Raw genomic sequence first — 115,343 nt, forward strand, 5'->3', positions numbered from 1 at the left:
TCGAAGATCAGGTCCAGGGTCGCGTGGTCTGGCAGAACGAGAATCTCGACGACCTCGTCCTGCTGCGCGGCGATGGCAACCCGACCTACATGCTCGCGGTGGTGGTCGACGACCACGATATGGGTGTCACCCATGTCATCCGCGGCGATGACCATTTGATCAACGCGGCCCGCCAAAAGCAGATCTACGACGCGATGGGCTGGACGCTGCCGAGCATGTCCCACATCCCCCTGATCCACGGCCCGGACGGTTCGAAGCTCTCCAAGAGGCACGGCGCGCTTGGCGTCGATGCCTACCGCGCCATGGGGTACCTCCCGTCCGCGCTCCGCAACTATCTCGTCCGGCTCGGCTGGAGCCATGGCGACCAGGAAATCTTCTCGACCGAGGAGATGATCGCGGCGTTCGACCTCGCCAGCGTCGGCCGCGCAGCAGCGCGCTTCGATTTCGCCAAGCTGGAAAACCTCAACGGCCACTACATCCGCAATGCCGACGATCAATCACTCGTGAAGATGTTCGAGGACGTGCTCGACCACGTCGTGCCCAGCCGCGATGAGCTTAAGGCCAAGTTAAACGACACCACGCGCGCGCAGGTGCTGAAGGCCATGCCGGCCCTGAAGGAGCGCGCCAAGACGCTGATCGAACTGATCGACGGCGCCTATTTCATCTTCGCCGACCGGCCGCTCGAGCTTGATCCGAAGGCGGCAGCGCTGCTGACGCCTGAGAACCGCAAGCTGATCGGCCAGCTTCATTCCGCGCTGGAGAAAGTCGAGATGTGGAGCGCGGCCAATGCGGAAGCCGCGCTGCGCGCCTATGCCGAGGAAAATAGTCTCAAGCTCGGCGCGGTCGCCCAGCCGCTGCGGGCGGCGCTGACGGGACGGACGACGTCGCCCGGCATATTCGAGGTTTTGGACGTCCTGGGACGCCAGGAAAGCCTGGGCCGGCTTAAAGATCAGGCCACGGAATAGGCCGAGGACCGCGCTAAGGACCGGGGCCAAGGACCAGGCTACGACGTAAGTCGACCATGCGTGGCGCCATCTTGCAGCGCACACAGCAATAATATACCCATCTCAGCCGTACCTTCTGGAACATCCGGCCTGCCCCGCGATATCTCATCGGGGCCTCCGGGTCCGGCCCGTTTCACCATACATCGGGGACCTCTGATGGACGCAAAACCAAGCAATAAGACCGCCACACTGACGGTCGGAAACAAGAATTTCGATCTTCCGATCCACAGCGGCAGCGTCGGGCCCGACGTCATCGATATCGGCAAGCTCTACGGCCAGTCCGGCCTGTTCACCTACGACCCGGGCTTCACCTCGACCGCGAGCTGCCAGTCCAAGATCACCTATATCGACGGTGACGCGGGCGTGCTGGAATACCGCGGCTATCCGATCGAGCAGCTCGCCGAGAATGGCGACTTCCTCGAGACCTGCTATCTGCTGCTGTTCGGGGAGCTTCCGACCGCCGCGCAGAAGAAGGATTTCGACGACCGCGTGATCCATCACACGATGGTGCACGAGCAGATGGCCCGCTTCTTCCAGGGCTTCCGCCGCGACGCCCATCCGATGGCGATCATGGTGGCGGCTGTCGGCGCGCTCGCCGCGTTCTATCACGACTCAACCGACATCAACGATCCGAAGCAGCGCATGATCGCCTCCATGCGCATGATCGCCAAGATCCCGACGCTGGCTGCGATGGCCTACAAGTACACGGTCGGCCAGCCCTTCGTGTATCCGAAGAACTCGCTGAAGTTCGCCGAGAACTTCCTGCATATGTGCTTCGCCGTGCCGTGCGAGGACTACAAGATCAACCCGGTGCTTGCGGATGCACTGGACAAGATCTTCATCCTGCACGCCGACCACGAGCAGAACGCCTCGACCTCGACGGTGCGTATCGCCGGCTCCTCCGGCGCCAACCCGTTCGCCTGCATCGCCGCCGGTATCGCCTGCCTGTGGGGCCCGGCGCATGGCGGCGCCAACGAAGCAGCGCTGGCGATGCTCGCCGAGATCGGCTCGGTCGACAAGATCCCCGAGTTCATTGCTAAGGTGAAGGACAAGAACTCTGAAGTCCGCCTGATGGGCTTCGGTCACCGCGTCTACAAGAACTACGATCCGCGCGCCAAAATCATGCAGAAGATGTGTCACGCCGTGCTCAAGGAGACCGGCCATGGCGACGATCCGATGCTGAAGGTGGCGCTCGAACTCGAGAAGATCGCGCTCAGCGACCAGTACTTCATCGACCGCAAGCTCTACCCGAACGTCGACTTCTATTCGGGCATCACGCTGAAGGCGATGGGCTTCCCGGTCTCGATGTTCACCGTGCTGTTCGCGGTCGCCCGCACCGTCGGCTGGATCAGCCAGTGGAGCGAGATGATCGAGGATCCGCAGCAGAAGATCGGCCGTCCGCGCCAGCTCTACACCGGCGTCACCCGCCGCGACTACGTCGCGATCAAGGACCGGAAGTAAGTCGAGCCATCACGGCTTTCGAAGCGGCGCCATCTCCGGATGGCGCCGTTTTTTGTTTTGCGCCGATACAATCTTGCTGCCGCGCACAACAACAAGTCGGCGCAATGCCTCGGCCGGCGCTTGACGTCGAAACGCTTCGCGCGCAAATTCTTACTCTAAGTAAGAATGACGACAGGGATGGAAATGCCGGAGCAGCCGAGAAGTCGGCGGCAGACGCGTGCTGCCATTTTGACTCATCTGCTTCAGTCCGGCGGGTCGTTCCGGCCGCCGCTGGCGAAGGCCGTGCGCCTGTCGGAAGCGAGCCTGTCGCGCATCCTGTTCGACCTGAAGGCCGAAGGCCTGATCGAGGAAGTGCGGCGCCCTGCCCCTTACGTCGGTGGCCCGACGGGCCTCGTGTCGCTCGATGGCGAGGTGGCGCTCGCGGCGTTTGAGCTGACCACCCAGCGGCTCAGCGTCGGCGTCGGGGGCCTATCGGGCGAACTGCACCACACCTGGCATGTGCCGCTACCGAAGACGCCGACCGTCGCGACCGTCGGCCGGGCGTTTCGCGAGGCGATGACATTGCTGCACGACTGGACGCGGCGCCGGCGCATCCCCCTCGCGCAGATCGGCGTCTCCATTCCAGGTCTCGGACGACTGGGCGCGTCAGGCAATCCGATCATCCCCTGCGACGTCGGGCGCATCAGCGAGATGTTCGGCGAAAATTTTGCCGGCGTGCCGGTCGAGTTCACCAACTCCGTCGTCGCGCACGCCATTTTTCACCGTTGCCGCACGGAGAACTATCCATTCAGCGGGGCGCATCTCTTCGTATTTGTCGGTCAGGGCGTCGCGGGCACCTGGATGGATGATCCGATCGAGGACGATGCTCTCCAGCCGGTCGAGCTCGGCCACATGGTGTTCGGAGCCGACGGACCAATTTGCCGCTGTGGTCATCATGGCTGCGTCGAGGCCTATACGTCGCTTCCGGCCCTGGCCGAGCTTCTTGGCGTCGCGGAAGCCGAATTGCTTCAGCTCGGCAGCGAATGGGTGACCGCGATGCCGCTCTCATCGCGCGTGCGGCAGGAATTGCGCCGGCGGCTATTCCGGCTTGGCCTTGCGATCGGCAATACGCTGAACGTGAAGCCCTGCAAGGGCGTCGCGATCAGCGGCTGGCCGTCGCTTCTCGCCGAGGACGATCGCAACGCGCTCGTCGAGGGGATCGACGCCTGTCTGTTGGGCGGCCGCAAGCACGCGCAAGTGTCGCTCGCTTTCGTGCCGCCGTCGAATGGCAACGATCCGCGGGCGGCGCTGGCGTTCGCGGCTTTCTGCCTCGCTGGCCGCGGCGGCATGCCGGCCGCATCGAGCGAGGCCGCCTGAGATACCTGATACCGCGCGGCGCTCGCGCGAAAGAGTTCACACCGGGAGGAACTTGCCATGCCGATCACAACAACAAGGCGCCGTCTGCTCGCCGGATCTGCGGCCGCGCTCGCGCTGCCGGCATTTGCCCGCGCGCAAGGCGCGATCAAGCCGCGTCTGACTGCGATCTCGCAATGGTCCGCAGGCAGCGACGGGGCGGCCATCACGGCGCTCGGCAAGAAGTTCGAGGAGAAAGGCGGAGTTTGGCAGCACTCGCCCGTCCCCGGCTTCACCACCGAGATGATGAACAAGCTGCGTGCCCAGATCATGGCCGGCGATCCACCGGCCTGCTCGCAGCTCAAAGGTCCCGAGATCGCCGCCTGGTCCAAGATTGCCCCGACCGTCGATCTCGACGCCGTCGTCGCTGCCGCCGGATACGAAAAGGTTGTCGCTCCAGACCTTGCAAAATTGCACAAGCCGGGGGGCAAGTGGATTGCACTGCCGTTGCAGATCTACAGCACCAACATGCTGTTTCTCTCCAAACGCGCGATGGACAAGGCCAAGGCCGACAAGATCCCCGTCACATGGGCTGAGTTCAACGACCTCGCCGAGAAGATGAAAGCAGGCGGAGTCCCCTATCCTATCGCCAACGGTGGCACCCGCGCGGACGACGGCCAAAAATTCGAGGCCGCTTTGGCAGGCATCAGTCCCACCGCATACCGCGCAGCCATCATGAACCTCGACAAGAAGGCCCTGGAAGGCCCCGAGATAAAGGCGGCCTTCGTACAGGTGCGCAAGATTGCCGACTGGATGGATCCCAACGTCGGCGCCCAGCACTTTTCGACCAACCTAAAGCGCTTTGTCGACGGCGACATGGGGATGATGATCATGGGCGGGTGGGCGCAGGGCGTCTTGCGCAACGCCGGCTTCAAGTTCGAGGACTTCATCATCGCCCCGGGCCCGAGCGACAATAGCAAGCCGGTCTTCCTGTTGAATGCCGATGCGTTCATATTCTGGCAGCGCAAGGAGCCCGATTTGCAAGCCGGCCAGACGCTGATGGCCCAGCTCGTCATGGATCCAGCGATCCAGACCATGTATTCGCAGATCACGGGATCGATACCCGTGCGCACCGATGTCGATCTGTCGGGCGAAGGCTGGTCGGACGGTCAACGGCGGACCGCAGCAGCCCTGAAAGACGCGATCGCCAGCAATCAGGCCGTCCTCAGCCTTGCGCACAACATGGCACAGGAAAACGGCATGACCGCAGCGATCATCGACGTGATCACGGAGTACGTGAAGAACAAGACAATCAAACCGGAGCAAGCGGCCATACGCCTCGCCGACGCCGTCGAGAGCTCACGTTGACGATCGCCGTCTCGACAACACCGGGCCAGCCGGCGGCCGCTGACTGGGTACGCCGGCTGCCCGAATATTTGGCGATCTGGGTGCCGCTGCTGTTGTCCGCCGCGCATCTCATTGCGTTTACGCTGTGGACGATCTGGATATCGTTCACGCCGTCCACTCTGGTCCCGGTCTCGGGCTGGGTCGGTTTGCGCAACTATTCTTCGGTTGCAGCATCGCGGAACTGGCAGATTGCCTTGGACAATCTGCTGCTGTTTGGCAGCGCCTTCGTGTTGCTGAGCCTGGCGACCGGCCTCATCCTTGCGATCCTGCTCGATCAGCGCATTCGCGGCGAGAACCTGCTGCGGTCCATCTTCCTCTATCCTCTGGCGGTGTCATTCGTGGTCACCGGCACGGTCTGGAGTTGGCTGCTCAATCCTGGCCTCGGAATCCAGAAGCTGGTCCGCGACCTCGGCTGGACCTCGTTCCGGTTCGACTGGCTGATCGACCGCGACATGGCTATTTGGACCATCGTTATCGCTGCGATCTGGCAATCCTCCGGTTTCGCCATGGCGCTGTTCCTGGCCGGCCTCCGCTCCGTCGACGCCGACCTGATCAAGGCCGCGCAGATCGACGGCGCCGGACCGATCCGAATGTACCGGCGGGTCATCCTGCCGACCCTTTGGCCGATCACCATCACCGTCATCGTCATCCAGCTGCAGTTCGCGATTTCGACCTTCGACCTCGTCCGCGCGCTCACCAACGGCGGACCCGGGATCGCGACCCAACTGCCGGCCCTCGTCGTCTACGACCTGATGTTCCAGCGCAGCCTGCTCGGACGGGGAGCGGCGGCGGCAGTGCTCATGTTGCTCATTCTTCTCGCGGTTTTACTGCCCTATGCAGCGTGGCGCTATGTCCAGCGGCGGCGAGCGATCGATGCGTGAGCGAACCATCGCGCCAGGCCGGATTCTGATCTATCTCGTCGTCTCGCTGGTCGCTGCAGCGTGGCTCGCGCCATTGGCTGTTGTCGTCCTGAATTCGCTCCGTACCAACGAGGAGATCGCGCAGGCCTCTATGATCGGCTGGCCGAAGCAATGGGCATGGAGCAACTACGCCGCGGCCTGGAGCGGTTTCTGCGTCGCCGAGACCTGCGCCGGCATCCGGCCGTACATGCTGAACTCCGCGCTGGTCACGATCCCCGCGACGATTTTCTCGACCCTGCTTGGTGCTGTCGCCGGTTATGCCATATCGCTCTGGCGCTTTCGCGGCGATAGCTGGATCTACGGCATCGTGACTCTTGGGCTCTTCCTTCCCCAGCAGATGCGCTTGCTTCCCTGGACCATCGTGTTGCGCGATACGGGCCTGATGAATACGCTGACTGGCCTGGTCGTGATCCATACGATCCAGGGGCTCTCTTTTACCGTCTTGTTCTGCCGAAACTACTACACTGCCATCCCGCAGGATTTGATAAGAGCTGCGCGCATCGATGGCGCCGGGTTCTTTCGCATTTTCTGGCGCATCATCCTGCCGCTCTCCCCGCCTATTCTGGTCGTCACCGTGATCTGGCAATTCACGCATATCTGGAACGAATTTCTCTACGGCGTGACATTCACGACCGGTCAGCAGCAGCCGGTCACCGCCGCGCTGATCGCGCTATCCGCCGCGGTCGCCGACATCCCGCAGCATGGCGTGCAAAGCGCGGCGGTGATGATCGCCGCCCTGCCGACCCTGCTGATCTATCTGATCGGCGGCAAGTATTTCGTGCGCGGCCTCACCGCCGGGGCCGTGAAATGATCGGAATGTCATGGCAGCCCTAAGCATTCGCTCCCTGTCCAAGCGCTACGCCAATCTGGAGGTGCTGAAGGGCATCGATCTCGACATCCAGAGCGGTGAATTCACGGTGCTCGTCGGTCCATCCGGCTGCGGCAAGTCCACGCTGCTCAACATCATCGCCGGGCTCGACCTCCCGAGCGCAGGCACCGTGGAAATCGGCGGACGTATCGTCAACGACATTCCGCCGAAGGACCGCGACATCGCCATGGTGTTCCAGTCCTACGCGCTCTATCCGTCGATGACGGTACGCCAGAACATCACCTTCGGCATGGAATGCCGCCACGTACCGAAGGCGGAGCAGGAGAAGGCGCTGGCGAACGTGGCCCGGCTGCTCCAGATCGAGCCGCTGCTCGGTCGCAAGCCGTCGCAACTCTCCGGCGGCCAGCGCCAGCGTGTGGCGATGGGCCGGGCGCTGGTACGCGATCCCCTGCTCTTCCTGTTCGACGAGCCGCTCTCCAATCTCGATGCCAAGCTGCGCGTCGAGATGCGGATGGAAATCAAGCGGCTGCACCAGCGCATCGGCGCTACCATCGTCTATGTCACCCACGACCAGATCGAGGCGATGACGATGGCGACGCGCATCGCCGTGATGCATCGGGGCGTGGTGCAGCAGTTTGCCGACCCTGACACCGTGTATCGCTATCCCGCCAATCTGTTCGTGGCTCGTTTCATGGGCTCGCCGCCGATGAACACGATGCCGGCACGGCTCGACGCCGATTCCGGCGGCCCGGTGGTCGTGATCGGCGCGGGACGGCCGGACGAGGTCCGCCTCCGCCTTGGCCAATACGACGCGGCGGCCCCCTTTGTCGGCCGTGACGTGGTGGTCGGGATCAGGCCGGAATGCATCGCCGAGGGGAGCCGCGTGTTTTCCGCCGATCCACCCGTCGTCGTCCACGCGCCGGTGGAGATGGTCGAGCCGACGGGAGCCGAAACGATCGTGCTGCTGCGGCTTGGCGGCGAGCCTGCGCTGGCGCGCATCACGCCGGACATCCGCCCCACACCGGGAGCCGCCGCCCCGTTCGCGCTCGACACGCGCCGCATCTGCCTGTTCGACCCTGAGACGGAGCGACTGATCGCATGACACGAACGAGCTATGCCGGCCTTAGGGATCGCGTGGTATTGATCACCGGTGGCGCCAGCGGCATCGGTGCCGCCTTCGTGCGGGCGTTCGCAGCCCAGGAGGCTCGCGTCGCGTTCCTGGATCTCGATGAAGCAGCCGGCCGGGCGCTGGTCGCGGAAGTGAAAGCTGCGTCCGGGACCGGACCCTTGTTCGTGCCGTGCGACCTCCTCGACATCGACGCCTTGCGCAACGCCATGGCACAGGTGCAAGGATCGCTTGGCGATGCCGCGGTCCTCGTCAACAACGCCGCCAATGATCAACGCCAGGTGCTGGCCGAGGTAACCCCGGCCGAGTTCGACTGGATGATCGGTGTCAACCTCAAGCACGTCTTCTTTGCCGCGCAAGCGGTGGTGCCGCAAATGCAGGCCCGCGGCGGCGGTTCGATCATCAACATGTCGTCGATTGCCTGGATGCGCGGCGCGCCGGGGCTGCCGGTCTACGCCGCGGCAAAGGCCGCGATCGTCGGCTTCACCAACTCGCTCGCCCGGTCGGTCGGTCCCGACCGCATCCGCGTCAACGCGATCGCGCCGGGGATGGTGATCACGGAGCGTCAGCGCCGGCTGTGGTACCCGGACGACCAGGTGATCGCCGAGTTGCGCACGCGTCAGGCCATTCCCGACGCGGTGACGCCCGACGACATCGCGAACATGGCGCTGTTCCTCGCCTCCGATGAGAGCCGGCGCATCACGCGCCAATGTTTTCAGGTCGACGCTGGTCTCGGCTAGACCGTGAACCGAGCCGCTGTCGTAGAGGTCCGCTCCGTCTCCGACAGCAGCCGCGTGAGCGCACCTCACCTTGGGTCCGAGTTGGGCTAATAAGCGACATCGGCACGGAATGGCCCTAGTATGACCGTGGAGCGGCGAGCACTAAAAAGCGCTTACTCGCCCAGATGTTTACTGGGGACGCAAATGAACAGCGAGCAAAGCCACAAAATACACCTAAGTCTCGAGGATCAGCAGCGATTGCAAGAACTTCGGGCGCAAAAGCCGGCACGCAACACACCCAAACCTGCCCTAGCTCCGGGAGCGATCCTGGCTGACCGGGTGGCCGAAACGGTTGGCTCCTGGCGTTTCATTATCATCCAGAGCGTACTACTTGGCATCTGGATCGTTCTGAACATGATGGCATTCATCAATCATTGGGACCCCTATCCCTTCATCTTGCTGAACTTAGTTCTTTCCTTCCAAGCAGCCTACGCAGCGCCCATCATCATGATGAGCCAGAACCGTCAATCCGAGATTGATCGCAAGCACGCAGAACACGACTACCGAATAAATGTGAAGGCTGAACTCGAAATCGAATTGCTGCACAACAAGATTGACGCCTTGCGTGAGCAGGAAATCTTACAGCTACTCAATATCATTCAACGTTTGTCTGCGCACCTTGCGCCCGAGCTTGTCGCGGCTATCGAGGCCGAAGCGGTGCCGCATAAGGCCTAGGTGACCTTCCTTGTCGCTGGACCGTCAAGCGAGTCGCTGCCTCTAGGGATCGAGTGCTACGCGGGTCTTCCACAGTCGCGGACGGCTCCTACTCAATGACTGCTTTGAGTCACAAACCGCCGATCGCGCTCTAGGTGGGAGACTTCCACTTTGCGCTGGCAAGCCGACGTTTGTGAGTACGCGTCCTAGCTAGCCTGCCTGCCCTTGCGCATCGTCGCCAGCACGATGTCGGCTGCGAGCACGCTCGGCGACTTGTTGCCGGTCGACATGATCATATCGAGCTGGGCGAACGCTTCCACCTGCTGCCGGCGCAGCGGTGAATCGGCCAGAAGCTCCGTGAGCGCGGGCGCCAGCTTCTCTGGCGTGCAGTCTTCCTGCAGGAACTCCGGGATGACATCCTTGCCGATCACGAGATTGGCGAGGATCACCGAGGAGACGCGGATCGCGCGGCGCAGGATGAAGGCTTCGATCGCGCCGACGCGATAGGCCGTCACCATCGGAATGCCCGATAGCGCGAGCTCCAGCGTCACAGTGCCGGATTTTGCCAATGCCGCGCGCGCGATGCGGAAGGCGGCGCGCTTCTCGTTCTCGCCGACCACAATTTGAGGCTTGACCGGCCAGTTCGCGATGCCTTCACGAATGGTGGCTTCGAGATGCGGCATGGTTGGCAGCATCAGTTCGAACGCGCGGCCGTCCGTCCGCAATCGGCCGAGCGTCGCCCCGAACACGTCGAGATGGTGCCTGATCTCGCTGCGGCGGCTGCCGGGCAATACCAGCAACACCGGCGGCTCGCCGTCGCGGCGCGCCTGCTCCTCCGCGTTCGGCCGCAGCGAGGGCAATTGCTCGATCAGCGGATGGCCGACATAGCTGCATGGCGGTCCGCCGAGCTTGCGATATTCCCCCGGCTCGAACGGCAACAGGCCGAGCACATGGTCGACATAACCGAGCATGGTCCGCGCCCGTCCCGGCCGCCAGGCCCAGAGCTGCGGCGAGACGTAGTCGACGATCGGAATCGCCGGATTGCGCGCCCGCACGCGGCGGGCGACACGGTGGGTGAAGTCGGGGCTGTCGATGATGACGAGCGCGTCCGGCGCGGCTTCGGTCACGGCCTCTGCGGTCTCGCGGATCAGCCGCAGGATCTTCGGCAATTGCTGCACGACCGCGGCGAAGCCGACGATTGAGAGCTCCTCGATCGGAAACAGCGTCTCGAGCCCCTGGCGGGCCATGGTGTGGCCGCCGACGCCCACGAACTGCACGCCGTCGCCGAGCCGCTGGCGCAGCACCTTCATCAAGGCGCTGCCGAGCCGGTCGCCGGATTCCTCCGTGGCGATCAGGAATATCTTGCGCTTGGGATCGCGACCCTGCATCACGCCGGCAGGCCGATGACGAAGAGATATTTGGCGTCGGCGAGTGCGATCATTGCCTGCGGCTCGGCCGCGATGGTGTTGCCGGCGACGACGGCAATGCCTGCGAGCCCTGCGGCGGCGACGCCTTCGAGGGTGCGCGGTCCGATCGTCGGCAGGTCGAAGCGCAAATCCTGCCCGCTCTTTGGGACCTTCACCAGCACGCCCCGCCCGGAAGCGGCGCGGATGCGGCCCTCTTCGCGCAGCCGTGCCACGCGCGCGAGCAGCGCATCGGTGCCCTCGATATCCTCGACCGCCACCACATGACCATCGATCACGACCGCGGCCTGGCCGATGTCGAACGGACCGAGCGCGGTCAGCACCGCGCGTCCGCGCTCGATGTCAGTCTTGCCGGTGTCGCTCGGCCAGGCCCGGCTGATGCAGCCCTCGGGCATCAAGAGGTCGGGCGCGACATCCTTGATGCCGACCATGCGAAAGCCGCCCTGCTCGAGAATGCGCCCGACGCCGGACAACAAATGATCGTCGCCGCCGCGGAAGGCGCGGATGACATTGCCAAGCAGCCGGAGCGTCGTGAAGTCGACCCGGACCTCCGAGAGCGAAGGCCGTACCAGCGTGCCGATGAAGATCAGGTCGCGGCAGCCCTCCTCGCGAAACAGCCGCATGGCGCGGCCGAGCTGGCCGACCGAGATCCAACGATGGCGGAATTTTTCCACCGGTGCCGGATCGCAGGCCCCCCGAAGGGGAAACAGCACTGGTGTGATGCCGCGGGCAGCGAGCGAGTCGGCAACCGCGAACGGCATCGCGCCGCCGCCAGCGACCACGCCGACCGGCGATGAAATCTCCGAAGCCGCCGATGTCATGCCCGGGGCCATCGCATCATCACTTCGCGATGGCGGGAAGACAGAGCGGGCGCTTGCCCTTGCCGATGAAGTCGAGGATTTCGCCGATCGCGGGATCGTCACCGGCGAGCGGCCGCGCCGCCTCCAGGCGTTCGGCAAAGGTAGCGGGGCCATGGAAGAGCTTCTGGTAGAACGCGCGCACGGTCGCAAGCCGCTGCTTGGTGAACTTGCGCCGCTTCATGCCGATCAGGTTGAGGCCTTCGAGCACGGCATACTGGCCGTTGACGAGGCCGAACGGAATGACATCGTCGCGCACGCCGCACACCCCGCCGACCATAACCTGCGGGCCGATGCGGGTGAACTGGTGCACCGCGGACAGACCGCCGATGAAGACGAAATCGCCGATCTCGCAGTGACCGCCGAGCGTGGCCGAGGTCGCGAAGATCACGTCGTTGCCGACATGGCAGTCATGGCCGACATGGCTGCAATTCATGAAATAGTTGCGGTCGCCGACCTCTGTGATGCCGCCGCCTGCGACCGTGCCGGCATTCATGGTCACGGACTCGCGGATCGTGCAGCCCGAACCGATCTTGAGCTTCGTCAATTCGCCACGATAGCTGAGTGATTGCGGCGGCGTACCGAGCGAAGCGAACGGATAGATGGTGCAATCGTCACCGATCGTGGTCTGCGCGGTGATATGCACATGTCCGATCAGCTTGCAGTTACTGCCAATCACGGCATGCGGGCCGATGATGCAGAAGGGGCCGATCTCGGTGCCCTCGCCGATTACTGCGCCGTCCGCGATCCGTGCGGTGGGATCAATCTTACTCATCAAGCAATCTGACTCATCAAGAAGGTCTGATTAGGTGTTGAAGTCGCTCAGTTTTCCGCTGGTTAGCGCGACTATGCCCGATCTGTCCAGTGACGTATGATCTCTCCCTGTTTCAAGTGCCGGATGAGGCAGCCTTCCCGGCGCATCAATAAGTTACGCGGAGCTTCAGGTATCGTGGTCAGGGCCTTGGCACTTCTCCTCGCGCAGCTCGCCGCCGCGCCGATCGTATCCGAGACGATCAAGACCGGCGAACACCGCCTCGTCGATCTCAAGACATTCGAATGCCGCGACATCACCCGCAGCACGGTGCTCCAGCGGGTCTGTTACGACCGTGCGCAGCAGGCTCTCGTCGTGGCTATGGACGGCGCTTACGACCGCTACTGCGGCGTGCCGGTTGAGATGGTCGAGCGCCTGCTGGGCGCACCATCCATGGGCCAGTTCTTCAAGCAGAACATCAAGCGCGGGGTCAGCGGCAGCCGGTACGCGTGTCCTGCACGCGAGCGTATCCAGAGAAGTTGATCCCGCTCAGTCGGTCAGCATGGCGCCGACATCGGCCTCCGCAACCACCTGGCCGTTAACCTTGGCGTCGCCGTGAAACCACCACATGGCCTTGCGGCGGCCGATCGAGCGCATGTGGTATTCGATGGTATCGCCGGGCAGCACCGGCTTGCGGAACTTGCACTTGTCGATGGTCAGGAAATACACCGCGCGCGGCTTGTCGGTGCCCTCGACCGATTTGATGCCGATCACACCGGCAGTCTGCGCCATCGCTTCGATCATCATGACGCCCGGATAGACCGGGCGATCGGGAAAGTGGCCTTGGAACGGCGGCTCGTTGAAGGTGACGTTCTTGATGCCGATGCCGCTGTAATCGGTGCGGATGTTGATCACGCGATCGATCAGCAGCATCGGAAAACGGTGCGGGAGCGTTTGCAGGATCATGTTGATGTCCACAAGCTCGAACCTGACCGGTGCTTCGTCCGTCACTCCCGTTCCTCCTGCTTCGGATCGGCCTTGCTGTCGCGCGCCAAGCGCTCGACCGCCAATATTTCCTTGAACCACTGCCTGGTCGGCTTGGCAAAAAAACCACCCCAGCGTCCGTTGGGAGGGACGTCGTCCTTGACGCCGCTCATGGCAGTCACCTGAGCTCCATCCCCGATCTTGACGTGATTATTGATGCCCACCTTGGCTCCCAGCGCCACGTTGTCGCCGAGGGTGAGGCTGCCGGCAAGACCGATCTGGGCTGCCAGCAGGCAGTGCCGGCCAATGGTCACATTGTGGCCGATCTGGACCTGATTGTCGATTTTGGTCCCCTCCCCGATCACGGTGTCGCGCAAGGACCCGCGATCAATGGTGGTGCCGGCGCCGACCTCCACGTTGTTCTGGATCAGCACGCGGCCGGTCTGAGGCACCTTCAGGTGGCCCTCGGGGCCGAAGAAGATGAAGCCGTAGCCGTCTTGGCCGATCGAGCAGCCTGGGTGGATCAGCACGTCGTTGCCGATCAGCGCGCACTGGATAGCGGTGCGTGCCCCGACATTGCAGTCCCGGCCGATCTTGACGCCCGGGCCGATCACGGCTCCCACGCCGACCACCGTGCCGCTGCCGATCTCCACGTCAGGGCCAATCACGGCCAGGGGATCGACGATCACGCCGTCCTCGAGCCTCGCCGTGGGATCGATGATGGCCGAAGGCGCGATACCGTCGTTGCCGGTCCAGGATTGCGGCCGGAGGGCGTCGCCATGCCACTCCCGCGCGATCCTGACGAAGGCGCGGAACGGCTGTGGCGCCCGCAGCACGGCTACGTGCGCGGGCACCCGAGCCTCGAAGCGTGGGCTCACCAGGCAAGCACCGGCCTTGGTCGCCTTGAGCTCATCGGCATATTTGAGATTGTCGAAGAACGTCAGGTGCATCGGGCCGGCTTCGTCGAGCGAAGCAAGACCCCTGATGATTTGGCCGCCCCTTGCGGGATCGACCAGCTCCGCCTTGATCAGCGTGGCTATGTCAGCCAGCGCTGAGGCGGGCGGCTGTATGAAGAAGGTCGGCTGCGCCATTCCACCCCGTCGCGGTCCGGCTTCGGCATGAAGCGGCCAAGCCGCATCATGCCTGATCTCCTGGATTGGCACGATCCCTTTCGGAAACCGGCTCCGTAGTCCGGATCGTGCCGTGCTGTTAGAACGAGGTGCCGCCGCCGAACCGGAACTCCTGCGTACGATCGTTCTTGCCCTTGGTCAGCGGCACGGCGTAGTCGAAGCGCAGCGGACCGAACGGCGAGGCCCAGATCAAGCCGACACCGACCGACGACCGGACGGCATTGCCGTTGTCATACACCAAGCCGGTGCAGGTTCCAGCCGAGGCTGGATTGACGGTCGACGGCGTGCAGCTCGAATTCTTGGTCGTGGTCAGCTCGTTGGTCACAGACCACGTCGTCGGGCCCTGATAGTCGAACAGACCGCCGGCGTCGGCGTAGACGGCGCCCTTCAGACCCACTTCCTTCGGCAAGAACCAGAACGGCATCTGCAATTCGAGCGAAGCGCCCCAATATTTGGTGCCGCCAAGCGCATCCTGCGTACCAAAGGGGTTCAAATCGCGCGGGCCGATGCCGTTCGGAGCAAAGCCGCGGACCAGATTCGGACCCATCTGGAAATGATCCAGCATGCGCAGATCCTGGTTGCCGATCTTGTTCAGCATGCCGCCCTGGATGCGAGCGAGGCCGACGATATCGGACACCAGCGGAGTGTAGTACTTCGCGTCCACCACAGTCTTCAGGTAGGAGACGTCGCCGCCGACACCGGCGAAGTCCTGCCGGAAATCGACCAGGAGACCGTCGGTGGGGTTCTTGTTGTTGTCGAGCGTGTTGTAGGTCAGCGTGTAGCCGAGCGCCGAGGTCAGCGTCTTGCCGTTGGCAAGCTCCTTGCGGACCGGCAGCGAAGCCTCGCCGTCGCTGTAGCAGCCGAGGCCGTTGGTCGAGGCATCCAGAGGAATGCCGCTCGCCGCCGAGAAAGCCGGGCTTGGATTGAATGCCGCCGACCCAACTACGTTGTTACAGTTCGCCAGGTAGGACGGCAGCGTGATTTCCTGCCTGTAGATCGAGTAGCGCACCTGCAGCGACAGATCTTCACGCAGGGAGAAACCGAGGCGCGGCGAGAAGCCGAGCGTCTTGGTGCCGTAGGAGATGTAGCTGTTGGACCTCTGCTCACGCTGATAGAGGTCGAGACCCAGCGCGACCCGGTAGTCGAGCAGATAGGGTTCGACGAACGACAGCGAATAACCGCGGGCATACTGGCCGTAGGTCACCGCCGCCTTGGCGAACAGGCCGCGGCCGAGCAAATTGCGTTCGGAAACCGAGACTTCGGCCAGCGCGCCGTCGGTGGTGGAATAACCACCCGAGACCGAGAAGTCGCCGGTCGATTTCTCTTCCATGTCCACGAGCAGGATCACGCGGTCGCTCGACGAGCCGGGCTCCGTCGTGATCTTCACGCTCTTGAAATAGTCGAGGTTCTTCAAGCGGCGCTCGGCACGGTCGACCAGCGCGCGGTTGTAGGCATCGCCCTCGGAGACGTCGAACTCGCGACGGATCACGTAATCGCGAGTGCGGGTGTTGCCGCGCAGGTTGATGCGTTCGATATAGGTGCGCGGACCCTCGTCGATGTTGAACACGACCGACACGGTGTGCGCCTCGAAGTTGCGGTCGCCGCCGGGACGGACCACGGCGAAGGCATAACCGCGCCGCGAGGCTTCGATCTGCATCTCCTCGACCGATTTCTCGACCGATTCGACGTTGTAGAGCGAACCGACATTGACGCGCGAATAGTTGCGCATCGGGGTGGGATCGAAGTTCGGAATGCTGGAGCGGAAGTCGATCGAGCCGACCCGGTATTGCGAGCCTTCCTCGATCTTGAAGGTAACGTTGAAGCCCTTCTTCTCCGGATCGTATTCGGTGAGCGCGGCCACGACCTGGACGTCGGCGAAACCGTTCTTGAGATAGAAGCGGCGGATCAGGTCGCGGTCGGCCTCGACCCGATCGGGATCGTAGATGTCGCTGCTGGCGAGGAAGCTCAGCAGGTTCGATTCGTGCGTCTTGATGACGTCGCGCAGGCGGTAGGACGAGTACGCGTTGTTGCCGACGAACTCGATCGACTTGACGCCGGTCTTGGCGCCCTCCTCGACCGTGAAGATGAGATCGACGCGGTTGTTCGGCTGCTCGATGACTTCAGGCGTGACGCGGACGTCGTAGCGGCCGGAACGGCGATAGATTTCGGCGATTCGCAGCGTGTCGGACTGCACCATGGCGCGGGAGAAGGTGCCGCGCGCCTTGGACTGGACTTCTCCGGTGAGCTGCTCGTCCTTGATCTTCTTGTTGCCCTCGAAGGCAATGCGGCCGATCACCGGGTTTTCCACCACGGAGACGACGATCTGGCCACCGGCACCGCGGTTGATCCTGACGTCCTGGAACAGGCCGGTCTCGATAAGCGCCTTGAGGCCGTCGTCGATGGCACCCTGATCGAGGCGACCGCCGGGACCTGGCTTGAAGTAGGAGCGGATCGTCTCCACCTCGACCCGGCGATTTCCCTCGACGGAAATCGACTGCACGGTCTGAGCAAGCGCAGACGAAGACACAAAGGCAGCCCCAACCGGGGCAAGCACCGGCGCGCCGAACATGATCAGGGTTGCGAGCAAGCCCCCCCGGAGTCGCAGTCCAAACTTCATTGCGCAACGCGCCCTTATCATTCCGTACCAGACCCAACCCCAAAGCCGGTCTGGAGATTCCCCAAGTTCAAGCCGCTTGTAGACAATTTCACCGACGCCGCAAACGGTCGAGCGCGCCGTAATTCCATTTTCATTCCAAGACGTTGCCCAAGAGCAACGCCCGGGCAGCGCCACAAAAAAGCCCCTATCAGGATGCGGCCATCCGCAGGATGTCGTTATAGGTCGCAAACACCATCAACATCAGCACCAAGCCCAGCCCGATTCGGAACCCCATCTCCTGAGTCCGCTCGGACAGGGGCCGACCACGGGCAACCTCCGCCGCATAGAACATAAGGTGACCGCCGTCGAGCAGCGGGATCGGGAACAGATTCAGCAGGCCGATCGACACCGATAGCACCGCGCAGAGGTTGATCACGAACTGGAACCCGGCGCTGGCCGCCTGCCCCGACATCTTGGCAATGCCGAGCACGCCGCTGACCTCGTTCGGATTGCCGTTCCCGACGAACAACGAGCCCAGGAACTTGAAGGTGCTGGTGATGATGAACCAGACCTGCTCCACGCCGATCTTGAGCGCTTCGCCGACGCCGACCGGCGACGTCGAGGCTTCACCGGCCTGGGACTTGTGTTCGACGCCGAGCACGCCGAGACGGTGGCTGTTGCCGAAGGGATCCTTGCGCTCGAGCAGCGCCGGCGTCGCGGTCAGCGACACGATGGCGCCGTCGCGTTTGACCTGGAAGGCAAGCGGCGAACCAGCATTCATTGCAACCATGCGCTGCATATCGGCAAAGCTTTCAATCGGCTTGCCGTCGATCTGGACGACGACATCGCCGATCTTGAAGCCGGCTGCCGCCGCAGCACCGTCGGCGACGACACCGTCGACGCGCGCGATCGTGCTCGGCTTGCCGTAATAAAGCGCCATGCCGGCGAAGATCAGCGCGCCCAGGATGAAATTGGCGATCGGTCCGGCGGCAACGATGGCGGCGCGCGGGCCGACCTTCTTGTGATGGAAGCTGCCGGCCCGCTCCTCGGCCGTCATGGCCGCAAGCTTCTCGGATGACGGGGTCGAAGCCTCGCTTTCGTCGCCGAAGAACTTGACGTAGCCGCCGAGCGGGATCGCCGAGATCTTCCAGCGGGTGCCATGGCGGTCGTTGAAGCCGACCAGCTCAGGTCCGAAACCGAGCGAAAAAGTTAACACGCGAACGCCCGCCCAGCGCGCGACCAGGAAATGGCCGAGCTCATGGAAGAACACGACGATGGTCAGGACGAACAGGAAGGGAACCGCGTAGCCGAGGAGCCCATGGCTCAACGTGTTGAAACTATGGACGAAAAAGTCGATCATCGAATTCCCTCATCCAGCGCCGCAAGGCCCTGGCCCCGAACCATCTAGGATGCCTTTAAGGCAATTTGAGGCAATAGGGCGGCAGCCCTATTTCGCGCAACATGGTCAACAGCGATTGCATCGTCCGCTGATGTCAGCGGGGCCTGGTTCCCGCCACGAACCCAGTCGTCCAGCGTCGCCTCAACCAGCCGGGCAATCGCGCCGAACCGGATCTTGCCCGCGATGAAGGCGGCGACCGCGACCTCGTTGGCGGCGTTGTAGACCGTGGTCGCCCCCTTCCCGGTCCGGAGCGAATCGAAGGCCAGGCGCAGCCCGGGGAAGCGCTCGAAATCCGGCGCCTCGAAGGTCAATTGGCCGATCTTGGCCAGATCGAGCTTGGCGGCCGGACCCTTGATGCGGTCGGGCCAGCCGAGGCAATGCGCGATCGGCGTGCGCATGTCGGGTGAGCCGAGCTGGGCCACGACCGAGCGGTCGGAGAACTCGACCATGCCGTGGATGATCGACTGCGGATGAACGAGGACGTCGATCTCGTCCGGCGAGAGCGCGAACAGATAGGAGGCCTCGATCACCTCAAGCCCCTTGTTCATCATCGAGGCGGAATCGATCGTGATCTTCTGGCCCATGCTCCAGTTCGGATGCTTCAGGGCTTGCGCGAGTGTCGCCTGCTCGATGTCGGCAGGCTTCCAGGTCCGGAACGGACCGCCGGAGGCCGTGATGATGACACGGACGAGTTCGTCACGATTGCCCGAGGCGAGCGCCTGGAACAGCGCGTTGTGCTCGGAATCCGCGGGCAGGATACAGGCGCCCGCTTTCGCCGCGCGCTGCATGAAGAAATCGCCGGCGCAGACGAGACATTCCTTGTTGGCGAGCGCGACATGCGCGCCGCGATCGACCGCCGCCAGTGCCGGCTTCAGCCCGGCCGCGCCACTCACGGCGGCCATCACCCAATCGGCCGGACGCGCGCCGGCCTCGATCACCGCGCTTTCGCCGGCGCCGCATTCGGTGCCGGTGCCCGCGAGCGCAGCCTTGAGCTCGGCAAATTTTGAGGTGTCGGCGATCGCGACGAAGCGCGCGGAAAACTCCTTCGCGAGCTTTGCCAGCGCCTCGACATTGCTGTTCGCCGTCAGCGCCTCGACACGGTAACGCTCGGGAGAGGCGCGCAACAGATCCATCGTGCTGTCGCCGATCGAGCCGGTGGCGCCGAGAACCGTGACGCTGCGGACGGTCGATGCCGCAGCCTTGTTGTTACGCAATGGAACCGCGCTCATATCTTCACCAAACCATAAGACCGCTTCCGGCGCTATGCACACCATGGCGGAGGAAGCCGATAATCCATGCCACCAGGATGGCAGCGACAAAACCGTCCAGACGGTCCAATAGCCCGCCGTGGCCGGGAATTAAGTGACTGGAATCCTTGACATCGAAGCGCCGCTTGACCGCGGATTCGAACAGATCGCCGCAGGCCGACACGACCGAGAGGACCGCGGCGACGAGCAGCAATGGAGCCATCTTTCCGATCCCGCAAGCGGCAAAGCCGGCCGCCACCAAAAGGCTCGCGGAAAAGCCGCCGAGCGCCCCTGCCCAGGTCTTCTTCGGGCTGACGCGCGGCCACAGCTTCGGTCCGCCGATGCCGCGGCCGGCGAAATAGCCGCCGATATCGGTCGCCCACACCACGAGCAGCACGAACATCAGCGCAGCGAAGCCGTTCACGAGATCCTTCCGCAGCAGGATCGAGGCGAGTAGCGCCGCCGACGCATAGGCGAATCCGGAGGCAGCCCAGACGAACTTGCCCCGCGCGATCACCGTCACGATCGCGCCGCCAATGAGGCCGGTGATGATGGCGGTCTTGAGCGCGCCGAAGGCAACGCACAAGCCCATCGTGGCGATGACGATCGTCCCTGCCCCGGTCAGCGCGGTCGAGCCTGCGCCCACCACCATCAGCCATTCCGCGAACAGTCCGATCGACACCAGGGTAACGAGCAGCGCCCACAGCCAGCCGCCGGCATAAGCGAGCGCAATGGCGAGCGGCGCCAGCACCAGCGCCGCGAGGATTCGCATCACGAGATTGCTCGGGGCAGGCTGAGAGCCGGCCGGTGCGGAGTCGGGGTCGCTCACGAGGCGGTTTTCGCGACCAGGCCGCCGAAACGGCGCTCGCGCCTGGCAAATTCGGCGATTGCGCCTTCCAGCGCTGCCTTGTCGAAATCGGGCCAGTGAATCGGCACGAAGACAAGCTCGCTATAGGCGGCCTGCCACATCAGGAAGTTGGACAGGCGCTGCTCGCCACTGGTGCGGATGATGAGATCGGGATCGGGAACGTCGGGCGCGTCGAGATGCGCCCCCAGTGTCTCGGCATCGATCGTATCAGGATCGCGCCTGCCCTCGGCGACTTCGCGCGCGAGCTTCTGCGCCGCCTTCGCGATCTCCTGCCGGGAGCCGTAATTGAAGGCGACGACGAGCGTGAGCCGCGTGTTGTCGCGCGTCAGTTCCTCCGCCTCGTTGAGGAGCGCGCAGATGTCGCCCTCCAGCCCGTCCCGCTCGCCGATGATGCGTACCTTGACGCCGTCGCGATGCAGGCTCGCCAGATCGTTGCGGATGAAGCGGCGCAAGAGGCCGAACAGATCGCCGATCTCGCTCGCCGGACGCGACCAGTTTTCCGAGCTGAAGGAGAAGATGGTGAGATAGCGGATGCCAAGTTCATGCGACGCGCGAACCACGCGGCGCAGGGCCTCGACGCCGCGGCGATGGCCTTCCGCCCGTGGCAAGCCGCGCGCGGCCGCCCAACGTCCGTTGCCATCCATGATGATGGCGACATGCGCGGGCGCATCGGACCGATCGGGTCCTTCCGTTGCGGGCGCGGCGGCGTTGGACATGAGGCTGCCTTAAAGCATGATCCGGAAGAGTGCGAAGCGGCCTTCCGAAAAGATCATGCGCGAACAATAACCTAAAGCGCGATCCTGCGCGCTTTAAACGGTGAGGATTTCTTTTTCCTTGGCGGCCAGCAACTGATCGATCTCGGAGATCGTGCCGTCGGTCGCCTTCTGCACGTCGTCGGCGTGGCGCTTCTGATCATCCTCGGACATCTCGTGATTCTTCTCGAGCTTCTTGAGGACGTCGAGACCGTCGCGGCGGACGTGGCGCGCAGCGACCTTGGCGGCTTCCGCGTATTTGTGCGCGACCTTGACGAGCTCCTTGCGACGCTCCTCGTTGAGCTCCGGGATGCGCAGGCGCAGCACCTGGCCTTCGGTCGCCGGCGACAGGCCGAGATTGGAATCGACGATCGCCTTCTCCACCGCCTTGACCATCGACTTGTCCCAGACCTGCACCGAGATCAGGCGCGGCTCCGGCACGCTGACCGTGGCGAGCTGGTTCAACGGCATGTGGCTGCCATAGGCGTCGACCTGCACCGGATCGAGCATCGAGGCTGAGGCGCGACCGGTACGCAGGCCGCCAAGTTCGTGCTTGAGCGACTGGATCGCGCCCTGCATGCGGCGTTTGACTTCGTTGAGATCGAAATTATCCGTGGCCATCACGTTTCTCCTTCAAAATCCCGGCGACCTCTCCGCACCCTTCCCTCGAGGGCGCAACGACAAGCCGTCAGCCGGCGACAATGGTTCCGTGGCCGCCGCCACGCAGTACAGCGCCGATCGAACCCGGCTCCGCGATCGAGAACACAATGATAGGCAGCGACGTCTCGCGGGCAAGCGCGAAGGCGGTCGCATCCATCACCTTGTAGCCGCCCTCGATCGCCTGCGAATGGGTCAGACGGTCGAATCGCGTCGCCGTCGGGTCTTTCTTCGGGTCGGCCGAGTAGACACCGTCGACATTGGTCGCCTTCAGCACCGCCTGGGCGCCGATCTCGGCTGCGCGCAGCACCGCGGTCGTGTCGGTGGTGAAGAACGGATTACCGGTTCCGCCGCCGAGCAGTACGATCCGACCCTCGGCGAGGTATTTGTGTGCCGCGGTGCGGGTGAACAGCTCGGAAATCTCGGGCATGACGAAGGCCGACAGCGTGCGCGCAGGCGTACCCTTGCGCTCGATCGTGGCTTCGAGCGCGAGGCAGTTCATCATCGTGGCGAGCATGCCCATGGTGTCGCCGGTCGGGCGCGACACGCCACGCGAGGAGACTTCGACGCCGCGAAAGAGATTGCCGCCGCCGATCACGACGGCGACTTCGGTGCCGAGATGGCGGGCCGCGATCAGATCGTCGGCGACCCGGTCGATGGTCGGCTGATCAATGCCAAAACCCTGCGGTCCCGCGAGATATTCGCCGGACAGCTTGATCACGACGCGACGATAGACCGGATCAGTCATGAGTACTTTCCTTGTCCGGGCGCCGCTTCCGGCGGCACGCCGGAAGGAACGTTCCGGCGCTTACTTCTTGCCGCTGGCGGCCGCGACCTCGGCCGCGAAGTCGCTTTCCTGCTTCTCGATTCCCTCACCGAGAGCATAGCGCACAAAGCCCGCGATCTTCACCGCGCCGCCGACCTTGCCTTCGGCTTCCTTCACCGCCTGCGCCACCGACTTGCCGGTATCGTGGATGAAGGCCTGCTCGAGCAGGCAGACTTCCTTGTAATAGGTCTTCAGGCCGGACTCGACGATCTTCTCGATCACGTTCTCGGGCTTGCCCTGCTGGCGATATTTGTCGGCGAGCACGTCCTTCTCGCGCTTGACGACCGCCGGATCGAGACCGGACGGATCGAGCGCCAGCGGGTTGGCGGCCGCGACATGCATCGCGATCTGGCGGCCAAGCGTTGCGAGCTCGTCCGCCTTTCCCGGCGATTCCAGCGCCACGATCACGCCCATCTTGCCGGCGCCCTCGACGACGGCGCCGTGGACGTAGCTCGACACCACGCCCTGGCTGACTTCGAGCGAAGCTGCGCGGCGCAGCGTCATGTTCTCGCCGATGGTGGCGATCGCGTCATTGATTGCAGTTTCGATCGTGACGTCGCCGACCTTGGCGGCCTTGATCTTCTCGACATCGGCGCCGACGTTGAATGCGACCTGGGCGATCATCTTGACGAGGCCCTGAAACTGGCCGTTGCGCGCGACGAAATCGGTCTCGGAATTGACCTCGACCACGACGCCCTTGTTGCCCTTGACGAGCGCACCGATCAGACCCTCGGCGGCGACGCGGCCCGACTTCTTGGCGGCCTTCGACAGGCCCTTCTTGCGCAGCCAATCCTGCGCCGCTTCCATGTTGCCTTCGTTTTCGGTCAGCGCGGCCTTGCAGTCCATCATGCCTGCGCCGGTCGACTCGCGCAGGTCCTTGACCATCGCAGCTGTGATCGTTGCCATCGTTCAAAATCCTTTTTGCCTGCCGGTTTGCCGCGGCGCGGCCAGATCGCCTCGCCGCGGTCCATCTCAGGAATTCGCGTCAACTGAAATGGTGGCCGGAGCTTGTCCGGCCAACCCATCGCTCTTTTTGACTTATTCCGCTTCCGCGGTCAGCGCCTTGGCCTTGGCCACCCAGGCGTCCGCGCGGCTCGGCAGGCCGACTTCTTCGCCGATCTTGTGCGCAGTGTCGTGATCGAGCTCGGCCAGCTGCCAGAAGTGGAAGATGCCGAGGTCGTTGAACTTCTTCTCGATCGCGCCCGACACGCCAGGGAGCTTCTTGAGGTCGTCGGAGGTGCCGCGCGGACCGGCGAGGCCCTGGAAGCCGCTCGTGGCGGCCGGCAGCTCTTCTGCGGCCGGCCGAACCGAAGCGCCGACGTCGATGCCGGAATCGCCCTGGGCGCGCGAAATGCCGTCAATCGCTGCACGCGCGATCAGATCGCAATAGAGCGCAATCGCGCGGCCGGCGTCGTCATTTCCCGGCACCACATAGGTGATGCCCTTCGGATCCGAATTGGTGTCGACGATCGCCGCGACCGGGATGTTGAGCCGCTGGGCTTCCTGGATCGCGATGTCTTCCTTGTTGGTGTCGATCACGAAGATCAGGTCGGGCAGACCGCCCATGTCCTTGATGCCGCCGAGCGAGCGGTCGAGCTTGTCGCGCTCACGCTGAAGCGTCAGGCGCTCCTTCTTGGTGTAGGAGGAGGCATCGCCGCCGGCGAGCACGTCGTCGAGATGACGCAGGCGCTTGATCGAGCCCGAGATCGTCTTCCAGTTGGTCAGCGTGCCGCCGAGCCAGCGCGAATTGACGAAGTACTGAGCGCAGCGCTTGGCTGCGTCGGCAACGCCGTCCTGTGCCTGGCGCTTGGTGCCGACGAACAGGATGCGGCCGCCCTTGGCGACGGTGTCGCTGACCGCCTGCAAGGCGTTGTGCAGCAACGGCACGGTCTGCGCGAGGTCGACGATGTGGATGTTGTTGCGAGCGCCGAAAATGAACGGCGCCATTTTCGGATTCCAGCGGTGAGACTGGTGACCAAAGTGCACGCCGGCTTCGAGGAGCTGACGCATAGTGAAATCGGGTAGTGCCATCGTTCTAATTCTCCGGTTGGTTCCTCCGGAAGCGTGTGAGCAGGACAGAGCGTTGTCGCCCCGGCTGCCACCGGACGGCCTTGTGAGCCATGCTTCCGTGTGAGATGGCGCGGTGTATAGCGCGATTTCGACCAGAAGCAAGGAAATAAGGGCCTTTCGGGGCGGCTTTCGCCCGCGAGAGGCCCCCTTCCGTAAAGACCACGCTGCGGCCTAGCCCCTGCCTAGCATCTGGGCTGGTTCGGCGGGCACTTCTTTGCCGCCGGCGGCGGAGCCGGAGGACGCGGTGGGGGGGCTGCCGGGCGCGGCGGCGGCGGTGGCGCGACGGCCATCCGGGGCGGCGGAGGTGGCGCCGGCCGGGCGACCGGCGGCGGCGGCGCGGGTCGCGCCATTGGCGGCGGCGCCGGCCGAGCGACCGCCACGGGCGGAGCCGCCCGTGGCGGTGGCGGCGGCGCAATACGCGGCGGAGGCGCTGGCCGGGCCACGGCCTGAGGCCGCGGTGGTGGAGCCGACGGCCGGGCAGCCTGGGCGGGAGCAGCGGTCGGCTGATGCTGCGGCCGGATCGGCTCCCGCGCCGCCGAGGGCGGCGGCGTGACCGGTCGTCCAACTGGGCCAGGAGGCGGAGGCGTGCGGGCAGCAGACGGCGGACCAGCCGGCTCGCGGATCGCGGACTTGCCATGGTCCCCAGACCCGGTCCCGGGCGGGGTCTGGGCCACCGGCGGCTTCGGCAGTTGGCCGGGGACAGCGGCCGGGTTTGTCGCCGTGGGCGCCGTCGTCGATGCGCCGGTCGGCGCACCGGGATGGGCTGGCGGCGTGGTGCCGGGAGCAGCAGTGGTCGGCGCCCCCGGATGGTTCGGCAGCGGCGCGCCGGGTGCAGTGGCCGTGGGCAGCCCGGGTCTGCCGCCCGGCAGAGGCCCGGCTCCCGCTGGCGGTACGGGCGGACCGCCATGGGTGCCGGGAACCGGCAGCGTGTTGGCTTGGGGCAGCTTGGCCGGTGGCGTGGCAAGTGGACTGACAAGTGGACTGGCAGGTGAAGCGGTCGGTGGCGTCCCGGTCGGCGCGGCATTGGCGGGCGTCGCCGGGGGCGTTCCTGGCCTCGCCGTCGGCTGCATCGTTGCGCTCGCTGGCATCGGCGCCTTGCCCTGCTGAATCAGGGCGGCGCGCTGCACGGCCGCCTGCGGCATGGCGGGACCAGCCGGATTGGTGCGCCCGGCAATGGCCGGCGTGAGATTGCCCGCTCCGGCACCCGCGCCCGCCGGCGGTGCCGGCGGCTGGTTGATCACCGTGTTGATGACCGTCCGATTATGGATGTTCTGATAGATGATGTTGTTCGGCGGCGGTGCAACATAGAGCGGCGGCCTGACGAACACAGGAATCGGCACGAACATGGGCTGCGGCAGCACGAACAGGCCGATCACCGGCATCGGCGGCGACAGCACGACGAAATCCGGCGGCGGCGGCGGCAGATAGTAGACCGGCGGCGGCGGTGGCGGCGCGAAGCCGAAATCCGGATCGCTGAAATACAGCACGGGACGGTCGACATAGACCACCTCCTCCGGCGGCGGTGGCGGCACGTCGTAGTCGATCATCGCGAAGCTCGGCGGCGGCTCGGCCGGCGCGGTAAGAATCGCCAGGCGCCGGCGCGCATCTGCCGCATGCGGACCGCGCGAATAGCGACGCAGATACGACCAATAGGCTTCCGGCGTGTCGGTACGATAGGTTCGCCGCCAGGTGATGGCCTCACGGCGCGCCGCGACGATCGCCATCACGCGCTTCGACAGCGGGTCGCCGGGATAGGCGGTGAGAAACTCTTCGTAGGCCGGCAGCGTGTCGCGCGTGAGCGCGGCGGCATAGGCATCCTGCACGCCGAGATCGCGGATCGGCTTGTTGCGGATCGCGGCGACCTGGTCGGGTGCGGCCTCAGGCGGCGGCGCGTCGGGCCCGCGCTCGAAGAACGAGAATTGGGCGGAAATCTTCTGCTCGTTCCAGGGCACTTGCGCGCCCTTGCTGGCCTCGTTGACGCGCAGGCGAACGCGGTCGAACACCTCGGGCAGCGGCAGGCCGCCGGTGCGGATCATCTCCGCCAGCGACTGCGCATAGATGCCGTAAGGTCCGGGCTCCTCGGGCGCCACCGTGCCGGGCGCGGCGTTGAAAGCGATCAGCATGTTGGCGTCGGGCTCGACCAGCGCAAGTCCGCTCGCGATCTGCTGGCCGCCCTCCACGAAGGGCTGCGCCCGCGCAGCGTCGAGCACGACGATGTTGGCCTTGAGCGGAACGGAAGCCAGCTGGCGAAGATAGTCGCCGATGCGCAGGCCTTCGGTCGGAATGTCGGTGTCGCGGGTGATGTTGGAATCGACCGGGATGAAGTAGTTCTCACCCGCAAGCTGCACGCCATAGCCGGCGAGATAGACCATCGCAACGGTGCCCGGGCCTGAGGCCTGCGCCTTCTGGATGAAATCGCGAAAGCTCTTGCGCAGCGTGTCGCCGTCGAGATCGCGCGCGCCGACGACGTCGAAGCCCGCCGCCTGCAGCGTCTGCGCGATCAGGCCGGCATCGTTTGCCGTCGTCGCCAGCGGCGACTTGGCGTAGGCGCCGTTGCCGACCACGAGCGCGATACGCTTTTCCTGCTGCTGCGCACGCGCCGGATCCGGCGCGCCTGCGGCAAGGACCGCGACCGGCAGGAGGAGGCAAATGAAGGCTCTGAGCGTCCCACGCATGGCTTGCTTGCCCGTTTTTGTTGTTGAGGTGCCGCCACGCATCAGACGCGTGGCCAGCTGAATGGCACTTGAACGAAAGGCTTCCAATTGAACGAAAGGCTTCCAAATAGCGAAGGCTTGGATTGAGGCGGCGGCATGGCGCCCGGCACCAACGCCAGGCGCCTGCGTCAGCCTCGCGACAACGAGCCGGCGCGAGCCGGTCCGTCTCGTCAGATCTGCGCGATCAGGTCGACCGTTCCCGTCGTGAGCCGATAGATGCCGCCGACGACCTTCAGCTTGCCCTGCTCCACGGCCGCATTGAGGATCGGCGCTGCCGACTTCAGCTTCGCGACGTTGTCGATGACGTTCTGCCGGATCGCCTTGTCGAGGACGTCCCCACCCTGCTGCATCGCAGCCTTGGCGGCGGGCGCGATCGCATCGACCAGCGAGGGAATATGGCCCGGCGGCGGCTTGTTGTCCTTGATCACCTTCAGCGTGGCATCGACCGCACCGCAAGCGTCATGGCCGAGCACGAGGATCAGCGGCGTATTCAGCACGGCGACCGCGTATTCCATGCTGGCGATGGTCTCGGTGCCGGCGAAATTTCCGGCAACGCGGCAGACGAACAGATCGCCGCGGCCGGTGTCGAAGGCATATTCCGGCGCGATGCGCGAATCGGCACAGCTCAGCACGGCCGCGAACGGATTCTGTCCGCCGGCCAGCGCCTCGCGCTCGTGCTTGAAATCGTGCCGCCGCGAAACGCCGTCGACATAGCGCGCATTGCCTTCCGTCAGGCGCTTCAATGATGCGTCGGGCGACAGCACGTTCTGCGGCTTTGGCGGCGTCTTGGTCTCCTTGGCGAAGGCTCTGCCGGTCAGGGCGAGGCCGAGCGCCGAGGCGCCCAACAACATCGCGGACCGCCGCGACGGCGCGATCCTCTCATGTGGGGATTCATTGCACTTGTCGCACATGTCACGATCCCTCCCGGCGCGATGGGCCAACGGCCTCACGGTGATCATAGCCGCAACGCTGTGACGACACCACAAATGACGGTGCGGGCGGGACCGAATTCGCGCGGGGCTATTCCGCCAACCGAAGCTCTGCGATCGTCGTCCGGACGGCCGGTTCATCCAAAGGCAGGAAATCCAGCGGCCCCTGGTTTTTATAGCCGGATGTCATCGCAAGCGTGAGACCCCAGCCCAGCACCCCAGTGCTCGCATTCGCGATCATGGCGCTCTTGCGCTGACTGAAGCGCGCTACGAAGAACACGGTCTGGCCCGACTGCGCCGAGAAGTCCACGCGCGTGACACCGAGCGCTGCTTCCTCTGCTACGAACTGGTGCTGGCCTGCCGGGCGATCGACATAGACATATGTCCCGGTCTTCAGGCCCTTGATCGGCGTACCGTCGAGGGAAAATTCCCAGTCCGGATCGCCGATGCCGCCGAAGCCCTTCTCGCGAAACACGACGACGCGGGCCTGCCCGGCTTTCGGCGGACCCAGCTTTCGTACCGTCTCCGAATATCCGAGCCCGCTCCTCGCCGTCTCACAGCCGCACAGCAGTGCCGCAGCCACGAGCAATACCAGCCCACGCAATAGCATCACGCCCCCAGATTTTTCCCCGAGCGCATGCTAACGGAAAACAGCGAGAGGTTGCAACAGGGCGGTAGCATCCCCCACGCAAAACATGCAATCGCCTGCAACAGCGTGCGTGTGGCTAGAGCTGCTGCACGTCCACGACGCCAGCGACCGCCTTGATGGCGCCGGCGATCTGCGGCGAGACCTTGAAGCGGCCGGGCAGCTTCATCTCGACCTCGGTCTCGAGGTCGAGCATCATGACCAACGAGACCTCGCCGTCGCCGTTGGAGCGCGGCGCGGTGCCGGGACTGCCGACCTTCGGCGCGGCGCCGTTCGAAGCGGTCATGTCGGGGCCGGCGAGACGCTTGGCGATCGATTCAAGCGGCTTGGTGTCGCGCACGAAGATGCGCAGGCCCTTCTGCGTCTTGGCCGCGGCCTCGTCCAGCGGCTCGGCGTGGAGCACGCGCGCGCGGACGTCCTCGCCCTGGAGCTCGGCGCCGAGCTGGAGCAGCACCGCGGCGCCCGGCTCCAGCACGTCGCGATATTGCGCGAGGCCTTCGGAGAACAGCACCGCCTCGAAGTGACCCGTGGGATCAGAGAGCCCCATGATGCCCATCTTGTTGCCGGTCTTGGTCCGACGCTCCATCCGCGACACCACCGTGGCCGCGACCTTGCCTGCCGTGGCGCCGGTCTTCACCGCGCGCGAGAACTCGGCCCAGGATTGGACGCGCAGCCGCTTCAGCACGGTGGCGTAATCGTCGAGCGGATGTCCCGACAGGAAGAAGCCGATGGCGTCATATTCGCGGCGCAGCCGCTCGGCCGGCAACCAGGGCTCGATCTGCGGCAGCATGATGGTCGGCGCGTCGGCCGAGCTGCCGAACATGTCGTTCTGGCCGATGGTTGCGGCTTCGTTCGCCCGCTGGCACGCGGCGAGAATCGAGTCGGCGCCGGCGAAGACCCGCGCCCGGTTCGGCTCCAGCGTGTCGAAGGCCCCCGCAGCGGCGAGGCTTTCGATGATGCGCTTGTTGATCGCGCGGGGCGACACCCGCGCGGCAAAGTCGGCGAGCGAGGTGAACAGGCCGTTTTTGGTCCGCTCCGCGATGATCTGCTCGACGGCCGCGATGCCGACGCCCTTCAGCGCCGCGAGCGCGTAGTAGATGGTCTTGTCGCCGACCTCGAAAGTCGCGCCGGAACGGTTGACGTTGGGCGGCTCGACCTTGATGCCGAGGCGCTGCGCCTCGGCGCGGAATTCGGAGAGCTTGTCGGTATTGTTGAGATCGAGCGTCATCGACGCCGCGATGAACTCCACCGGGTAATGCGCCTTCATGTAGGCGGTGTGGTAGGACACCAGCGCATAGGCCGCCGCGTGGCTCTTGTTGAAGCCGTAGTCGGCGAATTTCGCCAGCAGCTCGAAGATGGTGTCCGCCTGCCCCTTCGGCACACCGTTCTTCACCGCACCGGCGACAAAGATCTCGCGCTGCTTCTCCATCTCGGCGCGGATCTTCTTGCCCATGGCGCGGCGCAGCAGGTCGGCGTCGCCGAGCGAATAGCCCGACATCACCTGCGCGATCTGCATCACCTGTTCCTGGTAGATGATGACGCCGAAGGTCTCCTTGAGAATCGGCTCCAGCACTGGGTGGAGATATTCCGGCTCCTCGTCGCCGTGCTTGCGCGCGCAATAGGTCGGGATGTTCGCCATCGGACCCGGTCGATAGAGCGCGACCAGCGCGATGATGTCTTCGAAACGGTCGGGACGCATGTCGACCAGCGCGCGCCGCATGCCCTGGCTTTCAACCTGGAACACGCCGACCACCTCGCCGCGCGCCAGCATCTGGTAGCTTTCGGCATCGTCGATCGGCAGCGTGGCGAGATCGACATGGATGTCGCGCGGCTTGAGCAGTTTGCACGCGACGTCGAGCACGGTCAGCGTCTTCAGACCGAGGAAGTCGAATTTCACGAGGCCGGCCGGCTCGACCCATTTCATGTTGAACTGGGTCACCGGCATGTCGGATTTGGGATCGCGATACATCGGCACGAGTTCGCTCAGCGGCCGATCGCCGATCACGATGCCGGCCGCATGCGTAGAGGCGTGGCGGGTCAGGCCTTCGAGGCGCTGCGCGATGTCGAAGGCGCGCGCCACCACCGGGTCCTCGTCGCGGAACGCCTGGAGCTTCGGCTCGCTCTCGATCGCGGCTGCCAGCGTCACCGGCGCGGCCGGATTCTGCGGCACGAGTTTTGTGAGCTTGTCGACCTGCCCATAGGGCATCTGCAGCACGCGGCCGACGTCGCGGAGCACGCCGCGGGCCTGCAGCGTACCGAAGGTGATGATCTGCGCGACCTGGTCGCGGCCGTAGCGCTCCTGGACGTACCTGATCACCTCGCCGCGGCGGTCCTGGCAGAAGTCGATGTCGAAGTCCGGCATCGAGACGCGTTCCGGATTGAGGAAGCGCTCGAACAGCAGGCCGAACTTGATCGGATCGAGGTCGGTGATGGTCAGCGCCCACGCAACCAGCGAGCCTGCGCCGGAGCCGCGGCCCGGCCCGACCGGAATGCCCTGCCCCTTCGCCCATTTGATGAAGTCGGAGACGATCAGGAAGTAGCCCGCGTATTTCATGCGCATGATGACGTCGAGCTCGAACGCAAGCCGCGCGTTGTAATCTTCTTCCGTCGTGCCTTGCGACAGCCCGTGCACGCGCAGACGGTTGGCGAGCCCCTCCTCTGCCTGCCGCTTCAATTCGGCCGCCTCGACGGAGGCGGCATCGGAGCTCGCGGCAGCGCCGACCGTGAAGAACGGCAGGATCGGCTTGCGCGTCATCGGCCGGAACGAGCAGCGCTCGGCGATCTCCACCGTCGAGGCCAGCGCCTCCGGAATGTCGGCGAACAGCACCGCCATCTCGGCGCGGGTCTTGAAGCGATGATCGGGCGTGAGCTGCTCGCGCTCGGTCTCCGCGATCAGCCGCCCGCCGGCGATGCAGAGCAGCGCGTCATGGGCTTCGTAATCGTCGGTCGCGGCGAAATACGGCTCGTTGGTCGCAACCAGCGGCAGGCCCTTGGTGTAGGCGATGTCGATCAGGCTGCTTTCGACCCGCCGCTCCTTCTCGGTGTTGTGGCGCTGCAATTCGATGTAGAGGCGGTCTCCGAACAGGCTGGCGAGACGCTCGCAGCGCGCCGCCGCGAGCTCGCTATAACCGCCGGCAAGCGCCAGCGAGATCGGCCCGTCCGGACCGCCCGTCAGCGCGATCAGGCCTTCCGTCTCGCCTTCGAGCCAGTCGAACTTGATGTGGGGGGCATGAGTGTCGGGCGTCTCCAGGAACGCGCGCGAGTTCAGCCGCATCAGACTGCGGTAGCCGCGCTCCTGCGCGGCCAGCAGCACCACGCGCGAGGGCAGAAGCGCGTTGCGGGCAGTGGGATCCTGGTCGCCGAATTCGATCGCGAGTTCGCAGCCGACGATCGGCTGGATTCCGGAGCCCGCCATCTTGTCGGAGAACTCCAGCGCACCGAACATGTTGTCGGTGTCGGTCAGCGCCAGCGCCGGCTGATGGTCTTTCTTGGCTAGCTCGGCGAGATTGGCGATCTTGATCGAGCCCTTGAGCAGCGAATAGGCCGAGTGAACGTGAAGGTGGACAAATCCGGCGCTCGGCATGGTCGCGTGACGGCCTCTTGCAGATGAGATGGAGCGGTCACCGGCACCGGCGGCATCCTGCACTCGCCCGGCCGACTCGCCTCTCAATGGTGGGGCGTCACGCTGCCAGAGTCTACGCCAGAGCGGCCGATCAGCCGCCTCGTCCTGCTTTTCCCCAACCTAGGCCCGCGCCTAGAGCTGCGGGAGCACCTGGGCCCAGATCGCGATCATCCCGACAAACAGCGCGATCGACGCCAGCGCGGCGGCTTCTTCGACGAAAATCCTGAACATGGCTTGCTCCATGGTGAGAACGTATGAAGAACATTGTTCTCATTTCGTTCTCAAGAGTCAAGCCACCTCCACCATCTCCAAACAGAATGGTTAACCCGCTGAACTTGAACAACAAAAAAGCCCCGGCCGATGGCCGGGGCTTTCGCCGACCGCTCGAAGTCGAGCGATCGAGATCAGGCATCTGCTCAGTAACGGCCGAGGCTCGGGCCGCCGAACTTGTAGTTCAGCCGGACGAGGCCCATGTCGACGTCCTGACGGATGCGGTCGGTCGAGGGCACCAGCGCGAAGGTGACGTTCTTGTCCTGCAGGAAGATATGGTTGTACTCGACGCCAACCGACCAGTTCGGGGCGAAACCGTACTCGAGGCCGGCACCGACCGTGCCACCCCAACGGGTTTGATCGTTCGAGGACAGCAGTGCGCCGCCAAGGGTCGAGACTTCATACTTGCTGCCGGCGACAGCCGCACCGCCCTTGGCGTAAATGAGGACGTTGTTCCAGGCGTAACCGATCTGACCGGTGATCAGACCGAACGAATCGATCTTGGAGCGGTTGCGAGTGGCGAACAGCGCGCTGACGTTGTCGCCCGAGAAGTCAGCCCAGTTGCCCTGACCTTCGATGCCGAACACCCACTGGCCCGACTGCATCCGGTAGCCGATCTGACCGCCGACCGTGCCGCCCGTCGCATCGTGCGAACCTTCACGGCCACCGCCGACGAGATCCCAGGTCGAATGCGCGGAACCGCCGCCGCCGTTGACACCGATGTAGAAGCCGCTCCAGTCGTAGATCGCGGCAACCATCGCCGGCGCCTTGGTGTAAGGCCGCGCAGCGAGGTCAGCAGCCACCGCCGGTGCAGCCGCGCCGAGCGCGACAAGGCTCACAGCAGCAAGCAACAGATTCTTGTTCATTTGATTCCCGTTCCAGTTTCGTCGTTAGGCCCCCGGGCCGTGGCGTCGTCATAACAGCGCTCGACGGAATTGCTGTAACCTCGACGCCACAGTCCGCGCCAAAGGATCGCGCTTCATTAATGAAGATTTCCCAGCGCGCGCGGGAAATCCTTTGAAACAAGTGTTTTCATGAGTTCCATCGTCGGCTACACGACGTCTGCAGCACGTGCGCGTGACAACGTCGCGCGCACGTTCGCGTGATTGGAGAATTGAATGCGCAGACGAATTGCTCTCCCCATTGTCGCCACATTTTCGCTCGCACTCGCCACATTTGCGCTCACGCTCGACGCAAGCACGCCGGCGCGCGCGTTCGGTACTCACCATGCCTTTTGTCTCACCGGCGATGAATGGCCGGGGCTGAGCAATTGCACGTTCGATACTTACGCGCAGTGCCAGGCGAGTTCATCGGGCCGCGCCCTCACCTGTATCGCGAACCCGTGTTTCGCGGGCCAGAGCGACGATCCCTATGCATATCAGAACAGGCCGCGCGCCCAGGTGCCCGGCTATTCGCCCGGTTACTACGTGCCGCGCTGAGATGCGCCGCGCTCGCCTCGCGCTGTTCGCGATTGGCCTGCTCCTCGCGGGCGCGCCTGCGCACGCCCAGACCTACGATCCGAGCTATCCGGTCTGCATGCAGATCTACGGTCCCGTCGGCTATTTCGATTGCCGCTACAGCTCGCTCGAGCAGTGCAGATTCTTGGCCGTCGGTCGGTCGGCGACGTGCGTGGCGAACCCGTATTTTGCGCAGAAGAAGCCCCCTCGCCGCCCGAGTCGCGTCAACTAAATCGGGACGCTGATATGCGGCCTGCCCTGCATTGAGCGTCCAGTGTTGACGCGGGCTGATCCGGGTTTAAGTACGACAGAGAAATCTTGCAGGGGTGGCGACGTTCGCTGGGCTGGTTCCCGTTGACGCCACCATTGCAGGACATATGACGCCATTGAAGCAAGCGACATCGCAGCAAGCGACCTCGCCCCGCGCGACCGCGGCCTCCAGGCCCCCTCATCTCGCCATCGTCCTGTTCTCGCTCGCGATGGGCGGCTTTGCGATCGGAACCACCGAATTCGCATCGATGAGCCTGTTGCCGTTTTTCGCCGCCGACCTTGGGATCGACGAGCCGACCGCGGGACACGCGATCAGCGCCTATGCACTCGGCGTCGTGCTGGGCGCGCCGCTGATCGCCGTGCTCGGCGCACGGTTGGCGCGGCGCGCACAGCTCTTGGTTCTGATGGCCGTGTTCGCGCTCGGCAATGCCCTCACCGCGCTGGCACCGGGCTTTGGCTCAATGATCGCGGCGCGATTTCTCTCGGGCTTGCCGCATGGCGCCTATTTCGGCATCGCCGCGCTGGTCGCCGCCTCGCTGGTTCCCCAGCATCGTCGCTCGCAGGCGATCGGCCAGGTGATGCTCGGCTTGACCGGCGCCACCATCATCGGTGTGCCTCTGGCCAATCTGATTGGGCAGGCCATCGGCTGGCGCGCGAGCTTCGGCCTCGTGTCGGTGCTGGCGTTGCTTACGGTGCTGCTCTGCGCCCTGTTCGCGCCGCGCGACCAGGCTGGCCGGTCCGATCCGCTGCGGGAGCTCGGAGCGCTGCGAAGCGGCCGCGTCTGGATCACGCTGGCGATCGGCGCCATCGGCTTCGGCGGCATGTTCGCCGTCTACACCTATCTGGCGACGACGCTGATCGAGGTGACCAAGGTCAGCCCCGCGCTCATACCGCTTTTTCTGGCCGTGTTCGGCATCGGCGCCACGCTCGGCAATCTGGTCATACCGCGCTTTGCCGACCGTGCGCTGATGCCGACGGCGGGCGGCATCCTGCTGTTCTCGGCGGTCGCGCTGCTGGTGTTTCCGCTTGCCGCCGGCAATCCCTGGGCGCTGGCGGCAGACGTCTTCGCCATCGGCGCCGGCGTCTCGCTCGGAGCCATCCTCCAGACGCGGCTGATGGACGTCGCCGGAGACGCGCAGGCGCTCGCCGCCGCACTCAACCATTCGGCGTTCAACACCGCCAATGCGCTCGGCCCGTTCCTCGGCGGCCTCGCCATCCGCGAGGGGCTGGGGTGGACCTCCACAGGTCCCGTCGGTGCCGCGCTGGCGGTGCTGGGTTTCCTGATCTGGATCGTCGCCTATCGCGACGCCAGGTCTGTTGAAAACAGGTCTGCTCCAGCCGATATCCGCTCGGGAAGCAGCGCGGCCGCACCGGGGAATCCTCCGGTGAGACGGGCACCGCCGCTGGCGCCGGATGATCGAAGCCGTTCGGATGCTGCCCGAGATCCGGTGGCTTGAGGACGCCTCCTTAACCAGCCAGCGTCACGATCAACGGTCCGCTTCGAGTTGCGATCACGGTGTGCTCGTATTGAACGGTCGGCGCCTCGGGGCTGCTATAGAGCGTCCACGGATCATCGCCATCCTGGGCCCATTCGGCGCCAAGAGACAGGAACGGCTCGACGGTGAACACGAGGCCTTCGCTCATGACGCGGCGTTCGGAGCGGTCGGGCCATGTTGCGATCTCCGTCGGCTCCTCATGGAGCGACAGGCCGACGCCGTGACTGGCAAGGTTCCTGACCAGGCTGTAACCGTTCTTCCGCGCAAAGGTACCGATGGCCTGACCGATACCGGCAATCGGTTTGCCGGCTCCGACCTGCTGCAGGCCCGTCCACATCGCGCGCCGGCCGTCCCTGCAAAGACGTTCGACCGCTCGCGTTGCGGGTGGAACGGCGAACGACGCTCCCGTATCCGCAAAGAAGCCGTTCTTCTCGGCTGACACGTCAATGTTCACGAGGTCCCCGCGCGCGATCCGCCGATCGCCCGGGATGCCATGAGCGATCTCCTCGTTCACGCTGATGCACGTCGCCCCGGGAAAGTCGTAGGCCAGCTCCGGAGCCGAACGTGCGCCGGCAGCCTCCAGCAGTGTTCGCCCGATCCGGTCGAGCTCGGAGGTGGTCATGCCCGGCTCGAGCGCCTTCCCCATTGCCTCCAGGATATTGGCGACGATGCGCCCGATCTCTTTCAGGCGCGCGAGGTCCTCGTCATCCGAGATTGTCATGTCATGCTCTTCCGAAAGCCGGGACATAGCCCTTGGGAAGGCGGCTTGCAAACGAAAGAGATCGTTTCCAAAACGCGTTCAGATTTCGTCGAGCAAGATGCGGACTTTGGCAGCCAGGTCTTCGATAGCGAAGGGCTTTGGAAGCAGATGCTTGCCGGCATCGAGCACACCATTGTGAACGATTGCATTGCGCGTGTAGCCGGTGGTGAACAGCACTTTCAGCGCCGGGTATCGTCTCGACAGCTCGGCCGCAAGCTCGGCGCCGGTCATATCGGGCATGACGACATCCGTGAACAGCAGATCTGGAACGAAACCATTTTCGATCGTCCTGATCGCCTCTCTGGCACTGGCTGCCTCGATGACGACGTAGCCGAGTTCGCGCAGGCTTTCGGACGACATGCTGCGGACGCGCTCGTCGTCTTCCACGACGAGAATGGTTTCGTTCTGATGGCTCGCACCGGCGGGTATCTCTTGCTGCGACAGGTCCGAGCCCGCCTCCTCGCCGGCGAAGCGTGGAAGATAGATCTTCACGGTCGTGCCAACGTCGACTTCCGAGTCAATTTTGACATGGCCGCCCGACTGCCGCACGAAACCGTAGACCTGACTGAGGCCGAGGCCGGTGCCCTTGCCCACGACCTTGGTCGTGAAAAACGGATCGAACACCTTGCCGAGCACATCGGCCGGAATTCCCGTGCCGTTGTCCATCACGGCCACCAGAACGTACTGCCCGGGTCCGAGTGCATACTCGCGCGCATACTTTCGATCGATCGAGGCGTTGCTGGTTTCTATCGTCAGCCTGCCCCCCTTTGGCATGGCATCGCGCGCATTGACCGCGAGATTGATCACGGCGCTTTCCAGCTGGGCCGGGTCTACCTTGACCCGCCAGAGGCCAGCCGCCAGCACCGTCTCGAGGCGGATAAGCTCGCCGAGTGACCGCTCGAGCAACTCGCTCATCCCGCCGACCATCTTGTTGATGTCCACGACCTCAGGCGCGAGAGGCTGTTGGCGCGAGAACGCGAGCAGCCTCTGCGTCAACGTGGCTGCGCGATTTGCACCGTCGATCGCGCCCTCGATGAAGCGGTCTATGCTGACCTCTCCCCTGCCGAGCCGCCGCTTGGCAAGGTTCAAGCTGCCGAGGATCACGGCCAGCATATTGTTGAAGTCGTGGGCAATACCTCCGGTCAATTGCCCGACGGCTTCCATCTTCTGGGATTGCCGCAACTGCTCTTCGGCTTTCATGCGCTCGGCGATTTCGTCGGCAACACGTTGCTCCAATCCCGCATTGAGCGCCTCGAGCCGGGTCAAGAGCTGGGCGTTGTCGATAGCGGTGGCGGCATGGCCGGCAATACCAAGCAAGGCGGCCTCATGCTCGGCCTGGAATTTACCCGTCTCGGCGTGGCCGAAGAAAAGTCCGCCGAGGACTTCGCCGGTTCGCGAGATCACGGGGACCGCCAGGTAGGATCGGACCGGAAGATGGCCCTCGGGCATGCCTTTCCGCGGCACGTTCTTGCCATAGCGGGGGTCCTGCAGGATGTCGTCGGACCTCACCACGCCAGAGCCCTCAAAGGTCGGGCCAAAGACCGCGGTGTTGCGGGGCATCGGAAAGTTTTCAAACGCGGATCGCGGCGCACCCGACAGCGAATACAGCACGTAGCTGCCGCCATCCGGCGCCAGAACGTTGTAGAAAAAGGCGCCGAATTGAGCACCCGTGAGGCCGACGCCGGCATCCGTCACGATCTGGACGATTGTCTCGAGGCCGCGTTCGCGAGAGACCGAAGCCCCGGTATCATTCAGTATTCTGAGATGACGCTCGGTTTTCTTTTGCGCGGTGATATCCAGAACCGTCCCGATGAACCGAACAGCCTGGCCGTTGGCAAAGATGGCTTGACCGGTGGCGGCGATCCAGCGTTCGACGCCGTCCTCGATGCCGATGGTTCGGTATTCCATATTGTAATGTGCCGGCGCGTGCGGCGTCAGAGCTGCGGACACGGCCTCGTGGGCGCGCTGCCTGTCCTCGGGATGAAGGCCCTTCAGGAACGACCCTTCATAGCTGACTTCGGCGTCGGCGGGTAAACCGAACACCTCCCTGCAGCGGTTATCCCATCGAAGAACGTTATTGACCGGGTCGTAGTCCCAGGTGCCGATACCAGCGGCGTTGTTCGCAAGCGTCAGTCGTTCGGCAGCCTCCCGCGCGGCCTGCTCCGATCGGACGCGCTCGATGTGAGCCCACGACCGCTCGGTCACCTCGGTGAGCAAGGCGAGCTCCCGCGGCGTCCACTGGTGCGGGCCCCGGTGATGAATCGCCATCAGGGCGGTCAGGCGCCCTTCTTTCACCAGGGGCATGCAAATCGTCGAGCCTATCCCGATGTTCTGGAAAGTGGCGGCTTCCTCAGGCGCAAGCTCCTTCAAATTATCGTTGATGATAAGGGGCATGCCGGCGCCGAGCTCTCGCACCGCCTTCTTGCCGAAGTCAGCCAGACTGTAGTGCCCGAGGATATGCACCGCGCCCGGCGCCGCCCAATCCCCGCGGATGGTGAAGCCGTCCTGGTCGGGATCCATATCGGCATAGGCGCAGCTCGATACGTCGAGATGCTCGCCAAGCATCCTGGTCGTCACCTTCATCACGCCGTCGGCATCACGGGTCTTGGCCGTCTCCTTGTTGAGTGTGTCCAGGAAAAGCAGCCGGGCTTCGTTCTCCCGGACGGCCGTCTCCGCACGTCGGCGCTCTACGGCCGTGCGCGTGCGCTCGGCAACATCGCGGATAAGCTCCAGCTCTTCGGGGCTCCATTCGCGCGGCCTGGCATTGTTCAGATACAGCAGCGCCACCACCCCGTCGGGTTCGGAGATCGGCATGTTGACGAGCGCGCGCGCAGAGATCGCCTCGAGAGCCTCGGCACGATCGCCGACGCGAGGGTCTTTTTCCGCATCGGCACAGATGACGGTCTCGCCCCGCTTGAGGTCTTCGATGTAGCTGCCATAGTCGCGGAAGCGCAGCACGCCTGCGAGGCTCAGGATGCCCGGTGCGTTCCAGTCGCGGACAATGGTGATGGTCTCGGCTGAGGTGTCGACCGTGCCGTAGCCTGCCCTGCTGACGTTCAGGCTGCGGCCAAGCAGCTCTGCCGCGGCATAGGCGAGATCGTCCGGATTGTTGATCTCTCGGATGTAGTCGCCGAGCGTGGCTAAGACGGAATTGCGATCGGCCGAGCGGACCCCGGTCGCTGTCGTCATTGGTCTTCCCCTGCCACTTTCCTGGCTCCACGATGAGCCAGTGTTTGATCGTCCCGCTGCTGCTCGCTTCGACCGTGAGCCCGCCTGACCCTGTGAGTGATGCAGGCAGGTGGCACAAATTGTCTGCGCGATAACCGCATGATGGCATTTAGGTTCCCGTCATCACCGTCCCCTGGAAGCCTGGCCATCGACCCGGACTTCCACCAGGTCGGTCCAGCTGCCGCTAGGCGGCTCCAAGCCCCACGCCCACCCTACACCGGCGTATAGATCACGAGCTTCAGCGCCGGATCGTCGTTGGCCTGAAAGCTCGTGTGCTCGAACCGGAGCACGCCCTTGGTCGGATGGTTCATGGTCTTGAGGCCCGCGGCAGTGCTGCGGATCTCGTGCGCTTCCCACCATTTGACGAATTCCGGACTGCCCTGGCGCAGCCGCGTCAGCAATTCCGTAAAGGCGGGATCGCCGGCCCAGACGTCGTGAGTGGCGCGAAACATCGCAACCATGCTCTTCGCGACATCCGCCCAGCCGGCACCGTAGAACTTTCGCGTCTGCTTGTTCGTCAGCACCAGCAGCAGCGTGTTGCGGTCCTGCTCGGGCAATTGTCCGAACCCGAAGATCTCCTCGGCCGCCGCGTTCCAGGCCAGCACGTCCCAGCGCCGCCCCGTGATGTAGGCCGGCTGCTTCAGGCTTTCGATCATCCGCCGAATTGGCGGCGGCACGATCTCGCGCGTGAACGCGCGCCTGTCGCCGTCGCGGGCCAGTGCCTTGAGATGGGCGTGCTCGGTCTTGCTGAGGCGTAGCGCACGCGCCAGCGCGTCGATGGTGGTGACCGAGGGGCTGACGGTGCGCCCCTGCTCGAGGCGGATGTACCAGTCGACGCCGATGCCGGCGAGCTGCGCCACCTCCTCGCGGCGCAGGCCCGCGGTGCGGCGCCGCCGGCCGGCAGGAAGCCCGACCGTCTTCGGCGACAGCTTTTCGCGGCGGGACCTGAGAAAGTCGCCGAATTCGACGCGGCGTGGGTCGGCCATGGTGACGTGCCTCGATGGAGGGCCTGGGCAATACTAGGATAATACCAGGCCTTCCTGGACCTGGGAAGGCGGTGCATATGGGCATCACCCGAACATGAGGTGACCACCATGAAAGCCGCCGTACTCAAATCCCTGGGATCTCCGCTCGTCATCGAGAATGCACCCGAACCGGTGCTCGGCACGGGCGAGGTCATCGTGGACGTCATCGCAACGCGGGTGCTGTCCTACATGAACGAGGTCTTCAGCGGGGTGCGCAACTATGCGCTCGAGCTGCCGATCATCCCCGGGCCTGGCGGCATCGGCCGGGTCCGCGCCATCGGCCCGGACGCGACGAAGCTCAGCGTCGGCAACTGGGTGTTCTGCGACCCGACGGTGCGTTCGCGCGATGATGTCGTTTCGCCCGACATCGCCCTGCAAGGCCTCACGGCCGCCGGTGCGGGCGGCATGCGCCTGCAACAGCATTTTCGCCACGGCTCGTTTGCCGAGCAGATGCGGGTGCCGACGGAGAACGTCAAGCGGCTCGGCACGATCACGCCGGAGGACGCCACGCGATGGTGCGCGCTGGGGACGCTGCTGGTGCCCTATGGCGGCTTTCTCGCCGCCAACCTTCAGCCCGGCGAGACCGTGCTGGTGAGCGGCGCCACCGGCAATTTCGGCAGCGCCGCCGTCTCGGTCGCGCTCGCGATGGGCGCGGCCTGTGTGGTCGCACCCGGCCGCAACGACGAAATTTTGGCCGACCTCGTCCGGCGTTTTGGTGACCGCGTGAAGCCGGTCAAACTCACCGGCAACGAAGACGACGACCGTGAGCGCATGAAGCGAACGGCGCCCGGACCGATCGACTGCGTGCTCGACATCATGCCGCCCTCGGTGAGCACGAATGTCGTGCGCGCGGCGATCATGACGGTGCGCGCCTACGGCCGCGTCGTGCTGATGGGCGGCGTCGGCATGGCCGGCGGCGCGGGGCTCGAACTGCCCTACCCCTGGATCATGCGCAACTGCATCAGCATCCACGGCGTCTGGATGTACCCGCCGGATGCGGCAGGCGGCCTGATCGCGCTGGTGCGCGCGGGACTGCTCAGGCTGGAGGAATACGAGGCCACCGCCTTCGATCTCGACCATGCCAACGAGGCCGTGGAACATGCGGCCGCCAATGGCGGACCGTTCAAGTTGACGGTGATCCGGCCTTGAGCGCCCCGGGGAGCGCCATTTTTTCGTTAGTTCGCCCAAGCACTTGGCTACTGTGCATGGGGTTGTTTTCGAGGGTTTTTACTCGAGCTCGACCACCTGGCCGTTCGACAGCGACACGCGGCGGTCCATGCGGCCGGCGAGCTCCATGTTGTGGGTCGCGATCAGCATGGAGACCTTGGTCGCCTTGACGAGCTGCATCAGGGCCTGGAAGACGTGGTCCGCGGTGTGCGGATCGAGATTGCCGGTCGGCTCGTCCGCAAACAGCACCCGCGGAGCATTGGCCACCGCGCGCGCGATCGCAACGCGCTGCTGCTCGCCGCCCGACAGCTCGGACGGACGGTGCGTGATGCGCTCGCCGAGGCCGAGATAGCCAAGGATCTCCTTGGCGCGCTTGACGCTCTCGGATTTCTTGAGGCCGCGGATCATCTGCGGCAGCATGACGTTCTCCAGCGCCGAGAACTCCGGCAGCAGCCGGTGCGACTGGTAGACGAAGCCGATATCGGTGCGGCGAAGCTGAGTGCGCTCGATGTCGGGCAGTTGCGAGGTCGGCGCGCCGTTGACGTAGACCTCGCCGGAATCGGGCGCTTCCAACAGCCCCGCGATGTGCAGCAGAGTCGATTTGCCCGAGCCGGACGGCGCCACCAGCGCGACGGACTGGCCCGCCCACAGCGCGAGCTTGGCGCCGTCGAGGATCGTCAGCGGCACCTCGCCCTGCAAGTACTGCCGCTTTATCTCGTGGAGATAAATGACCGGTACATCTTCCGCCCCCTGCTGCTCCATCAGCCCCTCACTCGTACCGCAGCGCTTCGACGGGATCGAGGCGCGCGGCGCGCCAGGACGGATACAGCGTCGCCAGGAACGACAGCGTCAGCGCCATGATGACGACGGCCGAGGTCTCGCCGATGTCGATCTCGGCGGGCAGCTTCGACAGGAAATACAGCTCTGGCGAAAACAGCTCGGTGCTGGTCAGCCAGGACAGGAATTGCCGGATCGATTCGATGTTGAGGCAGATCACCAGCCCGACGATGAAGCCGACCATCGTACCCACCACGCCGATCGAGGCGCCCGTGATCAGGAAGATGCGCATGATCGAGCCTTGCGAGGCCCCCATCGTGCGCAGGATCGCGATGTCGCTGCCCTTGTCCTTCACCAGCATGATCAGGCCGGAAACGATGTTGAGCGCCGCGACCAGCACGATCATGGTGAGGATCAGGAACATCACGTTGCGCTCGACCTGGAGCGCGTTGAAGAAGGTCGAGTTGCGCTGACGCCAGTCCACCAGGAACACCGGCCGGCCCGCTGCCTCCGTCACGGCCTGACGGAACGCGACGATCTGATCCGGATTGGTGGTGAAAACCTCGATCGAGGTGACGTCGTTGCTGCGGTTGAAATAGGCCTGCGCCTCCGCGAGCGGCATGAACACGAAGCCGAGATCATACTCCGACATGCCGATCTCGAACACCGCGGCGATCTTGTACGGTTTTATGCGCGGTGTCGTGCCCATCGGGGTGACCGCGCCCTTCGGCGCCACCAGGGTGATGCTGTCGCCGGCGTGCAGCGACAGCTGGTCAGCGAGGCGCCGGCCGATCGCGACCCCCTGCCCGTCGTCAAAGCCCTCGAGCGAGCCCTGCTTGATGTTCTTGGCGATCGAGGTGAGGTTGTTGAGGTCGTCGGAGCGGATGCCGCGCACCAGGACGCCGGAGGCGTTCCACGGCGATGAGGCCAGCGCCTGGCCATCCACCACGGGCGCTGCGAGCCGGATGCCCTGGACCTGGCTGAGGCGGTCGGCGACGTCCTTCCAGTCCGTCAGCGGCGATTCCAGCGGCTGGACCAGGATGTGGCCGTTGAGCCCGAGTATCTTGTCGAGCAGCTCCTTGCGGAAGCCGTTCATGACGGCCATGACGATGATCAGCGTCGCCACGCCCAGCATGATGCCGAGGAAGGAGAACCCGGCGATGACCGAGATGAATCCCTCCTTGCGGCGCGCCCGTAAGTAGCGCGCCGACAGCATCCACTCGAATGGCGCAAAAGGCGCGGTTTGAACGGTTTCGGTCATGGTCTCATCCATCGCTCGATAGTCCCATGATTCGGGGTCAAATGTGGCCGGATTGGCGGCCGCGATCTCGGGCGATGAACAATATTCAGCCGACCCAGCCTTATCAGCCCACAAGTCTTGCGACCGCGTCCGCAGGCGACATGGTCTCGCGGGCGCCGTCACTTCGCCGCTTGAGCTCGACCTTGCCGTCGGCGAGCCCTTTCGGGCCGATCATGATCTGCCAGGGGATGCCGATCAGGTCGGCGGCGGCGAATTTGGCTCCGGCGCGCTGGTCGGTGTCGTCGTAGAGCACGTCCACGCCTTTGACGGACAGCTCCGCATAGAGCTTCTCGCAGGCCGCATCGACCGCGGCATCGCCCTGCTTGAGGTTGAGAATCGACACGCGGAACGGGGCAACCGCCTCCGGCCATTTGATGCCGGCATCGTCATGGCAGGCCTCGATGATGGCGCCGAGCAGGCGCGAGACGCCGACGCCGTAGGAGCCGCCGTGGATCGGCACGTCGACACCGTCGGGGCCCGCCACCAGCGCCTTCATCGCGTCGGAATACTTCGTGCCAAAATAGAAAATCTGCCCGACCTCGATACCGCGGGTGTTCACCCGCTTGTCCGCGGGCACTTCCTGCTCGAAGCGCGTGGCGTCGTGAACGTCTTCCGTCGCCGCATAGACCGAGGTCCATTGCTTGATGATCGGCGTCAAATCGCTCTCGTAGTCGACGTCCGCGCCCGGCACCGGCAGGTCGAGCACGTCGCGATTGATGAAAACGCCGGATTCGCCGGTCTCGGCGAGCACAATGAACTCGTGGCTGAGATCGCCGCCGATCGGGCCGGTCTCGGCGCGCATCGGGATCGCCTTCAGCCCCATCCGCGCGAAGGTGCGCAAATAGGCGACGAACATCTTGTTGTAGGCGACGCGCGCCGCGGTCTCGTTGAGGTCGAACGAATAGGCGTCCTTCATCAGGAACTCGCGGCCGCGCATCACGCCGAAGCGCGGGCGCTGCTCGTCGCGGAATTTCCATTGAATATGATAGAGATTCAGCGGCAGGCTCTTGTAGGACTTCACATAGGCGCGGAAGATCTCGGTGATCATTTCCTCGTTGGTCGGACCGTACAGCAGCTCGCGCTTGTGCCGGTCGGCAATGCGCAGCATCTCGGGGCCATAGGCATCGTAGCGGCCGCTCTCGCGCCAGAGGTCGGCAAGCTGGAGCGTCGGCATCAACAGTTCCAGCGCACCGGAGCGGTCCTGCTCCTCGCGCACGATCTGCTCGATCTTCTTCAGGACGCGGAAGCCGAGCGGCAGCCAGGCATAGATGCCGGCGGCCTCCTGCCGGATCATGCCGGCACGCAGCATCAGCCGATGCGAGACGATTTCAGCCTCTTTCGGATTTTCCTTCAGGATGGGCAGAAAGAACCGCGACAACCGCATGGCAATACTCGAGGAATCAGTGATGGCTTGCAGTGAAACCGGATTGGGAGCCAAAACACAAGACCGGGAATGAGGAAAACCCGCTAACACAGCGGAATTCCTGTCATTTTTCCGTCGACTTCACCTTCGACGCGAGGTGCCGAAGAGCCCGGTTCAGGGCGCCGCCACCTCGAACTCATCCTCCAGGGTGATCTTCTCGAAATCGGTCACGAGCGCGTCGATCCGCACATGCCAGCGGCCCGCAAAGGGCAACTCGACCTTGCGCACGTGCCAGTAGCGGTCCAGCCCGAGCGAGGCGTTCCGCTCCATCGGCTCAATGCCACGTTCGGGCAGGCTCAGCGTCAGCGTCACCTCGTTGGCATCGAGAACCGCCCCCTCGCCAGTCATGAGCTGCAGGACGAAATCGTCGATACCCGCCTTGCCCGGCGAGACCAGGACCTGAAACATCGCCCTGTCGGTGTGGATGTGGATCGCCAGCGGCGCCTCCGGAGCGATCGTTCGCGGCGGCGGCGTGAAACGCCAACCGGCCACGACGGCGAAGATGCCTAGCGCGATGGCGCATTCGAGTACGATCGAGCGCTTCAGGCTCTGCGCGGCCTTGAGATCCCCTGCCGGTGTCAGGCGAAAGCGGTTGAGCGCGGCAAGCGCCAGCAGCACGAGGACCAGTGCAAGCTTGATCGAGAGGATCAATCCATAGCGGGTCTCGACCAATGCAGACGGCTTTTCGAGCTGGACGATGGCGAGCGCGAGGCCGGTCAATGCGAGAACGCCAACGGCCGGCGCCGCGATACGAGAAAAGCGGTTCACGACGGGCAATGTCGCGACGGGTCGCTTTGACAACAGGGCGCCCAGCGGCGCGAGGGCCCCAATCCAAAAGGCGACACCGAGGCCATGGAGAAAGATTGCGGGCCGGGTCAACAGTTCGGGCGGTGCCGTAGCAGCGTGCCCGGTCATGGCCAGCGACAAGCCGACGCCGACGAAGGCAATGATCGCCAGAGCGCGCGCGCACCACGCGCTGCCTAGCGCCAGCAATGCGAACAGCATTGCAGCGACGGCCACGAGCAAGGCCGGGCCCGCGCTGGTCCCGGATGCGACTTTCCAGGGAGCCATCGTCGCGAGAGCGGATAGCGGTAGGCCGAGGAGATCCAGCCCCAGCACACCAAGGGACACCACCGCGCTCGGGAAGCCGATGGCGAGCGCCACGCACGGGATGGTTATGCCGGTCATCGACCACGCAACCCAGCGTGCAAAGAAAACGCCGCCGACGCCGACGAACAGGCCAAGATAGAGACCGACTCGCGCCAGCCAGATCAGCACGTTCAATCCGCCATCGGCGTTTGCGGGAGGTTGCGTTCCCGTCGGCGTGCCGATCGAGAAAATCACCGATCCAGCGACGGGATGGCCATCCTGCGAGATCACGCGATAGCTGACGACGGCCGTGCCTTGCGGCAGGTCCGCCGGCATCGCGACCGAGATGGTCGCGCCCGATGCGTCGACGCGCACGTCATCCCGCGCCGTGCCCGCGCCGTCGATCAGCCGGATCGCGCCCGGCGTCACCGTCTCGTTGAAGCGCAACTCCACCATCTTCGGCGCGCTCGCGAGCATGCTGCCGCTCGCCGGCTCGACCGCGACCAGCGCCGCGTGCGCCGAGGCGCCGGTCGCGAAGCCGACAACGAGGAGCAGCGTCGCGAGCGCGGCGAGCAGGCGCATCAGGGTTTCGGCAGGAGTTTCACGCCCGGCGCCGGCGATTTGCTCTCATGCGAATGCTCTGCCCCCTCCGCGGGGATCTCGATCCAGCGGCTGACGCCGGTCTCGCATTCCTGGACGACGGGGAAGTACAGGATCGTGTTCGGCTTGAGCGTGTCGGTCAGGGCCGTGTGCATGACGAACTCGTCATAGTTCTTGTCCGGCAGCTTGCCGCCAGACCAAGTCACCTCCTTGACGCCGGAGGAGAGCTTGTTGCCGTGATAGTCGTATTCGCCGGCGTATTTGCCCTCGACCACGTCAACACTCCAGCCCGCCTTCGGCATCGGTTTCACCGCGATCACGCCTTCCGGGATCTGCACCCGGATTTTCACCGTGGGCGAGCCCGCGCAACCGTGCGGGACGGCGAAGACGGCCTTGTACGATCCCCCCACTGTCGCCTGCTTGCCTTCGAGGAAGACGTGCGCAGTTGCCGGCGTTGCCGCAAATACGCCCAGAACAATCAGCCAGGTTCGCTTCGACATATTGGGTCTCCCGAATGTCCAGATCACGCTCGTCACATCTTCATTCCCGAATGATCAGGCATTTTCTTCATCATGTGCCCACTGTCGCCGGGCGCCTGCGCGCCGACGCCTTGGACGTCGAGGGAGACGGCGACCTTGCCGGCCTTCTCGAACTGAAGCGTCACCGGCACCTTGTCGCCCTGCTTGAAGGGGCCCTTCAGCTCCTGGAGCATCAGGTGGTAGCCGCCGGGGGCGAACTTCACCGTCTTGCCGGGATCGATCACGAGCCCCTTGTCGAGCAGGCGCATCTTCATCACGCCATTGTCCATCGCCATCTCGTGGACCTCAGCCTTCCCCGCGATATCGGCGGAAACGCTGACCAGCTTGTCTGCCACTGTGCCCTTGTTCTCGATGGTCAGATAGCCGCCGGCCACCTTGGCTCCGCCTGGTGTCGCCCGGCTCCACGCCTGCGAGATGATGAGATCGCCGGCCTTGATGTCCTCGGCCTGCGCGACGGCACAGGCGGTCAGCAACAGTGAAATTGCAAGGAGAGTTCGTCCGATAGTCTTCATGTTGATTGCCTCTTTCGCGATTGATCGGGCCGAGAATGGCCCTGCATTCTTCCACGACGATTTTCCACCGCCACCCGCATCGGCATTCGGAATGCCGGCCTGCGGCGGAGCGAACATAGACCCAAGTGCCATTTGCACGTCACCATCGATACCTCATTCCAGCATACACTGCCCGTCCCGTGCCCGGCTCAAACAATGCTGACGTCGCCGTCGCTCGATCGATGATGCTCGCGCTGGCTATGTAGGTCTTGTTGGTGAGATTGCGCCCCTCGACGTAGGCAGACATCGGGCCACCATTGTCGAAGCCGGCTTTCAATCCCAACAGGGCGTAAGGCTCTGTCGTCAGCGTGTTCATGCTATCGACGAAGTAGGCCTGTGGCACCCATTCGACGTTGGGTCCAACATAGAACCCGGTAGGGTGCTTGTAGAGAAGCTCCGCACGCAGGTAGTGAGTTGGGGCTCCCGGCAATCGATTGTTTCCGAAGGTCGGATCTTTGTCGAAGCGGAAGTCGTTGAACGAATAGGCGACATTCAGCCAGAGCTTGTCCGGCGCCGGGCCATTGACGAAAATGTCACGAAAGATTGCTGCGCCCGCGCCGGCCTCGATGCCTTGATGGATGGTGCGGTCGGCGTTGGTCACATTGCAATTGCCGAAAGTACTATAGAGGCATTGCAATTCGTCGCGAATGTTGGCCCGGTAGGCCGTCAGTTCCCAGGCATAATCAGATCGCTTCATGCGAGTCCCGATTTCGTACGTGGTGGCAATCTGCGGGCGGATGCTGGTGAACGGGATCGTCGGAATGCCGAGACCGATCGCGCTTTCGCCAAAGCTCGGCACCTCGGCACTCCGCGAGACATTGGCGAAGGCCTGCCAGGCCGGATCGATTTGCCACAACAGACCGCCTTTCGGTGACCAGAGATTAAAGCGCGTCGCCCCCGATTGATCCCCGTCGCTGAGGAAACGATCCTGCCGATTGCGGGTCGCGTACAGAAATTGCGTGCCGCCGATCAGCGCAAGATTTGGAAGGACGTAGAAGCTGTCTTCAACGTAGGCGGAGGTATTCTCCGACCGATCGATCGAGGAAGAAAGCAGTGCACCCTTCTGCCCGCCAATATTGGCGAACTGCTGGTTGTCGATGCTGCCGTTCAGCACATTGACGCCTGCGACCAACTTGTTGCGGAAGCCGCCAATGGTACGGTCATCCGTGATCTTCGCGAATCCGCCGTAGTCCTTGTAACGGTAGTCCAGCCACTGGAAAATCGGGTGCATCAAATGCCGATCGATGCCAAAGGCGCCGAATTCGACTTTGGTGTCATCGAAACGAACGGTGGTTTTGTTGGCGAGCCTGACAGTATCGATGTTGCGCTGCTGATCCATCGCAACATTCGCAGGTGCAGCAGCTTCCGGATCGGTCAAAGCGGACGTTTTGGTCACGGTACCCGGAATTCGCTGCCGCACTTCGTTGGCATTGAGGTAGAACCGTGTCTCGACATCCGGGGAGAACTGATACCCAACATTGCCGCTCAAGCGGTTGCTCGAGCCGAAGCTGTGATCGCGAAATCCGTCTGCGGCCTGCGTGGAAGCGGTCACGAACCCGTCCCACGGCCCGTTGACGCCGCCTGCGTTCGCCTGAAGTCGTTTGTAGCCAAATCCTCCGACATCGAAGGACACACCATTCGGAAACGAGTCGCGGCCGGTCGGGGTCACGAAGTTGATCGCGCCTCCCAGCGAATTGGCGCCGAACTGAAGCGCGTTGCCGCCCTTGAAGACTTCGACATATTTGTAGGCGCTCGGATCGATCTCCTGGAAATCGCCATAGCCATCCGCAGTGTTGATCGGAATGCCGTCCATATAGAGCTGCACACCGCGCAGATGAAAATTGCGCGACAGGCCGGACCCGCGAATCGAAAGGCGGGTGTCGTCGCCCCATTTGGGCTGGGCGTACACGCCGGGCACGTAATCCAGAACATCCTTGATCGTGTTGGACGGCGTCGAGTTCCTGTACACCTCGGCCGACACGAGCGCCACGCCGCCCGGAGTCTGGTTAATCCCCGCCAGCGCTTGTTGCGCCGTCAGAACCGTCAGGGCACCCGGAGCCCCGGCACTCTGTTCGCTCGCGGTTTGCTGCGGCGATGGGGTCGTTCGCGGGCTTCGCGTGACGCGCGCCGATCGCGCCGTATTGCGTGGCGGTCGGACCGCCGACGCGCGCTTCTGCTGAGGCGCCTCGACGGTGATTGGCGGCAACACTGCGCTGCTGCTTTGGGCAAAGGCGCCGCTCGACGATGCAAGCAGCGCGGCCTGAATGGCAACGACACTCACACCACGGCGGGCATGACAACGTAACATGGGGCATTCCTGACGCCGGGCGTTCTCTCCGGCCATTCGACAGCATCAATCGCCTGCGGCGGACCGCGGCGATCACGAGAGTCGTCAGGAAAATTGAGGCGGTGCGCGCGCCTGCGCGTTTGTGCCTTTATGGGCCGCGCCGGCGGATGCCTCCGCCGCGTGCCACACCACGCCCTCGGCGTGGCGGAAGGGAACGGAAAGCGCGGCGTGCGGCGGCGAATCGAGCGACGCGCCCACCTGCGCCAGGCAACAGAGGGCGCATGCACCGGCATGTGCGACCGGCGTACCCGCCGGATCGTTCAGGCCGCCTTGCTCGCCTGCGCTGTGGCAGATGACGGCGGCGGACAACGGATCGGCCACGGCTTGGCCGGCCGCCAGACAGGCGGCAATCGGCGCCAGCACCTGCATCACCAGGGCGAGCAGGACCAGAGGTAGGAATTTTTGCAGCCGTGCGCGCATCCGCCGAACCATTCGTTCGTCTACTAACTAAACACCGGCGGATGGCCAAGTCGAGCCCGGTTCCGCCGCCTCCTTAATCCAGCGCAAATTTCCCGGAAAACAGTGGTCCGGCCGCCCGCGGAGGGAATCTTCGGCATTTGAGGCAGTCGAGCACCCGGCCCCATCCACGGATTTCTTATATTTGTCATATGCTTACAGAGCCGAAAGCCCGATCATTTCGTCAATTGCTCGAATTTTGAACATTCGTTGCCGAAAATGATGACAAGTGAGAAAAGTTGATCTAGCATCCTCTTGCTCAGGCCGGCCGCGAGGTCGAAGTCTGGTGGTCCAAGTCTCGGGAGGAGCCCCTGACGCGCAAAATGCAGCGTCGCCCCGCCAATCAAGATCAAATCTTAGAATCGGGGATAATAGGGTCGACACAATTTTCGAGCGGGGCTAGGGCCCCGCTCTTTTTTTGTCTGCGGGGCTAAAGCACCGATGAATGCTTCTCCCAATCCGATCGAACAGAGCTTTGAACTTGCAGCCTCGCGCTGCACCGATCTCACGCCACACGTCTATCAGCGGCTGTTCGAACAGCATCCCGAAACACGGGCGATGTTCCGCACCCAAGGCAGCGAGCTCGTGATGGGATCGATGCTCGCACTCACGATCGAGGCGATTCTCGACTTCGCCGGTGATCGCCGTGGATATTTCCGGTTGATCGCGTGCGAGGTCGCCTCGCACGATGGCTACGGCACGCCGCGCGAGCTGTTCATCGCCTTCTTCGCCGTCATCAGGGATACGCTGCGCGATCTTCTCCGCGATGAATGGTCGCCGGACATCGCGCAGGCCTGGGGCCGACTGCTCATCGAGATCGACGCGTTCGCGGGTGTCCCGGCCTGACGCTTTGCGCTGCACCAACACGGGCTCGCGGCGACCCGCCGTTGATTGCGGATTGAGTGGCACCAACTCTTGTGAGACACTTTCGGACATCGGTCGCGCAATCAATGACGCGCCGAGATAAAATTGTATGGGAGCGAGCGATGTCCGGGACGAAAGATTTCTCGACGACGAGGCGCGATCTTCTTCAGGCGGCAGCAACCGCCGGCGCCGCGACTGCCATCCTCGGCAGCATGGGCATTAACCCCGCCCTTGCAGCCGAAGTCGGACGCAGCGAGAAGCCGCTGAAGGCGGCGTTCTCCAACGCAGGCCTCCAGGCCACCTGGTGCGCGCAGGGCAAGCAGGCCGCGGAATTCTGGGGCAAGCTGTTCAATGTCGAAGTCACCTGGTTCGACGGCCAGCTCGATGCGGTGAAGCAGCGCGCGGCGATCGACAACATGGCCTCGCAGAAATGGGACTTCGTCGCAATCCAGGCCTTTGGCATCGGCACCCTCACCCAGCCGGTGCAGAAGATGATCGACGCCGGCACGCCCGTGATCGACATGGACACGCTGATCGCGCCGCTGGACCAGATCAACGTCCACTCCTTCCTCGCCCCCGACAACGAGTTCATGGGCGCCTCAGTGACGCAGGCGCTGTGCAACGCCATGGGCGGCAAGGGCAAGATCATCATGACGCAAGGAGCCCTCGGCCACACCGGCGCGCAGGGCCGCGCCAAGGGCTTCAACAATGTCGTGAAGCAATTCCCCGGGGTCGAGGTGCTCGACACCCAGCCGGCCGACTGGGATGTGTCGAAGACCGCGCGTCTCTGGGAAACCTACCTGACCAAGTATCCGCAGATCGACGCGGCGTTCTTCCACAATGACGACATGGCGCTCGCGGCCGCCAACATCATGAAGGCGCGGGGCCGCACCAACATCCTGATCGGCGGCGTGGACGCGATGCCGCCGGCGATCCAGGCGGTCAGCGAAGGCCGCATGTTCGCCACCGTTCGCAATCCGTCCTGCCGGATTCATGGCGGCGCCGTCATCGCGGGCGTTTCCGCCGTGGTCGGCGGCGAAAAGAGCGGACAGGGCATTCCCAAGAACGTCGTCACCGACGGTCCTGTGGTGACCAAGGCCAACGCCGCCGGGATGCAGTGGATGCAGGATCACTTCCTGATCTGAGCCTCCATGCGAGAGGATCGTTCGCCTATCCTGGAACTGCAGGGCATCACGAAGAGCTTCGGCGGCGTCGAGGCGCTTCGTGGTGTCGACTTTGCGCTTCTCCCCGGCGAGATCCATGGTCTCGTCGGCGAGAACGGCGCGGGAAAAAGCACGCTGATGAAGATCATCGCCGGCGTGCACACCGAATTCTCCGGCCGCTTCCTGATCGACGGACAGGAGACGCATTTCCGCTCGGCCCGCGACGCCCACAGCGCCGGCATCGCCATGGTGCACCAGGAGCTGTCCGTCGCGCCCGACCTCACGGTCGCCGAGAACGTGTTCCTGGGCAACCAGCCGACCAACCAGCTCGGTCTGGTGCAGTGGCGGCGGATGGCGCGCGAGGCGGGCGAGCAGCTCGCCCGCTTCGGCATCGACGTCGATCCGATGAGCAGGCTCGGCGATCTCCCGATCGGGCTGCAGCAGCTGATCGAGATCGCGCGCGTGCTGTTCTCCGGCGCGCGCATCGTCATCCTGGACGAACCGACCTCCGCCCTCTCCCCACCCGAAGTCGAGCGACTGTTCGCGACGCTGCGGCGGCTGCGCGAGGAAGGCACGGCGATCGTCTTCATCTCGCATTTCATCGAGGACATCTTGCGCGTCTCCGACACGGTGACCGTGTTCCGCAACGGACGGAAGGTCGCGGAGACGGCAAGTGCCGCCACCAGCAAGGGCGCGCTGATCGAGGCCATGATCGGCCGCGGCGGCGAAGCGCTCGAGCACAGCTATAGCGACGATCTGATGCTGCCGCAGCCGAACGACAGCTCGGTGGTCCTGAAGGTCGACCAGCTGTCGCTGGCCCGCAGCCTGAAGGACATCTCCTTCGAGGCCCGTGCCGGCGAAGTGCTCGGCATCTACGGCTTCATGGGCTGCGGCCAGCAGGAGCTGTCGCGCATCTTGTTCGGCAAGCTGAAGCCGGACGGCGGCACGCTCGCGGTCGAGGGCAAGCCCAAGACGTTTGCCAGCACGGCAGCGGCGCGGCGCGCCGGCGTGGCGCTGGTGCCGGAGAGCCGGCGCGCAATGCTGTTTCACCAGGAGCCGGTTTACAAGAACATCTCGATCAGCATTCTCGATCGCATCTCGGCGTTGCTGCTCAAGCCGGCGCAGGAGCGCGACATTGCCCAGCGCCAGGTCGAGCAGCTCCAGATCAGGCCGCCGGTGGTCGGGCTCGATCTCGGCATGCTCTCCGGCGGCAATCAGCAGAAGGTCGCGCTGGCGAAATGGCTGACCTATCCGCCCAAACTCCTGGTGCTGTGCGAACCGACCCGCGGCATGGATGTCGGTGCCAAGAACGACGTCATCAACATCGTCCGCGATCTCCGCGCCAAAGGGCTTGCGATCATCGTGCTCTCGACCGAGCCGGAAACGGTGCTGTCGCTGGCCGACCGCATCCTCGTGCTCAAGCGCGGCGCATTGGTGCGCGAATTCAAGAACGAGCCGGTCAGCAAGGACCGCCTGCTGGAAGCGGCGTGACGGAGAAGCACACCATGGCGAGCAGTGACACGGCTTTGGCGGGGCAGCGGGCGCGAGGCTTAGCTCCGTTCCTGCGCTCGCAGATGCGCAACATCGCTCCGTTCCTGACGCTGATCTTTCTGTCCGGCTTCTTTGCGCTGGCCAGTCCCTCCTTCGCCACGCTGGACAATCTCGGCAACATCCTGACCCAGGTCTCGGTCACGGGAATCATCGCCGTCGGCCTCACCTTCGTGATTCTCTGCGCGGAGATCGACCTCTCGATTGCCAGCATCGCCAACGTCACCGGCATCGCGGTCGCCTACTTCACGCTCCAGGAATCCTACGTCAACATTCCCAACATTCCCCTGCCCGGCGCGGCGGCGATCCTGCTGGCCATTTTGCTCTGCGCGTTCCTCGGTCTCGTCAATGCACTGGGACTGACCGTGATCGGCATCCCTTCCTTCATCATGACCTTGGCGATGATGCAGATCGCGGCCGGAATCTCGGCGCTGCTGGTGCGCGGCCAGATCGCCTACAAGGTGCCCGGCGTGATCACCACGCTCGGCTCCGGATCGATCGGCGGCATCCCATGGATCGTCATCGTCGCCGCGATCATGCTGCTCTTGGGACATCTGGTGCTGACCTACACGCGCTTTGGCCGCTACGTCTACATGGTCGGCGGCAACCGCGAGGCGGCCGAATATTCCGGCCTCAACGTCAAGCTCATCCTCGGCGCAGTCATGGTGATCTCGGCGGTGTGCTCCGGTATCGGCGGCATGCTCGGTGTGGCGCATTTCGGCAGCGCGCAGCAGAACGAGTTCGATACCTATCTGCTCGACTCCATCGCCGCCGTCGTGGTCGGCGGCACCAGCCTGTTCGGCGGTCGCGGCGGCATCGGCAACACCATCGTCGGGCTCTTCGTCCTCGGTGTCCTCAATAACGGCCTTGACCACGTCAACATCGACAGCTTCCTGAAAATCCTGATCCGCGGCCTGATCCTGCTGGCGGCGCTGGTCATCAACGTCTATGCGCAGCGGCTGAGGGAGAAAGCGGTGGAATAGCCACCCCTCAAAACAAAAAGCGCGAAAACAACCCCATGCACAGTAGATACTGTGAGGGAATTCAACGAGTTATAAAATCCGAAATTGCGATGATGCGACCGCAGCGACGGTTTGACTCGTCGGGCAAAACAGGAGCAGGATGTCACGATGGCGCTTGCTCCGGTGCCTCCCCTCGTCATTGCGAGCGCAGCGAAGCAATCCAGACTGCCGCCGCGGAACGATTCTGGATTGTTTCGCTGCGCTCGCAATGACGGTGGGCAACAGAGGCAATCCCAAGATCACCTCGATCGCGGAGCATGAGACCGCCGCCTAGCTCTCCGCCTTCTCATCCGGCGCAAGCCGCGAGAACCGGAAATTGCAGTGGCTCGCACCGCCCGCGAGCGTCTGCGCCCTCTCCAGGTGGATGCCTCGCGCTGCGTAGGCGACGAAATCGAGCCCGCAAATATTCGGCAGGATGTCCTTGTCGCCATGGCGCGCCGCCAGCTTGCAGAAGCCGCAAGCCTTGTAGTTGATGCCGAATTCAAAACTGTCACCCGTATCAGGCTCGACGAAATCGTAGACGAAATCTTCCGGAAACTCGGTCTGATGGCTTTCGGTCGCGCTTCTTGCCGCCTGCTCGCGCAGCAAGGCCAGGTTCTCCGGCGACATGAACTGACGACCCGAGGCGAGACGATCCGCTTCCGACACGGTGAGCAATTGCGCCTTGTAGGTTTCCCGCTCGATCTCGCCGATCACAGGCACTGGGACGCCGTGGCGTCGCAACACCCGGCTGATCGCCGTGAAGCCCATGAGACGCATGAAGAAATCGCTCATGCGGCTCGCCGCGCCGCCGACATAGGGCATCTGGGTGAGCACGATGTCGAATTCGTCCATCACTTCCTGCCTGATCCCGTCGATCCCGGAAAGCTGCGCGCGCTCGCGCAACATCGCTTCGGCCAGGTCGAGCCGATCGCGCATGGCGGCCTCCATTGCACCGCGATGCGCCTCGTAAAACGGATGGATGATGTCAGCCATAGAGCACCTGATATGATTGGTTCATTGCAATGTCGGCGGGTTTCATTCGGCGGCGATCGCCTCGATCTCCAGCAGCCATTTGCTGTCGACGGTCTCGACGATCACGACCGTCAGCGCGGGCTGATGTTCGCCCAGCATCGCGCGACGAATGGAGCGGTTGGTCACGAGTTGATTGCGGTCGGTCAGGAACGTGTTGACCTTGACCAGATGCGCGATGCCGAGGCCGGCGGCGGCGAGCACCTCGATCACGTTGCGCCAGGCCTGCTCGCACTGCGCCTCAAAACCGTCAGGGACGGCGCCGTCGGTCGTCTCAGGCACCTGGCCGCTGATGAACAACAGGCGGCGATGCTGCGTCAGTTCAAGCCCCATGCTGTAGCCGCCGGCGGGCGCGTGGACCGTTGCGGGATTGTGGCTGACGATGTGAGCTGGCGGCATGGGGTTTCTCCGGATTGCGGGCTGACCGTAGCCGGCGCCATCACCGCTTCGCAAAGCATCATTGCTGCGGTTCAACGCAAGAAAATCTATTGCAAGGCCGCAGCCCATCGGTGTCAAAATGGAGCCCGATGACCTACGCCCTTCCCCCACTCAACGCGCTCCGCGCCTTCGAGGCCGCCGCCCGGCATCTCAGTTTCAAGCTGGCCGCATACGAGCTGCACGTGACCCCCGCCGCCGTGGGGCAGCAGGTGAAAGCGCTGGAGGCGCGCCTCGGCGTGCAGCTGTTCGAGCGGCTGCACAAGCAGCTCATCCTCACCGCGGCCGGTCAGGCCTATCTGCCCGGGGTCTCCGAAGGCTTTCGCCACATCGCGGAGGCGACCTCGCACTTGAGACCGGCAGGTGCGGTGCTGCTGCAATTGGGCGTCCATGGCAGCTTCGACCTCCGCCGCCTCGATCTGGCGGCGTTTCGCAGCACGCATGCGGAGATCGGCTTGCGGGTGCTGCATCCGGCCGGCCTGCAGGAATTGCTCGAGGGCAAGGTCGACCTGCTGATCGCCCGAGGTCTGGGCCACCATCCGGGCTATCGCTGCGACCGGCTCGATGAGGGATCGGGTCTCGGTGACTGGCTGGTTGCGCCTGAAGGCACCGCGGATTGTCCGGAGGTCGTCAGTTTTCGCGTGTGGTTGCGCGCCCTGCCGGCCGAGAACTCAGTAGCTAATCGCCGCCCTCGTCTGGTCGGCAGCAGACGATAAGCTTGACCGGAACCTCAACAACCGTTGCCGGGACCAGGTTTTGAAACGTCGGGCGAAAACAGAGCACGATTTCATTATGGCGCGGGTGCCTGTGTAGACCCGTCATCCTGAGGTGCGAGCCTTGCGTGCAACGCATCGCAAGGTGAACCTCGAAGGATCAACGGCCGAGACACAGCCGGGCCGTCGCCCTTCGAGGGCCGCTGAAGAAGCGGCCACCTCAGGGTGACGGTGATAGACCGACGCTCGCTGCCGCAATCTCCTCGCTCCGCCAGCACCTCACCGCGTGCCCGTCCGCTCGCGTCTCCAGCACCGGCCCCGGCTCGCTCCGACATACATCCTCCGCATATCGGCACCGCGGGCTGAAGGCGCATCCGTTCGGCGGATTGAGCGGGTTGGGAAGGTCGCCGCCTGTCGTCGCCAGCGGTGCATGACGCAAGGGATCGGGGATGGCGGCGATCAGGGCTTGCGTATAGGGGTGCGCCGGCCGCTCGAAGATCTCGCGCCAGTGGCCGTTCTCGACGATGCGGCCGAGATACATCACGGCGACCTTGTCGCTCATGTGTTCGACGACGCCGAGATCGTGGCTGATCATGATGTAGGAGAGACCGAGGGTTTCCTTCAATTCCAGCAGCAGATTGATGATCTGGGCGCGGATCGAGACGTCGAGCGCCGAGACGGGCTCGTCGCAGATGACGATCCTGGGATTGAGGATCAGGGCGCGGGCAATGCCGATGCGCTGGCGCTGGCCGCCCGAGAATTCATGCGGGTAGCGGTCGGCCTGCTCAGGCCGCAGGCCCACATGCCGCAGCATCTTCGCGACGCGGTCCTCGATCTCGCTCTTGGCCGTGACGCCATGCACGCGCAGGGGATCTTCCAGCGTGCGGCGAACGGTCTGGCGCGGATTGAGCGAGGCATAGGGATCCTGAAACACGATCTGCACGATGCGGGCCAGCGCCTTCCGATCGCCGGATGGCCGGTTGGTCACGTCCTGTCCGTCCAGCACGATGCGGCCGCGCGTCGGGGTCACCAGGCCAAGGATCGACAATGCGACCGTCGACTTGCCGGAGCCGGACTCGCCGACGAGGCCGAGGCATTCGCCGCGCTTCAGGGTGAGATCGACCCCGTCGACGGCACGGAGCAGCCGCCGGCCCCGCCCCAGCAGGCCGCCTCCGAGCGGAAAATGGACCGCGAGATCCCTCACGCTGAGAATGACATCGTCGTCCGGCCGCGTCTCATCCAACCTGTCTTGCGGCTCATGCATGGTGGTGACACCTGACCAGACCGCCGGCCTCCAGAAAATCCGCTCCCGGCGCGACTGTCCGGCAAATATCGGTCGCCTGGGCGCAACGCGGATTGAACCGGCAGCCGTCGGGGAAATTCGTGATGGCCGGGACCACACCTGCGATCTCCGTCAGCCGTGTGCGGCCAAGCGCGGCGCGACTGCCGAGCCGCGGCAGCGAGGCGACCAGGCCTCGCGTATAGGGGTGCGAGGGTGCCCGGAAAATATCAGCCGAGCCGCGCTCCTCGACAATGCGGCCGGCATACATCACGGCCACGCGGCGACAGACATTGGCGACCAGCCCGAGATCGTGGCTGATCATCAGGATCGCGGTTCCCCGCTCGGCGCATAAATTCCGCATCAGTTCGATGATTTCGGCTTGCACGGTGACGTCGAGGGCCGTTGTCGGTTCGTCGGCGATCAGGAGATCCGGACCGCAGGCGAGCGCGATGGCGATCATCACGCGCTGGCGCATGCCACCGGACAGCTGGTGCGGGTAGTCCTTCACGCGCCGCTCGGGCGCGGGAACGCGGACGCTCGCCAGCGCCTCGACCGCTAGCCTGTCGGCTTCCCGCCAGCTCTTGCCCTTGTGCAGCACGAACATCTCGGCGATCTGCCGGCCCACCGGCGAGACCGGGTTCAGCGCCGTCATCGGCTCCTGGAAGATCATGGCGATGCGATTGCCGCGCAGCTCCCGTTGCCTGGCCGCTGAAAGGTGCTGGATCTCCCGCCCCTCAAACCGGATGACGCCGCCGCCGATCGACAACGGCTGCCGCAACAGGCCGATCAAGGCGAGCGCCGTGATGCTCTTGCCGCAGCCGGATTCGCCGACCAGGCCGAAGGTCTCGCCGCGATCGATGCGGAATGAAATGCCCTCGGCCGCCGCAACGCGCCGCGATCCATCATCGAGATCGATGCGCAAATCCTCGACCTCGATCAGCGGCGCGCCCGTCATGTGCGCCGGCTCCGCGATTGCGGATCGAGAATGTCGCGCAGTCCGTCGCCGAGCAGATTGAGGCCGAGCACCGTCAGGAAGATGGCAAGGCCGGGAAACACCGAGAGCCACGGCGCCGTCGTGATCTGGTCGCGGGCGTCCGACAGCATGCTGCCCCAGCTCGGAAACGGCGGCCGGACGCCGAGGCCGAGAAACGACAATGCGGCTTCTGACAAGACCGCGCTGCCCATGCCGAGCGTGCCGATGACGACGATCGGCCCTAGCATGTTGGGCAGCAGCTGCGTGATCATGATGCGCAGATCGCCGTAGCCGAGCACGGTCGCGGCCTGCACATAGCCCTGGCTCCTCAGCGACAGCGCCGAGGCCCGCGCGATCCGGCACGTGAAGGACCAGTTGGTCAAACCGAGTGCGATCAGCAGGCTGGTGAGGCCGGGACCGAGCACCGCCATGATGGCCAGCGCGAAGATCAGGGATGGGATCGCGAGCATGAGATTGGTCAGGCCGTTGACGACATCGTCCCACCAGCCGCCCCAATAGCCGGCGCTCAGGCCCAGCGCCACGCCGATGACGCTGTTGATGAGCTGCGAGACGATGCCGACCGTCAGCGAAACGCGCGCGCCGTAGACGACGCGGGAATAGATGTCGCGGCCCTGGTCGTCGGTGCCGAACCACCAGGTCCAGCTCGGAGGCTCCTCCGCGTTGAGCAGATTGGCATCCAGGACGGGATCGGTATGCGCCAGCCAGGGCGCGAGCAGACCGACCAGGATTGCGAGCGCGAACAGCGCGCCACCGATGATGAGATTGGCGCGCAGCTTCATGCGTATCGGATCCTGGGATCGATCACCCCATAGAGCACGTCGATCAGCAGATTGATCGCGAGAAAGGACAGCACCACGACAAGAATGGAGCCCTGGACGGCCGGAATGTCGCGCTGCAGGACACTGTCGACCAGCAGCGAGCCGATGCCCGGCCAGGAGTACAGTTTCTCGACCACGACCGCCTGCCCCATCAGCGCGCCGAACTGGAGGCCGACGGTGGTGAGAATGATGACGAGCGCGTTGCGCATCACATGCCACTTCACGACCCGCGTCTCGCTCATGCCCTTGGAGCGCGCGGTGCGGACGAAATCCGCGGTCATGATCTCGAGGACCGCGGCGCGCGTGGTCCGGGCGAACAGCGCCATCGGCGAGACGCCGAGCGTCACGGCCGGAAGGATCAGGTACTTCAGTCCGCCATCGCCATAGCCGAAACTCGGCAGCCAGCCGAGCTTCAACGCAAACAGATACATCAGCACCAGTCCGAGCCAGAATTTGGCGATCGAAAGGCCTGACACCGCCACGACCATGGCCAGCGTGTCGACGATGCCTCCCGGCTTGAGCGCGGCGATGAAACCCAGGGGAACGCCGATCACGACAGAAAACGCCATGGCGGTGAAGATGAGCTGGAGCGTCGGCCATATCCGTTTGGCGATCATGAACGTCACAGGCTCGCGCGTCCGGAACGAGGTGCCGAAATCGCCGGTCGCAAGCTTGGCGATGTAGGTGCCGAAGCGGACATAGACGGGATCGTCGAGCCCGAGTTGCTTCTTCATGCGCAGCTCGACCTGCGGATCGGCATCGTCGCTCATGGACGAGACGATGCTGCCGGGAGCGACGCTGAACAGCACGAACACCAGAGCCACCACGGCGAGCACGGTCGGAATGGTCTGCAGCAGGCGGCGGAACAGGAACGAGAGCATCGGCACTTTTCCTCTCCCCCTCCGTCGTTCATGGCGACGGAGGGAGCGCGAGAGCGTGTGTCACTTCGCGGGCGAGGTCTCGTCGACCCAGAGGTCTTCGACGTTCTGATGGGTCAGCTCCGTCGCGTTCAGCTGAATCCCCTTGAGCCACGGCTGCACCGCCATGACCGCCTTGTTGTAGTTGAAGAACCAGACCGGCGCCTCTTCGTAGAGAACAGCATTGGCCTTTTGCAGCAGCTGGGTACGCTTTGCAGCGTCATCGGACTGCCCGGCCTCGTCGATCAGCTTGTCGAACTCGGCATTCTTGAAGTTCATGTAGTTGCAGGCCGACTGCGGCGTCGATGAGTGGAAGCATTTGAGGGCGGCCTGGGGATCGGGTCCGGTCGCCTGCGAATAGACGAAGGCCTGGTAGTCGCCGCTGCGGACCACCTCCGCCAGCACCGCGGTCTCGACCTGCTTGACCTTGGCTTTGATGCCCACCCGGTCCAGCATCGGGATCACGGCCGAGACGATCGGCAGACCCCAGCTCTCGTTCTGGCTGGTGGTCCATTCGAATTCGAAGCCTGAGGGATAGCCGGCGTCAGCGAGCAGCTGCTTGGCCTTGGCAGGATCGAAGGCGTAGGGCTTCAAGGCCTTGTCGTAGGCGGGAGAGGTCAGCGGCAGCCAGCTGGTCGCGCGATAGGCCTTGCCCTTGACCAGCTTGTTGATGATCAAATCGGTATCGATCGCGTAGTTGATCGCCTGCCGGACCCGCTTGTCGGCAAATGGCTTGAATGCGGGATTCATCCCCATGTAGCGGGTGAAGACCTCGGCGACCTCGACGACGGTGCCCTTGAGGTCGGCGTCGTTCTGATAGGCGACATATTGCGCCGGTCCCAGCACGGAGGTGTCGATCTCCTTGTTGCGGAAAGCGACATCGCGGGCCGCGGCCTCGCCCATGACCGACACGATGATCTTGTCGGCGTAGGGCTTGCCGGGCTTGTAGAACCGGTCCCATCGTTCCAGAACGATGCGCGATCCCGGCACGTGCTCGACGAATTTGAAGGGCCCTAGACCGATCGGCTTCTGGAGAAAGCTCTCCTTGGCGGCTTCGTCGGCGGGATAGATCGATGTGATTGCGTTCCAGAAGTAGAAGCCAGGATCGACTTTCTCGGTCAGCTTCATCTCGATGGTAAACTCGTCGATCTTCTTCAGGCCGGAGATCTCCTTGGCCTGGCCCTTCTCGACCGCCGCCGCGCCCTCGATCACGCGGACATAGCGCGCGCCGGGATAAGCCTTGGTGCCGTCCATGATGCGGTTGTAGGTCCAGATGACGTCGTCGGCCGTCATCTTGCGGCCGTTGTGGAAATAGGCGTCGTCGCGCAGCTTGAAGGTGTGGACGAGACCGCCGCCCGAGACGACGTCCTCCTTGGCAAGCTCCAGAACCGGCTTGCCTTCCGTGGAATTCCAGATGTAGAGCGACCGGTGCAGGGCCTTGGCGTAGATCTCGTCCTGGGCGCGCTGCGTGGTGTGAATGTCCAAGCTTGTGAAGCTCGACCCATAAGGCGCGGTCATGCGGACGGTTCCGCCCTTGCGCGGTGTCTGGGCCTCCGCCGAGGCCGCCAGTGCCAGCCCCAGACCCGCGACGATCGCCACTATCCTGAACATCATGGTCCCTCCGACAACGCAAGCCGTGCTCTGGTCCGAGAGTTGACCATCCACGGCGGGTCGAGCGCAAGCGCCTTGAAGGGGTTGACGTATGCGAGCGTCGCGCGGGCCCCGCCGATTTGCGAAGACGCCCGCTAGAACTCCGGCTGCCAGTCGCGCAATTTTCGCGCTGCAGAAGTAACGTCCGCGATGGCCGGAAACGCCCCCGCCTCCAGCATCAGCGCGCGCGCCAGCCGCACCGCGCGTGCTTCGCTGGTGGCGCGCCGGCGCGGATCATCGATCAGCTCGAAATCGATATTGTGGGCGAGGCCGAAGATGCGGCGGATGGTTTTTGCCGCGGCGAAACCGACCGTATCCGCGAACAGCCGCTGCATGTAGGCCTGCCGCTCGGCCTCCAGCCGTGCCGCGCCTGTCTCGCCGGCGAAGAGCGAGGCGGGATAGGCATCGCCTGCGGCGCCAGCGCGCCAGAGATCGAGGAACTTGCGGGCGAACGCGTTCCAGACCTGCTCGACCGTTTCCAGCACCCAGGCTTCGAAGGCACGCCGCTCGCCCGGCACGCGCTCATGGCCGGCGGAGGCAAAATAGGCCATCAGCAGGTTGGCCAGCACGGCGCCGACATCGAAACCCATCGGGCCGTAGAACGCGAATTCGGGGTCGATCACCCGCGTCTGGCTCTCCGTCACCATGATCGAGCCGGTGTGCAGGTCGCCGTGGAGCAGCGCCTCGGGGCTCGCCATGAACTTCAGCTTCAGCCGGGAGATCGCGACATGCAATTCCATGTCCTCGCGCAGCTCTGCGGCGAGCGCATCGAGATATGGCGCGGTCCAGCGGTTTTGCTCGGCGATCCGGTAGGGATCGGTGAAGATCAGATCCTCGGTGATCTTGCACAGCGCATGGTTGCCGGCGAAGGCTGCGATACCCTGCTTCTTCTCGGCCGCCGACAGCGCGAGGTCGGAGGTGAAGAACAAGGTCTGCGCCATGAAGGTGGTGATGTCATCGACAAAGCGCGGATATTGCGAGCCTGCAACCATCCCCTTGCGCATGATGATGTGGGGCTCGAGCAGCTCCATCACCGTCAGCGCCAGGGCCTCGTTGTGATGCAGCAGCGCCGGCGCGAGGCCGGGCGCGAGCTCGGCCTGCCGCGACAAAGCGAGATATTCGTAATGAGCCCGGGACAGCGGCAGCGGCCAGCTCTCGCCAACCAGGCGGACATAGGGCAGCGCCTGCTTCACGGCGACGCCGCCACGGCCGCCCTTCACGATGAAAACGAGATTGAGATTGCCGTCGCCGACTTCGGTGATCGACCAGGAGGCCGGCTCGCCACCGAGGGTCGCAGCGATATCCGCAACGCCTGCGAGATAATCCCGCAAGTCAGCCTCATGCAGAATCCGGTAGTCCCCCTGCCCCTGCGCCATGACGATCCCATCCCATATAGGGGCCGGATCGTTACTCCCGCTCCAGGAAGCTCGAGCCGATCTCGGCCTTTCTTTTGATCGGATCGTAATCACAATAGACGCTGTCCGCCACCAGCGTGTAGCTGGCGCTGACGGTGTATTTGTCTGTTTTGACCGAGTTCAGGCCAATCACCGCGGTGCTCTTGCCTCCGTTCCACTTGAACGGCGTCGAGCTCTTGGCCTGCTCGCAGGCGACCACGGCCTCGTTGAAGACGTAGCCCTCGACGAACGCCTTCAGGGTGCGCACCTGCACGGCCATCTTCCACTCGAAATAGCCGATGGCACCGAGGCCGGCGACGATCAGCACCAGAAGCGCGACGACGATCCGCTGAAAAGTCATTGGTCCCCCAACAAAGCCAACCAAAAATTCTTAGAACGGCATGCCCATCAATTTCGACAGGCGTTCGATCGAGAGATAGCCGGCGTGATAGGCGACCATGGCGATCCCATAGATGATGGCCGAGATGATCGTGGTCCAGATCAGCTTGCTCCTCATTCGCGTCAGGATCGGCGCGCCGGGGTCGCTGCCCGGCACTCCGACGCCGTCCTCGTGCTGGCTGCGCACGCCGAACGGCAGCGTCAGGAACAGCGCGACCCACCAGATGACGAAGTAGATCGCGATTGCGGTTGAGATCTGGATGGCCATGGTTTCGGCCTATGCCTGCTCGATTTCGACCAGCGCGCCGGAAAAATCCTTCGGGTGCAGGAACAGCACCGGCTTGCCGTGGGCGCCGATCTTCGGCACGCCGTCGCCGAGCACCCTTGCGCCCTCCTTCACCAGCGTGTCGCGCGACGCGATGATGTCGACCACCTCGTAGCAGACGTGGTGGATGCCGCCGTCGGCGTTGCGGTCGAGGAACTTTGCGATCGGCGAGGCTTCGCCGAGCGGCTCGATGAACTCGATCTTGGTGTTGGGCAGCGTCGCGAACACGGTGGTGACGCCATGCTCGGGCAGCGCGACGGCCTCCGAGATCTGGGCCCCGAACGCGGCGCCATAGATCCTGGCGGCCTTGACGGCGTCCTTGGTCGCGATCGCGACATGGTTGAGCCGGCCCAGCATTGTGCTTCTCCCGTTACACTGTCAGGACGTGTACCAGACAGGGGGGCTTTTTACCCCAATGTTCGTTGATCACGGAGCGGACAGCGCGTCGCACCGACTCCGCCAGCGCATCCGCGTCGCGACGGCGCGCCTTCGGCAGGCCCTCGACGGTGGAGACCACGGCGTCGAAGACGATGTCGTCGAAGGGCTCGCCCGCTCTGTTCTTCTCGGGGATGCCGACCAGTTCGACCGCGGGATCGTCGGCAAGCTCGCCCTGCTCCGTCATGACGATGGCGACAAAGGCGCAGCCGGAGAAGGCCATGCGGCGCCGCTCGACCACCGCGCGGGACTTGGAGTCCTCCAGAATCGTGCCGTCCTTGTAGAGACGGCCCGCAGGCACTTGCCCAATGATGCCGGGATCGCCGGGGCCGAGCTTGACCAGATCGCCGTTGCGGCAGACCAGTACGCGCGGCACGCCGGCGGCACGCGCGAGCTTGGCGTGCTCGTTCAGGTGCAGGGCCTCGCCATGGACCGGGATCAGGAGCTGCGGCCTGGTCCAGGAGATCATGTCGCGCAATTCGTCGCGGCGGGGATGACCGGAGACATGGACCAGCTGGTCGCGGTCGGTGATGACCTCCACGCCCTGCAAGACCAGGCCATTGATGATCGCGCCGACCGCCTTCTCGTTGCCGGGAATGGTGCGCGAGGAGAAGATGACGCTGTCGCCGCGATTGAGCGTGATCTCGGGATGGTCGTCATTGGCGATGCGCGCCAGCGCGGCACGGGGCTCGCCCTGGCTGCCGGTGCAGAGCGCCAGCACCTTGTCCTGCGGCAGATGACCGTAGACCTCGGCGGAGCGGAAGCTCTGCACGCCGTCGAGATAGCCGGTCTCGCGCGCGACCTGCACCACGCGTTCCATGGCGCGGCCGACCACGACGACCTCACGGTCGGCGGCCTTCGCGGCGATGGCGACGGCCTTGAGGCGCGCGACGTTGGAGGCAAAGGTCGTGACCGCGACGCGGCCCTTGGCGGCCTTGACCAGCTCGGTGATGGATTTGGCAACCTCGGCTTCCGAGGGCGAGCGGCCGTCGCGCACGGCGTTGGTGGAATCGCCGATCAAGGCGAGCAGGCCCGCATCGCCGAGCTCCCGCAGCCGCTTTTCGTCGGTCGGGCGGCCGATGATCGGGGTCGGATCGATCTTCCAGTCGCCGGTGTGCAGCACCGTGCCAACGTCGGTGTGAATCGCCAGCGCATGCGACTCCGGAATCGAATGCGCGACCGGAATGAACTCGACGTTGAACGGGCCGATATCGACGCGCCCGCCCGACGGCACCACCGTCACCGGGATCTTCGGCGCATTGCGCTCGGCGGCGCATTTGGCCTCGAACAGCGCGGCGCTGAACTGGGTCGCGTAGATCGGGCATTTCAGCTTCGGCCACAGGTCGATGATGGCGCCGAAATGGTCCTCATGGGCGTGGGTCAGCACCAGCCCCATCAGGTTCTTGCGTTCCTTCTCCAGGAAGCTGACGTCCGGCATGATCAGGTCGATGCCCGGCAGATGCTCCTCGTCGCCGAAGGACACGCCGAGATCGATCGCCAGCCAGGCCCGCTGCTGGCGGTTGCCGAGGCCGTAGATCGACAAATTCATGCCGATCTCGCCGACCCCGCCGAGCGGTGCAAATACCAGTTCTTCAGGCTTCGCCATCACGCAGCTCCCACGGAGGCGACCGTGCCGAAGAACACCTCGCCCGCGGCCACCGGCACGCGCCGGCCCTCCGCGGTGCGGACGATCAGGCAGCCGGTGTCGTCGATCGTGTCAAAAATGCCTTCCAGCGTCATCACTCCCGTGTGGATCGCGACCCGCTCGCCGAGGCCGGCGGCGCGCTCCAGCCACAATTTGCGAATTTCGGCAAAGCCGCGACCATTGTCCCAGATACCGCGGAATTCCACCCAGGCATCGGAGAGCGCCGAGAACAACTCCTCCGCGCTGATTTGGACGCCGAGCGCGGCCAGTGACACCGCCGGTGTGGGCGTGCCCTCGGGCGCGGCGACGACGTTGGTGCCAATGCCGACAACGATGGCGAGACGCTCGGCGATGGCTTCGGCCTCCAGGCCGATGCCGACCAGCTTCTTGCCGCCGGCCAGCACGTCGTTAGGCCATTTCAGGGTGTAGCGGGGACGGCCCTCGCCGAGGCGCAGTGCCGCCTCCAGGCTGACCTTCTCCAGGGCGGCCTCCTCGGCCAGCCCGGCCGCAAAGCCGATCGTCGCGGCGACGGAAGGGGCGACGTCGAGGACTTCGAGGACGCTGGCTGCTAGGTTACCCTTCGGTGCGATCCAGGCGCGTTGGCGGCGGCCACGGCCGGCGGTCTGCTCCGACGTCACGAACCACATCGGGCCGCGTTCGCCGCCCCTTGCGTGCTCGATCGCCTCGGTATTGGTCGAGCCGGTCCGTTCGAAAGCTGCGAGCTTGTAGCCCGCCGACGCCGCACGAGGACCGAGCGCGAATGCCATCCTAGAACAGCGACTTTGCCGCGGCGGAGGCAACGCTCACCACGGGACCTGCGAACAGGGCGAACAGAATGTTGAACAGGCCCGCGACCGCCAGCACCGTCTTGACTTCGACGCGCACCGGATCGACCTGTCCGGCCGGCTCGTCGAAATACATCGTCTTGACGATGCTGAGATAGTAGTAGGCGCCGACCACGCTGGTCAGCACGCCGATGACGGCGAGCGTGAACAAATTCGCCTTGATGGCGGCGACGAAGACGTACCATTTGGCGAAGAAGCCGGCGAGCGGCGGAATGCCGGCGAGCGAGAACAGCAGCATCGCGAACATGAAGGCGAGCAGCGGATTGGTCCGCGAGAGCCCCGCGAAATCGCTGATCTGCTCGACCGGCTGGCCGTTGCGCTTCATGGCCAGGATGATGGCGAAGGAGCCCAGCGTCATCGCGACATAGATCACGATGTACATCAACACGCCCTGCGCGCCCTCGACCGTGCCTGCGGCAAGACCGACCAGGGCAAAGCCCATATGGCCGATCGAGGAATAGGCCATCAGGCGCTTGATGTTGCTCTGTCCGATCGCGGCGAACGAGCCGAGCGCCATCGAGGCGATCGCCACGAACACCAGGATCTGCTGCCACTGCGAGACGATGCCCGGGAATGCGGTCAGCGTAACGCGGGTGAAGACCGCGAGCGCGGCCACCTTCGGCGCCGAGGCGAAGAAGGCTGTCACCGGCGTCGGCGCGCCCTCGTAGACGTCGGGCGTCCACATGTGGAACGGAACCGCCGAGACCTTGAAGCAGAGGCCGGCGAGCAGGAACACGAGGCCGAACACCAGGCCGACATTCGAGATCGTCGCGGCCGCCGCGATGCCGGTGAAGGCGACCGTGCCGGTGAAGCCGTAGATCAGCGAGGAGCCGTAGAGCAGCATGCCTGAGGACAACGCGCCGAGCACGAAGTACTTCAGGCCGGCTTCGGTCGACTTGGCGTTGTCGCGGTTGGAGGCCGCCACGACGTAGAGTGCCAGCGACATCAATTCGAGGCCGAGATAGAGCGAGATCAGATCGCCGGCCGAGATCAGCACCATCATGCCGAGCGTCGAGAGCAGCACCAGGATCGCGTATTCGAAGATGCGGCGCGACGGATCCGACAGGAACTCGGTCGACAGCACCAGCGTCACCGCCGAGCCGATCAGGGCCAGGATCTTCATGAAGCGGGCAAAATCATCGACGATGAAGCTGCCGCCGAAGGTCACGTGCTTGCCCGCGGGCAACATGTATTCGAGCACGCCGACCACGATCAGGAGCAGCACCGCGAGCGTTGTGACCGTCTTGGTGGTCTCCTGCCCGCGATAGGCGCCGAGCATCAGGAGTGCCATCGCCCCGACCGCGAGCACGAGCTCGGGCAGCACCGGCGCCAGTTGATAACCTGCAGTCTCAAAGCTCATGGCGATATCCTGACCTGCCCGCTCACTGGAGCAGTGCGGCGGCCTTCACGGCCGTCACAGCGGTGTTGTAATTGTTGACGAGTTGCTGGACCGAGGCCGCCGACATGTCGAGCACCGGCTTCGGATAGATGCCGAACAGGATCGTCAGCGCGATCAACGGGAAGAGCGTCAGGCCCTCCCGGAAGGTGAGATCCTTCATGCTCGCCAGCGACGGCTTGACCAGCGCCCCGAACACGACCTTGCGGTAGAGCCACAGCGCATAGCAGGCCGAGAGGATCACGCCGAAGGTGGCGAAGAACGCGGTCGGGATCGAGACCTTGAAGGTGCCGAGCAGCGTCATGAACTCGCCGACGAAGCCGGAGGTGCCGGGCAGGCCGACATTGGCCATGGTGAAGACCATGAAGGTCAGCGCGTAGAGCGGCATCCGGTTGACGAGGCCGCCATAGGCCGCGATCTCGCGGGTGTGCATGCGGTCATAGACGATGCCGACGCAGAGGAACAGCGCGCCGGAGACGATGCCGTGCGAGATCATCTGGAACACGCCGCCGGCGACGCCCTGCATGGTGCCCGCGAAGATGCCCATGGTGACGAAGCCCATATGCGCCACCGAGGAGTACGCGATCAGCTTCTTCATGTCCTCCTGCATCAGCGCCACCAGCGAGGTGTAGATGATGGCGATGGCCGAGAGCGTGAACATCAGCGGCGCGAAGTCATGCGAAGCGAGCGGGAACATCGGCAGCGAGAAACGCAGGAAACCGTAGCCGCCCATCTTCAGCATGATCGCCGCCAGGACCACCGAGCCCGCGGTCGGCGCCTCGACGTGGGCGTCGGGGAGCCAGGTGTGCACCGGCCACATCGGCATCTTCACCGCGAACGAGGCGAAGAAGGCAAGCCACGCCCAGGTCTGCAGCGAGCGCGGCACGGCGGTGTGCATCAGGGTCGGGATGTCGGTGGTGCCGCCGTTCCAGTACAGCGCCATGATGGCAAGCAGCATCAGCACCGAGCCGAGCAGCGTGTAGAGGAAGAACTTGAAAGACGCATAGACCCGGCGCGGACCGCCCCAGACGCCGATGATCAGGAACATCGGGATCAGGCCGCCTTCGAAGAACAGGTAGAACAGCACGAGATCGAGCGCCGAGAAGGTGCCGATCATCAGCGTTTCCAGGATCAGGAACGCCATCATGTATTCGCGGACGCGGTTGGTGATCGCCTTCCAGCTCGCGATGATGCAGAACGGCATGATGGCGGTGGTCAGGATCACCAGCGGCAACGAGATGCCGTCCACGCCCATGTGGTAGGTGATGCCGGTGGCGAGCCAATTCGCCTTCTCGACGAACTGGAAGTCGGCGCTCGACGCATCGAACCGCATGACCAGGATCACCGACACCGCGAAGGTGATCAGCGTGGTCCACAGCGCGATCCAGCGCGAGTTGCGCCTGGCCGCCTCGTCATCGCCGCGGCTGAGATAGACGATCAGCGCGCCGACCAGGGGCAGGAACGTCGTGACGGATAGAATTGGCCAGGTCGTCATTTTACTGGCCCCCAAAGCCGAACATGAACCAGGTGATCAGGCCGGCGGCACCGATCAGCATGGCGAACGCGTAGTGGTAGAGATAGCCGGTCTGGATTTTCACGACGTTGCGGGTGACGTCCAACACCCGGGCAGAGACGCCGTCGGGGCCGAGGCCGTCGATGATGAAGCCGTCGCCCTTCTTCCAGAGCTGGTAGCCAATCCACTTCGCCGGACGGACGAAGATGATGTCGTAGAGCTCGTCGAAGTACCATTTGTTGAGCAGGAACTTGTACAGCATCGGCTGCGTGTTCGCGAGCTCGACCGGCAGATAGGGCCGGCGGATGTAGAACAGGTACGACACCAGGAAACCCAGCACCATCATCACCGTCGGCAGGAAGGCGATGGTCTCGGGGATGTGGTGCATCTCCTCGATGATGTGCGGATTCATCTTCACGGATTCGCGGAAGAACTCCTCGATGCCGTGACCGGCGAACAGCTCCTTGAACGGGAAGCCGGCCAGGATGGAGCCGACCGCGAGCACACCGATCGGGATCAGCATCCAGATCGGCGCTTCATGCGCAGCCTCGTAGTGATGATCGTCATGCGGCTCGCCGTGGAAGGTCTTGAAGATCAGGCGCCACGAGTAGAACGAGGTCAGGCCGGCCGCGACGACCGTCATCAGGAAGCCGTACATCGCGAACGGATTGTGCGAGGCGTAGGCCGACTCGATGATCGCGTCCTTGGAGAAATAGCCGGCGGTGAGCGGGAAGCCGGTGAGCGCGAGCGTGCCGACCACCATCACTGCGTAGGTGTAGGGGATCTTGCGCCAGAGGCCGCCCATGTTGCGGATGTCCTGCTCGTGATGCATCGCGTAGATCACCGAGCCGGAGCCCAAGAACAACAGCGCTTTGAAGAAGGCGTGCGTGAACAAATGGAACATGCCGACCGAATAGGCCCCTGCCCCCATCGCCACGAACATGTAGCCGAGCTGCGAACAGGTCGAGTAAGCGACGATGCGCTTGATGTCGTTCTGGACGAGGCCGATGGTCGCCGCGAAGAACGCCGTGGTGGCGCCGAAGAACATCACGACGGCCTGCGCGTTCGGCGCGAGCTCGAACAGCGGCGACAGACGCGCCACCATGAACACGCCGGCGGTGACCATGGTCGCGGCATGGATCAGCGCTGACACCGGGGTCGGGCCTTCCATCGCGTCCGGCAACCAGGTGTGCAGCAGGAACTGCGCCGATTTGCCCATCGCGCCCATGAACAGCAGCAGGCAGGTCAGGGTCAGCGCGTCGGCGTGCCAGCCGAGGAAGTCGATGGTCTTGCCGGTCAAGCCGGGCGCAGCGTGGAAGATGGTCTCGAAATCGGTCGAGCCGGCCAGCAGGAAGATCGCGAAGATGCCGAGCGCGAAGCCGAAATCGCCGACGCGGTTGACCACGAAGGCCTTGATGGCGGCGGCGTTCGCCGACGGCTTCTGGTACCAGAAACCGATCAGGAGGTAGCTCGCCAGACCCACGCCTTCCCAGCCGAAGAACAGCTGCACGAGGTTGTCGGCGGTCACCAGCATCAGCATGGCGAAGGTGAACAGCGAGAGATAGCCGAAGAAGCGCGGCCGGTTCGGATCCTCGTCCATGTAGCCGATGGAATAGAGGTGCACGAGCGAGGACACGGTGGTCACGACCACCAGCATCACGGCGGTGAGCGTGTCGACCCGCAGCGTCCAGTAGACCTGGAGATCGCCGGAGAGGATCCACGGCAGCAGCGGAATGCGGATGTCGTGGTGCATGAAGCCGACATCGACCAGCGTCATCCAGGACAGCGCAGCCGACACGAACAGCAATGCCGTGGTGATCAGCTCGGCGCCGCGCGAGCCCGCCGCGGGCGGCTCGGAGACGTGGTGGTCGTCGTGGCCGTCGCCGGGTTCGTGGTGAGTTTCGTGGATGACCGACGCATCCTCGTTGATCGTATCGGACGCATGGGCGTGCGCGCCATGACCGTGATCATCGTGATGCTCGACCGTGTCGCCCGAGGGGTTGCGGGCATGCGCGCCGAACAGCGCGATGAGGCCGGCCAGAATGGCGCCCAGCAGAGGCAGAAAGACGATTGCCTGGACCATGATTTAATCTTTCCGCATGATCTGGTCGGAAAACCGGTGTCCACTTTTCCGGATCATGCGATCAGCCCTTCATCAGATTGACGTCCTCAACCGCGATCGAGCCGCGGTTGCGGAAATAGACCACCAGGATGGCGAGACCGATTGCGGCTTCAGCGGCCGCGACGGTGAGCACCAGGAGCGCGAAGACCTGCCCGACGATGTCGCCGAGGAAGGTCGAGAACGCCACGAGGTTGACGTTGACCGCGAGCAGGATCAGCTCGATCGACATCAGGATGACGATGATGTTCTTGCGGTTCAGGAAGATGCCGAGGATCCCGAGCGTGAACAGGATCGCGCCGACCGCCAGATAGTGTCCGAGCCCGATCGTCATTTCACCCACTCCGCCGCGTCCGAATCCTGGAGCCCCTGCCCCGGCGCCACCTTGCGGATCGCCATCGCTATTTCGGGCGTGCGCGCGTTCTGAACGTTGATGTCCTGCCGCTTGACACTGGCCTTGTGCCGCAGCGTCAGCACAATAGCGCCGATCATCGCGACCAGCAGCACCATGCCCGAGAGCTGGAAGTAGTGGATGTACTTGGTATAGAGCACCAGGCCCAGCGCCTCGGTATTGGAGACGTTGGCCGGGATCGCCGCCGTGATCGTCTTGGCGACGCCGGGGTTGATGACCCAGAAGCCGACCGTAAGCAGCAGCTCGAACAGGAAGATGCCGCCGATCACGAGGCCGACCGGGAGGTACTCGATGAAGCCCTCGCGCAGCTCAAGGAAGTCGACGTCGAGCATCATGATCACGAACAGGAACAGCACCGCGACCGCGCCGACATAGACGACGATCAGGATCATCGCCAGGAACTCGGCGCCCATCAGCACGAACAGGCCGGAGGCGTTGACGAAGGCCAGGATCAGGTACAGCACGGAGTGCACGGGATTGCGCGAGACAATCACCATCACCGCCGAGGCGACACAGACGCCGGCGAACAGATAGAAGAACAGCGCGGGAAGGATCATGCTCTCATCTCACCGGTACGGCGCGTCGAGTTCGATCGCTTTCGCGATCTCGCGTTCCCAGCGGTCGCCATTGGCGAGCAGCTTGGCCTTGTCATAGAACAGTTCCTCGCGGGTCTCGGTCGCGAACTCGAAGTTCGGACCTTCGACGATGGCATCGACCGGACAGGCTTCCTGGCAGAGGCCGCAATAGATGCACTTCACCATGTCGATGTCGTAGCGCACGGTGCGGCGGGTGCCGTCGTTGCGGCGCGGGCCGGCCTCGATGGTGATGGCCTGGGCCGGGCAAACCGCTTCGCACAGCTTGCAGGCGATGCAGCGTTCCTCGCCGTTCGGATAGCGGCGCAGCGCATGCTCGCCGCGGAAGCGCGGCGAGATCGGGCCCTTCTCGAACGGATAGTTCAGCGTCGGCTTCGGCTGGAAGAAATAGCGCATGGCGAGGAAGAACGCCGAGACGAATTCCGACAACAGGAGCGAGCGTGCAGTGGCGTTGATGTTGATACCCATGACGGCCCTCACTTCGGCGCGATGCCGGCAAAGTGCAGCACACCGGCCACCACGATCACCATCGCCAGCGACAACGGCAGGAACACCTTCCAGCCGAGACGCATCAGTTGATCGTAGCGGTAGCGCGGCACGATCGCCTTGGCCATCGCGAACAGGAAGAACATGAAGAAGAGTTTCAGCGAGAACCAGATGATGCCCGGCACCCAGTTGAAGGGCGGCAGGTCCACCGGCGGCAGCCAGCCTCCGAGAAACAGGATCGTCGCCATCGCGCACATCGTGGCAATCGCGACATACTCGCCGAGCATGAACAGAAGATACGGCGTCGAGCCGTACTCGACCATGAAGCCGGCGACGAGCTCGGATTCCGCTTCGACGAGGTCGAACGGCGGGCGGTTGGTTTCCGCCAGCGCCGAGACGTAGAAGATCACGAACATCGGGAACAGCGGCCAGACGTACCAGTTCAGGATCGTGAGCTGCGGCAACCCGATCAGGCTGGCGAGGCCGCGGACATGCTGCGCCTCGACCACGGCCGAGAGGTTCAGCGTGCCGGCGCAGAGCAGCACCGTGATGATGACGAAGCCGATCGAGACCTCATAGGACACCATCTGCGCCGCCGAGCGCAGCGCCGCCAGGAACGGATATTTCGAGTTCGACGACCAGCCGGCCATGATGATGCCGTAGATCGACAGCGACGAAATCGCGAAGATGAAGAGAACGCCGACATTGATGTCGGAGATCACCCAGCCCAGATTGGTCGGGATCACCGCCCAGGCGGCGAGCGCGAGCACGCATGAGACCAAGGGAGCAAGGAGAAACACGCCCTTGTTGGCGCCGGACGGGATGATCGGCTCCTTCAGCACGAACTTCAGGAGGTCGGCGAAGGATTGCAGCAGGCCCCAGGGACCGACCACGTTCGGGCCACGGCGGATCTGCACCGCCGCCCAGATCTTGCGGTCGGCGAGCAGGATGTAGGCGATCGCCACCAGCAGGACGACCAGCACCAGGACGCTCTCCGCGATCATGATGATCAGCGGCCAGAGGAACCCGGTCCAGAAGGCGCTTTCGAAGAATTCCATCAGCTCACTCCGCTGCGGTCAGCATCTGCCCGGAGGCAAGCCGCGAACACTCCGCCATCACGGCGGACGCACGCGCGATTGGGTTGGTCAAATAGAAGTCCTCGACGAGCGGCTTGAACGGAGCCTTCTCCGTCGGGCCGCCCTTCCCCGCGAGTTTCTTGATCTGGTCGGCCGCGCCGGCCTCGATCTGGTCGAGACGGATCAGATGCGGCACAGCCTTGAAGATCGCCTGGCGCAGGGCCGAGAGCGAGTCATAGCCGAGCTTCTTGCCGAGCGCCTCCGACAGCGCGCGGACAATCGCCCAGTCCTCGCGGGCCTCACCCGGCGGGAATGCGGCCCGTCCGGTCATTTGCACGCGGCCTTCGGTGTTGACGTAGATCGCGGACTTCTCGGTATAGGCGGCTGCCGGCAGGATCACGTCGGCGCGATGGGCGCCGCGGTCGCCGTGGGTGCCGATATAGACGACGAAGGTGCCGTCCGACGGCTTGATCTCGTCGGCGCCGAGCAGGAACAGCAGATCGAGCGTCCCGAACGTCGTCATCTGCGCTGCGTTCAGTCCGCCCTGACCGGCGACAAAGCCGATATCGAGCGCGCCGACGCGCGAGGCGCTCTCGTGCAGGACGCCGAAGCCGTTCCAGCCGTCCTTGAGCGCGCCGACGTCGAGCGCCAGCTTGGCCGCGGCTGCGAGAATGGCGGCGCCGTCGTGACGCGAGGCCGCGCCCGCGCCGACCAGGATGATGGGGTTCTTGGCGTTCTTCAGCACGTCCATGAAGGAGTGCTTGCCGGCCGCGAGCTCACCGAGCGTGTCGGTGCCCGCGCCGAGGTGATCATAGTCGTACGTGAGGTCGGGCTTGGCGCCGATCACGCCGACCTTGAAGCCGCCGGCGCGCCAGCGCTTGCGGATGCGGGCGTTGAACACCGCCGCTTCCTTGCGCGGATTGGCGCCGATGATGAGCAGCGCATCGGCCTGCTCGACGCCGGCGAGCGTCGGATTGAAGATGTAGGAGCCGCGGCCAAGCGCGGGATCGAAGGCGTCGCCGCCCTGCACCGCCAGATTGGCCGAGCCGTATTTGGCCAGCAGATCCTTCAACGCGAACATCTCTTCGACGCCGGCGAGGTCGCCCGCGATCGCGCCGATCCGCTTGCCGTCGGTGCGCGCCGCCTTGGAGGCGATCGCGGCAAAGGCCTCGGGCCAGCTCGCCGCGCGCAGCTTGCCGGCTTCGCGGATATAGGGCCGGTCGAGGCGCTGGGTGCGCAGGCCGTCGACGACGTGACGGGTCTTGTCGGAGATCCACTCCTCGTTCACGGCCTCGTTGATGCGCGGCAGGATACGCATCACTTCGCGGCCGCGGGTGTCGACGCGGATCGCAGATCCCACGCCGTCCATCACGTCGATCGACTGGGTCTTGCCGAGCTCCCACGGGCGCGCGGCGAAGGCATAAGGCTTCGAGGTCAGCGCGCCGACCGGGCAGATATCGACGAGATTGCCCTGAAGCTCAGACGTCAGCGCGTGCTCGAGATAGGTCGTGATCTCCATGTCCTCGCCGCGGCCGGTCGCGCCCATTTCGGGGGCGCCGGCGACTTCCGCCGAGAAGCGGACGCAACGGGTGCACTGGATGCAGCGGTTCATCGAGGTCTTGACCAGCGCGCCGAGATATTTGTCCTCGACCGCGCGCTTGTTCTCGGCGAAGCGGCTGGTGTCGACACCGTAGCCCATCGCCTGGTCCTGAAGGTCGCACTCGCCGCCCTGATCGCAGATCGGGCAATCCAGCGGATGGTTGATGAGAAGGAATTCCATCACGCCTTCGCGCGCCTTCTTCACCATCGGCGAACGGGTGGAGATTTCCGGCGGCTCGCCCTTGGGGCCCGGACGGCAATCTCGCACGCCCCAGGCGCAGCTCGCGACCGGCTTCGGGCCGCCCTTCACCTCGACGAGGCACATCCGGCAATTGCCGGCGATCGACAGCCGCTCGTGATAGCAGAAGCGCGGAATCTCGGCGCCGGCCGCCTCGCACGCCTGAAGCAGCGTGTATTCGGCGGGGACATCGATCTCTTTACCGTCGATGATGAGCTTGGTCATTGTCTCTACTCCGCCGCGACCATGTTCACGGGATCGCGGACGCCGGCATCGTCGATGTCGGCCTTGTGCGAATATTGGTCGATGCGCGCTTCGATCTCATGACGGAAATGCGCAATCAGGCCCTGGATCGGCCACGCCGCCGCGTCGCCGAGCGCGCAGATGGTGTGGCCTTCGACCTGCTTGGTGACTTCCAGCAGCATGTCGATTTCGCGCTTGTGGGCGCGACCGTCGGCCATGCGGGTCAAGACGCGCCACATCCAGCCGGTGCCCTCGCGGCACGGCGTGCACTGGCCGCAGCTCTCGTGCTTGTAGAAATAGGAGATGCGGGCGATGGCGCGGATCAAATCGGTCGACTTGTCCATCACGATCACGGCCGCGGTGCCGAGGCCCGAGCGCAGCTTGCTCAACGAGTCGAAATCCATCGGCGTGTCGATGATCTGCTCGGCCGGCACCATGCGCACGGAGGAGCCGCCCGGGATCACGGCCTTGAGGTTGTCCCAGCCGCCGCGGATGCCGCCGCAATGCTTCTCGATCAGCTCACGGAACGGAATGCCCATGGCTTCTTCGACATTGCAGGGCCGCTCGACATGGCCGGAGATGCAGAACAGCTTGGTGCCGACATTGTTCGGACGGCCAATGCCGGCGAACCATGCCGCGCCACGGCGCAGAATGTCCGGCGCAACCGCGATCGACTCGACATTGTTGACGGTGGTCGGGCAGCCATACAGGCCGACATTGGCCGGGAACGGCGGCTTCAGCCGCGGCTGGCCCTTCTTGCCTTCGAGGCTCTCGAGCAGCGCGGTTTCCTCGCCACAGATATAGGCGCCGGCGCCGTGGGCGACGTAGATGTCGAACGGCCAGCCGTTGACATTGTCCTTGCCGACCAGCTTGGCCTCATAGGCCTGGTCGATCGCCGCCTGGAGATGCTCGCGCTCGCGGATGAACTCACCGCGGACATAGATGTAGCAGGCATGCGCGTTCATCGCGCAGCTCGCGATCAGGCAGCCCTCGATCAGGAGATGCGGATCGTGCCGCATGATCTCGCGATCCTTGCAGGTCCCGGGCTCGGATTCGTCGGCGTTGACGACGAGATAGCTCGGCCGGCCGTCGGTCGATTCCTTCGGCATGAACGACCATTTCAGGCCGGTCGGGAAGCCGGCGCCACCGCGGCCGCGCAGCCCCGACGCCTTCATCTCGTTGATGATCCAGTCGCGGCCCTTGTCGATGATGTTCTTCGTACCATCCCAGGCGCCGCGGCGCCGCGCGCCCTCGAGCCCCCAATCGTGGAGGCCGTAGAGGTTCTTAAAGATGCGGTCCTTGTCCTCGAGCATGTCAGTGCTTTCCGATCAACGGTTGGCTTGCTTGTAGGCAAGCCCGGCGGCGCAGACGGCGAAGGTCAGCGCCCAGAGCAGACTGGATTCCAGCGACGCGTTCAGGGCGAAGCGCTGAAGCAGGAAAATGAACGTGGCCGCCACGGCGGAATGCATTGCGACGAAGCCCCACTTCTTCACAACACTGCTCCCTTCAACTGGCGGCGAGAGATCACGCATCAGGTGATCTCCTTCAGCGTGGTCGGCCCACCGGTCGGCGCCGAGAACTGGCGGCCGTTCTGCGGACCGGGCTTGGGCGGATTGCCCGAGGCAAAGCCATCGAGCACCTTGCCGAAGCTTTCCTTGGTCAGATCCTCATAGGTGTCCTTGCCGATCAACACCATCGGTGCGTTCACGCAGGCACCGAGGCACTCCACCTCTTCCCAGCTGAAATTGCCGTCCTTGGAGAGATGGAAGGGCTCGTGATGGATGCGGTGCTCGCAGACGTGGATCAGATCCTCGGCGCCGCGCAGGCGGCACGGCGTGGTGCCGCAGACCTGGACGTGGGCTTTCTTGCCGACCGGGGCCAGCTGGAACATCGTGTAGAAGGTCGCGACCTCGAGCACGCGGATATAGGGCATGTCGAGCATGTCGGCGACAGCGCGGATCGCGGCCTCCGAGACCCAGCCGTCGTGCTGTTCCTGTACGCGCCAGAGAATGGCGATGACGGCCGAAGCCTGGCGCCCGGCCGGATATTTCGCGATCTGCTGCTTGGCGAACGCGAGGTTCTCCTCCGTGAACGCAAAGCTCGCGGGCTGGACTTCCTTCGGTGCTAATCGGCGAACGGACATCTCTTCAATCTCTCACTGCATGCGGCGCGCGGTTTTCGCATTCAGGGCATTGATCCTGTCCTGCCAGAATGCGCTTGCGGTGCCGAAAACATTGTAGCCGACGTGGGTCGAGACCTTGATGCGGTCGAGGATCGACAGCTCGGTCACCGTTTCCATACGCCTTGTGCTGGGATCGTAGACGATCAGCTTCAGCGGGGTGTGTTCGAGGATGTAGCGCGAGACCGCGTGCGAACGGTCGCTGCCGTGCTCCTCGCACATGATGACGCTGTCGGCCTGGAGCAGCCGGGCGCCGCCCTTGATCGCCTCGATCTCGACGCCCTCGACGTCGAGCTTGATCAGGTACTTGCCGGTCGCGGCGATCTTGCCGTCGTCGATCAGATTATCGAGCGCGATGACCGGCACGTCCTCGCCGCCCGCCGACGCATCGCCGGCGATGCTGAAGGCCTCGTGCTTGGTGCCTGACAGACGCGCGGTGCCACGGGCCGCGCCGATCGCGCATTTCATGGTCTCGAAGCGGCTGCCATTGATGCGGGCGTTGTTGGCGAGCTTCGGATGGTTCTGCCCGGACGGCTCGATCGCGATCGCCTTGTGCGAGCCGAACGGCTTGCTCGACACCAGCACCGACCAATAGCCGTAATTCGCGCCGCAATCGAGCAGGGTGTAGTCGACGTCGATGGAGTCGGCGAACAACAGCTCCAACTCGTCCTCGTAATTGTAGGAGCGGTTGAGCAGCTTGCTCCAATAGCCGTCGCCGTAGGGAAATTCGAACACGGCGTCGGGGTTGAGCTTGATCGCGATGTTGCGCTCGGGCAGCGTCTTCCGCAGCAGATTGGCGCAGGCGATGTAGCCCATATGCGAGAAGTGCGAGGAGATCTTCGATCCCGTCACCAGCGCCAAGGCAGCCGTCCGCTCCCACAGGTTGGCCCCTTCAAGGGCCCCCGAGGCGCGGTCAAACTGGATCGGCGCCTGCACCATCACCGATCGACCTCTCCGAACACGATGTCGAGCGAGCCGAGGATCGCCGACACGTCGGCGAGCAGATGACCGCGGCAGATGTGGTCCATGGCCTGGAGATGCGCAAAGCCGGGCGCGCGGATCTTGCACTTGTAGGGCTTGTTGGTGCCGTCCGAGATCAGAAAGACGCCGAACTCGCCCTTCGGCGCCTCGACCGCGGCGTAGACCTCGCCGGCCGGCACGTGGACCCCTTCGGTATAGAGCTTGAAGTGATGGATCAGCGCTTCCATCGAGCGCTTCATCTCGCCACGGCGCGGCGGCGCGACCTTGTTGTCTTCGACGACGACGGGACCCTTCCCGTCGGCTGCGTTCAGCTTCTGGATGCACTGCTTCATGATGCGCACGGACTGGCGCATTTCTTCCATGCGGATCAGATAGCGGTCGTAGCAGTCGCCGTTCTTGCCGATCGGGATGTCGAAATCCAGCTCGGCGTAGCATTCATAGGGCTGCGACTTGCGCAGATCCCACGCCGCGCCCGAACCGCGCACCATCACGCCGGAGAAGCCCCACTCCCAGGCTTCCTTCAGCGAAACCACGCCGATGTCGACGTTGCGCTGCTTGAAGATGCGGTTCGCGGTGAGCAGCCGGTCGAGATCTTCGACCACTTTCAGGAACGGATCGCACCAGGCGTCGATGTCGTCGACCAGCTTCTGCGGCAGGTCCTGATGCACGCCGCCGACGCGGAAGTAGGCTGCGTGCATGCGGCTGCCGGAGGCGCGCTCGTAGAACACCATCAGCTTTTCGCGCTCTTCGAAACCCCACAGCGGCGGGGTCAGCGCGCCGACGTCCATCGCCTGCGTGGTGACGTTGAGCAAATGCGACAGGATGCGGCCGATCTCGCAATAGAGCACGCGGATCAGCTGCGCGCGGCGTGGCACCTCGATGCCGAGCAGCTTTTCTGCAGCCATGCAGAAGGCGTGCTCCTGGTTCATCGGCGCGACGTAGTCGAGACGGTCGAAATAAGGGATCGCCTGCAGATAGGTCTTCTGCTCGATCAGCTTTTCGGTGCCGCGGTGAAGCAGGCCGATATGCGGGTCGACGCGAGCGACGACCTCACCATCCAATTCAAGCACAAGACGAAGAACACCGTGCGCAGCCGGATGCTGCGGTCCGAAGTTGATCGTAAAGTTGCGAAGCTGTTCGGGTTGCTCGTTCATGTTCAGACCTTCGGCCCCGCTTTTTCATCACCCGGAAGGACCGGATAGTCGGCGCCCTCCCACGGGGACAAAAAGTCGAACTTGCGGAATTCCTGGTTGAGCCTGACCGGCTCGTACACCACCCGCTTCTCCTGGTCGTCGTAGCGGACCTCGAGGAAGCCGGTGGTCGGGAAATCCTTGCGCAGCGGATGACCCTCGAAGCCGTAATCGGTCAGGAGGCGGCGCATGTCGGGATGACCGACGAAGATCACGCCATAGAGGTCGTAGGCCTCGCGCTCGAACCAGTCGGCGCCGGGAAACACCTCGATCAGCGACGGCACCTGCGTGGTCTCGTCGGCCTGGGCCTTGAGCCGGATCCGGGCGTTCAGGGTCGGTGACAGGAAGTGATAGATCACGTCGAAGCGCTTCTCGCGCGAGGGATAGTCCGCCGCCGTGATGTCGGTGAAGTTGATGAAGCGGCAGTTCGGGTCGTCGCGGAGGTACTTGACCACCTCGACGATCTTGCTGACCTCGACATCCACCGTGAGCTGGTTGAAGGCCACCGAATGACCGATGGCGGCGCCCGGAAGCGCGCTAACGATCGTCTGCCCCAGGGCGTCGAGCTTGGCGTCGTCCATGACGTGAAACCTTAGCGTTCGATGGTGCCGGTGCGGCGGATCTTCTTCTGCAGCAGCAGCACGCCGTAGAGCAGCGCTTCCGCCGTGGGCGGGCAGCCCGGCACGTAGATGTCGATCGGCACGATGCGGTCGCAACCGCGCACGACCGAGTAGGAATAGTGATAATAGCCGCCGCCGTTGGCGCAGGAGCCCATCGAGATGACGTAACGCGGCTCGGGCATCTGGTCGTAGACCTTGCGCAGCGCGGGCGCCATCTTGTTGGTCAGGGTCCCGGCGACGATCATCACGTCCGACTGACGCGGCGAAGCACGCGGCGCGAAGCCGAAGCGCTCGACGTCGTAGCGCGGCATCGACACCTGCATCATCTCGACCGCGCAGCAGGCGAGACCGAAGGTCATCCACATCAGCGAGCCGGTGCGCGCCCAGGTGATGAGGTCGTCGGTCGCGGCCACGAAGAAGCCCTTGTCGGACAGTTCCGAATTGACCTCGAGGAAGAACGGATCATTGGCCCCGACCGGCTTGCCAGTCGACGGGTCCAGGATGCCCTTGGGGGCCGGCGCGAGAACCGGACCGGCGGACGACACAGGGTTCAATCCCATTCCAGTGCGCCTTTCTTCCATTCATAGGCGAACCCGACCGTCAGCACGCCAAGGAACACCACCATGGACCAGAAGCCGGTCGCGCCAAGCTTGCCGAACGCCACCGCCCAGGGAAACAGGAACGCCACCTCGAGGTCGAAGATGATGAAGAGGATGGCGACCAGATAGAAGCGGACGTCGAACTTCATGCGGGCGTCGTCGAAGGCGTTGAAACCGCACTCATACGCCGACAGCTTTTCCGGGTCCGGCTGCTGGAACGCCACGATGAACGGCGCGATCAGCAGCACCAGACCAATGAGGCCCGCTACCCCTATGAAGACGACGAGTGGAAGATAGTTCTGCAGAATGCCGCTCATTGACGAGCCCTTTTTCCCGCAGCCTCGGGACAGCCACGGATTCGTCCAGTTTGGAATTGTTCTGAGCCTTAGCGCAGTGCACCAATGGGCGCAAGACACGCTCTTTTTAGGCCCTTTGTCGCCCTCAGAACGGTGGAAATCCCGGAATCACCCCGCGGCTGGTATGGAGCAGATCGACAGCCCCAGCAAGGGCGCCCCGATCAGTCACACCCGCTGGGCCGTGACGTCCGTTGTTGAGAAGGCTCACTTTATCTAGGCCGCGACGCAGCAATGTCCAGATTACAACGAGGACAGGCGCGCCCACCATCGGGCGGGCGATCTGGGAGCCATGCATCACGATCGGACCCGGGCTCGTCTGGCGAATGCGTCGGGCGGGCGGCGCCCGCTTCCGCCGCCGCGGAAAATCAATGGCGAGCGCGGCGGCGACGTGGCTGGATCGTCGCGCGCCGCGCTCGCATGAGCTTCGGGCCGGGGGGCATGGCCCGCGAGCTCATCGATCTCGTGGTTGGAAGCCAGTGACGAGCCGGTCAGGCTCTCACGATGGCCTTCCCTCGCCTGTTCTCGTCATTTGCCTCACCATTTGTAGGAGACGCTGGCGGTGACGCGCCGGCGGTCGCCGTAGAAGCAGGAGGACGCCGCTGCGCAGCTCGCGACGTAGACCTTGTCGGTCAGATTGACCACGTTCAGCGCGGTGCGCCAGTTCTGCCACTCGTAGTGGAGCGCGAGATCGCCGAGCACGACCGCGGGAACCTCGAGGGTATTGGCGGTATCCGCCCACGACGAACCGACATAGCGGACGCCGCCGCCGAAGCCGAACCCCGCGAGCGGCCCGTCCTTGAAGGTGTAGTCCGCCCAGCCCGACACCAGGAGCTCAGGCGTGTTGGTCGGGGTCTTGCCGACCAACGACGGGTCCAGATCCCTGCTGTTGAACAAATGGTAGGCCGTGAACGAGCCGATCAGCTTCAGCTCACGCGTGGCGTTCGCCACCGCTTCGAGCTCGATGCCGCGCGATGTCACCTCGCCGGTCTGGTTCTGCAAGGTCGTGACGACAGGATCAGTGGTTGCCACGTTCTGGCGCTTCAGGTCGAACACCGAAGCGGTGAAGTAGCCGTCAAATCCCCGCGGCGCGACCTTCACGCCGATTTCCGCCTGCTGGCCGGTCTCCGGCAGGAACAGCTGGTTTTGCGCGTTGAGGCCGATGATCGGATTGTAGCTCGTGGCGTAAGACACATAGGGCGCGATGCCGTTGTCGAAATTGTAGATCAGCCCGGCGCGCCCGCTGAACCTGCTGTCGTCGCGGCTGGCGAGCGTGGCGCCGGTATCACGGCCAGCCTGCGTCGTCTCGACCCAATCGTTGCGGCCGCTCAGCACCAGCGTGAAGTTGCCGAGCTTCATCTGGTCCTGAAGATAGGTGCCGGCCTGCTTCTGCGTGATCTGGAAGTTGCGGAACGGTGCGCCCGTCAATGGAATGTCAAATCCATAGGCGGGATTGAAGACATTGATCGAAGGAACGGTGCCGAAGTTGAAAGCCTGATAATCGTCGATCTGGTAGCCCTTCAAATCGACCCCGAACAGCATCGTATGCCGCACCGCGCCGGTGTTGAAGCGGTACTCCAGCTGGTTGTCGAGATTGGCCTGATTGGCGGTGTTCTTTGCATACCAATTATAGCGACCGAGACTGCCCGTGTTGATGTCAGCCCAATTATTGCCGACGTAGCCGCGATAGGTCACATCGACGTGGGCAAACCGCGCATTCTGCCGGAACGTCAGATCGTCGGTGAGATTGCGCTCGAACTGGTAGCCCAGCATCTCCTGCTCGCGCGTGAACTTGTCGACGCTGGGATCGCCGGCGAAAAAGCTGGTGGGGATCTTGCCGAACCGAGCGTTGGTCACCGTGCCCTCATAGGGCAGGAAGTTGATGCCGCGGGTTTCCTGCCGGGAAGCTGAAGCCAGCACCGTGAACGTCGTGTCGGCGTCCGGCTTCCAGGTCACCGACGGCGCGATGAAGTAGTTGTTGTCCGGGGTGAAATTGACCTGCGTAGGGCCGTTCTGGACCTGACCGACGACGCGGTAGAACAGCTTGCCGTTCTCAGGGGTCGTCGCGACCGGACCGCCGACATCGAAGCCGACATAAGCGTTGCCGAAATTGTTGACGCCGGTCTCGATGAAACGGACGGGCTCCGCCGGCGGCATCTTGCTGATGACGTTGACGATGCCGCTCGGGCTCGATCCGCCATAGAGCACGGCCGACGGACCGCGCAGCACCTCGACGCGCTCCATGTTGGGCGTCTGAAGCTTCCAGCTCGCATAGGACGTGTAGAACAGCTGCATGCCGTCGAGAAACAGTCCGACGTCGTCGGACTTGAAGCCGCGGATCAGCCACCAGTCGTTGCGCGTGTCCGCGCCGAAGGTCCCGGCGCGGACGCCGGCGGTATAGCGCAGGACTTCGTCGAGCTTGTTTGCCTTCTGGTCGCGGATCTGCTCCGCGCCAATCACCGACACCGCCTGCGGCGTCTCCATGATCGGCGTGTTGGTCTTGGTGCCGGACGAGCTGCGGCCGGCGACGTAGCCGTGCACCGGGCCGAGCGGGGTCTCCACGGAACCGACATTGCGCTGCGGCTGCGGCTTGCTTCGGTTGGCGGTCTGCTGGGATGATCGCGGCGCGCGGCGCTGGACGGAGGGCGCCGCCCGGCGGCGCGCTTCCGGCGCGGTGACGGTGACCGACGGAATGTTCTGCGCGCCACTCTGCGCAGGAGATTGTGCAAGCGATGATTGCGGCACCAAAACCCAAGCGGATGCGATCGCCAATACGGCCGACCGCAGCATTCCAAGACTGTTCAACGCGCAACCCCAAAACTGCGTGTTTTGATTTGCCCATGCCGTCAGTCCCATGACGGCATGCGCTTGCGGTGACGCTTAGGGGAGCGCGCGCGAATTCCCTAATTGAAAGCCTCTTAGAAAGAGTCTTGGAAGTGTTCTTGGAAAGATTCTTGGAAGCGATCCAACATGTCCCGGATTGCCGAAACGTCAGCGCGAAGTCTTCTCGCTCTCGAGCATCTCGGCAGCGATCGTCGTCAATTGATCGACCTGCTGCAGCAGCGCCTCGAACTCGGCTTCGCTCAGATGTTTGCGCAGGCGCCGATTGCGCTCCTGCGCACCGGCGACGATCGCATCATGCGCCGCAAGGCCGGTTGCGGTCAGCGAGACCAGAACCTCGCGGCTGTCTTTCGGGTTCGCTGATTTCGCGATCAGCTTGCGCGAGACGAGTTCCGCAAGCGCGCGGCTGATCTGCCCCTTGTCCTGGCCGACAGCTTCCGCAAGCCGCGCCACGCTCATCGGCGGCCGCCGTCCGAGCGAGGCGACCAGGCCAAACTCGACCGAGGACAATCCGGCGAGACGCTTGTAGCGCAGGATGGCGCCGCGCTTGAGCAAATTGGCCAGCACCATCAGCCGCGACGACAGCATCACAGTGATCGGCGCCGGCGACTGACTTTCGTCCGCATCGGACGATGCGCGCCCGGCCCTGCTTGATGTCTGGCTCATGATCCACCTCTGCCAAGAAAGCCGCGGCGTGCCAAGTCTTGGTAGCGCAACCTCCCCAGCCTGATCCGAATGCGACTAAGAGGCATCTGGAAATTCGTTGACATTGTCATCGATCAGCCCTTCACTGGTGTTCAGGGCGTCACAAGCCGAGCCAGCAAGGCCGACAGCGGGAGGATCAGCATGACCATCACCCAGCGAGATCGCGATCTCGGCACGGCCTATGCGATGAAGCCGGCGCACACGCGCACCGAGCTCACCTCGGTCGTGCGCGGCACTCCGATGGGCGAACTGCTGCGACGCTACTGGCATCCGGTCGGGCTCATCAGCGATGCCACCGACACCCCGAAAAAGGTTCGCGCGCTCGGCGAGGATCTGGTGCTGTTCCGCGACAAGCACGGCCGCGCCGGACTGCTCCACGCCCGCTGCTGCCACCGCGGCACCACGCTCTATTACGGCAAGGTCGAGGAGGACGGTATCCGCTGCTGCTATCACGGCTGGAAGTTCGACACCGAAGGTCACTGCCTGGAGCAGCCCTGCGAGCCCGACGGCGGCCAGTTCAAGGACAAGGTGCGCCAGCCCTGGTATCCGGTCGAGGAGCGCTACGGGCTGATCTTCGCCTATATGGGCTCGGCCGAGAAACGCCCCGTGCTGCCGGCCTATGATTGCCTGGAGACCATGGACGACGGCGAGTTCGTGGAGGCGGACGATTCTTCGATCGGCGGCGGTGGTCCGGCGATCATCCCCTGCAACTGGCTCCAGCATTTCGAGAACGTGGTCGATCCCTACCACGTGCCGGTGCTGCACGGCTCCTTCTCGGGTCCGCAATTCACCAACATGATGGCGTCGATGCCGGAGGTGACGTTCGACAAGACGCCGCGCGGGATCGCCGTGCGCTCGATCCGCAAGCAGGATGACGGCAAGGTGTTTTTCCGCGTCACCGAGGCGGCACTCCCCACCTTGCGCGTCGTGCCAAACCCGCGCGTGGCGCAGTTCGCCCGCGTCGAGTCGATCGGCTGGACGCTGCCGATCGACGACACCGCGTTCCGCATCTACGTCGCCGGCCGCGTCAAGAACCCCGGCGACATCGGCCGCATGCGCTCGAAATTCAACGGCAAATTCTGGTGGGACATGACCGAGGAAGAGCACCAGCAATTTCCGGGCGACTATGAAGCCCAGGTCGGCCAGGGACCGCAGACCATCCATTCCGAGGAGCATTTCGGCCAGAGCGACCGCGGCATCCTCATGATCCGACGCATGCTGAGCGAGCAGCTCGAGGCGATGGAAGCAGGCCGCGATCCGATCGGAATCTCCTTCGATGTGAGCGCGCCTCCGGTCGAATTCGAAGCGGGGAATTACATCCGCGACGCGTGAAGCAACCAGCTCCAATCAAAGCTGGACCGACAACGACAACAAAGACTAATTGGGGGAAGCGATGGTCGATGTGACGTCACAAATGTCGGTGCAAACGGCCGCCACGGCAAAACCCCCGGCGCGGCGCTATTACGTGCTGGGCCTGCTCACGATCATCTACGCGCTGAACTTCCTCGACCGCACGATCTTCAACGTGCTGATCGAGCCTATCAAGAAGGAGTTCCAGCTCAGCGACACCATGATGGGCCTGCTCGCGGGCTTCGGCTTCGCCCTGTTCTATTCCCTGCTCGGCATTCCCATCGCGCGCGTCGCCGACCGGCTCAACCGGCGCAACATCGTCGCCGTCGCCTTTGCGTTCTGGAGCGCGATGACGGCGTTGTGCGGCGCTGCTTCGAGCGTCACGTCGCTGGCGCTGGCGAGGATCGGCGTCGGCATCGGCGAATCCGCAGGCTCGCCCGCCTCGCAATCCATCGTCGCCGACCTCTTCGCCAAGAACGAGCGTCCGCGCGCGCTCGGCATCTACGCCGTCGGTACCTATCTCGGCGTCTTCCTCGGCTATTTCGTCGGCGGCTACGTCAACCAGCACTACGGCTGGCGGATGGCGTTCTACGTCGCGGGCCTGCCCGGCATCCTGCTCGCTATTATCCTGTGGCTGACGATTTCCGAGCCGAAGCGCGGCGCCATGCAGGAGAATTTCGTGCCTGAGCCGCTCGGGCCGACGCTGCGTTTCCTGGCCTCGCAGCAGAGCTTCATCATCGTGTTGATCGGCTTCTGCCTCACCACTTACACGAACTACGCGACCGCGGCCTGGATCCCGCCGTTCCTGGCGCGCGTGCACCATCTGTCGAGCGCCGAGATCGGCACCTATGCCGGCACCTTCAAGGGGCTCGCCGGCATGGCCGGCACCCTGCTCGGCGGCTTCGTGGTGGCGCAGATCAGCCGCCGCGACGACCGTTGGAAGCTGTGGGCGCCCGCCATCACCTCGGGCCTTGCCGGCCCGGTGTTCGCGCTGTGCATGCTGACGCAGGACTTTGCGATGATGGTGGCCATGCTGGCGCTGACCTCGTTCCTGGTCGGCTTCCATCTCGGGCCGATCTTCGCGATTGCGCAGACGGTGGCGAAGCCGAGCATGCGGGCGCTGGCCTCCGCCCTGATCGCGCTCACCGCCACCTGCTTCGGCCAGGGCGTCGGCCCGCTCGCCGTGGGCATGGTCAACGACGCCCTGAAGGGCGCTTACGGCGCCGACGCGGTGCGCTATTCCCTGCTCTCGGCGGCGGTCACGACCACGCTGGGGGCGCTCCTGTTCGTCTGGGCGGCGCGCTCGATCCGGGACGATATCGGCCGGGCCGCAGCCTGACGCCGGCCCCGGACGCCTCTCCCTGGCGAAACCCGCTCGCGGGGAGATGAAACCATTTTGCGGAACCCGCGAAACCATCCGGAAACAGACGGTCCTTACAAGAAGAGCCATAGACGGCGGCAAAGCCCGTCGGGAGGCTCAGATGAACCACTCCATTCACTCTGCTGATCGTGCGACCCACCTCAAGATCGTGGTAGTGGCGCTGGTAGCCGGAATCACGGTGGCCGCCTTCGGGATCGCAGCTCGCACCAATGCCGATTACAGCCAGACCGCCCAGTCCGCCCACGTGATCAAGGCCGGCAAGCCGGTCGTCGTCACCAGCGCCGGGACGTCAGAGATCCGCTGAGGACGAAAAAGGTCCGGTTTGATACCAAATGGCCGCCTTCGGGCGGCCTTTCTGATTCAGGCGACGAGCGAGTGAGCCAACATGAAGCGGGTCAATAGCTGCCGCAGCAGTGCTTGGATTTCTCGCCTGAACCGCAGGGACAGGGATCGTTGCGGCCGACACCGCTCTGCCCATAACGCAGCCGGTTGAGGGCCTTCCTGTTCTGCTCCAGGATCATCTTGCGGCGCGTCTCCTGCACGCCGATCACGGCAGCATTGTCGCCGGCGTCCCAGAACGCCTGCGGCTTCAGATGGGCGAGCTTGCCGCTGACAAAGACCGGGTAGAACCAGCCGAGCGTTCCGTCGCGCAGGCGCTGCAGCGTCGTCAAATCGTAGAGGAAGAAACCTGCGGCCAGCAGCATCGCGTTGATGTCCTGGAAGTCGTCAACGTCGGTCTCGCAGACGACCACGCTGCAATTCTCGAGCACGTCGCGCGCGCCCGTCAGCGCGGCCTGTTCGGCGCCCTGCACGTCGAGCTTGAGCAGGAACGGCGGCTTGAGCGACAGCTCTTCGACCAGCGCATCAAGCGTCGTCGCCGGTACTTTCACCTTGCTGGTGGTGAGGTCGTTGACCCGCGACCAGTAGACGTCGCCCGCGGGACGCAGCGATGACCAGTAAGGATGCACGGATTCCGTGATCCCGATCTCGCCCTCGTGGTCGGTGATGGCGCAAATGCGATAATGCCCGCCAAGCACCTCCTTGATCGCCTTGAGGGAGTCCTCATAGATCCTGTTAGCGTCGACGTTGAGTGGCACCGCGCCGCTGAGGCACGACTGATGGTTGAGCACGAAGTGCCCGTCGGCGCAGCCCAGATCGATCACGGTCCCGTAGCGCACGCCCTTCGCGAACAAATTCTGCAACGTCGCGCTGAAATCGGCTGTCTGCATCAACTCGATCCGAACAATCCCGGATTGAGCGGTACCCTGTGATCAACGGCGCGATCAACTCGAGCGTCTGGCGACCGTCGCGCGGGCGAGGGAATTTTGCGCGGGTCGAAGACAACAAAGCATGCGGAAGTCGGGGCGCGAGCGACCCGCGATCGAAGCGAGATCAGGATTTGAAGGTAAGGGTATGAAAGGATTGCCAAAAATGGCGCGAGAGACGGGGCTCGAACCCGCGACCTCCGGCGTGACAGGCCGGCGCTCTAACCAACTGAGCTACTCCCGCGTGACACGCAAATGTCTGCGGAACGAGGGGGGACTTAAAGGCCGGACCTGTTGAAGTCAAGGATGTTGCGTCCACAGCCTGAACGGGGCGGATTTCCGTCGAGGGCGCGCACGGACGTGACCCGCGCTCATGCCGCGGCGTAGTCAGTCCGGTCCCGAATCGTCTACGCCTCCGGAACTTGGCGGTTCAGGGATCGTCACCCGACCACCGGCAAGCATCGAGGAGGCCAGATATGGCGAAGAAGGCTGCCGCTCCCGCCACCATCACGCTCAAGCACCTCGCTGCCGACATTGCGGAGAGCCAGGACCTGTCGAAGAAGCGCGCTGAGGCCGTTCTGACCGACATGGTCGACCTGATCACCAAGCACCTGAAGAAGGGCGACCGCGTCCGGATCGTCGGGCTTGGAATCCTCCAGGTTCGCAAGCGCGCCGCCCGCACCGGCCGCAATCCCGCCACCGGCGAGCCCATCCACATCAAGGCCAGCAAGAAGGTCGCCTTCCGCCCGGTCAAGGAACTGAAAGAGGCGATCTGACCCCTCACGTTTCGTTAAGCCTGATCAGCGTCCTCCGGCCTCACCGCGCCCTGCTTTTCTGGTATACCGCCCCTCTCCCCTGACCCGGCGGTTTGACCAGAAATGTCCTCCCTCACCTTTTCGCATACCGTGACCGAGCGCTTCCTGCGCTACGTCACCATCGACACCCAGTCCGATCCGGAATCCCCGAGCTCGCCCTCGACCGAGAAGCAGAAAGATCTCGGCCGTGTGCTCGCCGCCGAGCTCAGGCAGATGGGCGTCGAGGACGCGCATCTCGACGATTACGGCTACGTCTACGGAACGATCCCGGCGAACACGACGAAGAAGGTGCCGGTGATCTGCTTCTGCTCGCACATGGACACTTCGCCCGACGTTACCGGCAAGAACGTCAAGCCGCAGGTCGTGAAGAACTATCGCGGCGGCGACATCACGCTGCCGGGCGACACCAGCCAGGTGATCCGCTTCGCCGAGCATCCGGCGCTGAAGAACCAGATCGGCAACGACATCATCACCACCGACGGCACCACCCTGCTCGGCGCCGACAACAAGGCGGGCGTGGCCGAGATCATGGATGCCGCGCATTTCTTCATCAACAACCCGGACGTGAAGCACGGCACCATCAAGATCCTGTTCACGCCCGACGAGGAGATCGGCCGCGGCGTCGACAATGTCGACATCAAGAAGCTCGGCGCCGAGTTCGGCTACACCATGGACGGCGAGAGCGCGGGCAGCGTGGAGGACGAGACCTTCTCGGCGGACGGCGCCACCATCACCATCAACGGCGTCAGCGCCCATCCCGGCTATGCCAAGGGCAAGATGGAGCATGCGATCAAGATCGCCGCCGCCATCGTCGAGCGCCTGCCCCGCGAAGGCTGCTCGCCCGAGACGACATCAGGCAAGCAGGGCTTTCTGCATCCGATCGGCATCGAGGGCGCGCTGGAGCAGGCGACGCTCTCCTTCATCGTGCGCGACTTCACCGAGGAAGGGCTGAAGGAGAAGGAGATCCTGCTCGATAACATCGTCAAGGACGTGATGAAGGATTTTCCGCGCTCGACCTACACATTCGAGGTGCGAGAGCAGTACCGCAACATGAAGCAGGTGATCGATCGTCACCCGCATATTCTCGAATACGCCATCGAAGCGATCCGCCGCGCCGGCCTGCGCCCGATGCGCACCGCGATCCGCGGCGGCACCGATGGCTCGCGCCTCTCCTTCATGGGCCTGCCCTGCCCCAACATCTTCGCCGGCGAGCACGCATTTCACTCCCGGCTCGAATGGGTCAGCCGGCAGGACATGGAGAAGGCGGTGCAGACGATCGTGCACCTCGCCATGATCTGGGAGGAGAAGGCCTAGCGCCTCTCGTCAAAAGACCATGGCCGGGATCGCTCCCGGCCATCGTCCTGCACGTCAGGGCACCGGCATCGCGCGCGGAGAGCGATGGAAGCGGTTCGAGCTTGCCATCCAGTTCGGCAACGGCTCTCCATCGCGGTGCCGCCCGCCGGCCACCGCCGCAGCCCAGGCCACGGCAGCGCCGATCAGGGTTGCTGCGGCAACGGAGAAGGCGACGATGATGGAATTACGCCGCGCCCGATTGATCGCCGTCCTTGAATCCGCGATCAGCGCGTCGACCCGTCGTTCCGAGTCGGGAGCGGCGAGTCCCGTCAGCGCGGCCACCTGCTGCACCAGATAGGTCCGATCATCGGTGCTGATGCCGCTGTGGCTCGATGACGTCATCAAGATGCGTCCTGCTTCGGCGCGGGCTTCCCTGAGGTCGGTGTTAGGGGGCCGCCGCGGCGCGCGAAACAGCTTGTCCAGCTCGTAGCTCAACAGAGGCTCGGCGGCGGAGGTATTGCTCGCCGAACTGCGCATCGGCGAACGATCAATCGCAGCTGCGCCGAGTATCGCGAGCAGAGCGGCACCAAGCAGCACGGCAAGCGCCCAGGACATCAGGCCATGCAGCCCGTCCCGCCGTTCGCCGTCGTCTTCGATCGTTGTGATCGTCGGGGCTGGTCGCGTTGTCCGGCCGGCGACATAGCCGCCGAAGCCGAAGCTGATAATCGCCTGGATGATCAGATACAGCCCCGACAGCAAAGCCAGCGCCGCCGATGCATCGCGCCATGTCGGCGAGGCTGAACTGACGCCCAGTCCGACGGCGACACCAAAGCCGACCAGGATGAACGACATTGCGCCAGCGGCCAACGCGCCTGCGATCACCGAGCTCCACTGAATGGTGCTCCGGTCATCGGCAGCGACGCCGCCGCCTTCCATGATGTCTTCCCGTATGAGAGTTTCCATCGTCATCGCCGCTCTCTCAGCGCAGGCCGAAGAACGACAGGATCGCCATGACGACGACGATCAAGCCGATGAGATAAATCAATCCGTCCATAGTCCGTCCTCCTCGATTTCTCCTCGTCGCTAATCACAACGAAGAAAGAACGTTCCAAACTGGACCGAGCGCGCGGGAACGAACCGGCGCGATGCGGATTAGGTGTCCAAGTCCCAAGGATGAAGTTTGTGAGCACGAAAGCCCCAGCCGGTCAGTCCCGGCTGGGCTTTCTTTTTGGGCGGCGGTTCCTGTCCTATGTTAACGACGCCGGCTCTCCGATCATCAAGGATGCGATAGGGGCGGAACCTCCGGATCGGGAGAGCGGCGTGGATCGCAGAACCGCGTGCCTTCATCAGGCAGATGCATTCCGGGAAAAGGCGATCGCCGATCCCGAGCACCACGACCAGTGGATTGATGAAGCCATCAAATGGCTGGAACGGGCCATGGAAGCCGGCTGTCGCGCCGTCGTGACGGTCGAAGCGGGCGATGTGCCGAACGCAGCAAGCGGAACGTCAGCCGATGCCCAGCTGAGCTTGATCACGCGCCAATGAGAAGCGCTGTCGTCTTCGCAATCGCTGCGGCAATTGTTCCAGGGACGTAACAATGTTGCGGGTCGACACTGTTCCCGCCCCCATGCTAGGCCGGACACAGACCGCAACCAGAGTGAAATCGTGCTCGCGAACCGCCAGCCCTCAGGATCATGCCCGCCGCGCAACTGGCGCGGGCTGCTGTCTGTGCTGATCGCGGTTGTCTACCTGCTCGCGGGAGCGCTGCATGGCCTGCACGACATCGACGTCACCACGCCCGGTGGCGGCTCGGAGATCAGCGCCGTCCTTGACGGCCCGGGAGATCACAACGACCACAAGGCCATCGGCGGTCATCATTGCCATGGCTGCTTCTCGGTGACGGTGGCGCAGCCGGCGCCACCGGCCGCATCGATCGGGCTCGTGTCCGCATCGCGCCCGCAACGCGCACCCCGGCTCGCCGGCATTATTCCCGATACCGACTCCCCGCCTCCCAAACAGATGGCCTGAACGGATTGGTCGGGCGCTCCGCGCCCATGAGGTTCATCCTTCACAGGTCGGTTTCATGTTTTACAGGGGAATGGCCGCGCGCCTGGCGTGCGCGGCAGCGTGTCTGATTGTCGGATTGGCGCTTGCGCCATCTCACGCCCAGACTCTGACGATGCGGAGCGCGCTCTCGCGCGCGCTGGCCACGAGCCCGCGGCTGACCGCGGCGGAGCGCGATGTCGGCATCGCCACGGGCCAGCGCATCCAGGCAGGTGCGCTTCTCAATCCGGAGCTGACCTACGAACAGGACAATTCGTTCGGGTCCGGCATCTATCGCGGCACGCGATCGGCCGAGACCACGCTCCAGATCAGCCAGGCCTTCGAGCTGTTCGGCAAGCGCGACGCGCGGATCGCCGCGGGTGTCGCCGGCATCGAGGTCGCCGCGATTCAGCGCAAGGCCGTCAGGCTGGAGGTGCTGTCGGAGACCGCGATCGCCTTCCTCAGCGTGCTCGGCGCACAGCGGCGCATCCAGATCCTCGACGAGCAGATCACCGCCATTGACCGGCTGACGCCGCTTTTGCGCCGACGCGTCGAGGCCGGCGCCTCCTCGCCGGCCGAGACCGGCCGTGCGGAAGTGGCATCCGCCCTGGTGAAGGCCGACCGCGAGCGCTTCAAGGCGACGCTGGCCAGCGCCCGGCGCGAGCTTGCGGTCCTGATGGGCGACGCGGCACCGAAATTCGGCGAGGTCTCCGGACGGCTCGACACCATGGGACGGCCGCCGACATTCCAGTCGGTCGTCGCCGCGATCGATGCCAATCCGCAGCTGGTGCGCTGGACCGCGATCTATGCCCAGCGCAACGCCGAGCTGTTGCTGGCACGGCTGCGGCCCTATCCCGACGTGCGGATCGCCGCCGGCTGGCGCCATTTCAACGAGACCAATGACGACGCGGCGCGCCTCACCGTTTCGGTGCCGATCCCCGTGTTCGACCAGAACCAGGGCAATATCCTCTCGGCGCAGGAAAGCCTTGCCAAGACCAAGGCCGAGCGCGAGGCCAACCGCAACACGCTGATTGTGGTCGCCGGCCGCGCCTACGACTCGCTGCAGGGCTCGCTGCGCGAGCTCGCGGTGCTGCGCGAGAGCGCCATTCCCAAGGCTACCGAAGCGTCGGACGCCATCGCGCAAGGCTACGGCCAGGGCCGCTTCAGCCTGCTCGAAGTGCTCGATGCCCAGGCCAGCGTCACCCAGGCGCGGCTGCGCGAGCAGGAGGCGCTGCAGAATTTCCACGCGGGGGTGGCGACCATCGAAGGCCTCGTCGGCAATCCCTTCACGCTGGCGCGGGAGAGCGCACGATGAAGACGTCCTCCACCATCCTCGTCGCATTGTTTGCCGCTGCACTTGGCGCTTACGGCTATTCCCTGCTGGCCCCAACAAGGGTCGAGCATGCCGAACACGCCGCGGACAAGAGGCCGGAGAAGCCGAACGACCATGTCGAACAGGACGAGCACGGCGCCGACCGGATCCGCATCTCCGACGTCAAGCTTGCAGCCGCAGGCGTGACGCTGGCGGAAGCCGCGAGCGTCACGCTGACCGACACGCTCGCCTTCAACGGCATCCTGCGCGCCAACCAGGAAGCCGTGGTGCAGGTGACGCCGCGTTTTCCCGGCGTCGCTAAATCGATCCAGAAGCGCATCGGCGACAAGGTCGGCAAGGACGATCTGCTCGCCGCGATCGAGAGCAACCAGAGCCTCACCGTCTACGAGCTCAAGGCGCCGATTGCCGGCACCATCATCGAGCGGCAGATCTCGCTCGGCGAATACGCCTCCGAGCAGAAGCCGGCCTTCGTCGTCGCCGACCTCTCCACCATCTGGGTCGACCTGTCGATCTACCGCCAGGACCTGCGGCGCGTCCGCCTCAACGACGAGGTGCTGATCGATCCAGACGACGGCCGCGGCGAGATCAAGGGCACCATCTCCTACATGGCCCCGATCGGCTCGAGCGAGACCCAGACCGCACTGGCGCGCGTGGTGCTGCCAAATCCGGACGGACGCTTGCGTCCCGGCCTGTTCGTCACGGCACGGCTGATCCTCGCCGCTCGCAACGTCGCGGTCGCCGTGCGCCGAAGCGCGATCCAGACCCTGGAGAACCGGACCATCGTGTTCGTCCGCGAGGATGGCGACAAGATCGAGGCGCGTCCGGTGGAGCTAGGCGATTCCGATCCGCGCCATGTTGAGATCAGGGCCGGCCTTTCGGCCGGGGAGCATTACGTGGCGGAAAACAGCTTTGTCGTGAAGGCGGAGATGGGCAAGGGCGAGGCCGAACATGATTGAGCGTCTCATCGCGGTCTCGCTGCAGCAGCGTTGGCTTGTCCTGCTGTTCGCGCTCGCGGCCGGCGGCTTCGGCGCCTGGAACTTCACCCGCCTGCCGATCGACGCGGTCCCCGACGTCACCAACGTGCAGGTCCAGATCAACACCCGTGCCCCGGGCCTCTCGCCGCTCGAATCCGAGCAGCGCATCACCTTCCCGATCGAGACCGTGATGGGCGGGCTGCCCAAGCTCGAATACACCCGGTCGATCTCACGCTATGGCCTGAGTCAGGTCACCGTCGTATTCCAGGACGGCACCGACATCTACTTCGCGCGGCAGCTCGTCAACGAGCGTATCCAGCAGGCGAAGGACCAGCTTCCGGCCGGAACCGAGGTCGCGATGGGCCCGATCTCGACCGGCCTTGGCGAGATCTATGTCTACTCCGTCGAAGCCAAGGCCGGCGCGAGGTCACAGACCGGTGCCGAGTTCACGCCGACGGAGCTGCGCACCATCCAGGACTGGATCATCAAGCCGCAACTGCGCACCATTCCCGGCGTGATCGAGGTCAACTCGATCGGCGGTTATGAGCGGCAGTTCCACGTGCTGCCGATCCCCGGCCGGCTGATGGCCTACAAACTCGGCTTTCGCGACATCATGACGGCGCTGGCCGCCAACAACGCCAATGTCGGTGCCGGCTATATCGAGCGCAACGGCGAGCAATATCTCGTCCGCGCCCCGGGCCAGGTCGCCAATATCGCCGAGATCCGCGACATCGTGATCGGTTCGCGCGGCGGCGTCCCGGTGCGTATCCGCGACGTCGCCGACGTCCAGGAAGGCCAGGACCTGCGTTCGGGCGCAGCAACCGCAAACGGCAGCGAAACCGTGCTCGGCACCGCCATGCTGCTGATCGGCGAGAACAGCCGCACGGTGGCCCAGCGCGTGAAGGCCCGGCTCACGGAGATCGCGAAATCGCTCCCTGACGGCGTGATCGCGCGCGCCGTCTATGACCGCACGCATCTGGTGGAAGCCACCATCCAGACCGTCGAGAAGAATCTCGTCGAGGGCGCGGCGCTGGTGATCGCTGTGCTTTTCCTGATCCTCGGCAACATCCGCGCCGCGCTGATCACCGCCTGTGTCATTCCCCTTTCCATGCTGTTCACGATCACAGGCATGGTCGAGAGCAAGGTCAGCGCGAATCTGATGAGCCTCGGCGCGATCGACTTCGGCATCATCGTCGACGGCGCGGTCATCATCGTGGAGAACTGTCTGCGGTTGCTCGCTGCCGAGCAGCACAGGCGCGGCCGGCTGCTGTCGCTCGAGGAGAGGATGGAGACAATCCGCGCCGGCAGCAGCGAGGTCATCAAGCCGAGCCTGTTCGGCACGATGATCATCGCCGTGGTCTACCTGCCGGTCCTGACCCTGACGGGGACCGAGGGCAAGATGTTCACGCCGATGGCGCTGACCGTGCTGATGGCCCTCGCCGGCGCGGCGCTGTTGTCGATCACCTTCGTCCCGGCCGCGGTTGCGATCTTCGTCACCGGCAAGGTCTCGGAGAAGGAGAACATCTTCATGAGAGCGGCCAAGCGGTTCTATGTGCCGCTGCTCGACCGCGCCATCCGCTACCGTGGCATGGTCGCCTTTGGCGCCATGCTGATCGTTGCCGGCAGCGTCTTCGCCGCGACGCGCATGGGAGGCGAATTCATCCCGAGCCTCGACGAAGGCGACATTACCATCGAAACCATCCGGATTCCCGGCACCAGCCTGACCCAGAGCGTCGGCATGCAGCTGCGGCTGGAAATGGCGATCAAGCAGGTACCGGAGGTCGCGACCATCTTCTCCAAGATTGGTACCGCCGAGATCGCCAACGATCCGATGCCACCGAATATGACCGACACCTATGTCACGCTCAAGCCACGCGACGAATGGCCCGACCCGGACAAGCCCAAGGACGAGGTGATCGCCGAGCTCGAACGCACCGCCAACACCCTGCCCGGCACGGCCTATGGCATGACCCAGCCGATCCAGATGCGCTTCAACGAGCTCATTGCCGGCATCCGCAGCGACGTCGGCGTGAAGATCTTCGGCGACGATCTCGACGTGCTTGCCGGCATCGCCCAGCAGGTCAACGGCGTCGTCCACGCCATCGAGGGCGCGGCCGACGTCAAGACCGAGCAGATTGCGGGCCTGCCGATCCTCACCGTCAGGCTCGACCGCCAGGCGCTGTCACGCTACGGCCTCAGCCTCAGCGAGGTGCAGAACGTGGTCGAGATCGCGATCGGCGGCAAGCCGGTCGGAAAGCTGTTCGAGGGCGATCGCCGCTTCGACATCGTGGTGCGGCTGCCGGAAAGCCTGCGTGCCGACCCTGACACGATCAAGTCGCTGCCGATCCCGCTGCCGCCGGGCGAGGATGTACCGGCCGTCACCAAGACCGCATGGCCGGGCGGAAACGCGGCGTTGCGCTATGTCCCGCTGTCCTCCGTCGCGGCGATCGAGATCGCACCGGGACCCAACCAGATCAGCCGCGAGAACGGCAAGCGTCGCGTGGTGGTTATGGCCAACGTTCGCGGGCGCGATCTGCGCTCCTTTGTCGCCGAGGCCCAGAACGCCGTCGCGGAGAAGGTCAAGCTGCCACCGGGCTACTGGATCGGCTGGGGCGGACAGTTCGAGCAACTGGTCTCCGCCACCAAGCGGCTGACGCTCGTGGTGCCGGTGGCGCTGCTGCTGGTGTTCCTGCTGCTGTTCATGGGCATGGGATCGGCGGCGGATGCGGCCCTCGTGTTCTCCGGCGTGCCGCTGGCGCTGACCGGCGGCGTCATGGCGCTGCTGCTGCGCGGCATCCCGCTGTCCATCAGCGCCGGCGTCGGCTTCATCGCGCTGTCGGGCGTCGCCGTGCTCAACGGGCTCGTCATCATCGCCTTCATCGAGCGGCTGCGCAGCGAGGGCCAGCCCGTTGCCGACGCGGTGCGCGAGGGCGCGCTGACACGCCTGCGTCCGGTGCTGATGACGGCGCTGGTCGCGTCCCTCGGCTTCGTGCCGATGGCCCTTGCTACCGGGGCCGGCGCCGAGGTGCAGCGGCCGCTCGCGACTGTGGTGATCGGCGGCATCATCTCCTCAACCGTGCTGACGCTGCTGGTGCTGCCGGCGCTCTACGTGCTGTTCCGCCGTGACGGGGCTGCCGAAACGCCTACAATGGCGCCTGATTTGGCAGCGTCCAGGGAGCGCTAGAGGTGGGCAGCCACGACCATCACGGCCATCATCACGACGATCATAGCCACGGCCATGATCACGATCATGGTAGCCACGCCCATGCCCATGCGCCCGCCAGCTTCGGCACGGCGTTCGCGATCGGCATCACGCTCAATACCGCGCTGGTCCTGGCCGAGGCCGTCTACGGCTATATCGGCAACTCCACCGCCCTGCTTGCGGACGCCGGCCATAACCTTAGCGACGTGCTCGGCCTGGTCGTGGCCTGGTGCGCGTCGATCGCGGCGCGGCGCGCGCCCAGCGGCCGCTTCACCTATGGCCTGCGCGCCTCCACCATCCTGGCGGCGCTGGCGAACGCGGTGTTCCTGCTGGTCGCGACCGGTGCGATAGGCTGGGAAGCGTTTTTGCGCCTGCGTGAACCGGAGCCCGTCGCCGGCATCACCGTAATGGTGGTCGCCGGCATCGGCATCCTCATCAACGGTTTTACGGCCATGCTGTTCGCGCGCGGGCGCAAGGACGACATCAACATCGAAGGCGCCTATCTGCACATGGCGGCCGACGCCGTGGTCTCGCTCGGCGTCGTGGTCTCGGCGGCGCTGATCATCTGGACCGGCTGGCTCTGGCTCGATCCCGTCACCAGCCTCGTCATCTGCGCCACCATTCTCTGGAGCACCACCAGCCTGCTCCGCGGCTCCATCGACATGTCGATGGCGGCCGCGCCCAGGGGCACCGACATTGCCGCAATCAAGATCCTACTGCTGGAGCGGCCCGGCGTCACTGCGATCCACGATCTCCACGTCTGGCCGATCTCGACCACTGAGACGGCGCTGACCTGCCATCTCGTCATGCCCACCGGCGCCGGCGATGCATTCCTGATGGAGACGGCGCAGATGCTGAAGCGCTCCCACCGCATCGGCCACACCACCCTTCAGGTCGAGACGCATCCCGACAACGGCTGCGCGCTGGCGCCGGATGATGTGGTGTGAGGTAGTTGCGTGGCTGCGTCCCGTCGTCATTGCGAGCGCAGCGCGCTGCGCTCGCAATGACGGGGACAGAGCGGCGCCTACGCCGCCTTCGCCGTCACGATCCAGATCGCACCCTGGAGCGCCACGCTCGACCCCTTCAGGAACGGGGCGAGCATCTCGCGGATCGAGGCTTTTGCCGCGGCATACGTCTCGGGCGGATGGCCTTGCAGCGCGCGGCTGGCGGGGCCGATCTGGAGTGAGCCCTCGACCGCGGCATCGAGCCCGCCGCCGATCGCGACATCCATCGCGAGATTGTGCGGTTCCATCGCGACGTCGACGAAGCCCGCGCCTTTCAGGATGCGCGTTACGCGCTCTTCGGAGGCAAAGGCGAACGGGCCCGGCTCGTCCGGCCCGACCGGCGGCATCTTGGGCACGTGTTTGTAGACCGCCATCAGCGGCGCCATCATCCAGGGATTTTCCTTCGGCTCGCGCCAGCAGGCAAACGCCAGCCGCCCCGTCGGCTTCAATGCGCGGCGGAGGTTGGTGAAAGACACGATCGGGTCAGCGAAGAACATCACGCCGAACCGCGAGGCTAGCAGGTCAAAACTGGCCGGCTCGAACCGATGCACCGTCGCATCCGCCAGCACGAAATCGAGCGGCAGGCCCTTTGGCGCAAACGCGCGCGCCTGCGACAGCATCGGCTCGGAGACGTCGAGCCCGAGCGCGAAGCCATCAGGCGCGACAACCTTCGCGAACGCGAACGTCGTCGCGCCGGAGCCGCAGCCGACGTCGAGGACGCGCTCCCCCGGCTTCGGCTTGGCGCGGTCGATCAGCACATCGGCAATTGGTCCGAGCAGGCTCTCCTGCGCCGCATGGCGATCGGCCCAGCGCTGCCCGCTGGGACCGTTCCAGTAGGCGATCTGATCGGCGTTCTGCTCGTGTCCGCTTGGTTGTTCCATTGGGGCCTCTGTCGTTTTGCCGGTCGTGATACCACGCCGGAAGGCCATCAAGCGGTTCAAATGAGCATGATTTGCGGTGCGGCCGCCTCTTGCTCCAACACCCGAGGGGGCGCTAAAGAGGCGCCGTGGGGCGGTTAGCTCAGCTGGTTAGAGCATCTCGTTTACACCGAGAGGGTCCGCGGTTCGAATCCGTGACCGCCCACCAGCCTTCGCTCGCTCGCGGCTGGGCAAGCCGAACCTCAATCCCCCGGCCGCCCCGGCAGCAACGGCACCGCGTCGATCCACACCGCCGCCGACTGGCACCAGATCTGCCTGACGGGCCGCAATTTGTCGCGCTGGCGGATGCTGCCCCAGCGGATGCCCCAATCGTCCTCCTGGTCGCCCTCGCCGCTCGTGAACAGCGGGGAACCGCACTCGGCGCAGAAGTGCTGGAAGCGCATCCGACCGTTGTCGCCGCGCTTGCCGTAGATCCTGGGCGTGCCGGCGGTCAGCTTGACGTCGGTCTTGGTGCAGATCGCCGTCACCCGGAACGGCGAACCCGTTAGGGTTTGGCAGTCCCGGCAATGGCAGACCGACACCGTCTCGGGATCGATCTCGGCTTCAAAGGTGATCGCGCCGCAATGGCATTGCCCGTCGATGTGCATTGTCGTCATCCACTGCCCAAAACAAAATGCCCCCACAACAAAAACGGCGCCCGAAGGCGCCGTTTTATCATCTTTTCGAGCTGCGACCTCAGTGAGCGGTCAGGCCGCCGGCGGCTTCGTCGCCGTCCGGCTTGACCGTGACCTTGGTGTCCTCTTCCCAGACGATCGGCACCGGCTTCTTGACCAGCGCCTTGGCGACGACGTCGTCGAGGCGGGAGACCGGGATGATCTCCATGCCGCCCTTGATCGCATCGGAAATCTCCGTGAGATCCTTGGCGTTGTCCTCGGGGATCAGCACCGTCTTGATGCCGCCGCGGGCAGCAGCCAGCAGCTTCTCCTTCAGGCCGCCGATCGGCAGAACGCGGCCGCGCAGCGTGATCTCGCCGGTCATCGCGACATCGTGGCGGACCGGGATGCCGGTCATCACCGAGATGATCGCGGTGGCCATCGCAACGCCCGCCGACGGACCGTCCTTCGGCGTCGCGCCTTCCGGCACGTGCACGTGGATGTCGCGCCGGTCGAACAGCGGCGGCTCGATGCCGTAGACGATCGCGCGCGAGCGGACGTAGGACGCCGCCGCCGAGATCGATTCCTTCATCACGTCGCGCAGATTGCCCGTGACCGTCATCTTGCCCTTGCCGGGCATCATGACGCCTTCGATCGTCAGCAACTCGCCGCCGACATCGGTCCAGGCAAGGCCGGTGACGATGCCGACCTGCGGCTCGCTCTCGATCTCGCCGTAGCGGTACTTCGGCACGCCGAGCAGCTCTTCCAGAGTCTTCTCGGTGACCTTGACCGACTTCTTCTTGGAGATCATCAGCTCCTTCACCGCCTTGCGGGCGAGTGTGGAGAGCTCACGCTCCAAATTGCGCACGCCCGCTTCGCGGGTGTAGCGGCGGATCAGAAGCAGCAGCGCATCGTCGTCAATCGAGAACTCCTTGGAGTCCAAGCCGTGCTTGGACACCGCGTTCGGGATCAGGTGCTTGCGCGCGATCTCGACCTTCTCGTTCTCGGTGTAGCCCGCGATCCGGATGATCTCCATGCGGTCCATCAGCGGCCCGGGAATATTGAGCGTATTCGCGGTCGTGATGAACATCACGTTGGACAGATCGTAATCGACCTCGAGATAGTGGTCGTTGAAGGTCGCGTTCTGCTCGGGGTCGAGGACCTCGAGCAAAGCCGAGGACGGATCGCCGCGGAAATCGGCGCCCATCTTGTCGATCTCGTCCAGCAGGAACAGCGGATTGGACGACTTCGCCTTCCGCATCGACTGGATGATCTTGCCGGGCATCGAACCGATATAGGTGCGGCGGTGACCTCGGATCTCGGCCTCGTCACGCACGCCACCGAGCGACACGCGCACGAACTCACGCCCGGTCGCCTTGGCGATCGACTTGCCGAGCGAGGTCTTGCCGACACCGGGAGGGCCGACGAGGCACAGGATCGGGCCGGTCAGCTTGTTGGCGCGCGACTGCACGGCGAGATACTCGACGATGCGGTCCTTGACCTTCTCCAGCCCGTAGTGATCGGCATCCAGAACCGCCTGCGCGGCTTCCAGATCCTTCTTCACCTTGGACTTCTTGTTCCACGGGATCGACAGCAGCCAATCCAGATAGTTGCGCACGACGGTCGCTTCCGCGGACATCGGCGACATCTGGCGCAGCTTCTTCAATTCATGCTGCGCCTTCTCGCGCGCTTCCTTGGAGAGCTTGGTCTTGGAGATCTTCTCTTCGAGATCGGCGAGTTCGTCGCGACCGTCGTCGTCGCCGAGCTCCTTCTGGATCGCCTTCATCTGCTCGTTGAGATAGTACTCGCGCTGGGTCTTCTCCATCTGGCGCTTGACGCGCGAGCGGATGCGCTTCTCGACCTGAAGCACCGAGATCTCGCTCTCCATCAGGCCCAGCACCTTCTCCAGGCGCTGCGTGACCGACAGCGTCTCCAGGATGCCCTGGCGATCCGCGATCTTGACGGCGAGATGCGAGGCGACGGTGTCGGCGAGCTTGGCGAAATCGGTGATCGCCTGCACGACGCCGACGACCTCGGCCGAGATCTTCTTGTTGAGCTTCACATAGCTCTCGAAGTCGGACACGACCGAGCGCGCCATGGCCTCGGCCTCGACCGACTTCGCATCGGTGTCGGCGAGCGCAATCGCAGTCGCTTCGTAATAGTCGGCGCGATCGGTGTACTTCTGCACGCGCGCACGCTCGAGCCCTTCGACCAGCACCTTCACGGTGCCGTCGGGAAGCTTCAAGAGCTGGAGCACGCTGGCAAGCGTACCGGTCTCGTAGATGGAATCGGGTGCCGGATCATCGTCGGACGCGTTCTTCTGGGTCGCGAGCATGATCAGCGCGTCGTTCTTCATCACCTCTTCGAGCGCGCGGATCGACTTCTCGCGGCCGACGAAGAGCGGAACGATCATGTGCGGGAAGACGACGATGTCGCGCAGGGGCAGCACGGGGTAGGCGTGCGTTTCGCCATGAACGATGGTTGGCCTGGGTTTTGGATTGGTCATGGCCTTTTTCCTTTTGCTTTGCCCCCTTGCACGCAGCCCGCCATGCTCATGCGCAACCGCCACAAGGTGCCGAGGTGATCGGCAAAACCGGTCGGTCCTTTTGAGATTGGACCGGCCTGCCGGATCGGAACTGAGGCGAATCTTGAAGAGAATTTTTGCTCGCCGCCGACATTAGGTGGCTATCGACCCGGGGGGTGTCAAGTCATTGAAGACGCGCGCCATCAGGCGCTTACGCACGCAAATAAGCGACGCAACACCGGCTGCGGAGATACTTTCCGCAGCCCTTGCTTGAGGAGACGATTGGAGCGTTCCAGCGCCGCAAATCAGGCGCTGGCGTTCTCGACGGCGCGATCGGACCGATCGGCGTAAATGTAGAGCGGACGCGCCGTTCCTTCCACGACTTCGCGGGAAATCACGACTTCTTCCACACCTTCGAGGCCCGGCAGGTCGAACATGGTCTCGAGCAGGATCGCCTCAAGGATCGAGCGCAGTCCGCGCGCACCGGTCTTGCGCTCGATCGCCCTGCGGGCAACCGCGCCAAGCGCCTCGTCGGCGAAGGTCAGCTCGATGTTCTCCATCTCGAACAGCCGCTGGTACTGCTTCACCAGCGCGTTCTTCGGCTCGACCAGGATCTTCTTGAGCGAAGCCTCGTCCAGATCTTCCAGCGTCGCCACGACGGGCAGACGGCCGACGAATTCCGGGATCAGGCCATACTTCAGGAGATCCTCCGGCTCGACGTGACGGAAGATTTCGCCGGTGCGGCGGTCTTCCGGCGCGAGCACCTGGGCGGCGAAACCGATCGAGGTCGAACGTCCGCGTGCCGAAATGATCTTCTCAAGGCCCGAGAACGCACCACCGCAGATGAACAGGATGTTGGTGGTGTCCACCTGCAGGAATTCCTGCTGCGGATGCTTGCGGCCGCCCTGCGGCGGGACCGAAGCCACCGTGCCTTCCATGATCTTGAGCAGCGCCTGCTGCACGCCCTCACCCGACACGTCGCGCGTGATCGAGGGATTGTCGGACTTGCGGCTGATCTTGTCGATTTCGTCGATATAGACGATGCCGCGCTGGGCACGCTCGACGTTGTAGTCGGCGGCCTGGAGCAGCTTCAGGATGATGTTCTCGACGTCCTCGCCGACATAGCCGGCTTCCGTCAGCGTCGTCGCATCCGCCATCGTGAACGGCACGTCCAGGATGCGGGCGAGCGTCTGCGCGAGCAGCGTCTTGCCCGAGCCGGTCGGACCGATCAGCAGGATGTTCGACTTCGCAAGCTCGACGTCGTTGTGCTTGGTCTGGTGGTTGAGGCGCTTGTAGTGATTGTGCACCGCGACCGAGAGGACCTTCTTCGCATGGTTCTGGCCGATCACGTAATCGTCCAGCACCTTGCAGATTTCCTTCGGCGTCGGAATCCCGTCGCGCGACTTCACCAGCGAGGATTTGTTCTCCTCGCGAATGATGTCCATGCAGAGCTCGACGCACTCGTCGCAAATGAAGACCGTGGGACCCGCGATCAGTTTGCGCACTTCGTGCTGGCTCTTGCCGCAGAACGAGCAATACAGCGTGTTCTTGGAGTCGCTCGTGCCGACCTTACTCATTCATGTCTCCGTCCGCGGTTCGATCCCGTCCGCTCGATCGCCCTATTCCGGCACGACAGCCGGTACAGTCCTTCAAATAGAGCAAATTCCGTACCAAAAAAGACCCTACGCGTTACATGCCGTGCGAATCACGGTCACTCGATTCCCCGCGATCATAGCCGATCAGTCGTAGCGAACCATGCTGTCACCCGACTATCAAGAATTCGCTAATCGGGGGTCGCCGGCTACCCGTGACAATACCGTGATTTCCGGTCTTGGCACGGGCGAAGTGATCGAAATCACCCCGGCGTTGCTGGATTGCCACGAAAAACAAGCACGAAAGCGGAACTTTCTGCCTGTCGCAGGGCGCAAAACTACGTTTTGCGACGCGCGCACGTGTCCTTAACGTGAACGCTCCCTAATGGCGCCGGCGAGCCCGGAGGGTTCGCCGCCGCAGTAGTGCTACGGGGTCTTCGGCGCCGCGGTTTCCTCGGCGCGCTTGTCGATGACCCTGTCGACCAGGCCGAACTCCTTGGCGTCGCTCGCGGTCAGGAACTTGTCGCGTTCCAGCGCGTCCTCGATCGCCTTGTAGGTCTGACCGGTGTGCTTCACGTAGATCTCGTTCAGCCGCTTCTTCAGGTTCAGGATTTCCTGGGCGTGCAGCATGATGTCGGTGGCCTGGCCCTGGAAGCCGCCGGAGGGCTGATGCACCATGATGCGAGCGTTCGGCAGCGAGAAGCGCATGTCCTTCTCGCCGGCGCAGAGCAGCAGCGAGCCCATCGAGGCGGCCTGGCCCGTGCACAGCGTCGAGACCGGCGGGCGAATGAACTGCATGGTGTCGTAGATCGCGAGGCCCGACGTCACCACGCCGCCCGGCGAGTTGATGTACATCGAGATTTCCTTCTTCGGATTTTCCGCCTCAAGGAACAACAGCTGCGCGACAATGAGCGTCGACATGCCGTCCTCGACCGGCCCGGTCAGGAAGATGATGCGCTCTTTCAGAAGGCGCGAGAAAATGTCGTAGGCGCGCTCGCCACGGTTGGTCTGCTCGACCACCATGGGCACGAGGTTCATGTAGGTTTCAACCGGATCGCGCATGAGTCACCTAGGGTTTTGAAGAGGCGGACATCGCCAGGCCCGGCTGCCAGTCGGGGCTGGATCTGCCGGAGGGCCGATGGACGTCCCGTGATGCAGGAACTTGATAGACGAACTTGGTAGAAGCGGAAGGCGTAGCGACAGATATAGCCCAATTCGCGCCTGACAAGTGCGGAGCGAATTAAGGCTTAATCCGTGAGGCAGTTGAAGCTGATTCGTACAAAGAGGCCCAGCCGGCCACCTGGCTAGCTCGACCTCTTTGCTGATCATCCTTAATGCAAGGCTATCCTAAAGGCTCTTCTGGAGCCCTCAGGCGGCGGTCTTTTCCGCCTCGTCGTCCTTGTAGAGATCGTCACGCGAAACCTTCTTTTCGGTCACGTTGGCGAGCTCGAGGATGAAGTCGACGACCTTGTCCTCATAGATCGGTGCACGAAGCTGGGCCAACGCTTGGGCGTTGCTGCGGTAATAGTCCCAGACCTCCTTCTCGCGGCCCGGCATCGAGCGCGCCCGCTCGATCACGGCGCGGCCGACCTCGTCGTCGGTCACGGAGATCTTGTTCTTCTCGCCGATCTCGGAAAGCACGAGGCCGAGCCGCACGCGGCGGTCGGCGATTTTGCGGTACTCTTCCTTGGCGGCGTCTTCAGTGGTGTCCTCGTCGGCGAAGGTCTTGCCGGCGGAGTCCATCTCGGCCTTCACCGAGTTCCACATCAGATTGAACTCCTCGTCGACCAGCGAGGGCGGAGCCTCGAAGCGATGGGCCTCGTCGAGGCGGTCGAGCAGCGCGCGCTTGACGCGCTGGCGCGTCGCGGTCGCGAACTCGGCGACCAGCCGTTCGCGCGCCGCTTCCTTCAGCTTGTCCAGCGATTCGAGGCCGAGGGTCTTGGCGAACTCGTCGTCGATCGCGAGGTCCTGCGGCGCCTCGATCAGCGTCGCGGTCGTCTCGAACTCGGCCGGCTGGCCGGCGAGCTTGTCGTTCATGTAGTTCTTGGGGAACGCCACCTTCAGCGTGCGGGTCTCGTTCGTGGCGATGCCGGTGAGCTGCTCTTCGAAGCCGGGGATGAAGGTGTTGGATCCGATCACGACCTGGATGCCCTCGCCGGCGCCGCCCTCGAAGGCCTCGCCGTTGATGGTGCCCTTGAAGGCAACGGTGACGCGATCACCCGACTCGGCCTTGGCGCCCTCGGCCTTCGGGGCATAGCCACGGTTCGAATCGGCGATGCGCTTGATCGCCTCATCGACGTCGGCGTCGGTGACTTCGGCGACGGGCTTCTCGACCTCGAAGGTCTTGAAGTCGGCGAGCGCGATCGACGGCACCACCTCGATCGCAACCGTGTAGGTCAGATCGGTTTTGCCGTTGAGCAGCTCCTCGACCTCGGCCTGCTCGGTCGGCATGGTGATCTTCGGTTCGGTCGCCAGGCGGAAGCCGCGCTCGGAGAACAGCTGCGTGTTGGTGTCGCGGATGGTCTGGTCGATGGTCTCGGCCATCACCGAGCGGCCATAGACCTTCTTGAGGTGCGTGACCGGCACCTTGCCGGGACGGAAGCCGTTGATGCGGACCTTGTCCTTGAGATCGACGAGCTTGGCACCGGCCTTGGCGTCGAGATCAGACGCGGGAACGCTGATCTTGAACTCGCGCTTCAAACCTTCCGAGAGGGTTTCTGTGACCTGCATGGTGTCCAATCTTCTTCTCGTTCGGTCCCGGTGCGCATGCGTCGGGACGCTGTCATTAATCGATCCGGCGCGAGGCGAACGCCTCAACGCCGGTGGTTCATCGGACCGGCTTCCGGCGGACAAACATCCGCGCAGGAGCAGATCGCGTAATCCGTGCAAACGCTGAAAGCGCTTGGTGCGGGCGGAGGGACTCGAACCCCCACAACTTTCGTCACTGGAACCTAAATCCAGCGCGTCTACCAGTTCCGCCACGCCCGCGTAAATTTGCATCAAGACCGGCCGCGATGCCGCGGGCGGCGGGCTTATAGCATGTGCCCGCCTGTTCGCAGCAAAAAAATGGCCCGATAGAGGCAGGCTTCAACTAGGCACGACGGCTGGACTTATCCAGCACGCCGTGGTCCGGATCGGCCATGAAAACGCGGATCTTCGACCCGACGAGGCGCGAGGTTTTGGCCGGACTTGGAGCCGGACTTGGCGCCTCTGTGGCCGGGCTGATGGCGGGCGGCGCAGTCCCGGCCGTGACCGCCCAGCTCGCGCTTCAGGCAAGGCCGGGGACGCTGGCTCTGACGCCGGGGCAGCCGGCCACACCCATCTGGGAGCTGGCCGCCGTCAGCCACCTCGGGGATGTCCGTCTCAAACGTGGCGACCGCTGCGAGGTGGTCTTCCGCAACGACCTGCCTGTGCCGCTTGCACCAGTCTGGTACGGCCTTGGAGGCCCGGCCGCGGCCGACCCGCTTCGAGGACGCGCCCCGACGGCCCCGGACGCGACAGAAACATCAATTATTTCAGTACCAAATGCGGGAATCTTGCTGGCCGACTTTCGCCTGTTCGAGGACGGCCTGAAGCAGCCCGCGCGCCCGCTTCCGATCATTGCCGCCGAGACAAACCCGGTCGCCGCCGATCGCGACGTGGTTCTCTTGATCGAGGAATGGCGGCTACGGCCAGATGGAACCGCACTTCCCCCGGGCCGGGACCCGAAGGACACATCCCCGCTCTATACGATCAACGGAACGACTTCATTCGAACTCTCAGCTGCGGCCAATGAGCGGCTGCGGCTGCGCTTTATCAACGGCTCGCAACGTTCTGTTCTGGCGATCAAATTGGAAAGTCACGAAGTCCAGGTGCTGGCCCTGGACGGACAGCCGGCCGAGCCGTTCCCGACGCGCAACGGCGCGCTGGTGCTGGCTCCCGGCGCACGCGCCGACGCCTTCGTGGATGCGGCCACATCGGCCCCATTCCTGCTGCATGACGGCAAGGAGGCGCGCCAGATCGGCCGCCTGACGGTCTCCGGCAAGCTTGACCGGCGCGTGCCGCTGTTGCCGCCGCAGCCGCTCCCTCCGAATGACCTGCCCGACCGGCTAGATCTGAAAGGCGCCCTGCGATTCGATGTCACGCTCGGGGCAGCCGACGTCGGGTGGGTACGGCCCGCAAATTTCTCGACGTCCTCCGCCCCTACCTTTCGCACCAAGGCCGGCCGCACCGTCGTGCTGGCGCTCAAGAACTCCGCACCCGTCGCCACCGTCTTCCATCTCCACGGCCACCATTTCCGCCTGCTCGACAAGCTCGACGACGGCTGGAAGCCCTATTGGCTCGACACGCTCGCGATCGAACCCGGCCTGACCCAGCGCGTCGCATTCGAGGCCAGAGGTCCCGGCCGATGGCTGATCGAATCCGTCGTAACCGACTGGGCCGCACCGCGGCTGGTGCGCTGGTACGCGGTGGAGTGAGAGCTCAGTATTCCACCCCCAGCGCACCATAGATTCGCCGGTGCACGGCCGGCAGCGTCTCGGTGAGATCCTCCGCGATCAGCCCCGGCCCCGCTTCGCTCGCCGCTTCGCCATGCATCCAGACGGCGATGCTGGCGGCTTCGAATGCCGGCACGCCTTGCGCCAGCAGCCCTGCGATGATGCCGGTGAGAACGTCGCCGGCGCCCGCGGTGGCGAGCCAGGGTGGTGCGTTGGCGGCGATGGTGGCCCGGCCGTCGGGCGCGGCAATCGTGGTGTCCGCGCCCTTCAGCAGCACGACCGCGCCGGAGCGCTCGGCGGCAGCGCGCACGCGCTCGATCTTCGAGCGGCCCGGATATTTATTGCTGAGGTCGGAGAACAGCCGTGGGAACTCGCCCTCGTGCGGCGTCAGCACCACCGCCTTGTCCTGCGACGTCTTGATCGATTCGAACAGGCGCTCGGGATTGGCGGCAAAGCTCGTCAGCGCATCTGCGTCGAGCACCAGGCGCCGCTGGGCGTTAAGCGCCGTGTGGACGAGATCGCAGGTGCGCTCGCCGACACCCGCGCCGGGGCCGATGATGCAGGTGTTGTAACGCTTGTCGCCGAGCAGCTCGCCGAACTCGATGGCGGTATCGACGGGGCGAACCATGACCGCGGTGAGCGCAGCCGCATTGATCGCGAGCGCATCCCGCGGCGTGGCCAGAGTCACCAGGCCCGCACCTGCCCGCAGCGCCCCGCGCGCGGCGAGCCGCGCGGCACCGGTCGCCGCCGCATCGCCCGAGACCGCCAGCACATGGCCGCGCGCGTATTTGTGGCCGTCGATGCGCGGCACCGGAAAGGCCGCGCCCCAGAAGTCCGGATCGTTTTCGAATATTTGCGGCGCGATCTCGTCCAGCACCTGCGCGTCGATACCGATGTCGGCGACACGCACGTGGCCGCAATGCATCCGCCCCGGCAGCAGCAGATGCGCCGGCTTCTTCCGGAAGAAGGTAAGGGTCTCGGTGGCGTTCACCGCCACGCCCAGCACGGCTGCGCTGGTGCCGTTGATGCCGCTCGGCAGGTCGACCGCGAGCACCGGCGCACCGTTGGCGTTGATCGCCTCGATCATCTCGCGCGCCTCGCCCTCGGCGGGACGGCTGAGGCCCGCGCCGAACAGCGCATCGATGATCAGCGCCGGTCGCCCGATCGCCTGCGGGTTGAACGGGAGCACCGGGTGCTTCCAGCCCCGCGCGGCCGAGGCCGCATCGCCCTGGAGCTGGTCGCGCTCGCACATCAGGATCACCGAGACCTCGCGGCCTTGCGCGGCGAGCTCGGCGGCTGCGACAAAACCGTCCCCGCCGTTGTTGCCCGGGCCGGCCACGATCAGGATCGGCCCCTCCTCCACCAGCGCGTGGGCGGCCTCGGCGACCGCCTGACCGGCGCTGAGCATCAGCTTGAAGCCGGGGGTGCCTGCCGCAATGCTGAGCTCGTCGGCGCGCTGCATTTCGGCGTTGGTCAGAACTTCCATGCCACTTCCCTGTCCAAAAGCCTTTTCAAGAGGCACGTTCCGCACCATGCCATCCGACGGAACGACGATCTGCACAGATATTGAACCGTTTGCCTATTTCGTAGTCTGCGGTATTTTGTGCGGGTCGGCGCCACCTATCAGAGCTGCACGTTAAAAGGCTGATAACGCTCCAATAATCAGGGCATTTGCAACTTGGCATAGACCCTGCTTTCGCGGAAGTCGCTTCGGTTCGTCGTGCTCACTGGCATTTATCAGGGTGTGGCCGGCCGTTGTTGCCGGACTGGTCAGGGATCCCGGCATAGCGAAGACAAGATCGTGCGTTAAGAAAAGCGCATCCTGACGAAGACGTTGCTATTTGTTCGAAAGGCCGGGAGGCGCGCAGTGAAGAAAATCGAAGCCATCATCAAGCCATTCAAGCTCGACGAGGTGAAGGAAGCGCTTCAGGAAGTCGGCCTTCAGGGCATCACCGTCACCGAAGCCAAGGGCTTCGGCCGGCAGAAGGGTCACGCTGAGCTGTACCGCGGCGCAGAATACATCGTCGACTTCCTGCCCAAGGTGAAGATCGAGATCGTGATCGGCGACGATCTGGTCGAGCGCGCCATCGACGCAATCCGCCGCGCCGCGCAAACCGGGCGCATCGGCGACGGCAAGATCTTCGTCTCCAACATCGAAGAGGCGATCCGCATCCGGACCGGCGAATCCGGGCTGGACGCTATCTGAGCCGGGTGCTATC

At 64.3% G+C, this 115,343-nt stretch carries 102 protein-coding genes and 3 tRNA genes (1 of these 105 running past the window's edge); 33 read left to right on the top strand and 72 right to left on the bottom strand.

The features are described from left to right. From gltX to IVB45_RS20005, 9 genes are all read left to right on the top strand, one after another. Positions 1-965, top strand: the 3' portion of a protein-coding gene (gltX, locus tag IVB45_RS19965) for a glutamate--tRNA ligase (protein ID WP_247356336.1). The gene continues 463 nt to the left of window position 1, outside the view; only the last 965 of its 1,428 coding nucleotides appear in the window; the start codon falls outside the window, past its left edge; it ends in the stop codon at positions 963-965. A 195-nt stretch (positions 966-1,160) separates the two neighbouring features. Further along, complete coding sequence (gene gltA / locus IVB45_RS19970) at positions 1,161-2,465, top strand: citrate synthase (protein WP_027567137.1); 1,305 nt, start codon at positions 1,161-1,163, stop codon at positions 2,463-2,465. 177 nt (positions 2,466-2,642) lie between these two features. Beyond that, entirely contained in the window at positions 2,643-3,821 is a 1,179-nt protein-coding gene (locus IVB45_RS19975) for an ROK family transcriptional regulator (RefSeq protein ID WP_247356403.1), read from the top strand. Between the two features lie 57 nt (positions 3,822-3,878). Then, the gene (locus IVB45_RS19980; protein ID WP_247356334.1) at positions 3,879-5,165 is read left to right on the top strand and encodes an ABC transporter substrate-binding protein; all 1,287 of its coding nucleotides are present in this window, start codon (positions 3,879-3,881) and stop codon (positions 5,163-5,165) included. Then, the gene (locus IVB45_RS19985; protein WP_247356333.1) at positions 5,162-6,085 is read left to right on the top strand and encodes a sugar ABC transporter permease; all 924 of its coding nucleotides are present in this window, start codon (positions 5,162-5,164) and stop codon (positions 6,083-6,085) included. The genes IVB45_RS19980 and IVB45_RS19985 overlap by 4 nt, the downstream gene beginning before the upstream one ends. After that, positions 6,078-6,935 carry a carbohydrate ABC transporter permease gene (locus tag IVB45_RS19990; protein WP_027567141.1) on the top strand — a complete coding sequence of 286 codons (858 nt, stop codon included), beginning with the start codon at positions 6,078-6,080 and terminating at the stop codon, positions 6,933-6,935. Before IVB45_RS19985 ends, IVB45_RS19990 begins: the two co-directional genes overlap by 8 nt. Positions 6,936-6,945: 10 nt before the next feature. After that, a complete protein-coding gene (locus tag IVB45_RS19995) occupies positions 6,946-8,055 on the top strand; it encodes an ATP-binding cassette domain-containing protein (RefSeq protein ID WP_247356332.1) in 1,110 nt (369 codons plus the stop codon). Beyond that, on the top strand, positions 8,052-8,819 hold the full coding sequence (locus IVB45_RS20000; protein ID WP_247356331.1) for an SDR family oxidoreductase: 768 nt from the start codon (positions 8,052-8,054) through the stop codon (positions 8,817-8,819). Before IVB45_RS19995 ends, IVB45_RS20000 begins: the two co-directional genes overlap by 4 nt. Positions 8,820-9,002: 183 nt before the next feature. Continuing rightward, entirely contained in the window at positions 9,003-9,533 is a 531-nt protein-coding gene (locus IVB45_RS20005) for a DUF1003 domain-containing protein (protein ID WP_027567144.1), read from the top strand. Between the two features lie 185 nt (positions 9,534-9,718). Here the strand turns inward: IVB45_RS20005 and lpxB are convergent, their stop codons facing one another. The 3 genes from lpxB to lpxA are packed head-to-tail and all read right to left on the bottom strand — an operon-like array spanning position 9,719 to position 12,568. After that, positions 9,719-10,903: a lipid-A-disaccharide synthase gene (gene lpxB, locus IVB45_RS20010; protein WP_247356330.1), complete on the bottom strand. Its 1,185-nt coding sequence runs from the start codon at positions 10,901-10,903 to the stop codon at positions 9,719-9,721. Continuing rightward, the gene (lpxI, locus tag IVB45_RS20015) at positions 10,900-11,757 is read right to left on the bottom strand and encodes a UDP-2,3-diacylglucosamine diphosphatase LpxI (protein ID WP_247356402.1); all 858 of its coding nucleotides are present in this window, start codon (positions 11,755-11,757) and stop codon (positions 10,900-10,902) included. Before lpxI ends, lpxB begins: the two co-directional genes overlap by 4 nt. A 19-nt stretch (positions 11,758-11,776) precedes the next feature. Continuing rightward, a complete protein-coding gene (lpxA, locus tag IVB45_RS20020) occupies positions 11,777-12,568 on the bottom strand; it encodes an acyl-ACP--UDP-N-acetylglucosamine O-acyltransferase (RefSeq protein ID WP_247356329.1) in 792 nt (263 codons plus the stop codon). 174 nt (positions 12,569-12,742) lie between these two features. Here lpxA and IVB45_RS20025 point away from each other — a divergent pair, with 174 nt between their 5' ends. After that, a complete protein-coding gene (locus tag IVB45_RS20025) occupies positions 12,743-13,087 on the top strand; it encodes a KTSC domain-containing protein (protein ID WP_247356328.1) in 345 nt (114 codons plus the stop codon). A gap of 6 nt (positions 13,088-13,093) precedes the next feature. On the opposite strand, the gene fabZ is transcribed toward IVB45_RS20025, so the two are convergent. From fabZ to IVB45_RS20105, 16 genes are all read right to left on the bottom strand, one after another. Next, positions 13,094-13,555 carry a 3-hydroxyacyl-ACP dehydratase FabZ gene (fabZ, locus tag IVB45_RS20030; protein WP_007603637.1) on the bottom strand — a complete coding sequence of 154 codons (462 nt, stop codon included), beginning with the start codon at positions 13,553-13,555 and terminating at the stop codon, positions 13,094-13,096. Continuing rightward, the gene (lpxD, locus tag IVB45_RS20035; protein WP_247356327.1) at positions 13,552-14,619 is read right to left on the bottom strand and encodes a UDP-3-O-(3-hydroxymyristoyl)glucosamine N-acyltransferase; all 1,068 of its coding nucleotides are present in this window, start codon (positions 14,617-14,619) and stop codon (positions 13,552-13,554) included. The genes fabZ and lpxD overlap by 4 nt, the downstream gene beginning before the upstream one ends. 118 nt (positions 14,620-14,737) lie before the next feature. Beyond that, entirely contained in the window at positions 14,738-17,275 is a 2,538-nt protein-coding gene (gene bamA / locus IVB45_RS20040; RefSeq protein WP_027567150.1) for an outer membrane protein assembly factor BamA, read from the bottom strand. A gap of 187 nt (positions 17,276-17,462) precedes the next feature. Beyond that, positions 17,463-18,614, bottom strand: a complete 1,152-nt coding sequence (rseP, locus tag IVB45_RS20045; protein ID WP_027567151.1) for an RIP metalloprotease RseP — start codon at positions 18,612-18,614, stop codon at positions 17,463-17,465. Between the two features lie 44 nt (positions 18,615-18,658). Further along, entirely contained in the window at positions 18,659-19,882 is a 1,224-nt protein-coding gene (dxr, locus tag IVB45_RS20050; RefSeq protein ID WP_247289578.1) for a 1-deoxy-D-xylulose-5-phosphate reductoisomerase, read from the bottom strand. Between the two features lie 4 nt (positions 19,883-19,886). Then, positions 19,887-20,729, bottom strand: a complete 843-nt coding sequence (locus tag IVB45_RS20055; RefSeq protein WP_247356326.1) for a phosphatidate cytidylyltransferase — start codon at positions 20,727-20,729, stop codon at positions 19,887-19,889. Continuing rightward, positions 20,726-21,484, bottom strand: coding sequence for an isoprenyl transferase (locus tag IVB45_RS20060; RefSeq protein WP_247356325.1), 759 nt, complete (start codon positions 21,482-21,484; stop codon positions 20,726-20,728). Before IVB45_RS20060 ends, IVB45_RS20055 begins: the two co-directional genes overlap by 4 nt. Before the next feature lie 93 nt (positions 21,485-21,577). After that, positions 21,578-22,141, bottom strand: a complete 564-nt coding sequence (gene frr, locus IVB45_RS20065; RefSeq protein ID WP_027518196.1) for a ribosome recycling factor — start codon at positions 22,139-22,141, stop codon at positions 21,578-21,580. Positions 22,142-22,208: 67 nt separating this feature from the next. Next, a complete protein-coding gene (gene pyrH, locus IVB45_RS20070; RefSeq protein WP_018455040.1) occupies positions 22,209-22,925 on the bottom strand; it encodes a UMP kinase in 717 nt (238 codons plus the stop codon). Positions 22,926-22,985: 60 nt separating this feature from the next. Continuing rightward, complete coding sequence (gene tsf, locus IVB45_RS20075) at positions 22,986-23,909, bottom strand: translation elongation factor Ts (RefSeq protein WP_027567156.1); 924 nt, start codon at positions 23,907-23,909, stop codon at positions 22,986-22,988. 132 nt (positions 23,910-24,041) lie between these two features. After that, positions 24,042-25,034 carry a 30S ribosomal protein S2 gene (locus IVB45_RS20080; protein WP_027567157.1) on the bottom strand — a complete coding sequence of 331 codons (993 nt, stop codon included), beginning with the start codon at positions 25,032-25,034 and terminating at the stop codon, positions 24,042-24,044. A gap of 221 nt (positions 25,035-25,255) precedes the next feature. Continuing rightward, a complete protein-coding gene (locus tag IVB45_RS20085; protein WP_247356323.1) occupies positions 25,256-27,748 on the bottom strand; it encodes a caspase family protein in 2,493 nt (830 codons plus the stop codon). 209 nt (positions 27,749-27,957) lie between these two features. Beyond that, the gene (locus tag IVB45_RS20090) at positions 27,958-28,698 is read right to left on the bottom strand and encodes a carbonic anhydrase (protein ID WP_027567159.1); all 741 of its coding nucleotides are present in this window, start codon (positions 28,696-28,698) and stop codon (positions 27,958-27,960) included. A gap of 109 nt (positions 28,699-28,807) precedes the next feature. Beyond that, a complete protein-coding gene (locus tag IVB45_RS20095; protein WP_247501275.1) occupies positions 28,808-29,326 on the bottom strand; it encodes a DUF2846 domain-containing protein in 519 nt (172 codons plus the stop codon). 115 nt (positions 29,327-29,441) lie between these two features. After that, on the bottom strand, positions 29,442-32,945 hold the full coding sequence (dnaE, locus tag IVB45_RS20100) for a DNA polymerase III subunit alpha (RefSeq protein WP_247356320.1): 3,504 nt from the start codon (positions 32,943-32,945) through the stop codon (positions 29,442-29,444). A 455-nt stretch (positions 32,946-33,400) separates the two neighbouring features. Beyond that, positions 33,401-34,120, bottom strand: a complete 720-nt coding sequence (locus tag IVB45_RS20105) for an outer membrane beta-barrel protein (RefSeq protein ID WP_027567162.1) — start codon at positions 34,118-34,120, stop codon at positions 33,401-33,403. Positions 34,121-34,372: 252 nt separating this feature from the next. On the opposite strand from IVB45_RS20105, the gene IVB45_RS20110 reads away from it, so the two are divergent. The 3 genes from IVB45_RS20110 (at position 34,373) to IVB45_RS20120 (ending at position 36,438) form a co-directional block, all read left to right on the top strand. Next, a complete protein-coding gene (locus tag IVB45_RS20110) occupies positions 34,373-34,693 on the top strand; it encodes a DUF3551 domain-containing protein (protein ID WP_247356318.1) in 321 nt (106 codons plus the stop codon). Position 34,694: 1 nt separating this feature from the next. Further along, positions 34,695-34,943, top strand: coding sequence for a DUF3551 domain-containing protein (locus tag IVB45_RS20115; RefSeq protein WP_247356316.1), 249 nt, complete (start codon positions 34,695-34,697; stop codon positions 34,941-34,943). A 145-nt stretch (positions 34,944-35,088) separates the two neighbouring features. Then, entirely contained in the window at positions 35,089-36,438 is a 1,350-nt protein-coding gene (locus IVB45_RS20120) for an MFS transporter (RefSeq protein ID WP_247356314.1), read from the top strand. A 10-nt stretch (positions 36,439-36,448) separates the two neighbouring features. On the opposite strand, the gene map is transcribed toward IVB45_RS20120, so the two are convergent. From map to IVB45_RS20135, 3 genes are all read right to left on the bottom strand, one after another. Next, positions 36,449-37,198, bottom strand: coding sequence for a type I methionyl aminopeptidase (map, locus tag IVB45_RS20125; protein ID WP_247356312.1), 750 nt, complete (start codon positions 37,196-37,198; stop codon positions 36,449-36,451). Between the two features lie 78 nt (positions 37,199-37,276). After that, on the bottom strand, positions 37,277-40,426 hold the full coding sequence (locus IVB45_RS20130; RefSeq protein ID WP_247356310.1) for a GAF domain-containing protein: 3,150 nt from the start codon (positions 40,424-40,426) through the stop codon (positions 37,277-37,279). Between the two features lie 251 nt (positions 40,427-40,677). Then, on the bottom strand, positions 40,678-41,451 hold the full coding sequence (locus IVB45_RS20135) for a helix-turn-helix transcriptional regulator (protein ID WP_027567168.1): 774 nt from the start codon (positions 41,449-41,451) through the stop codon (positions 40,678-40,680). 108 nt (positions 41,452-41,559) lie between these two features. Here IVB45_RS20135 and IVB45_RS20140 point away from each other — a divergent pair, with 108 nt between their 5' ends. Next, the gene (locus IVB45_RS20140) at positions 41,560-42,639 is read left to right on the top strand and encodes a zinc-binding alcohol dehydrogenase family protein (protein WP_247356308.1); all 1,080 of its coding nucleotides are present in this window, start codon (positions 41,560-41,562) and stop codon (positions 42,637-42,639) included. A 78-nt stretch (positions 42,640-42,717) separates the two neighbouring features. Here the strand turns inward: IVB45_RS20140 and IVB45_RS20145 are convergent, their stop codons facing one another. The 8 genes from IVB45_RS20145 to IVB45_RS20180 all read right to left on the bottom strand — a co-directional run bounded on the left by IVB45_RS20145 (position 42,718) and on the right by IVB45_RS20180 (position 51,703). Continuing rightward, on the bottom strand, positions 42,718-43,419 hold the full coding sequence (locus IVB45_RS20145; protein ID WP_018455056.1) for an ABC transporter ATP-binding protein: 702 nt from the start codon (positions 43,417-43,419) through the stop codon (positions 42,718-42,720). A gap of 7 nt (positions 43,420-43,426) precedes the next feature. Further along, positions 43,427-44,707 (bottom strand): lipoprotein-releasing ABC transporter permease subunit, encoded by a 1,281-nt coding sequence (locus IVB45_RS20150; RefSeq protein ID WP_007603606.1) that lies wholly within the window; start codon positions 44,705-44,707, stop codon positions 43,427-43,429. A 91-nt stretch (positions 44,708-44,798) separates the two neighbouring features. After that, the gene (gene proS, locus IVB45_RS20155) at positions 44,799-46,118 is read right to left on the bottom strand and encodes a proline--tRNA ligase (protein WP_247356306.1); all 1,320 of its coding nucleotides are present in this window, start codon (positions 46,116-46,118) and stop codon (positions 44,799-44,801) included. A 153-nt stretch (positions 46,119-46,271) separates the two neighbouring features. After that, positions 46,272-47,828: a CopD family protein gene (locus tag IVB45_RS20160; protein ID WP_247356304.1), complete on the bottom strand. Its 1,557-nt coding sequence runs from the start codon at positions 47,826-47,828 to the stop codon at positions 46,272-46,274. Continuing rightward, entirely contained in the window at positions 47,828-48,346 is a 519-nt protein-coding gene (locus IVB45_RS20165) for a YcnI family protein (RefSeq protein ID WP_247356302.1), read from the bottom strand. Before IVB45_RS20165 ends, IVB45_RS20160 begins: the two co-directional genes overlap by 1 nt. A gap of 32 nt (positions 48,347-48,378) precedes the next feature. Beyond that, on the bottom strand, positions 48,379-48,897 hold the full coding sequence (locus IVB45_RS20170; RefSeq protein WP_247356300.1) for a copper chaperone PCu(A)C: 519 nt from the start codon (positions 48,895-48,897) through the stop codon (positions 48,379-48,381). A 139-nt stretch (positions 48,898-49,036) separates the two neighbouring features. Continuing rightward, positions 49,037-51,244: a TonB-dependent receptor gene (locus tag IVB45_RS20175; protein ID WP_247356298.1), complete on the bottom strand. Its 2,208-nt coding sequence runs from the start codon at positions 51,242-51,244 to the stop codon at positions 49,037-49,039. Positions 51,245-51,328: 84 nt separating this feature from the next. Next, the gene (locus IVB45_RS20180) at positions 51,329-51,703 is read right to left on the bottom strand and encodes a DUF2946 family protein (protein ID WP_247356296.1); all 375 of its coding nucleotides are present in this window, start codon (positions 51,701-51,703) and stop codon (positions 51,329-51,331) included. A gap of 477 nt (positions 51,704-52,180) precedes the next feature. Between IVB45_RS20180 and IVB45_RS20185 the strand changes: the two genes are divergently transcribed. The 4 genes from IVB45_RS20185 (at position 52,181) to IVB45_RS20200 (ending at position 56,297) form a co-directional block, all read left to right on the top strand. Then, entirely contained in the window at positions 52,181-52,585 is a 405-nt protein-coding gene (locus tag IVB45_RS20185; RefSeq protein ID WP_247356295.1) for a globin, read from the top strand. A 140-nt stretch (positions 52,586-52,725) separates the two neighbouring features. Beyond that, a complete protein-coding gene (locus tag IVB45_RS20190; RefSeq protein WP_247289500.1) occupies positions 52,726-53,748 on the top strand; it encodes a sugar ABC transporter substrate-binding protein in 1,023 nt (340 codons plus the stop codon). A 6-nt stretch (positions 53,749-53,754) separates the two neighbouring features. Further along, entirely contained in the window at positions 53,755-55,257 is a 1,503-nt protein-coding gene (locus IVB45_RS20195; RefSeq protein ID WP_247356294.1) for a sugar ABC transporter ATP-binding protein, read from the top strand. Between the two features lie 14 nt (positions 55,258-55,271). After that, complete coding sequence (locus IVB45_RS20200) at positions 55,272-56,297, top strand: ABC transporter permease (protein WP_247356293.1); 1,026 nt, start codon at positions 55,272-55,274, stop codon at positions 56,295-56,297. A gap of 309 nt (positions 56,298-56,606) precedes the next feature. On the opposite strand, the gene IVB45_RS20205 is transcribed toward IVB45_RS20200, so the two are convergent. Both IVB45_RS20205 and IVB45_RS20210 read right to left on the bottom strand, forming a co-directional pair. Then, a complete protein-coding gene (locus tag IVB45_RS20205; protein ID WP_247356292.1) occupies positions 56,607-57,311 on the bottom strand; it encodes an L-2-amino-thiazoline-4-carboxylic acid hydrolase in 705 nt (234 codons plus the stop codon). A 42-nt stretch (positions 57,312-57,353) separates the two neighbouring features. Continuing rightward, positions 57,354-57,746 carry a RidA family protein gene (locus tag IVB45_RS20210; protein ID WP_247356291.1) on the bottom strand — a complete coding sequence of 131 codons (393 nt, stop codon included), beginning with the start codon at positions 57,744-57,746 and terminating at the stop codon, positions 57,354-57,356. Between the two features lie 128 nt (positions 57,747-57,874). Between IVB45_RS20210 and IVB45_RS20215 the strand changes: the two genes are divergently transcribed. After that, positions 57,875-58,498: a LysR family transcriptional regulator gene (locus tag IVB45_RS20215; RefSeq protein WP_247356290.1), complete on the top strand. Its 624-nt coding sequence runs from the start codon at positions 57,875-57,877 to the stop codon at positions 58,496-58,498. A gap of 217 nt (positions 58,499-58,715) precedes the next feature. Here the strand turns inward: IVB45_RS20215 and IVB45_RS20220 are convergent, their stop codons facing one another. The 29 genes from IVB45_RS20220 to IVB45_RS20360 all read right to left on the bottom strand — a co-directional run bounded on the left by IVB45_RS20220 (position 58,716) and on the right by IVB45_RS20360 (position 88,303). Then, a complete protein-coding gene (locus IVB45_RS20220; RefSeq protein WP_247356288.1) occupies positions 58,716-59,759 on the bottom strand; it encodes an oligopeptide/dipeptide ABC transporter ATP-binding protein in 1,044 nt (347 codons plus the stop codon). Continuing rightward, entirely contained in the window at positions 59,752-60,732 is a 981-nt protein-coding gene (locus IVB45_RS20225; protein ID WP_247356286.1) for an ABC transporter ATP-binding protein, read from the bottom strand. Before IVB45_RS20225 ends, IVB45_RS20220 begins: the two co-directional genes overlap by 8 nt. Beyond that, positions 60,729-61,550 carry an ABC transporter permease gene (locus IVB45_RS20230; RefSeq protein WP_007603580.1) on the bottom strand — a complete coding sequence of 274 codons (822 nt, stop codon included), beginning with the start codon at positions 61,548-61,550 and terminating at the stop codon, positions 60,729-60,731. Before IVB45_RS20230 ends, IVB45_RS20225 begins: the two co-directional genes overlap by 4 nt. Beyond that, complete coding sequence (locus tag IVB45_RS20235; RefSeq protein WP_247356401.1) at positions 61,547-62,470, bottom strand: ABC transporter permease; 924 nt, start codon at positions 62,468-62,470, stop codon at positions 61,547-61,549. The genes IVB45_RS20230 and IVB45_RS20235 overlap by 4 nt, the downstream gene beginning before the upstream one ends. 60 nt (positions 62,471-62,530) lie before the next feature. Further along, positions 62,531-64,120 carry an ABC transporter substrate-binding protein gene (locus tag IVB45_RS20240; protein WP_247356284.1) on the bottom strand — a complete coding sequence of 530 codons (1,590 nt, stop codon included), beginning with the start codon at positions 64,118-64,120 and terminating at the stop codon, positions 62,531-62,533. Between the two features lie 131 nt (positions 64,121-64,251). Continuing rightward, positions 64,252-65,532 carry an S-methyl-5-thioribose kinase gene (gene mtnK, locus IVB45_RS20245; RefSeq protein ID WP_247356283.1) on the bottom strand — a complete coding sequence of 427 codons (1,281 nt, stop codon included), beginning with the start codon at positions 65,530-65,532 and terminating at the stop codon, positions 64,252-64,254. Between the two features lie 31 nt (positions 65,533-65,563). After that, positions 65,564-65,911, bottom strand: coding sequence for a hypothetical protein (locus tag IVB45_RS20250; RefSeq protein WP_027518238.1), 348 nt, complete (start codon positions 65,909-65,911; stop codon positions 65,564-65,566). A gap of 30 nt (positions 65,912-65,941) precedes the next feature. After that, positions 65,942-66,217 carry a DUF1467 family protein gene (locus IVB45_RS20255; protein ID WP_027518239.1) on the bottom strand — a complete coding sequence of 92 codons (276 nt, stop codon included), beginning with the start codon at positions 66,215-66,217 and terminating at the stop codon, positions 65,942-65,944. A 9-nt stretch (positions 66,218-66,226) separates the two neighbouring features. Next, complete coding sequence (gene mce, locus IVB45_RS20260; protein ID WP_106944962.1) at positions 66,227-66,631, bottom strand: methylmalonyl-CoA epimerase; 405 nt, start codon at positions 66,629-66,631, stop codon at positions 66,227-66,229. A gap of 13 nt (positions 66,632-66,644) precedes the next feature. Beyond that, positions 66,645-68,315 carry a ribonuclease J gene (locus IVB45_RS20265; RefSeq protein ID WP_247356282.1) on the bottom strand — a complete coding sequence of 557 codons (1,671 nt, stop codon included), beginning with the start codon at positions 68,313-68,315 and terminating at the stop codon, positions 66,645-66,647. Beyond that, complete coding sequence (locus IVB45_RS20270) at positions 68,315-69,121, bottom strand: biotin--[acetyl-CoA-carboxylase] ligase (RefSeq protein ID WP_247356281.1); 807 nt, start codon at positions 69,119-69,121, stop codon at positions 68,315-68,317. The genes IVB45_RS20265 and IVB45_RS20270 overlap by 1 nt, the downstream gene beginning before the upstream one ends. Position 69,122: 1 nt before the next feature. Beyond that, the gene (nuoN, locus tag IVB45_RS20275; RefSeq protein ID WP_007610975.1) at positions 69,123-70,559 is read right to left on the bottom strand and encodes an NADH-quinone oxidoreductase subunit NuoN; all 1,437 of its coding nucleotides are present in this window, start codon (positions 70,557-70,559) and stop codon (positions 69,123-69,125) included. Between the two features lie 22 nt (positions 70,560-70,581). Further along, entirely contained in the window at positions 70,582-72,090 is a 1,509-nt protein-coding gene (locus tag IVB45_RS20280; protein ID WP_027567194.1) for an NADH-quinone oxidoreductase subunit M, read from the bottom strand. A 1-nt stretch (position 72,091) separates the two neighbouring features. Further along, positions 72,092-74,191: an NADH-quinone oxidoreductase subunit L gene (gene nuoL, locus IVB45_RS20285; protein ID WP_027567195.1), complete on the bottom strand. Its 2,100-nt coding sequence runs from the start codon at positions 74,189-74,191 to the stop codon at positions 72,092-72,094. Between the two features lie 61 nt (positions 74,192-74,252). Further along, positions 74,253-74,561 (bottom strand): NADH-quinone oxidoreductase subunit NuoK, encoded by a 309-nt coding sequence (gene nuoK / locus IVB45_RS20290; RefSeq protein WP_007603558.1) that lies wholly within the window; start codon positions 74,559-74,561, stop codon positions 74,253-74,255. Continuing rightward, entirely contained in the window at positions 74,558-75,196 is a 639-nt protein-coding gene (locus IVB45_RS20295; RefSeq protein ID WP_027518246.1) for an NADH-quinone oxidoreductase subunit J, read from the bottom strand. Before IVB45_RS20295 ends, nuoK begins: the two co-directional genes overlap by 4 nt. A 9-nt stretch (positions 75,197-75,205) precedes the next feature. Next, positions 75,206-75,694, bottom strand: coding sequence for an NADH-quinone oxidoreductase subunit NuoI (gene nuoI, locus IVB45_RS20300; RefSeq protein WP_026232873.1), 489 nt, complete (start codon positions 75,692-75,694; stop codon positions 75,206-75,208). Between the two features lie 14 nt (positions 75,695-75,708). Next, positions 75,709-76,776 (bottom strand): NADH-quinone oxidoreductase subunit NuoH, encoded by a 1,068-nt coding sequence (gene nuoH, locus IVB45_RS20305; protein WP_007603555.1) that lies wholly within the window; start codon positions 76,774-76,776, stop codon positions 75,709-75,711. A 4-nt stretch (positions 76,777-76,780) separates the two neighbouring features. Continuing rightward, a complete protein-coding gene (gene nuoG / locus IVB45_RS20310; RefSeq protein WP_247289472.1) occupies positions 76,781-78,856 on the bottom strand; it encodes an NADH-quinone oxidoreductase subunit NuoG in 2,076 nt (691 codons plus the stop codon). Positions 78,857-78,861: 5 nt separating this feature from the next. Further along, complete coding sequence (nuoF, locus tag IVB45_RS20315) at positions 78,862-80,187, bottom strand: NADH-quinone oxidoreductase subunit NuoF (protein WP_027518249.1); 1,326 nt, start codon at positions 80,185-80,187, stop codon at positions 78,862-78,864. A gap of 15 nt (positions 80,188-80,202) precedes the next feature. Further along, complete coding sequence (locus IVB45_RS20320; RefSeq protein ID WP_026232874.1) at positions 80,203-80,406, bottom strand: hypothetical protein; 204 nt, start codon at positions 80,404-80,406, stop codon at positions 80,203-80,205. Further along, positions 80,406-81,017, bottom strand: a complete 612-nt coding sequence (nuoE, locus tag IVB45_RS20325) for an NADH-quinone oxidoreductase subunit NuoE (protein ID WP_007610983.1) — start codon at positions 81,015-81,017, stop codon at positions 80,406-80,408. Before nuoE ends, IVB45_RS20320 begins: the two co-directional genes overlap by 1 nt. A 12-nt stretch (positions 81,018-81,029) precedes the next feature. Further along, positions 81,030-81,992: an FkbM family methyltransferase gene (locus IVB45_RS20330; protein WP_247356399.1), complete on the bottom strand. Its 963-nt coding sequence runs from the start codon at positions 81,990-81,992 to the stop codon at positions 81,030-81,032. Continuing rightward, on the bottom strand, positions 81,992-83,188 hold the full coding sequence (locus IVB45_RS20335) for an NADH-quinone oxidoreductase subunit D (protein ID WP_247356280.1): 1,197 nt from the start codon (positions 83,186-83,188) through the stop codon (positions 81,992-81,994). Before IVB45_RS20335 ends, IVB45_RS20330 begins: the two co-directional genes overlap by 1 nt. A 2-nt stretch (positions 83,189-83,190) precedes the next feature. Beyond that, the gene (locus tag IVB45_RS20340) at positions 83,191-83,805 is read right to left on the bottom strand and encodes an NADH-quinone oxidoreductase subunit C (RefSeq protein WP_018455092.1); all 615 of its coding nucleotides are present in this window, start codon (positions 83,803-83,805) and stop codon (positions 83,191-83,193) included. Positions 83,806-83,816: 11 nt separating this feature from the next. Further along, positions 83,817-84,404, bottom strand: a complete 588-nt coding sequence (locus IVB45_RS20345; protein WP_007603537.1) for an NADH-quinone oxidoreductase subunit B — start codon at positions 84,402-84,404, stop codon at positions 83,817-83,819. Then, on the bottom strand, positions 84,395-84,760 hold the full coding sequence (locus IVB45_RS20350; RefSeq protein WP_007603535.1) for an NADH-quinone oxidoreductase subunit A: 366 nt from the start codon (positions 84,758-84,760) through the stop codon (positions 84,395-84,397). The genes IVB45_RS20345 and IVB45_RS20350 overlap by 10 nt, the downstream gene beginning before the upstream one ends. A gap of 573 nt (positions 84,761-85,333) precedes the next feature. Continuing rightward, positions 85,334-87,586 (bottom strand): TonB-dependent siderophore receptor, encoded by a 2,253-nt coding sequence (locus IVB45_RS20355; protein WP_247356396.1) that lies wholly within the window; start codon positions 87,584-87,586, stop codon positions 85,334-85,336. Positions 87,587-87,787: 201 nt separating this feature from the next. Beyond that, a complete protein-coding gene (locus tag IVB45_RS20360) occupies positions 87,788-88,303 on the bottom strand; it encodes a MarR family transcriptional regulator (RefSeq protein WP_027567203.1) in 516 nt (171 codons plus the stop codon). Positions 88,304-88,483: 180 nt separating this feature from the next. On the opposite strand from IVB45_RS20360, the gene IVB45_RS20365 reads away from it, so the two are divergent. The 3 genes from IVB45_RS20365 to IVB45_RS20375 all read left to right on the top strand — a co-directional run bounded on the left by IVB45_RS20365 (position 88,484) and on the right by IVB45_RS20375 (position 91,377). Next, a complete protein-coding gene (locus IVB45_RS20365; protein WP_247356279.1) occupies positions 88,484-89,674 on the top strand; it encodes an aromatic ring-hydroxylating dioxygenase subunit alpha in 1,191 nt (396 codons plus the stop codon). 61 nt (positions 89,675-89,735) lie between these two features. Next, complete coding sequence (locus tag IVB45_RS20370) at positions 89,736-91,031, top strand: MFS transporter (RefSeq protein ID WP_346015282.1); 1,296 nt, start codon at positions 89,736-89,738, stop codon at positions 91,029-91,031. A 142-nt stretch (positions 91,032-91,173) separates the two neighbouring features. Then, complete coding sequence (locus IVB45_RS20375) at positions 91,174-91,377, top strand: hypothetical protein (RefSeq protein ID WP_007603528.1); 204 nt, start codon at positions 91,174-91,176, stop codon at positions 91,375-91,377. A gap of 91 nt (positions 91,378-91,468) precedes the next feature. Here IVB45_RS20375 and IVB45_RS20380 read toward each other — a convergent pair whose 3' ends face one another. Beyond that, positions 91,469-92,302: an FkbM family methyltransferase gene (locus IVB45_RS20380; RefSeq protein ID WP_247356276.1), complete on the bottom strand. Its 834-nt coding sequence runs from the start codon at positions 92,300-92,302 to the stop codon at positions 91,469-91,471. A 203-nt stretch (positions 92,303-92,505) separates the two neighbouring features. Then, positions 92,506-92,582: transfer RNA gene (locus IVB45_RS20385), tRNA-Asp, on the bottom strand. A gap of 178 nt (positions 92,583-92,760) precedes the next feature. Here IVB45_RS20385 and IVB45_RS20390 point away from each other — a divergent pair. Both IVB45_RS20390 and pepT read left to right on the top strand, forming a co-directional pair. Next, positions 92,761-93,114, top strand: coding sequence for an HU family DNA-binding protein (locus IVB45_RS20390; protein WP_256468853.1), 354 nt, complete (start codon positions 92,761-92,763; stop codon positions 93,112-93,114). Between the two features lie 102 nt (positions 93,115-93,216). Further along, the gene (pepT, locus tag IVB45_RS20395; protein WP_247356274.1) at positions 93,217-94,467 is read left to right on the top strand and encodes a peptidase T; all 1,251 of its coding nucleotides are present in this window, start codon (positions 93,217-93,219) and stop codon (positions 94,465-94,467) included. Between the two features lie 54 nt (positions 94,468-94,521). Here the strand turns inward: pepT and IVB45_RS20400 are convergent, their stop codons facing one another. Next, positions 94,522-95,415, bottom strand: coding sequence for a hypothetical protein (locus IVB45_RS20400; protein WP_247356273.1), 894 nt, complete (start codon positions 95,413-95,415; stop codon positions 94,522-94,524). 213 nt (positions 95,416-95,628) lie between these two features. On the opposite strand from IVB45_RS20400, the gene IVB45_RS20405 reads away from it, so the two are divergent. The 6 genes from IVB45_RS20405 to IVB45_RS20430 all read left to right on the top strand — a co-directional run bounded on the left by IVB45_RS20405 (position 95,629) and on the right by IVB45_RS20430 (position 102,945). After that, positions 95,629-95,991, top strand: coding sequence for a hypothetical protein (locus IVB45_RS20405; protein WP_247356270.1), 363 nt, complete (start codon positions 95,629-95,631; stop codon positions 95,989-95,991). A 120-nt stretch (positions 95,992-96,111) separates the two neighbouring features. Next, positions 96,112-96,474, top strand: coding sequence for a hypothetical protein (locus IVB45_RS20410; RefSeq protein WP_247356268.1), 363 nt, complete (start codon positions 96,112-96,114; stop codon positions 96,472-96,474). Between the two features lie 55 nt (positions 96,475-96,529). Beyond that, positions 96,530-97,804 (top strand): divalent metal ion exporter subunit IhpA, encoded by a 1,275-nt coding sequence (gene ihpA / locus IVB45_RS20415; protein WP_247356266.1) that lies wholly within the window; start codon positions 96,530-96,532, stop codon positions 97,802-97,804. Further along, entirely contained in the window at positions 97,801-98,778 is a 978-nt protein-coding gene (gene ihpB, locus IVB45_RS20420) for a divalent metal ion exporter adaptor subunit IhpB (protein ID WP_247356265.1), read from the top strand. The genes ihpA and ihpB overlap by 4 nt, the downstream gene beginning before the upstream one ends. After that, positions 98,771-101,980, top strand: a complete 3,210-nt coding sequence (locus IVB45_RS20425) for a CusA/CzcA family heavy metal efflux RND transporter (protein ID WP_247356264.1) — start codon at positions 98,771-98,773, stop codon at positions 101,978-101,980. The genes ihpB and IVB45_RS20425 overlap by 8 nt, the downstream gene beginning before the upstream one ends. Positions 101,981-101,982: 2 nt before the next feature. After that, positions 101,983-102,945, top strand: a complete 963-nt coding sequence (locus IVB45_RS20430) for a cation diffusion facilitator family transporter (protein WP_247356263.1) — start codon at positions 101,983-101,985, stop codon at positions 102,943-102,945. 77 nt (positions 102,946-103,022) lie between these two features. Here IVB45_RS20430 and IVB45_RS20435 read toward each other — a convergent pair whose 3' ends face one another. Then, the gene (locus IVB45_RS20435; RefSeq protein ID WP_027567216.1) at positions 103,023-103,883 is read right to left on the bottom strand and encodes a methyltransferase domain-containing protein; all 861 of its coding nucleotides are present in this window, start codon (positions 103,881-103,883) and stop codon (positions 103,023-103,025) included. Positions 103,884-104,011: 128 nt separating this feature from the next. Between IVB45_RS20435 and IVB45_RS20440 the strand changes: the two genes are divergently transcribed. Next, positions 104,012-104,088: transfer RNA gene (locus IVB45_RS20440), tRNA-Val, on the top strand. Positions 104,089-104,122: 34 nt separating this feature from the next. Here IVB45_RS20440 and IVB45_RS20445 read toward each other — a convergent pair. The 6 genes from IVB45_RS20445 to IVB45_RS20470 form a co-directional block, all read right to left on the bottom strand. Then, complete coding sequence (locus IVB45_RS20445; protein WP_247356262.1) at positions 104,123-104,527, bottom strand: GFA family protein; 405 nt, start codon at positions 104,525-104,527, stop codon at positions 104,123-104,125. A gap of 88 nt (positions 104,528-104,615) precedes the next feature. Continuing rightward, positions 104,616-107,039 (bottom strand): endopeptidase La, encoded by a 2,424-nt coding sequence (gene lon / locus IVB45_RS20450; protein WP_007603504.1) that lies wholly within the window; start codon positions 107,037-107,039, stop codon positions 104,616-104,618. A 323-nt stretch (positions 107,040-107,362) separates the two neighbouring features. Next, positions 107,363-108,634 (bottom strand): ATP-dependent Clp protease ATP-binding subunit ClpX, encoded by a 1,272-nt coding sequence (clpX, locus tag IVB45_RS20455; RefSeq protein WP_007603503.1) that lies wholly within the window; start codon positions 108,632-108,634, stop codon positions 107,363-107,365. A 441-nt stretch (positions 108,635-109,075) separates the two neighbouring features. After that, positions 109,076-109,711: an ATP-dependent Clp protease proteolytic subunit gene (locus IVB45_RS20460; protein WP_007603501.1), complete on the bottom strand. Its 636-nt coding sequence runs from the start codon at positions 109,709-109,711 to the stop codon at positions 109,076-109,078. Positions 109,712-110,017: 306 nt separating this feature from the next. Further along, the gene (tig, locus tag IVB45_RS20465; protein WP_247356261.1) at positions 110,018-111,379 is read right to left on the bottom strand and encodes a trigger factor; all 1,362 of its coding nucleotides are present in this window, start codon (positions 111,377-111,379) and stop codon (positions 110,018-110,020) included. A 173-nt stretch (positions 111,380-111,552) separates the two neighbouring features. After that, positions 111,553-111,637: transfer RNA gene (locus IVB45_RS20470), tRNA-Leu, on the bottom strand. Positions 111,638-111,789: 152 nt separating this feature from the next. Between IVB45_RS20470 and IVB45_RS20475 the strand changes: the two genes are divergently transcribed. Then, a complete protein-coding gene (locus tag IVB45_RS20475) occupies positions 111,790-113,106 on the top strand; it encodes a multicopper oxidase domain-containing protein (RefSeq protein WP_247356260.1) in 1,317 nt (438 codons plus the stop codon). A gap of 4 nt (positions 113,107-113,110) precedes the next feature. Here IVB45_RS20475 and IVB45_RS20480 read toward each other — a convergent pair whose 3' ends face one another. Then, entirely contained in the window at positions 113,111-114,610 is a 1,500-nt protein-coding gene (locus tag IVB45_RS20480) for an NAD(P)H-hydrate dehydratase (protein WP_247356258.1), read from the bottom strand. Positions 114,611-114,991: 381 nt separating this feature from the next. Between IVB45_RS20480 and IVB45_RS20485 the strand changes: the two genes are divergently transcribed. After that, positions 114,992-115,330 (top strand): P-II family nitrogen regulator, encoded by a 339-nt coding sequence (locus IVB45_RS20485; RefSeq protein WP_007603495.1) that lies wholly within the window; start codon positions 114,992-114,994, stop codon positions 115,328-115,330. Positions 115,331-115,343 lie beyond the last annotated feature (13 nt).

Source organism: Bradyrhizobium sp. 4, from assembly GCF_023100905.1.
Classification (GTDB): Bacteria; Pseudomonadota; Alphaproteobacteria; order Rhizobiales; family Xanthobacteraceae; genus Bradyrhizobium.

Bases quoted from the DNA above. Each gene is read 5' to 3' on its own strand.
- gltA (WP_027567137.1), top strand. From the start codon at position 1,161: ATGGACGCAAAACCAAGCAATAAGACCGCCACACTGACGGTCGGAAAC.
- IVB45_RS19975 (WP_247356403.1), top strand. From the start codon at position 2,643: ATGGAAATGCCGGAGCAGCCGAGAAGTCGGCGGCAGACGCGTGCTGCC.
- IVB45_RS19980 (WP_247356334.1), top strand. From the start codon at position 3,879: ATGCCGATCACAACAACAAGGCGCCGTCTGCTCGCCGGATCTGCGGCC.
- IVB45_RS19990 (WP_027567141.1), top strand. From the start codon at position 6,078: ATGCGTGAGCGAACCATCGCGCCAGGCCGGATTCTGATCTATCTCGTC.
- IVB45_RS19995 (WP_247356332.1), top strand. From the start codon at position 6,946: ATGGCAGCCCTAAGCATTCGCTCCCTGTCCAAGCGCTACGCCAATCTG.
- IVB45_RS20000 (WP_247356331.1), top strand. From the start codon at position 8,052: ATGACACGAACGAGCTATGCCGGCCTTAGGGATCGCGTGGTATTGATC.
- IVB45_RS20005 (WP_027567144.1), top strand. From the start codon at position 9,003: ATGAACAGCGAGCAAAGCCACAAAATACACCTAAGTCTCGAGGATCAG.
- lpxI (WP_247356402.1), bottom strand. From the start codon at position 11,757: ATGACATCGGCGGCTTCGGAGATTTCATCGCCGGTCGGCGTGGTCGCT.
- lpxA (WP_247356329.1), bottom strand. From the start codon at position 12,568: ATGAGTAAGATTGATCCCACCGCACGGATCGCGGACGGCGCAGTAATC.
- lpxD (WP_247356327.1), bottom strand. From the start codon at position 14,619: ATGGCGCAGCCGACCTTCTTCATACAGCCGCCCGCCTCAGCGCTGGCT.
- bamA (WP_027567150.1), bottom strand. From the start codon at position 17,275: ATGAAGTTTGGACTGCGACTCCGGGGGGGCTTGCTCGCAACCCTGATC.
- rseP (WP_027567151.1), bottom strand. From the start codon at position 18,614: ATGATCGACTTTTTCGTCCATAGTTTCAACACGTTGAGCCATGGGCTC.
- dxr (WP_247289578.1), bottom strand. From the start codon at position 19,882: ATGAGCGCGGTTCCATTGCGTAACAACAAGGCTGCGGCATCGACCGTC.
- IVB45_RS20060 (WP_247356325.1), bottom strand. From the start codon at position 21,484: ATGTCCAACGCCGCCGCGCCCGCAACGGAAGGACCCGATCGGTCCGAT.
- frr (WP_027518196.1), bottom strand. From the start codon at position 22,141: ATGGCCACGGATAATTTCGATCTCAACGAAGTCAAACGCCGCATGCAG.
- pyrH (WP_018455040.1), bottom strand. From the start codon at position 22,925: ATGACTGATCCGGTCTATCGTCGCGTCGTGATCAAGCTGTCCGGCGAA.
- tsf (WP_027567156.1), bottom strand. From the start codon at position 23,909: ATGGCAACGATCACAGCTGCGATGGTCAAGGACCTGCGCGAGTCGACC.
- IVB45_RS20080 (WP_027567157.1), bottom strand. From the start codon at position 25,034: ATGGCACTACCCGATTTCACTATGCGTCAGCTCCTCGAAGCCGGCGTG.
- IVB45_RS20085 (WP_247356323.1), bottom strand. From the start codon at position 27,748: ATGCGTGGGACGCTCAGAGCCTTCATTTGCCTCCTCCTGCCGGTCGCG.
- IVB45_RS20090 (WP_027567159.1), bottom strand. From the start codon at position 28,698: ATGTGCGACAAGTGCAATGAATCCCCACATGAGAGGATCGCGCCGTCG.
- IVB45_RS20095 (WP_247501275.1), bottom strand. From the start codon at position 29,326: ATGCTATTGCGTGGGCTGGTATTGCTCGTGGCTGCGGCACTGCTGTGC.
- dnaE (WP_247356320.1), bottom strand. From the start codon at position 32,945: ATGCCGAGCGCCGGATTTGTCCACCTTCACGTTCACTCGGCCTATTCG.
- IVB45_RS20105 (WP_027567162.1), bottom strand. From the start codon at position 34,120: ATGAACAAGAATCTGTTGCTTGCTGCTGTGAGCCTTGTCGCGCTCGGC.
- IVB45_RS20110 (WP_247356318.1), top strand. From the start codon at position 34,373: ATGCGCAGACGAATTGCTCTCCCCATTGTCGCCACATTTTCGCTCGCA.
- IVB45_RS20115 (WP_247356316.1), top strand. From the start codon at position 34,695: ATGCGCCGCGCTCGCCTCGCGCTGTTCGCGATTGGCCTGCTCCTCGCG.
- IVB45_RS20120 (WP_247356314.1), top strand. From the start codon at position 35,089: ATGACGCCATTGAAGCAAGCGACATCGCAGCAAGCGACCTCGCCCCGC.
- map (WP_247356312.1), bottom strand. From the start codon at position 37,198: ATGACAATCTCGGATGACGAGGACCTCGCGCGCCTGAAAGAGATCGGG.
- IVB45_RS20130 (WP_247356310.1), bottom strand. From the start codon at position 40,426: ATGACGACAGCGACCGGGGTCCGCTCGGCCGATCGCAATTCCGTCTTA.
- IVB45_RS20135 (WP_027567168.1), bottom strand. From the start codon at position 41,451: ATGGCCGACCCACGCCGCGTCGAATTCGGCGACTTTCTCAGGTCCCGC.
- IVB45_RS20140 (WP_247356308.1), top strand. From the start codon at position 41,560: ATGAAAGCCGCCGTACTCAAATCCCTGGGATCTCCGCTCGTCATCGAG.
- IVB45_RS20145 (WP_018455056.1), bottom strand. From the start codon at position 43,419: ATGGAGCAGCAGGGGGCGGAAGATGTACCGGTCATTTATCTCCACGAG.
- IVB45_RS20150 (WP_007603606.1), bottom strand. From the start codon at position 44,707: ATGGATGAGACCATGACCGAAACCGTTCAAACCGCGCCTTTTGCGCCA.
- proS (WP_247356306.1), bottom strand. From the start codon at position 46,118: ATGCGGTTGTCGCGGTTCTTTCTGCCCATCCTGAAGGAAAATCCGAAA.
- IVB45_RS20160 (WP_247356304.1), bottom strand. From the start codon at position 47,828: ATGCGCCTGCTCGCCGCGCTCGCGACGCTGCTCCTCGTTGTCGGCTTC.
- IVB45_RS20165 (WP_247356302.1), bottom strand. From the start codon at position 48,346: ATGTCGAAGCGAACCTGGCTGATTGTTCTGGGCGTATTTGCGGCAACG.
- IVB45_RS20170 (WP_247356300.1), bottom strand. From the start codon at position 48,897: ATGAAGACTATCGGACGAACTCTCCTTGCAATTTCACTGTTGCTGACC.
- IVB45_RS20175 (WP_247356298.1), bottom strand. From the start codon at position 51,244: ATGTTACGTTGTCATGCCCGCCGTGGTGTGAGTGTCGTTGCCATTCAG.
- IVB45_RS20180 (WP_247356296.1), bottom strand. From the start codon at position 51,703: ATGCGCGCACGGCTGCAAAAATTCCTACCTCTGGTCCTGCTCGCCCTG.
- IVB45_RS20185 (WP_247356295.1), top strand. From the start codon at position 52,181: ATGAATGCTTCTCCCAATCCGATCGAACAGAGCTTTGAACTTGCAGCC.
- IVB45_RS20190 (WP_247289500.1), top strand. From the start codon at position 52,726: ATGTCCGGGACGAAAGATTTCTCGACGACGAGGCGCGATCTTCTTCAG.
- IVB45_RS20195 (WP_247356294.1), top strand. From the start codon at position 53,755: ATGCGAGAGGATCGTTCGCCTATCCTGGAACTGCAGGGCATCACGAAG.
- IVB45_RS20200 (WP_247356293.1), top strand. From the start codon at position 55,272: ATGGCGAGCAGTGACACGGCTTTGGCGGGGCAGCGGGCGCGAGGCTTA.
- IVB45_RS20205 (WP_247356292.1), bottom strand. From the start codon at position 57,311: ATGGCTGACATCATCCATCCGTTTTACGAGGCGCATCGCGGTGCAATG.
- IVB45_RS20210 (WP_247356291.1), bottom strand. From the start codon at position 57,746: ATGCCGCCAGCTCACATCGTCAGCCACAATCCCGCAACGGTCCACGCG.
- IVB45_RS20215 (WP_247356290.1), top strand. From the start codon at position 57,875: ATGACCTACGCCCTTCCCCCACTCAACGCGCTCCGCGCCTTCGAGGCC.
- IVB45_RS20220 (WP_247356288.1), bottom strand. From the start codon at position 59,759: ATGCATGAGCCGCAAGACAGGTTGGATGAGACGCGGCCGGACGACGAT.
- IVB45_RS20225 (WP_247356286.1), bottom strand. From the start codon at position 60,732: ATGACGGGCGCGCCGCTGATCGAGGTCGAGGATTTGCGCATCGATCTC.
- IVB45_RS20230 (WP_007603580.1), bottom strand. From the start codon at position 61,550: ATGAAGCTGCGCGCCAATCTCATCATCGGTGGCGCGCTGTTCGCGCTC.
- IVB45_RS20235 (WP_247356401.1), bottom strand. From the start codon at position 62,470: ATGCTCTCGTTCCTGTTCCGCCGCCTGCTGCAGACCATTCCGACCGTG.
- IVB45_RS20240 (WP_247356284.1), bottom strand. From the start codon at position 64,120: ATGATGTTCAGGATAGTGGCGATCGTCGCGGGTCTGGGGCTGGCACTG.
- mtnK (WP_247356283.1), bottom strand. From the start codon at position 65,532: ATGGCGCAGGGGCAGGGGGACTACCGGATTCTGCATGAGGCTGACTTG.
- IVB45_RS20250 (WP_027518238.1), bottom strand. From the start codon at position 65,911: ATGACTTTTCAGCGGATCGTCGTCGCGCTTCTGGTGCTGATCGTCGCC.
- IVB45_RS20255 (WP_027518239.1), bottom strand. From the start codon at position 66,217: ATGGCCATCCAGATCTCAACCGCAATCGCGATCTACTTCGTCATCTGG.
- mce (WP_106944962.1), bottom strand. From the start codon at position 66,631: ATGCTGGGCCGGCTCAACCATGTCGCGATCGCGACCAAGGACGCCGTC.
- IVB45_RS20265 (WP_247356282.1), bottom strand. From the start codon at position 68,315: ATGGCGAAGCCTGAAGAACTGGTATTTGCACCGCTCGGCGGGGTCGGC.
- IVB45_RS20270 (WP_247356281.1), bottom strand. From the start codon at position 69,121: ATGGCATTCGCGCTCGGTCCTCGTGCGGCGTCGGCGGGCTACAAGCTC.
- nuoN (WP_007610975.1), bottom strand. From the start codon at position 70,559: ATGAGCTTTGAGACTGCAGGTTATCAACTGGCGCCGGTGCTGCCCGAG.
- IVB45_RS20280 (WP_027567194.1), bottom strand. From the start codon at position 72,090: ATGACGACCTGGCCAATTCTATCCGTCACGACGTTCCTGCCCCTGGTC.
- nuoL (WP_027567195.1), bottom strand. From the start codon at position 74,191: ATGGTCCAGGCAATCGTCTTTCTGCCTCTGCTGGGCGCCATTCTGGCC.
- nuoK (WP_007603558.1), bottom strand. From the start codon at position 74,561: ATGACGATCGGGCTCGGACACTATCTGGCGGTCGGCGCGATCCTGTTC.
- IVB45_RS20295 (WP_027518246.1), bottom strand. From the start codon at position 75,196: ATGATCCTTCCCGCGCTGTTCTTCTATCTGTTCGCCGGCGTCTGTGTC.
- nuoH (WP_007603555.1), bottom strand. From the start codon at position 76,776: ATGGAATTCTTCGAAAGCGCCTTCTGGACCGGGTTCCTCTGGCCGCTG.
- nuoG (WP_247289472.1), bottom strand. From the start codon at position 78,856: ATGACCAAGCTCATCATCGACGGTAAAGAGATCGATGTCCCCGCCGAA.
- nuoF (WP_027518249.1), bottom strand. From the start codon at position 80,187: ATGCTCGAGGACAAGGACCGCATCTTTAAGAACCTCTACGGCCTCCAC.
- IVB45_RS20320 (WP_026232874.1), bottom strand. From the start codon at position 80,406: ATGCGTGATCTCTCGCCGCCAGTTGAAGGGAGCAGTGTTGTGAAGAAG.
- nuoE (WP_007610983.1), bottom strand. From the start codon at position 81,017: ATGTCCGTTCGCCGATTAGCACCGAAGGAAGTCCAGCCCGCGAGCTTT.
- IVB45_RS20330 (WP_247356399.1), bottom strand. From the start codon at position 81,992: ATGGTGCAGGCGCCGATCCAGTTTGACCGCGCCTCGGGGGCCCTTGAA.
- IVB45_RS20335 (WP_247356280.1), bottom strand. From the start codon at position 83,188: ATGAACGAGCAACCCGAACAGCTTCGCAACTTTACGATCAACTTCGGA.
- IVB45_RS20340 (WP_018455092.1), bottom strand. From the start codon at position 83,805: ATGGACGACGCCAAGCTCGACGCCCTGGGGCAGACGATCGTTAGCGCG.
- IVB45_RS20345 (WP_007603537.1), bottom strand. From the start codon at position 84,404: ATGGGATTGAACCCTGTGTCGTCCGCCGGTCCGGTTCTCGCGCCGGCC.
- IVB45_RS20350 (WP_007603535.1), bottom strand. From the start codon at position 84,760: ATGAGCGGCATTCTGCAGAACTATCTTCCACTCGTCGTCTTCATAGGG.
- IVB45_RS20355 (WP_247356396.1), bottom strand. From the start codon at position 87,586: ATGCTGCGGTCGGCCGTATTGGCGATCGCATCCGCTTGGGTTTTGGTG.
- IVB45_RS20360 (WP_027567203.1), bottom strand. From the start codon at position 88,303: ATGAGCCAGACATCAAGCAGGGCCGGGCGCGCATCGTCCGATGCGGAC.
- IVB45_RS20365 (WP_247356279.1), top strand. From the start codon at position 88,484: ATGACCATCACCCAGCGAGATCGCGATCTCGGCACGGCCTATGCGATG.
- IVB45_RS20370 (WP_346015282.1), top strand. From the start codon at position 89,736: ATGGTCGATGTGACGTCACAAATGTCGGTGCAAACGGCCGCCACGGCA.
- IVB45_RS20375 (WP_007603528.1), top strand. From the start codon at position 91,174: ATGAACCACTCCATTCACTCTGCTGATCGTGCGACCCACCTCAAGATC.
- IVB45_RS20380 (WP_247356276.1), bottom strand. From the start codon at position 92,302: ATGCAGACAGCCGATTTCAGCGCGACGTTGCAGAATTTGTTCGCGAAG.
- pepT (WP_247356274.1), top strand. From the start codon at position 93,217: ATGTCCTCCCTCACCTTTTCGCATACCGTGACCGAGCGCTTCCTGCGC.
- IVB45_RS20400 (WP_247356273.1), bottom strand. From the start codon at position 95,415: ATGACGATGGAAACTCTCATACGGGAAGACATCATGGAAGGCGGCGGC.
- ihpA (WP_247356266.1), top strand. From the start codon at position 96,530: ATGTTTTACAGGGGAATGGCCGCGCGCCTGGCGTGCGCGGCAGCGTGT.
- ihpB (WP_247356265.1), top strand. From the start codon at position 97,801: ATGAAGACGTCCTCCACCATCCTCGTCGCATTGTTTGCCGCTGCACTT.
- IVB45_RS20425 (WP_247356264.1), top strand. From the start codon at position 98,771: ATGATTGAGCGTCTCATCGCGGTCTCGCTGCAGCAGCGTTGGCTTGTC.
- IVB45_RS20435 (WP_027567216.1), bottom strand. From the start codon at position 103,883: ATGGAACAACCAAGCGGACACGAGCAGAACGCCGATCAGATCGCCTAC.
- IVB45_RS20445 (WP_247356262.1), bottom strand. From the start codon at position 104,527: ATGCACATCGACGGGCAATGCCATTGCGGCGCGATCACCTTTGAAGCC.
- lon (WP_007603504.1), bottom strand. From the start codon at position 107,039: ATGACCAATCCAAAACCCAGGCCAACCATCGTTCATGGCGAAACGCAC.
- clpX (WP_007603503.1), bottom strand. From the start codon at position 108,634: ATGAGTAAGGTCGGCACGAGCGACTCCAAGAACACGCTGTATTGCTCG.
- IVB45_RS20460 (WP_007603501.1), bottom strand. From the start codon at position 109,711: ATGCGCGATCCGGTTGAAACCTACATGAACCTCGTGCCCATGGTGGTC.
- tig (WP_247356261.1), bottom strand. From the start codon at position 111,379: ATGCAGGTCACAGAAACCCTCTCGGAAGGTTTGAAGCGCGAGTTCAAG.
- IVB45_RS20475 (WP_247356260.1), top strand. From the start codon at position 111,790: ATGAAAACGCGGATCTTCGACCCGACGAGGCGCGAGGTTTTGGCCGGA.
- IVB45_RS20480 (WP_247356258.1), bottom strand. From the start codon at position 114,610: ATGGAAGTTCTGACCAACGCCGAAATGCAGCGCGCCGACGAGCTCAGC.